Source organism: Rossellomorea aquimaris (assembly GCF_003315075.1).
In the GTDB taxonomy this organism is placed as follows: Bacteria; Bacillota; Bacilli; order Bacillales; family Bacillaceae_B; genus Rossellomorea; species Rossellomorea aquimaris_C.
Map to the genome: position 1 here is coordinate 1 of NZ_QNRJ01000012.1, position 98,626 is coordinate 98,626.

The 98,626-nt window shown below is 42.2% G+C and carries 79 protein-coding genes, 1 rRNA gene, 2 pseudogenes and 1 riboswitch; of the genes and pseudogenes, 53 read left to right on the forward strand and 29 right to left on the reverse strand.

The features are described from left to right. The 4 genes from rrf to DET59_RS14575 form a co-directional block, all read left to right on the forward strand. Window positions 1-95: ribosomal RNA gene (rrf, locus tag DET59_RS14560) — 5S ribosomal RNA — on the forward strand; the annotation flags it as partial. 181 nt (window positions 96-276) lie between these two features. Continuing rightward, a complete protein-coding gene (locus DET59_RS14565) occupies window positions 277-1,113 on the forward strand; it encodes a tyrosine-type recombinase/integrase (protein ID WP_181778176.1) in 837 nt (278 codons plus the stop codon). A 27-nt stretch (window positions 1,114-1,140) separates the two neighbouring features. Continuing rightward, window positions 1,141-1,341 carry a hypothetical protein gene (locus tag DET59_RS14570; RefSeq protein WP_113970376.1) on the forward strand — a complete coding sequence of 67 codons (201 nt, stop codon included), beginning with the start codon at window positions 1,141-1,143 and terminating at the stop codon, window positions 1,339-1,341. A 118-nt stretch (window positions 1,342-1,459) separates the two neighbouring features. Then, complete coding sequence (locus tag DET59_RS14575; protein ID WP_113970377.1) at window positions 1,460-1,903, forward strand: hypothetical protein; 444 nt, start codon at window positions 1,460-1,462, stop codon at window positions 1,901-1,903. 75 nt (window positions 1,904-1,978) lie between these two features. Here DET59_RS14575 and DET59_RS22115 read toward each other — a convergent pair whose 3' ends face one another. After that, window positions 1,979-2,104 (reverse strand): hypothetical protein, encoded by a 126-nt coding sequence (locus tag DET59_RS22115; RefSeq protein WP_258549687.1) that lies wholly within the window; start codon window positions 2,102-2,104, stop codon window positions 1,979-1,981. Between the two features lie 227 nt (window positions 2,105-2,331). Between DET59_RS22115 and DET59_RS14580 the strand changes: the two genes are divergently transcribed. The 6 genes from DET59_RS14580 (at window position 2,332) to DET59_RS14605 (ending at window position 11,041) form a co-directional block, all read left to right on the forward strand. After that, window positions 2,332-3,615, forward strand: coding sequence for a GDSL-type esterase/lipase family protein (locus DET59_RS14580; RefSeq protein ID WP_113970378.1), 1,284 nt, complete (start codon window positions 2,332-2,334; stop codon window positions 3,613-3,615). Then, on the forward strand, window positions 3,513-4,013 hold the full coding sequence (locus DET59_RS14585) for a cell wall-binding repeat-containing protein (protein WP_113970379.1): 501 nt from the start codon (window positions 3,513-3,515) through the stop codon (window positions 4,011-4,013). Before DET59_RS14580 ends, DET59_RS14585 begins: the two co-directional genes overlap by 103 nt. A gap of 334 nt (window positions 4,014-4,347) precedes the next feature. Next, window positions 4,348-7,428 carry a cell wall-binding repeat-containing protein gene (locus DET59_RS14590; protein WP_113970380.1) on the forward strand — a complete coding sequence of 1,027 codons (3,081 nt, stop codon included), beginning with the start codon at window positions 4,348-4,350 and terminating at the stop codon, window positions 7,426-7,428. Window positions 7,429-7,711: 283 nt separating this feature from the next. Next, window positions 7,712-8,272, forward strand: a complete 561-nt coding sequence (locus tag DET59_RS14595; protein WP_113970381.1) for a competence protein ComK — start codon at window positions 7,712-7,714, stop codon at window positions 8,270-8,272. Window positions 8,273-8,374: 102 nt separating this feature from the next. Next, window positions 8,375-9,154: a MupG family TIM beta-alpha barrel fold protein gene (locus DET59_RS14600; RefSeq protein WP_142675592.1), complete on the forward strand. Its 780-nt coding sequence runs from the start codon at window positions 8,375-8,377 to the stop codon at window positions 9,152-9,154. A 120-nt stretch (window positions 9,155-9,274) separates the two neighbouring features. Continuing rightward, window positions 9,275-11,041: a laminin G domain-containing metallophosphoesterase family protein gene (locus DET59_RS14605; protein WP_113970383.1), complete on the forward strand. Its 1,767-nt coding sequence runs from the start codon at window positions 9,275-9,277 to the stop codon at window positions 11,039-11,041. A gap of 70 nt (window positions 11,042-11,111) precedes the next feature. Here the strand turns inward: DET59_RS14605 and DET59_RS22120 are convergent, their stop codons facing one another. From DET59_RS22120 to DET59_RS22130, 3 genes and pseudogenes are all read right to left on the reverse strand, one after another. Further along, entirely contained in the window at window positions 11,112-12,095 is a 984-nt protein-coding gene (locus DET59_RS22120; RefSeq protein WP_258549693.1) for a M4 family metallopeptidase, read from the reverse strand. A 21-nt stretch (window positions 12,096-12,116) separates the two neighbouring features. Beyond that, window positions 12,117-12,233, reverse strand: a pseudogene (locus DET59_RS22125) (PepSY domain-containing protein); the annotation flags it as partial. A 36-nt stretch (window positions 12,234-12,269) separates the two neighbouring features. Further along, complete coding sequence (locus tag DET59_RS22130; RefSeq protein ID WP_258549688.1) at window positions 12,270-12,764, reverse strand: hypothetical protein; 495 nt, start codon at window positions 12,762-12,764, stop codon at window positions 12,270-12,272. An 883-nt stretch (window positions 12,765-13,647) separates the two neighbouring features. Between DET59_RS22130 and DET59_RS14615 the strand changes: the two genes are divergently transcribed. The 5 genes from DET59_RS14615 to DET59_RS14635 all read left to right on the forward strand — a co-directional run bounded on the left by DET59_RS14615 (window position 13,648) and on the right by DET59_RS14635 (window position 18,545). Then, window positions 13,648-15,114 carry a cell wall-binding repeat-containing protein gene (locus tag DET59_RS14615; RefSeq protein ID WP_113970384.1) on the forward strand — a complete coding sequence of 489 codons (1,467 nt, stop codon included), beginning with the start codon at window positions 13,648-13,650 and terminating at the stop codon, window positions 15,112-15,114. A gap of 180 nt (window positions 15,115-15,294) precedes the next feature. Continuing rightward, on the forward strand, window positions 15,295-16,416 hold the full coding sequence (locus DET59_RS14620; protein WP_113970385.1) for a sensor histidine kinase: 1,122 nt from the start codon (window positions 15,295-15,297) through the stop codon (window positions 16,414-16,416). Between the two features lie 123 nt (window positions 16,417-16,539). Beyond that, entirely contained in the window at window positions 16,540-16,974 is a 435-nt protein-coding gene (locus DET59_RS14625; protein WP_220154065.1) for a type IV pilus modification PilV family protein, read from the forward strand. 13 nt (window positions 16,975-16,987) lie between these two features. After that, a complete protein-coding gene (locus DET59_RS14630; RefSeq protein ID WP_181778178.1) occupies window positions 16,988-17,422 on the forward strand; it encodes a type II secretion system protein in 435 nt (144 codons plus the stop codon). Beyond that, the gene (locus DET59_RS14635; RefSeq protein WP_113970388.1) at window positions 17,415-18,545 is read left to right on the forward strand and encodes a hypothetical protein; all 1,131 of its coding nucleotides are present in this window, start codon (window positions 17,415-17,417) and stop codon (window positions 18,543-18,545) included. Before DET59_RS14630 ends, DET59_RS14635 begins: the two co-directional genes overlap by 8 nt. 375 nt (window positions 18,546-18,920) lie before the next feature. Here DET59_RS14635 and DET59_RS14640 read toward each other — a convergent pair whose 3' ends face one another. The 4 genes from DET59_RS14640 to DET59_RS14655 all read right to left on the reverse strand — a co-directional run bounded on the left by DET59_RS14640 (window position 18,921) and on the right by DET59_RS14655 (window position 22,168). Next, on the reverse strand, window positions 18,921-19,511 hold the full coding sequence (locus DET59_RS14640) for an SCO family protein (protein WP_258549689.1): 591 nt from the start codon (window positions 19,509-19,511) through the stop codon (window positions 18,921-18,923). A gap of 65 nt (window positions 19,512-19,576) precedes the next feature. Beyond that, window positions 19,577-20,572: an aliphatic sulfonate ABC transporter substrate-binding protein gene (locus DET59_RS14645; protein ID WP_113970389.1), complete on the reverse strand. Its 996-nt coding sequence runs from the start codon at window positions 20,570-20,572 to the stop codon at window positions 19,577-19,579. A gap of 68 nt (window positions 20,573-20,640) precedes the next feature. Then, window positions 20,641-21,396, reverse strand: a complete 756-nt coding sequence (locus DET59_RS14650) for an ABC transporter permease (RefSeq protein WP_113970390.1) — start codon at window positions 21,394-21,396, stop codon at window positions 20,641-20,643. Next, window positions 21,380-22,168: an ABC transporter ATP-binding protein gene (locus tag DET59_RS14655; protein WP_113970391.1), complete on the reverse strand. Its 789-nt coding sequence runs from the start codon at window positions 22,166-22,168 to the stop codon at window positions 21,380-21,382. The genes DET59_RS14650 and DET59_RS14655 overlap by 17 nt, the downstream gene beginning before the upstream one ends. Before the next feature lie 308 nt (window positions 22,169-22,476). On the opposite strand from DET59_RS14655, the gene DET59_RS14660 reads away from it, so the two are divergent. From DET59_RS14660 to DET59_RS14690, 7 genes are all read left to right on the forward strand, one after another. Then, complete coding sequence (locus tag DET59_RS14660) at window positions 22,477-22,815, forward strand: hypothetical protein (protein WP_113970392.1); 339 nt, start codon at window positions 22,477-22,479, stop codon at window positions 22,813-22,815. Window positions 22,816-23,137: 322 nt separating this feature from the next. Next, the gene (locus tag DET59_RS14665; protein WP_113970393.1) at window positions 23,138-24,517 is read left to right on the forward strand and encodes a Glu/Leu/Phe/Val family dehydrogenase; all 1,380 of its coding nucleotides are present in this window, start codon (window positions 23,138-23,140) and stop codon (window positions 24,515-24,517) included. Between the two features lie 127 nt (window positions 24,518-24,644). Continuing rightward, on the forward strand, window positions 24,645-24,863 hold the full coding sequence (locus DET59_RS14670) for a DUF1659 domain-containing protein (protein WP_113970394.1): 219 nt from the start codon (window positions 24,645-24,647) through the stop codon (window positions 24,861-24,863). Between the two features lie 40 nt (window positions 24,864-24,903). Further along, on the forward strand, window positions 24,904-25,122 hold the full coding sequence (locus DET59_RS14675) for a DUF2922 domain-containing protein (RefSeq protein ID WP_113970395.1): 219 nt from the start codon (window positions 24,904-24,906) through the stop codon (window positions 25,120-25,122). Window positions 25,123-25,303: 181 nt separating this feature from the next. Continuing rightward, window positions 25,304-25,409, forward strand: a riboswitch (SAM riboswitch). Window positions 25,410-25,479: 70 nt separating this feature from the next. Next, window positions 25,480-26,493: a methionine ABC transporter ATP-binding protein gene (locus DET59_RS14680; RefSeq protein ID WP_113970447.1), complete on the forward strand. Its 1,014-nt coding sequence runs from the start codon at window positions 25,480-25,482 to the stop codon at window positions 26,491-26,493. Beyond that, a complete protein-coding gene (locus DET59_RS14685) occupies window positions 26,483-27,148 on the forward strand; it encodes a methionine ABC transporter permease (protein WP_113970396.1) in 666 nt (221 codons plus the stop codon). Before DET59_RS14680 ends, DET59_RS14685 begins: the two co-directional genes overlap by 11 nt. Before the next feature lie 21 nt (window positions 27,149-27,169). Further along, window positions 27,170-27,991 (forward strand): MetQ/NlpA family ABC transporter substrate-binding protein, encoded by an 822-nt coding sequence (locus DET59_RS14690; RefSeq protein WP_258549690.1) that lies wholly within the window; start codon window positions 27,170-27,172, stop codon window positions 27,989-27,991. Between the two features lie 127 nt (window positions 27,992-28,118). Here DET59_RS14690 and DET59_RS22250 read toward each other — a convergent pair whose 3' ends face one another. Then, window positions 28,119-29,291, reverse strand: a complete 1,173-nt coding sequence (locus DET59_RS22250; protein ID WP_309472480.1) for a YecA family protein — start codon at window positions 29,289-29,291, stop codon at window positions 28,119-28,121. A gap of 432 nt (window positions 29,292-29,723) precedes the next feature. Between DET59_RS22250 and DET59_RS14700 the strand changes: the two genes are divergently transcribed. Together DET59_RS14700 and DET59_RS14705 are read left to right on the forward strand one after the other, a co-directional pair. Beyond that, window positions 29,724-33,695 carry a cell wall-binding repeat-containing protein gene (locus tag DET59_RS14700; protein ID WP_258549691.1) on the forward strand — a complete coding sequence of 1,324 codons (3,972 nt, stop codon included), beginning with the start codon at window positions 29,724-29,726 and terminating at the stop codon, window positions 33,693-33,695. A gap of 174 nt (window positions 33,696-33,869) precedes the next feature. Further along, window positions 33,870-36,323 (forward strand): cell wall-binding repeat-containing protein, encoded by a 2,454-nt coding sequence (locus tag DET59_RS14705; protein ID WP_258549692.1) that lies wholly within the window; start codon window positions 33,870-33,872, stop codon window positions 36,321-36,323. Window positions 36,324-36,546: 223 nt separating this feature from the next. Here the strand turns inward: DET59_RS14705 and DET59_RS14710 are convergent, their stop codons facing one another. Next, window positions 36,547-37,281 carry a PIG-L family deacetylase gene (locus DET59_RS14710; protein WP_113970398.1) on the reverse strand — a complete coding sequence of 245 codons (735 nt, stop codon included), beginning with the start codon at window positions 37,279-37,281 and terminating at the stop codon, window positions 36,547-36,549. 121 nt (window positions 37,282-37,402) lie between these two features. Here DET59_RS14710 and DET59_RS14715 point away from each other — a divergent pair, with 121 nt between their 5' ends. After that, on the forward strand, window positions 37,403-38,548 hold the full coding sequence (locus DET59_RS14715) for a heparan-alpha-glucosaminide N-acetyltransferase domain-containing protein (RefSeq protein ID WP_113970399.1): 1,146 nt from the start codon (window positions 37,403-37,405) through the stop codon (window positions 38,546-38,548). 43 nt (window positions 38,549-38,591) lie between these two features. Here DET59_RS14715 and DET59_RS14720 read toward each other — a convergent pair whose 3' ends face one another. Together DET59_RS14720 and DET59_RS14725 are read right to left on the reverse strand one after the other, a co-directional pair. Continuing rightward, window positions 38,592-39,149, reverse strand: a complete 558-nt coding sequence (locus tag DET59_RS14720; protein WP_113970400.1) for a hypothetical protein — start codon at window positions 39,147-39,149, stop codon at window positions 38,592-38,594. A 124-nt stretch (window positions 39,150-39,273) separates the two neighbouring features. Further along, window positions 39,274-40,653, reverse strand: coding sequence for a cell wall-binding repeat-containing protein (locus tag DET59_RS14725; RefSeq protein ID WP_113970401.1), 1,380 nt, complete (start codon window positions 40,651-40,653; stop codon window positions 39,274-39,276). Window positions 40,654-40,975: 322 nt separating this feature from the next. Between DET59_RS14725 and DET59_RS14730 the strand changes: the two genes are divergently transcribed. The 6 genes from DET59_RS14730 to DET59_RS14760 all read left to right on the forward strand — a co-directional run bounded on the left by DET59_RS14730 (window position 40,976) and on the right by DET59_RS14760 (window position 54,202). After that, on the forward strand, window positions 40,976-41,923 hold the full coding sequence (locus DET59_RS14730; protein ID WP_113970402.1) for an NAD-dependent epimerase/dehydratase family protein: 948 nt from the start codon (window positions 40,976-40,978) through the stop codon (window positions 41,921-41,923). A gap of 173 nt (window positions 41,924-42,096) precedes the next feature. Next, entirely contained in the window at window positions 42,097-43,410 is a 1,314-nt protein-coding gene (locus tag DET59_RS14735) for a cell wall-binding repeat-containing protein (RefSeq protein WP_113970403.1), read from the forward strand. Between the two features lie 430 nt (window positions 43,411-43,840). Further along, the gene (locus tag DET59_RS14740) at window positions 43,841-48,064 is read left to right on the forward strand and encodes a cell wall-binding repeat-containing protein (RefSeq protein ID WP_113970404.1); all 4,224 of its coding nucleotides are present in this window, start codon (window positions 43,841-43,843) and stop codon (window positions 48,062-48,064) included. 354 nt (window positions 48,065-48,418) lie between these two features. Next, window positions 48,419-50,473, forward strand: a complete 2,055-nt coding sequence (locus DET59_RS14745) for a S8 family serine peptidase (RefSeq protein WP_181778179.1) — start codon at window positions 48,419-48,421, stop codon at window positions 50,471-50,473. Between the two features lie 323 nt (window positions 50,474-50,796). Beyond that, window positions 50,797-52,632: a cell wall-binding repeat-containing protein gene (locus DET59_RS14750; protein ID WP_113970406.1), complete on the forward strand. Its 1,836-nt coding sequence runs from the start codon at window positions 50,797-50,799 to the stop codon at window positions 52,630-52,632. Between the two features lie 451 nt (window positions 52,633-53,083). Next, on the forward strand, window positions 53,084-54,202 hold the full coding sequence (locus tag DET59_RS14760; RefSeq protein WP_113970408.1) for an LCP family protein: 1,119 nt from the start codon (window positions 53,084-53,086) through the stop codon (window positions 54,200-54,202). A 395-nt stretch (window positions 54,203-54,597) separates the two neighbouring features. Here the strand turns inward: DET59_RS14760 and DET59_RS14765 are convergent, their stop codons facing one another. Continuing rightward, a complete protein-coding gene (locus tag DET59_RS14765; protein WP_113970409.1) occupies window positions 54,598-56,031 on the reverse strand; it encodes a lipopolysaccharide biosynthesis protein in 1,434 nt (477 codons plus the stop codon). 228 nt (window positions 56,032-56,259) lie between these two features. On the opposite strand from DET59_RS14765, the gene DET59_RS14770 reads away from it, so the two are divergent. The 4 genes from DET59_RS14770 (at window position 56,260) to DET59_RS14785 (ending at window position 62,740) form a co-directional block, all read left to right on the forward strand. After that, complete coding sequence (locus tag DET59_RS14770; RefSeq protein ID WP_113970410.1) at window positions 56,260-57,357, forward strand: glycosyltransferase; 1,098 nt, start codon at window positions 56,260-56,262, stop codon at window positions 57,355-57,357. Between the two features lie 193 nt (window positions 57,358-57,550). Further along, the gene (locus DET59_RS14775) at window positions 57,551-59,611 is read left to right on the forward strand and encodes a cell wall-binding repeat-containing protein (protein ID WP_181778180.1); all 2,061 of its coding nucleotides are present in this window, start codon (window positions 57,551-57,553) and stop codon (window positions 59,609-59,611) included. 12 nt (window positions 59,612-59,623) lie between these two features. Further along, a complete protein-coding gene (locus DET59_RS14780) occupies window positions 59,624-60,418 on the forward strand; it encodes a hypothetical protein (RefSeq protein ID WP_113970412.1) in 795 nt (264 codons plus the stop codon). A 63-nt stretch (window positions 60,419-60,481) separates the two neighbouring features. After that, window positions 60,482-62,740, forward strand: a complete 2,259-nt coding sequence (locus tag DET59_RS14785; RefSeq protein ID WP_113970413.1) for a SpoIID/LytB domain-containing protein — start codon at window positions 60,482-60,484, stop codon at window positions 62,738-62,740. A 146-nt stretch (window positions 62,741-62,886) separates the two neighbouring features. Here DET59_RS14785 and DET59_RS21715 read toward each other — a convergent pair whose 3' ends face one another. Next, entirely contained in the window at window positions 62,887-63,036 is a 150-nt protein-coding gene (locus DET59_RS21715; protein WP_181778181.1) for a hypothetical protein, read from the reverse strand. A gap of 354 nt (window positions 63,037-63,390) precedes the next feature. Here DET59_RS21715 and DET59_RS14790 point away from each other — a divergent pair, with 354 nt between their 5' ends. The 3 genes from DET59_RS14790 (at window position 63,391) to DET59_RS14800 (ending at window position 66,164) form a co-directional block, all read left to right on the forward strand. Then, window positions 63,391-63,744 carry a hypothetical protein gene (locus DET59_RS14790; RefSeq protein ID WP_113970414.1) on the forward strand — a complete coding sequence of 118 codons (354 nt, stop codon included), beginning with the start codon at window positions 63,391-63,393 and terminating at the stop codon, window positions 63,742-63,744. A 72-nt stretch (window positions 63,745-63,816) separates the two neighbouring features. Then, on the forward strand, window positions 63,817-65,190 hold the full coding sequence (locus DET59_RS14795; protein ID WP_113970415.1) for an O-antigen ligase family protein: 1,374 nt from the start codon (window positions 63,817-63,819) through the stop codon (window positions 65,188-65,190). A gap of 5 nt (window positions 65,191-65,195) precedes the next feature. Beyond that, entirely contained in the window at window positions 65,196-66,164 is a 969-nt protein-coding gene (locus DET59_RS14800) for a hypothetical protein (protein WP_113970416.1), read from the forward strand. A 131-nt stretch (window positions 66,165-66,295) separates the two neighbouring features. Here the strand turns inward: DET59_RS14800 and DET59_RS14805 are convergent, their stop codons facing one another. Then, window positions 66,296-67,096, reverse strand: a complete 801-nt coding sequence (locus tag DET59_RS14805) for a glycosyltransferase family A protein (RefSeq protein WP_113970417.1) — start codon at window positions 67,094-67,096, stop codon at window positions 66,296-66,298. Window positions 67,097-67,418: 322 nt separating this feature from the next. Between DET59_RS14805 and galU the strand changes: the two genes are divergently transcribed. From galU to DET59_RS14840, 7 genes are all read left to right on the forward strand, one after another. After that, window positions 67,419-68,291 carry a UTP--glucose-1-phosphate uridylyltransferase GalU gene (gene galU / locus DET59_RS14810; RefSeq protein WP_113970418.1) on the forward strand — a complete coding sequence of 291 codons (873 nt, stop codon included), beginning with the start codon at window positions 67,419-67,421 and terminating at the stop codon, window positions 68,289-68,291. Window positions 68,292-68,307: 16 nt separating this feature from the next. Continuing rightward, entirely contained in the window at window positions 68,308-69,612 is a 1,305-nt protein-coding gene (locus DET59_RS14815; protein ID WP_220154066.1) for a UDP-glucose dehydrogenase family protein, read from the forward strand. 62 nt (window positions 69,613-69,674) lie between these two features. Beyond that, window positions 69,675-69,986: a hypothetical protein gene (locus DET59_RS14820; RefSeq protein ID WP_113970420.1), complete on the forward strand. Its 312-nt coding sequence runs from the start codon at window positions 69,675-69,677 to the stop codon at window positions 69,984-69,986. A gap of 361 nt (window positions 69,987-70,347) precedes the next feature. After that, window positions 70,348-71,256 carry an NAD-dependent epimerase/dehydratase family protein gene (locus tag DET59_RS14825; protein ID WP_113970421.1) on the forward strand — a complete coding sequence of 303 codons (909 nt, stop codon included), beginning with the start codon at window positions 70,348-70,350 and terminating at the stop codon, window positions 71,254-71,256. A gap of 767 nt (window positions 71,257-72,023) precedes the next feature. Next, window positions 72,024-72,455 (forward strand): group II intron maturase-specific domain-containing protein, encoded by a 432-nt coding sequence (locus DET59_RS14830; RefSeq protein ID WP_397540951.1) that lies wholly within the window; start codon window positions 72,024-72,026, stop codon window positions 72,453-72,455. Between the two features lie 178 nt (window positions 72,456-72,633). Then, window positions 72,634-73,383 (forward strand): glycosyltransferase family 2 protein, encoded by a 750-nt coding sequence (locus DET59_RS14835; protein WP_113970422.1) that lies wholly within the window; start codon window positions 72,634-72,636, stop codon window positions 73,381-73,383. A 123-nt stretch (window positions 73,384-73,506) separates the two neighbouring features. Beyond that, on the forward strand, window positions 73,507-74,178 hold the full coding sequence (locus DET59_RS14840; protein ID WP_113970423.1) for a sugar transferase: 672 nt from the start codon (window positions 73,507-73,509) through the stop codon (window positions 74,176-74,178). Window positions 74,179-74,892: 714 nt separating this feature from the next. Here DET59_RS14840 and DET59_RS14845 read toward each other — a convergent pair. After that, complete coding sequence (locus DET59_RS14845) at window positions 74,893-75,525, reverse strand: YigZ family protein (RefSeq protein ID WP_113970424.1); 633 nt, start codon at window positions 75,523-75,525, stop codon at window positions 74,893-74,895. A gap of 540 nt (window positions 75,526-76,065) precedes the next feature. Between DET59_RS14845 and DET59_RS14850 the strand changes: the two genes are divergently transcribed. Then, window positions 76,066-77,208 (forward strand): sensor histidine kinase, encoded by a 1,143-nt coding sequence (locus tag DET59_RS14850; protein ID WP_113970425.1) that lies wholly within the window; start codon window positions 76,066-76,068, stop codon window positions 77,206-77,208. Between the two features lie 30 nt (window positions 77,209-77,238). Further along, window positions 77,239-77,916, forward strand: a complete 678-nt coding sequence (locus DET59_RS14855) for a response regulator (protein WP_113970426.1) — start codon at window positions 77,239-77,241, stop codon at window positions 77,914-77,916. Window positions 77,917-78,090: 174 nt separating this feature from the next. Here DET59_RS14855 and treR read toward each other — a convergent pair whose 3' ends face one another. Then, on the reverse strand, window positions 78,091-78,813 hold the full coding sequence (gene treR, locus DET59_RS14860) for a trehalose operon repressor (protein WP_113970427.1): 723 nt from the start codon (window positions 78,811-78,813) through the stop codon (window positions 78,091-78,093). Between the two features lie 118 nt (window positions 78,814-78,931). Between treR and DET59_RS14865 the strand changes: the two genes are divergently transcribed. Further along, entirely contained in the window at window positions 78,932-79,537 is a 606-nt protein-coding gene (locus DET59_RS14865; RefSeq protein ID WP_113970428.1) for a nuclear transport factor 2 family protein, read from the forward strand. Between the two features lie 37 nt (window positions 79,538-79,574). On the opposite strand, the gene DET59_RS14870 is transcribed toward DET59_RS14865, so the two are convergent. The 6 genes from DET59_RS14870 to DET59_RS14895 all read right to left on the reverse strand — a co-directional run bounded on the left by DET59_RS14870 (window position 79,575) and on the right by DET59_RS14895 (window position 86,007). Beyond that, window positions 79,575-79,742, reverse strand: coding sequence for an aspartyl-phosphate phosphatase Spo0E family protein (locus DET59_RS14870; protein WP_113970429.1), 168 nt, complete (start codon window positions 79,740-79,742; stop codon window positions 79,575-79,577). Between the two features lie 264 nt (window positions 79,743-80,006). After that, window positions 80,007-81,692, reverse strand: a complete 1,686-nt coding sequence (gene treC / locus DET59_RS14875) for an alpha,alpha-phosphotrehalase (protein ID WP_113970430.1) — start codon at window positions 81,690-81,692, stop codon at window positions 80,007-80,009. A 345-nt stretch (window positions 81,693-82,037) separates the two neighbouring features. Beyond that, a complete protein-coding gene (treP, locus tag DET59_RS14880) occupies window positions 82,038-83,453 on the reverse strand; it encodes a PTS system trehalose-specific EIIBC component (protein WP_113970431.1) in 1,416 nt (471 codons plus the stop codon). Window positions 83,454-83,823: 370 nt separating this feature from the next. Continuing rightward, the gene (locus DET59_RS14885; RefSeq protein ID WP_113970432.1) at window positions 83,824-84,078 is read right to left on the reverse strand and encodes a hypothetical protein; all 255 of its coding nucleotides are present in this window, start codon (window positions 84,076-84,078) and stop codon (window positions 83,824-83,826) included. 68 nt (window positions 84,079-84,146) lie between these two features. Continuing rightward, window positions 84,147-84,398, reverse strand: a complete 252-nt coding sequence (locus DET59_RS14890) for a hypothetical protein (RefSeq protein WP_113970433.1) — start codon at window positions 84,396-84,398, stop codon at window positions 84,147-84,149. 562 nt (window positions 84,399-84,960) lie between these two features. After that, complete coding sequence (locus DET59_RS14895) at window positions 84,961-86,007, reverse strand: acyltransferase (protein ID WP_113970434.1); 1,047 nt, start codon at window positions 86,005-86,007, stop codon at window positions 84,961-84,963. Window positions 86,008-86,373: 366 nt separating this feature from the next. Here DET59_RS14895 and DET59_RS14900 point away from each other — a divergent pair, with 366 nt between their 5' ends. Continuing rightward, window positions 86,374-87,303, forward strand: coding sequence for a C40 family peptidase (locus DET59_RS14900; protein ID WP_113970435.1), 930 nt, complete (start codon window positions 86,374-86,376; stop codon window positions 87,301-87,303). Between the two features lie 152 nt (window positions 87,304-87,455). Here the strand turns inward: DET59_RS14900 and DET59_RS22140 are convergent. Then, window positions 87,456-88,214: pseudogene (locus DET59_RS22140) on the reverse strand (MFS transporter). Between the two features lie 122 nt (window positions 88,215-88,336). On the opposite strand from DET59_RS22140, the gene DET59_RS21720 reads away from it, so the two are divergent. Both DET59_RS21720 and DET59_RS14915 read left to right on the forward strand, forming a co-directional pair. Further along, window positions 88,337-88,498, forward strand: a complete 162-nt coding sequence (locus DET59_RS21720; RefSeq protein WP_181778182.1) for a hypothetical protein — start codon at window positions 88,337-88,339, stop codon at window positions 88,496-88,498. Window positions 88,499-88,799: 301 nt separating this feature from the next. Continuing rightward, window positions 88,800-89,333, forward strand: coding sequence for a DUF6241 domain-containing protein (locus tag DET59_RS14915; RefSeq protein WP_113970438.1), 534 nt, complete (start codon window positions 88,800-88,802; stop codon window positions 89,331-89,333). 48 nt (window positions 89,334-89,381) lie between these two features. On the opposite strand, the gene trhO is transcribed toward DET59_RS14915, so the two are convergent. Further along, on the reverse strand, window positions 89,382-90,347 hold the full coding sequence (gene trhO, locus DET59_RS14920; RefSeq protein ID WP_113970439.1) for an oxygen-dependent tRNA uridine(34) hydroxylase TrhO: 966 nt from the start codon (window positions 90,345-90,347) through the stop codon (window positions 89,382-89,384). A gap of 318 nt (window positions 90,348-90,665) precedes the next feature. On the opposite strand from trhO, the gene DET59_RS14925 reads away from it, so the two are divergent. Continuing rightward, the gene (locus tag DET59_RS14925; RefSeq protein ID WP_113970440.1) at window positions 90,666-92,669 is read left to right on the forward strand and encodes a penicillin-binding transpeptidase domain-containing protein; all 2,004 of its coding nucleotides are present in this window, start codon (window positions 90,666-90,668) and stop codon (window positions 92,667-92,669) included. Window positions 92,670-92,894: 225 nt separating this feature from the next. Continuing rightward, window positions 92,895-93,974: an SDR family oxidoreductase gene (locus DET59_RS14930; protein WP_397540952.1), complete on the forward strand. Its 1,080-nt coding sequence runs from the start codon at window positions 92,895-92,897 to the stop codon at window positions 93,972-93,974. 49 nt (window positions 93,975-94,023) lie between these two features. Here the strand turns inward: DET59_RS14930 and DET59_RS14935 are convergent, their stop codons facing one another. The 4 genes from DET59_RS14935 to DET59_RS14950 are packed head-to-tail and all read right to left on the reverse strand — an operon-like array spanning window position 94,024 to window position 98,523. Then, window positions 94,024-94,815 carry an SDR family oxidoreductase gene (locus DET59_RS14935; RefSeq protein WP_113970442.1) on the reverse strand — a complete coding sequence of 264 codons (792 nt, stop codon included), beginning with the start codon at window positions 94,813-94,815 and terminating at the stop codon, window positions 94,024-94,026. A 15-nt stretch (window positions 94,816-94,830) separates the two neighbouring features. Continuing rightward, entirely contained in the window at window positions 94,831-96,993 is a 2,163-nt protein-coding gene (locus DET59_RS14940) for a TRAP transporter permease (protein ID WP_113970443.1), read from the reverse strand. A gap of 15 nt (window positions 96,994-97,008) precedes the next feature. Further along, window positions 97,009-97,482: a DUF1850 domain-containing protein gene (locus DET59_RS14945; protein ID WP_113970444.1), complete on the reverse strand. Its 474-nt coding sequence runs from the start codon at window positions 97,480-97,482 to the stop codon at window positions 97,009-97,011. Window positions 97,483-97,524: 42 nt separating this feature from the next. Then, on the reverse strand, window positions 97,525-98,523 hold the full coding sequence (locus tag DET59_RS14950; RefSeq protein WP_113970445.1) for a TAXI family TRAP transporter solute-binding subunit: 999 nt from the start codon (window positions 98,521-98,523) through the stop codon (window positions 97,525-97,527). Window positions 98,524-98,626 lie beyond the last annotated feature (103 nt).

Genomic DNA, 98,626 nt, shown 5'->3' on the forward strand with positions numbered 1-98,626 from the left:
TCACACCCGTTCCCATGCCGAACACGGAAGTTAAGCTCTTCAGCGCCGATGGTAGTTGGGGGATCTCCCCCTGTGAGAGTAGGACGTCGCCAGGCAAATGTGAAGAAAGAGTAGCTCTTAGGGGCTGCTCTTTTTTGTCGTTTGGTTTAAAGCTAACTTAAAAAAACGAATCATCCCTTCCTCATTACACCCTGCTACATTCGGAGAAGTTGACTTCTTCATCTATAAGTTCTACGATAATAGTAAACATAGGTTTGATTCGAAAGGGTGGTACTCTTGCAAGGATCTAGCACTACCATTGATCAATTTTTAACATGGCTTGAACATGAAGGAAAATCATCAAATACCATCTCGACTTACCATCAGGAGCTTAAGAAATATGAGAAGTGGCTTCAACAGAATCACAGAGAGTTAATGGATATTACTCATCGTGATGTTCAGGAGTACATTCTATTTTTAGAAGAAAAGGGTAAGAGTCCGATCACAACGGATAAAATCTTGGGAGTGATACGGACATTTGCTAAATATTTAAAGAGACCTGACATTACGTTTGATATAAAGATCAAACAAGGAAGCAAGAAGGATGAGGTCGAAACGCTCTCTAAAGAAGAGTGTGAAGCACTTTTATCAGAAGTAAGGGAAAGTGAAAATGAAAGAAATATAGCGATTGTGTATATGCTGCTTCATACGGGGATACGGGTATCGGAGCTTTGTGCCCTGAATATAGCGGATATAGATCTTGAAACGAAACAAGTAAGCGTTTCGGATACTCATGGGGATCAACGAATTATTCCTCTGTCGGAAGAAGTGGTGCATTCTCTTTCTATCTACATGGATGCTATTCAACCACAGGAAGCGTTGTTCGTTTCCAAAACGAATGAGCAATTAACGGAGAGATCGGTTCAGTATATGCTTAAGAAGTTCCATATAAATGCGCAAAAGCTGCGCCATACATTTTGTCAGCATCTTATCGATCAGGGTGTCAGTCTTGAAATAGTATCTAAATTGGCGGGTCATAGGGATATTAATGTAACGAAGAGGTATGCGAAATCACGCGTGCCTGAAACGGAATTCGAAAATGCGATTCGACGAACTTTTTCGAAGGATTGTTGAAGGTTATTTTATTGTGAGGTGGGTAACGTGAGGGATGAATTAGCACATAAAAGGTGGAAGTCCTTACCGGAACATATCCGTAAGAAATTTGAAGGAAATGTATTTTGTCGGTCATGCGGTGTGACGACGATTGTTGATTACAATGTGGATTCTGATAATCATAATCTTGTTCTGGAAGGTACCTGCAAGACGTGTGGGCGTAAAGTAGCAAGAGTCATTGAGTCATAATGAAACAGAACTTCCTTATCAGGATTATGGTAAAGGAGTTCTGTTTATATTATGTGATTTTCTTCACGAACAATTATGGTAAAATAAACAATATCAAAACAATTCTAGGTGATGTTCTATGAAGGATATCTACAATAAAGCATTAGCTGCTATTATCTCACCTCTGTTTTTTGCTCTGTTTATGGGGTGGGCACTGTATACTCCAATGGAAGAAAGAGAATATGAATGTTGTTATATGAATTATAGTGATGGATTTGTCATGACGATCATGCCTTCCATTCCCATTTACCTTGTGTTTGGACTTTTAGGTGCCTATCTGATTGATAAAGTAACGGATGCTCTAAAAATCAAACGAAACGTGTATTTGTTTCAACTATTGATGTATACGCTGATAGCCATTCTTCCTGGCATATTTCTTTCCATTGCGTCAGAGGGGATTGGAATGACATTGCTTTTTTCAATCTATAGTGTTCCTGCTACGCTCATCTACTACCATGTCTTCCTCTTCCTACATTACTTCGAAAAATTTAGAAACAACCGAAGAAAACTACATGAAGTATAAATGAGTCAGGAGTTTCCGAAATTCGGAGATTCCTTTTTTATTGATATGTGAATTTGTTTCAACGAAGAAAGATACCTACGAATTTAACTTTGACTCATGGTAATTCAGTTTTTGAATAAGATTCATTTTCATTTTTTCATCCAGGCAATCCTGAATAAGTGTGTAATAGTAAGTAGCAAAAAACCTATGAATGATTTTCATAAAGTACCTCCATTACTATTTAATGAAACTCTGACTTTATCTAGTAAATCATCTAACAAAAGGGGTACTTATATTTTCTACTATAAAAAAGTTGAAATATATAGGGATTGTTATTTATTTTTATTACAATATTCGCATAGGAATGTATAGGTATTATAGTGTGGATCTCCCATTCTGATGGGATGACATCTGCATTTTTTGTCGATGGAAAATAGGAGGAATATCCTGTGTCTGCGACAAATAGATTTAATTGGATTGCCAAAATAGAGAGGAGAACCACCTTGAAAAAAACCCTGAAACATTCTTTGAAAGTGTTAACCGGAGCAATGACAATGGCATTAGTGATGGCACCAACGATGGCTCTTGCTGAAATGAAAGAAGAGCATACGTATGTAGATTATCTGGCTTTAGGAGATTCATTAGCGGCAGGGGTGCTGTATGACAACTCCCTGGGTAAGGGATACCCCGATTTTCTTGCAGATGAATTCAAGGAAGATGGTTTTCATGTAGATTTTAACAAGAGCTTTGCCGTACCGGGTTATACGTCTAAACAAGTCTTAGCGGACATACAGGATCCTGCAAAGGGATTACAAAAAGAAATAACGGGCGCTGATACCATTACACTGGACGCAGGCGCAAATGACTTACTGCAATTGATTGAACAGAAGGATGGTGGGATATCAATTGATCCTGTGAAAGTACAGGCAGCGCTTCAAGAAGTGGGTGTGAATATCGCCACCTCTTTAGGAATCATCCGTCAATTAAACCCCGACGTACCAGTGTATGTGATGGGTTACTACAATGCATTCCCTTACCTGCCACAAGAAACCCAGGCGCAGTTAAAGCCTACTTTAGATGGACTGAACCAAGCGATTCAAGCAGCGAGCGTGCAGGGTGGAGCCGTATTTGTTCCGGTAGAAGAAGAGATGGCTGACAACTTCCAGGTGAAGCTGCCGAACCCGCAAAATGTCCACCCGAGTGAAGCTGGATATGAAGCCATGGCCGACGAGTTTTGGAAGGTCATGGAGCCCGTCAGCGATACAGTCGGAAAATCAACGGCCCGTTTATTCGGACAGGATCGTTACGAAACCGCGGCTGAAATCTCAGAAGAAAGCTGGGAGTCTGCTGAAACCGTCATCATTGCAAGAGGAAACGAGTATCCGGATGCATTAGTTGGTACACCTCTTGCCTATCAGTTGGAAGCACCGATTTTGTTGACGAATGGAGCCGAGTTATCCAAGGAGACTGTAGAAGAAATTGACCGTCTAGGAGCGGAGAATGCGGTGATTCTTGGTGGGAAAGGAGCCGTTTCGGAGAAGTTAGAGGCGGAGCTTAACGATCTCGGATTAAGTGTGGTCGAATCGGTGGAGATGACCGTTTCGAAACGGCCGCTTTCGTCTCGAACGAATTGGGTCATTCAGAAACGGCAGTGGTTGCCTATGGATATGACTTCCCTGATGCCCTGGCCGTTGCTCCATATGCTGCCCAGCATGGATATCCAATCCTGTTAACGAAAACAGATTCCATTCCGGAAGCGACAGGCTTTGCCCTTCAAGATGTAGAGAACACCTATGTGATCGGGGGAGCAGGGGTCATCAGTGAAAATCTACCATTTAAAAACGTAGAGCGCTTGGCCGGTGACACGCGTTACGATACAGCTGCCGCCATCTATAACGAGTTCCAAGGTCCAACTAGCCATGCCGTAGTCGCGACAGGCCAGGACTTTGCAGATGCACTTACGGGGTCTGTCTTTGCTGCCATTCACGAGGTTCCGTTATTGCTGGTGAAAAAGGATGACTTACCACTGCAAACAAAAGGATTAGTCATGGAGAACGGATTGAAGCACTTTATGGTATTGGGTGGAGAAGGTGCGGTAGAGAGCAGTGTTGTAGAAAAGTTAGTGGAGTAAAGATGAACAAAAAGAGCAAAAGGGTCCTGGATTATTTTTTAAATGGTCCGGGACTTTCTTTTTGTATTAAACGATCGTTTAGCATCATGAAGTATTGCTGTGAAAGGGATGGATTTGATTAACCAAACGTTTGTTTAAATAGAGTCAGACATTTAAAAGCAATCTGAAGGAGAGCAGTCACATTTTTTTATACAGGAAAATGTATTCAAAAATAGCTCTTTAAAGGTTGGAAACAATAACAATATTTTTCCTTAAAATATAAAATATTTCCAATTCTATCTTTCTGTGGTTTAATAGATTCTGTAGTTAAATTTTACATTGGTGGGGGTTCTACATGAAAAAGAAGATTCGTAGTTTAGTAGCTTTGGTTTTCGTTTTTTCGTTGATTTTCAGCCAGTTTTCCATGGTGGAAACGGGGGCGGAAGAGTCTGGTGTACCGCATGAGGAAGGAACGTTGACGATTGGGACCCCCGTCGATGGGGAATTCGATGTCTCTGAAAACGTTCATTGGTACAAGGTTGATCCTTCTGAAAGTGAAATTGAAGATTATACCCATTTACGGATGAAGCTTCAATCAGAATTGGAATTAAATGTGACGGTTTATTCCAGTCTGGAAAATGCGATTGATAATCGAGCCTTTGATCGATATATGGGTTATTCTTTTCAGAATGAACCAGCAATCATTGACTTCCCGATTTCCTGGGTCGGTCCTTATTATATAAAGATTGAGTCCTATGGAATGGAAGAAGAGTATGTAGAGTTCGAAGAAGAGTTCGAAGATATGGTGATTCCGTACACGGTCAGCTATGATGGCATTACGTTGCCTCCATCTGACGAAGCCATTGCTGAGGAGTGTCCAGCGGAATTAAGCACAAAAGAAAGAGAAAATGGAAAAAGTATTTTAAGAGATTTACGTACCGTTCGTGAAACGGTCTTAGCGAAAACGGAAAAAGGTCAAGAGTTGTCGGCTCTTTATTACAAAGCGGCTCCTTTTATCAGTTCGAAAATGGTCTTCAGTAAAACACTGCGTGATAGTGTCTACCATGATCTTGTTCAATTAAAGGACTTGTTTGCCGATGTTGCAGCTAATGGCAGTGCAAGTTCATACAAAATCACGAAAGAAGATCAAAAAGCGATCAATAATCTGTACAAAAATGCACTTGAATCGACTCCTGAGTTCATCCAGGAGAAAATCGAGAACACAGGTAAGAGCGTCGGGATTTCAAACCTGACGAACTCAACGGTTTCTACTATTCTGGCAAAAGCGGGACTATCTCCTATTAAGGCAGCCGGTGACGAAAACCGTTTAATCGTGAAATTGAAAGATAAAAAAGATGCAGCAAGTATTCAGGGGAAAGCGGAGACGCTTGGGGTTGAATCGATCTCCCCGTTAAAAGCGAAAGATTCTTTTTTCTCCAATATGTATGTGATAGAAGTTGATGGAGACTCTTTCGATAAAGTCTCTACAGCATCATTAAATGCTACTTCAAAAGAGATTGCGAAGCTGCCTGAAGTCGAGTTTGTTGAACCTGTCCAACAATATAAAGCTCTGTCTTCCGATGCTCAATATCCTTACCAGTGGTCCCTTAAGAATAATGGAGACAACGGCGGTACCCCTGATGCCGATATTCAGTACGAACAGCTTCAGGAGATCTTGAAAGAAAAAGATCTGGAAGATACGGTCATTGCTGTAGTGGATACGGGTGTAGACCACACGCTGGCAGATCTCGGCAATCATGTCCTAAAGAATGACGGTTATAATTTTGTAGGAGGAAATTCGGACGCGATGGATGACCACGGTCATGGAACCCATGTATCCGGTATCATTGCAGCGGAAGCGAATAATCACTATTCGATGGCAGGAATCAATCCGCACACGAAGATTCTTCCTGTTAAAGTGCTTGATGCTTCTGGAAGTGGTGATACAGAACAAATCGCGTACGGAATCAAATATGCAGTCGATCAAGGAGCTCAAGTCATTAATTTAAGTCTTGGCGGCTCTTATAGCCGTGTCATTGAGTACGCTCTGAAATATGCCTATGACCATGGAGTGACCGTGGTAGCCGCAACAGGAAATGATGGAATGGAAGAAATCTCTTACCCTGGTTCATCAAAATATGTGGTTTCTGTTGGAGCGACAAATAATATGGACCTTGTATCTGACTACTCAAACTTTGGAAATGGAATTGACCTGGTTGCACCGGGAACCGATATTCCAAGTTTGGTTCCAGATGGAAACGTGACCTATATGAGCGGAACGTCTATGGCTACGCCTCATGTGGCGGCGGTAGCTGGTTTACTGCTTTCCCATGATGCCGGGTTAACGCCTGCTCAAGTGGAAAGAGTGTTAACCAGAACAGCTGTCGATATTACGTTTGACGAAGAAGACAACCCGGGTAACGGATATTATTATGATGATGAGTATCCTTACCCTGCAGAATTGGTGCTTCCTGGATATGATACTGTATCCGGCTGGGGTAGATTGGATGCCTTAGGTGCCGTTACAGGGATCGATCAAGCGAATATTGGAACGGAACGAATTTTTGGAACCGATCGATATGAAACAGCAGTAAAAATTTCAAGTAAAGGCTGGGAGCAATCTGATGTAGCGGTTATTGCCACAGGGCGTAATTACCCGGACGCATTAAGCGCCACACCGCTTGCTTATCACCACAATGCCCCATTACTCTTGACTAATACGACAACCCTTCCTAAGTCGGTGGAGGACGAACTGAAACGCCTGAAAGTGAAAAAGGTGATTCTGGTTGGCGGTAAATCGGTTATTACAGCCAATGTCGAGAAAGAAGTGAAAGATCTAGGAATCAAGACGATTTCTCGCATCAGCGGAGCCGATCGTTATGAAACATCTGTGAAAATCGCTGAACAATTAGGTTTCACTGATCGTGCAGTCGTGGCAACCGGGCAAAGCTTCGCAGACGCCCTTTCCATTGCTCCGATAGCGGCTTCCCTGGAAATGCCGATTCTATTGACAAAGAAAAGCGGAACACCGGATTCTGTTCGCAGCTATATGGAAGAGAGCATGTTCGAGCAGTTCTATGTAATCGGTGGCGAATCGGCCATTCCGGAAACGGTGGCTGAGGAGTTCATGAACTATGAGCGATTAAGTGGAAGTGACCGTTACGAAACGAATAGCAGCATCATCAACTATTTCGCTAGTGAATTGAATATGTCCACACCATTCATCGCAACAGGCAAGAACTATCCTGATGCCCTGGCTGGTTCTGCACTGGCAGCTGTAGAAGGAAATCCCGTGGTGTTGACTCATCCGAAAGAGGCACAGTTTACAACCATGGATACCCTTGCTACGTTTGCTCCGGTTACCGATATGTATTATATTCTTGGTGGAGAAGGAGCCATTTCTGATTCGGTGGTTGAATCACTTATGGCGCAATAATAAATTAGGAAGCCTCCATTCGATGCATTTGTGTATCGAATGGAGTTTTTTGCTTCATTGTAATATCTGAAACATCACTACCTAATCATACATTTCTCAGCACTTCTTTCGACACTATCTCCCAGGAAATAATCCATTTCCTCAAATTATGAGATTTTTCTCAAAAAATATACAAATATAAATGGAAATAATTTAACATTAGTATATAATAGTAATAAAGTCTCATATATAAGAAGATTCTGATAAAGGGGCTTTATTAAAAAGGAAAAGGAAGGTGTTTTGATTGAAAGGTTTAGAAGTGCTGGTTACTCGAAGGACGGTGGCGGTTTGTCCTGCTTATGATGGGATTCATCAGTCAATCATTTATGACTACTCGGGGAGAAAGACGTTCAGCAAAAAATCAGTCATGGAGATTTTAGATTACTCCTGTATGGCTTACCGGTCTACATATGACGGCAGGATCAAAGCCGTTCGCCATGCTACCAAGTATTTACGAAAGACACCTCTTATGATTTGCCCGCAGGAATTCATCTATGCGATACCTACAATGGCTTCAACACACTATGATTGTATCTGGTTATTCTGCCAGCATATCGGATCGACTGTCACTTCAGAAGGAAAAACATACATCCAGTTTACAAATGGCGAGCAGTTGGAAATCAACTGTTCGGAAACAGTGATCACCAAACAACGGGAACGGGCGGCTGCCACCATGAATCACTTCGCAAGCTTCCCATCCCGCAGAGCTTTGAGAAGGACCGAAAACGAACTATACCTTCCAGGATTTCATCCCGGTCTGCTTGATTCCACAGACATAACAAATGATTCACAGATCGATTTTTGAGGGACGGACCTCTGGAAAATTAAGAAATGAAAAAACAGGAGTAGGTTGATTATACCAACTCCTATTTGCCGTTTTCTTTTACCATTGCCCCTTCTTTGAAAAGTGCTAACTCTGCGGCTGGATGATGGGGTTACAACGGAAGAAATGATGGAGTTATCCCGACATTTTCAGATTGCAATCAATGCGAGTACAGTTGGATCAAGGGAGCTTCAGGAATGGATTGACGCGGGACTGGAAACAGGAAGAATGATTGCCTGGCATAACTTCTATCCAAAGCCTGAAACCGGATTGGATCAGGATTACTTTATGAAGCAGCAAAGACTGTTTGAAGCTTTAGATATTCCGGTTTATGGATTTATACCGGGTGACAATGAGAAAAGAGGACCGTTATACAGGGGTCTCCCGACTTTGGAGGATCACCGTGATCAAAACCCTTATACGAGTGCCATACAATTGAGGAATTGGGGAGTCCAAGGTGTATTCATAGGCGATCCCGGATGTTCACAGGAACTCCTTCGTAAGCTAGTGGATTATGATCAAGAAAATGTAATGGAGCTTGTGTATGAGGGAAGCGGTGAAATGGAACGAGAATATCAGCTCAGACCCGATCCGGGAAGAGATGTGTATCGATTACTCGAAACAAGGACGCATGGCGATGTCCCACCTGCAAATACCGTAGAAAGACCACGTGGCACCATCACCCGAGACAATGATTTGTATGGACGCTATAAAGGGGAAATGCAGGTCGTCCGAAATGACCTGGAGAAAAACCCTGCCGTGAACGTAGTAGGGAGAGTTCGTGAGGAAGACCTTGATCTATTGGAGCTACTGGAGCCTGGTCAAAAGATCCGGTTGATAAGAGGGACGGACCTCCGTATGTAAATGGCATAAAAATCTTCTAATGAGTTGTTCATTAGGAGATTTTTTTTGTTTCAGAAGGATACATCTTCTATTCGACACAGTCCATACTAATTAGAAAACGCTTGTAAAGGAGGGACGACATTGAAATTAGACAAAAAGCACATGCTGTTCATTACGGGACTGGCGGGTTTGATGGTTCTACTTTGGGTGTTGTTCCCTCCTGTCATTTCAGGGCGGGACATGGAGGGGAGAGGTCCTTCTTCAACCATCGCCGCCCATTGGATCTTCTCGAAGGATTATATTCAATCCGGAACCATCACCGGAAAGGATCTGGTGATGAAAGACGTAAGTGGGAACAGCAATCATCTCCGGTTAATCAACCTTGAAGACGCTAATCAAAAACTTCCTTTCATCCGCTGGTCGGAAGAAGATTACGAACAAAAGGATGAGGTGGAGACCTTACAATTTCATCACAAAAAAAGTGATGCTGGAGGTCAATACTTTCAAACGGGCAAGGATGCCCCTTTGAATCATAATCGTTTTAAAAATGGATATACCATCGAGGCCGTATTCAAACTGCCAAAACAGTTCTCCCCGAGAGACCACGGTGACATGAGCATTATGTCAAGGGGTGGAGAGCGCTCCAACTTATCTTTATCCGACTATAAACAAGTCCATTGGACCAGTCATCCCTTGAATCTAAAACTCACCGAAACAGAATGGTCCCTTGCCCTTGATAGTGAGGAAGACTGGTATCATGTAGCGGTCGTCAATGATGGGAAACATTCTAGCATCTATATAAATGGAGTGGCGGACTTCAGGCACTCCACTGCTGAAATGATTGGGATTGATTTTGTAAAAGGAAAGGGATGGAATATCGGGGCATCAGAAAAAGCAGACGATTTGTTTGCAGGGAATTTACAGGAAGTCCGCATCGCCAATCGATCTCTCCCGAAAGAAGACTGGCTTATCCAACATAAGCCCGGTGACCATGTCAAAAGTGGGTCCAATCTCTATCAATCATTACGAACGAAAAAGAAAAATTATTCCTTTCTTTTCGTTCCGGATCCACAAAAAACGGTGCGATATAAGCCAGAGATTTTCAAAGAGCAAATGAGATGGATTTCAAAGAGATATGAAAGGTTAAACATCGCTATGACCGCTTTCTTAGGAGACATGGTCGATCAAAGCGACTCGTTGGAGGAATGGGTACACTCTTCTACAAGCGTCGGGATCCTCGACAAAAGAAAGGCACCGTATGTGACGATTGCCGGGAATCATGACTACGGTAAAGGAGATCCGTATCTTAAATATTATGGATCAGGGCGTTTTACGGACAAATCGTATTATAAAGATTCTTCCCCTTCTGGATATAGTTCGTATTCCATCATTAAAGCGGGAAGCTATCCTTACTTATTCCTATCCCTCGATATGGAACATATGAAGGAGGACATTCCCTGGGCAAAGAAGGTTCTAAAAGCCCATCCCAAAACACCGACCATCCTTCTTTCCCATCAAATCCTCAATATAGATGGAGCGGCACCCATCGAAACGGATAGAGGGACACTGGCCTGGGATGAACTGGTCAACCCATTTAACCAGGTGTTTATGACGGTCAATGGCCATCATCAAGGCTCCACTCACAGAGTGAAACAAAATGCTGCAGGTAATCCCGTGTTACAAATGCTTGTCGACTACCAGTCAAGCTATCACGGGGGCAATGGCTGGATGCGGTTTGCAGAATTCGATGAAGCCGATGAAGTGATTAAGTTTAAGACCTATTCCCCATGGGTGGATAAGCTACCGAGACCGCAGAAAACGTATTTCGATGTGGCGTATTTAACGGGGGTGCGTGATCAATTTCAGATACCGTTTGATTTTGAGGAGCGGTTTGATTTTGCACGGTGATCAATGGGGGAGGCGGAAATATATAAAAGAAGCATGAAGAGTGGATCTTCATGCTTCACAAACCTAAGAATTATTCCATAATCCCAACAGAATCAAACCCTCCAGCAGCTGCTTCTGCCTCTCCACTGCCTTCTCCATACAAGTCGACAGCAGATTGAATGATCGCTTGACGGGCATCACTGAATTCAGACGTAGGAGTCAAATAAACCGTCAATGCACGGTAATAAATTTTCCCGAGCTTTTCACGTCCGATATCCTGAGCCGTCAGGTAGGCGGCATGATTAATGATGGAGGAGTTAATATGAACACCCCCGTTGTCGAGGGAACGGGGAAGATCATAAAATTCATCCATATGCGATGGGTATTTGCCTTCACCATTTCCGTACTCTACATATTTTGCTCCTACAGGGTACTTGCTCGGGTCACTCAAGCTGCGAAGCGATTCTCGCCCGTCTGCTTTGGCAGCTGGTGCCATGATGTCTTCACCGAGCTCCCAGTTCTCGTCATCGATCAATGCGCCGAAAATGTCTGCGAAAGCTTCATTCAGCGCACCTGGTTGAAAGCGGTACACAAGATTGGCGGAGTTGGAAATGACTCCGTGGGTCATTTCATGAGCCGCCACGTCAAGCCCGGCAGATAATGGAATCATGAATTCTCCATCCCCGTCCCCATACGTCATTTGGCGTCCATTCCAGAAGGCGTTGTTATAATTTGTTCCGTAATGAACATAAGAAACTATCGCCATTCCTTCATCATCCAGGGAATTTCGTCCATGCTCATTAAGGTAATAATCGTATACCTTTTCTGAGTTATAATGGGCGTCCACGGCAGGACGATCATACTCTGATTTAAATGAAGCATCCTTATTGGAGAATATCTCTCTTGAAGGATAATCGTATGTTAAAATCCCCTCCAAATCCTCATGACTATAATCCGCCATCTGAAACTCGGTGCCTGAACGCGGTTCCTTTACTTGTGAAATATGTAAAAGACGATGTTCCCCTAATACACCGGTCCCTGTTCCTGTTTGAGTTTTGATCTTTTCCGAGTGCATAATTCCATTATATTGATCCACCACTTTTCCACTTTTCGCATCCACGAACACAAACCAGTTTCCAGGCTCTTCTCCTAAGAAGTTCACATTCACTTTATAGGCTACATGATTTTTCCCTTCAAACGGGTAGATCACGAGTTCCGAAGTTGGAGTGTATTCTGTTTTTTCTGGAGCTTAAACAGAGGCTTTCGCTGCTTCTACTGCTTTTTCACTGGTAACTAGTGTAGACGTATTCAGTTCGCTCGTTTCCACTTGTTCATTGTAAGAACCATTCACAGCTGTGATTTCATTGTTTTGGTTATAGTGAACAATGATCTCAGATCCTTCAACCGGCAGTCCATTCTTTGTTTGATGAAAGCGGATGTGAGTCATCCCCAGCTCATCTTTTTTTGATTCCTTCACTTTTAAACTGGCTTTGGGATTTTTCATTACTATTTTATTTTTATGTTGATCTAAATAATTAAGAGCATCATTAGAATTAACTGCAAGACGTTTGACTGCCTGCTTTTCTTTTACAAAAAGAGGGACATTGGCCTTCACATTCCATTCTTTAGAAGCTGCATTTATTGCGTGTTCATGAGGTTGGACGGCAAGGGCATCATTGGACGGAAGAGCGGCAGAAAAGAGAGTAGTAGAAAGGATAATTGGTGCGATTAGTATTTTCTTCAAATTATTTCCTCATTTAGTAGCTTATGTACAAGTATAGAGAGGGAGGAAAATAATTACATGATTCATATTTATTATCTTAATAGTCTGAAAATATGGGTGTTTATTGGTAGGAGTAGAAGTATGCTATGGGGAAATTTGAGTAATGAATACCTCTTTGTTATTCATTTCGGAATTCAAGTAATGAGTAGGAACTAGTTATTGTCGAAAGAAAAAGAATAATGGGGAGATTATATAAATATAAATAGGTTATAAATAGAAGTTTTATGGGTACTTAGAATTATGTGAAGGATAATCCCTACAATAATAAAATAATTAATGCCCCGGTTTTATTAAACCTGTAATAGAGACAGACTCAACTGAAAAAGTTGTCGATAAGTATTCTTTCTTAATAGATAGATTATTCTGAAATCTATTCTATAATAGAGGTACAGGAAATATCTGTTAAACAAATTTACTTTGTTAGGAGGAATAACGATGTCTGGATATTATATGAAAGAAATATGGACCCCGTTAAAATTAGTTGGGGTAAAAATTTTTAAAACTGAAGAAAATCGGATATTTATGAAGTTTCTCAAGAAACCAAGAAAGCGCATTTTCTAAAAATATAAAGTGGTATTTCAAGTAGAACATCAGCAACGTGATGTAAGTTACTCTTTCAGTTAGCCGCTATTTGCGTATTTCCATCTGTACTTTATGCAGTCAGCCTTTCATTCCCAATTACTTTTCATACACTATCCTCACAATTTATTCTCCATAAACCATTTAAGAAGATGATAGAACCAAATTTTTAAGTCTAGAATTCACCTTTCAAAAATAATATAGGTTTGTAAGCTGACATATTGTTTGGCGTTACATATCATTTCAACTCGAAGGGGCTGGGATCATGAAGAAAATCAGTACCGGTTTATTTGTCATTCTATTGATCTTCTGTTTTAGTGTTTCACCGTCGCTTGCCGCAGGTCCGTTTGATCACCCAACCATTAAGGAAGAACTTCACTCCCTCTCAAAGAAACAATCTTCAACGACACTTGATAACTCAACATTCACAAGACTGAAAGAAAGGATGAAAGGATTAAAGAAGTCCGATGAAATGAGGTTGATGGGTGAGGTGTATGAACAGGAACCCAATGATTATCCTTACCAGGCTGACTATATCCGCCTCGACGACATCGTACTAGGCACCTTTTGGTGGGCTGAAGACTTGGATTTTTACAGCTTGGATATCGATGAAACGCAAGATACGTATATTTACGGAACCACATTGACGACTCTCAATGACCTGGGATATTTACTTTTCACCCCGGAAGGAGAGCCTGTTTATCCTGATGAATGGCTGGAAGATGGAAGAGATAAGCTACAGATTTATTATTCATTACCTCCAGGCTCGTATTATCTCGCAGCCACTGATCTCAATATGTTCGGCGGGGAAGGAGTATATGGGTTAACCGCATTCACTGGAGAAGAAACCGTAGATAATGTGTATCGTATTTATGGAAAGGACCGGCATGAAACCGCGATTGAAATTTCAAAGGCAGGATGGCCTGACGGGGCCGAGACAGTTGTATTGGCAAGGGACACCACATTCCCTGACGCTTTGGCAGGTGCCCCGTTCGCTTACCAACAAGATGCGCCGATCCTATTGAACCCAAAGGATAGCTTGAATGGTAAGGTGAAAGACCGAATAAAAGAACTAGGGGCGAAGAAGGTTGTCATTTTAGGAGGAGAGGGTGCGATATCGGCTAAAGTGGCAAAGGAATTGAAGAATAACGGATTGGAGGTTCGCAGGATCGGAGGAAAAACACGCTATGAAACGGCAGCGAAACTTGCAAAAGAATTAGGGTATTATGATAAGGCAATCATTGCATACGGCGGCAACTTCCCGGATGCCTTATCCATCGCACCTTATGCTGCCTCCAACGGAATACCGATTCTGTTAAGTCCTGCCAATGAATTAGCGAATGAAACGAAGGAAGCTCTGAAGTCCGTCACGGACACGATCATTGTCGGAGGAAAATCAGCCATTTCAGATGGAGTCCAAAAGCAACTGGCTAAAACGAATCCTGTACGGATTTCAGGTAAAGACCGTTATGAAACATCGGTCAACATCGCCACACAGCTTGAAATGCCGGGAGATATCATTACGGTTGCGACAGGTCAAAACTTTGCCGATGCACTGACAGGATCTGTACTTGCCGCTAAATATTACGAACCTATCATCCTGGTAGAAAAAAATAAAGTGCCTGATCCTGTACGAAAGTATATCTCAGATAATGGAACATGGTACTACACTGTACTTGGGGGGGAAGGAGCCGTTTCTCAAAAAGTTGTAGAGGAGCTCAGTGGTTTGTAAGTTATATAACATGACAGAAAGACTAATGATCACTCTTAGGGTGGCCATTAGTCTTTTTTATCCATTCAAGGAATCTTTCAATGTAAAAATACCAAATGACTCTCATCCTGTCCCTCTTTTTCTGTTATGATGATATCAACGAATATTTGACAATAACCGGAATGAAGGGACTGCCATTTGATGACTAGTGCTTCTGCCATGTTAATAGAATTTCTTGAAAATCATTCAGACGAATTTTTACATAATTGGCGAAAGAGTATCGTCATTTCAGATAATGATTTATATAAAGAAGAAGTGTTGAATAATGGAGTGAAAATGTTTCAGTTAGTAAAGCGTGCGATCGAAACGCCTCTCAGTGAAGAGGAGATCACTTATCTCGCCTATAAGACCGCCCTGGAACGGGTAAACGCCAACGTGAATATAAGTGAGTTTGTCTATAACGTAAATGTCGGGAAAAGTATCATTATCAAGTGGGTGAGCAATTCAGGAATTGAACTCCGGGATTTGCAGCCTATCATTGAAGAAATCAATGCGCTTTTCGACCGTTTCTCTTACTTAGCCGTTAGAAAATACACGGAAATTAGAGAGCAGCAGCTTCAGGAAAAGGAATTGTACATCGATCAAACCCATAAAGAACGGCTGACGATCCTTGGCCAGATGAGTTCAAGCTTCGTCCATGAATTCAGGAATCCCCTCACGTCGATCATCGGGTTTACCAAGCTCTTGCAGAACGGTTATCCTGAATTACCTTACCTCGATATTATGCAGCATGAGCTGGAGCAATTGAATTACCGGATCTCTCAATTCCTCCATGTGTCGAGAAAGGATTTGATTGAGAGTACAAGGGAAGAGATCATTCTTACAGATCATCTGGAAGACACCATTGAATTTCTATATCCGAGCCTTCTGGATGGTGATGTATCCATTGACTTTCAGTGCGATGCCGCCATAAAGGTGCTGGGGAACCGGGATGAGCTGAGACAGGTCTTTCTTAACCTCATCATGAACTCGATCGACGCGCTTCAAGAAGTGGCTGGGCACCGTCAAATCACCATTTCATGCGAAGAAGAAGCAGGCAAAACAAAGCTGGAAATCTCCAATAATGGCCCGCGGATTAAAGAAGAAACCATCGAAGCCATCTTCGAACCTTTTTACACGACGAAAGACCTCGGAACGGGAATCGGTCTTTATATTTGTAAAAAGTTGATTGAAAAGCATGAGGGGGAAATCCGCTGTCAATCGAACGATGAATGGACGACGTTTACGATCGGTATACCTGTTGAATCTAATATGGTTATTTAATAGATTTCTGACCTATCGGTGCCGGGCTACGCCAGGCACCGATTTTTTTTGTTTAGATTTAGTGATTAGTAGAATGTAAATGATATAATCGATATAGGTAAATATGATCAGTTAGAGAGGAGGTTGGATAAGATCATGACGCAAAATGAAAAAGGGATTACGTTACTGGAAGTGCTTTTGTCGATGGTGATCTTATCGATCGTACTCTTGACGATTGTGAATTTTTTTCCCCAGATGGGCAGGATGAATACGTATAATGGCGAGAAGATGAAGGCTGTGAACGTGGCCAGGGGAGAACTTGCTGCGTGGAAGGAAAGTGACAGCCTTGACACACCGCCATCACATTACATAAAAAATGAGGGAACAGACCCACATCACTATCATTATTTCACTTCCACCATAGATGGATTTAAGGTAAAGGTAACGATCGATAAACAATCTGATTTGGATACAACAGGATCTCCATCTCCAACAAAAGCTCATCAATTGCTCATCCAAGTGCTGGAAGATCAAAAAATAGTAAGTGAAACCTACGGATACATAATGGTACATGACTAAGGAGGCTTCTACATTGATACATAACGAACGTGGATTAACACTTGTTGAAGTCCTTGCTACTTTAACCATCTTGTCCATTATAGGTGCAGTTGTATGGAATGTTTTCTTTCAAGGGATCCATTATACGAAAAAGGCCGTTTCGCAAAATAGCATTCAACAGGAAGCGAATATTATAACGATGAGGTTGACGAGGATTCATCAGACTTCGGAATCCTATGAATTGGAAAACCCGGATTGTACCATCAAAGTGAAATACAGTGAACAAGAAGAGGAGTTTCATCATAACGATCTGTGTTTTTCACTTGAAAATGCCCCGGAAGAACCCATCCTACCAAGCAAGGTCGATTATCCTTTACTCATCACGATTACAGATAAGCATCATCCCAAAAATAAGTTCGTCATAGATACAACCTTATATAGACTGAAGGGAAGTAACCATAATGAATGATCTAAATAACGAAAAAGGATATGCATTGGTAACCGTCCTATTAATGATGGTCGTTTTTATAGTGATCTCATTATCCTTCATGGGTCAGTCCTTTAGTAGTGTGAAACAAAATAAGGAAGTGGAGAAGGACTATCAATCGGTTGCTTTGGCGGAGATGGGCGTGGAGTATTTTGAGGGTAAGGTCAGGAATGTCTTGAAAAAAACAGAGATAGATGGGACAACAAATAGTGAAAATTTAAAAATGAAAGTTGAAGAGTCCCTGGCAAATGAAAAGGTAGAAATTGAAGGTTATGAAATGAGTTCCTATTTTCAAATCACTAAGAATGATGGTTTAACGAGCTTTACTGACCTTAATGAACAAAAGAATGAACTATTCATACATTTTAATAGCTTAGGAAGTTCGGAAAGTAAAGAATCTAGCTTACATACGACCATGATGATACCAATTAGAATAGGATCGACTTCATCGAAAGAACTACCAGAGTTTAATCAAATACAGAAACCGGAAAATATTCGAGCTGAATGTAAAAACCCGCCGATTATATATAAAAGTTGTGCGGAGATATTAGTTCTCGGATCCGGGTCTTATCCTCAAAACCATAATAACTTAGATGGCAAACTTATTTATACAACCGGAGCACTCATCCTGGATGGTAATGCCAATAACATGGATAATACAAAAATTCATACAGACGGTTCCATGTCACTCGGGAAGAATATGAATAATGCTACAAACGTGACCCTTGAAGTAAAAGGTGCGATGAGCATTGGCGGTCAGTTAAGATTGGACAGTTCTAAGGTATACGTCGGAGGCAGCATGAGTCTTGACGGGCATATGGATATAGAAGACAAATCCTATACTTATATTGGGGGGGACGCTTCTATTTCCAAACATTTATCCATTGGTACAAACTCAAAAATGTGTGTAGCTGGTAACCTGAAAGCCGGTCAGCTAGATATAGATGGGAAGTTATATGTGAAAGGGTCAGTAGAAGGAAAAATCAAAACTGGACAGCCAACCTATGTCAATCACACTGAATTTGTGAAAAACTGCGGCGTAAGCGGCTCCTCTCAAACGTTATCCATTATGTGGGATGAAATTTCTACTGAAGTCGATTATTGATTGTAAATGCACGCCTTTCACTTTTTGTGGAAGGTTTTTTTATGTCCACTCCTTCCCGTGTTAAAGCTGACTAGAATTATTCAGTGTTGTCGTAAATAAAGATTTATCGACAAAGATGCTTAATTATTTGAAAAACGGATCAATTGTTTCCAATTCCGTATCAATTATTTGAAATCAAGATTGAAAAATCCAAATCAGGATTAATCTACCGTGAAAGTGGATTAATGATTAAAGATGAGTGAAGTAATCTTTCTATTTCATACAGATTTCTCCGAAAATAGTGCTGAAAAATATAAGAAACCAGCTTTAAGTGTTAAGAATAAACTTCAGACATAAATCCACATAAAAAAACCTCCTCGATTCCACTCGAAAAGGTCACTTCAGCTTCTCAATATCCTCAATGATCTCCTCATATGGAGGATTCGACACCCCTTCATACTGCTTTAACAAAACCCCATTTTCACTCACTAAATAAAAAGAAGTGCCATGCACGAATTGATTAGATCCTTCCACTTGAGCAGCAGGAGTTTTAAAGGAAACATTGGCAAAAGATTCGATCTCGTCACGGGAATATCCCGTCAAGAAGCTCCAATTCTTATCATCAACTTCATAGCGCCCGCTATATTCCTTTAACACTTCAGGAGAGTCATGTTCGGGATCCACACTAATCGAAACCAGCTGAACTTCCCCATCCAATCCCGCCTCCGCTATCTTCTTTTGAAGCTTCGACATATTCGCCGTCATCGGAAGACAAACGGTATCGCAATTTGTAAAGATGAAATCGGCAATCACGATCTTTCCCTTATTGAGCTCACCTAAAGACGTAGTCTCCCCATTCTGATCCACAGCGGCCAAATCACCGACCTCTACTTTCATAGGAAAAGACTCCTCAACATTTTCACCCTGGCAGCCAGCCAACAAGAAAAGAGATAAGGCAACCGTAGCAATCATACATTTAAATCCCACTCAACTTCCTCCTTCTGAAACAGAGGTCCGTCCCTCACACCAGAAGAGGGACGGACCTTGTCAGGTTAGTCTATGAACTGTTTATCAATTAAATCGGTGAATTTTGGTTTTTCTTTCAGGAACTTCAGCTCGTAGGATGAGTCAGCGAAGGCTTGAACGGCATCGGAGTCCACTTTGTAAGTGAAGCCGATTCGTTCCCAGGCCTGGTCGACGACTTCCTTGCTTAGTTCTTGCCCGGTTACGTCTTTCACGTCTTTAATCGTAATTTCTTTTGCTTCTTCCGGATTTTCAGCGATGAAAGAAGTCGCTTCTTTATGTGCGTCCACGATTTTTTGAATGGTGTCCGGATTTTCTTTTACGGATTTTCCAGAGGCTACAAGTACTGATGCTGGTAATGTTTCACCGAATGAAATCTCATCATGATCGATGATGATGTTGGCACCTGTTTCCTGTTGAATCACGGCTGCCCAAGGTTCCGGCGCTACGGCAATATCGACTTTCCCTGATTTCAGCATATTGGCATATTGTGCAGGGTTTCCGGTTACATGTTTCATGGACCCACCGATACGTTGAGATTCAATGCCATGTTCCTTCAAGAATGTTTCGACCTGAACATCATGTGTGCAACCGACGGCAGGGGTGATGAAGGATTTGCCTGCAAAATCGTCTACGGTCTTTACGCCGCTTTCCTTACTTGCAAGAACCACGGTTCCACCAGTGGATCCCCCACCGATGATCTTCACGTCAGCCCCGGTCATGTAGTTGTTCATGGCAGGACCAGGCCCGACAAGACCGGCATCAATTTCACCTGTTTTCAAAGCGGTCATAAACGATGAACCATCGGGGAAGGTTTTGTATTCAATCTTTGTATCGTCACCCAGCTGCTTTTCATAAAATCCTTTGTCCTTCGCAACCATTGCGGGAACGTGGTTAATATTCGGGAAGTAACCGATGACGACCTTTTCGCTTACGTCACCGCCTGAACTTTTCTCCGTACCGCAGCCTGCCAAAACACCTAGGAATGTAAAGAAAATCGTCATGAGTAGAAATGCTTTTTTCATTTTGTAACCTCCTGTTTTTTATTAAAGAGGCAGGTGATAAGTACCTGCCGTAATTTCTAGGGCAATGCTTATGACTCCAATCCCCAACGTTTAATTACTGATTTCTCAATGCGCTGGAAGATAAGTTGATCAACGATGGCGCCGATGACACCAATAATGATCATGACGGCGATGACCAGGCTCATGTCACCAAAATCGGATGCGTATCGGAGGGTGTAGCCGAGTCCTGGACCGGTGCTTAATAGTTCCCCTGCCATCAGCGCTCTCCAGGCGAAGGCCCATGCAAGGCGTGCACCCGTGACCACATAAGGAATCGATGCCGGGAAGATGACTCGAATGAATAAGTCCAAACCTCTCGATCCCATCGTTTGTGCTGCTTTTAAAAAGAGGGGAGAGACGTTTTTTATGCCCATTCGAATGTTGAGGGCCATGACGAATGTTCCACCAAGGATGACGACGAAAATGACCGCTTTTTCATTGAGTCCGAACCACATGATGGCCAGTGGAAGCCAGACAATACTCGGTACACTTTGGAAAGCCAGCAGTAAAGATCCCAGTGTATCGTCAGCCGTTTTTGATTTTGCCAGAAGAACGCCTATGCTGGTTCCAATAAGCAACGAAATCCCTAACCCGATGAATAAACGTTTGAAGCTCGCGATAAGGTCAATAATCAAGGTTTGATCTGCGATTCCTGTAAAAAGGGCCTGGAAAACGGAAGTGGGAGAGGGGAGGACCACTTCTGTCCATAGTCCGAATCGTGATCCCGATTCCCAAAGGCCGATAATGAGGGCAAAGAAGATGATGCGTTTAAGAGCTGTGTTCATAGGCCAATTCCTCACTTATCACTTTGTCGATTTCCTTCTTTAAATAGCTCATGATATATTCTTCAATCTTTACCATTTCCTCTTTATGAGCATCCCGGGGACGGGGAAGATCCACTTTGATATCTGTCAATATCGTACCGGGTCGGGTACCCATGACGATGATCCGGTCTGAAAGCTTAATAGATTCAGAGATGCTGTGAGTGACGAACAGGACGGTTTTCTTCGTTTCCATCCAGATCGTTTCAAGCTGGTGGTGAAGGCGGGAGCGCGTTTGTTCATCCAGTGCCCCGAATGGTTCATCCATGAGAAGGATTTCCGGGTTCATGGAGAGAGCACGTGCAATCGCAACCCGCTGCTGCATCCCTCCCGACAGCTCATGGGGGTAATGATCCTGATAGTTTCCCAGCTGGACCATATGTAAGTATTTTGCGGCTTGGTGTCTTGCCTCTTTCTTAGACATCTCTTTTTTTAGAGGGAACGTCACATTGTCACGTACATTCAGCCATGGAAAAAGTGCCGCTTGCTGGAAAACCATCCCCCGGTCTTTTCCTGGTTTCTTGATCGGATTGCCCTCTACAAGAATCTCTCCCGAAGTCGAGCCGGTCAGTCCTGCCACGATGGAGAGGAGAGTGGACTTTCCGCATCCTGAAGGTCCCAGGATCGAAACAAACTCCCCCTTATCAATCTCAAGGTTAATATCTTTAAGAACATCGGTTGGATTTCCTGACTTATCGAGGTATTGCTTATGGAGATGGTTGATCTGTATAAACATGTCATCATCCTTATCTTATAATTCATATTAGTTTAGTCGGAATATAAATAATGTAATTATAGTATATTGGGGATGGTTGTCAAGGTTTCCTTTATTTGTTTTAATAAATGGATGGTACTATCTACAAAAAACGTACTTCATGCTTAGAAATTTTTTTCTACAAGCAATTGCTCGTATGCCTTTTAGTAAAAATGCCAAACATAAAACTAGATAGTGGGAATGATTTGGTAACTGTATTCACTAAGTAATAGTACCCATCAGAACGGATCAGGTGGTATAATAAATCCATATTAAGGGAGGTGAATGAATTGGAAGAGGTTTTAAGTCAAATCCTAAGTCGATTAGATTCCATGGATGAGGGGCAAAAGCAAATTATGAGAGACCTTGTTGAGGTGAAACAAGAGCAAGCTGAAATGAGACAAGAACAAGGAACAATGCGAGAGGGGCTCAATTCAGTAAAGCAGAATCTAACGATTGTTATGAACGAGCAGACCGAAATGCGCAAGGAAGTAGCCTTTTATTATGGCAGTTTAATGAAAAAACTTGATGAAACAAGAATGGAATTGAGTAGTGAAATTAAGCATGTGTCCACGATTCAGAAACAACATCAAAACGTATTGGGAATCATAAATGATAATCAAAACTAACTTCGTTTTTTCCTTTCAGCATCTTTCTCCATTGTAAAGCTGCCAGCCTTCATTAGTAATATATTCAATATCATTGCTTGCTTTTTAATATCCAGAAGTAGAATCTTTGAAATAATTAAAGGAACGTTTTTTTGTCATTAGGAAAAGCGGTCATTAAATCGCATCTGTGGAAGACCACATTTTTTAGGGAGGGTGTGGTTTTTTCTGCTTGGCGGGAGATGTCGATATGAGAGTTTAAGAATAGTCGTTTTTAACCAGGGGTGACAGGGTAACACTATAGTATATACCATTATTTTCTTCAAACTAATAGGAGGGACCCGATTTGATCAGCCAAACGAGAGATATTGTTCAGAAGTCATTGGATGCTTTACTAGAGGATGAGTCTTTTTTACCCGAAGTGAAAGGTGAGACAAGAAAGAAAGCGTTTACGTCACTGACTTCCATTCTGTCGACACCGAACCACGTACATAAATCGTATTTGAGGATTCCGTTGGAGGATGAGAAGGTGGTCAGGATCCCTGCATTCCGTGTTCAGCATAATAATGCCCTCGGACCATATAAGGGCGGGATCCGTTTTCATGAGACGGTGAATGAGGAAGAGGTCGTGAATCTGGCTTCCTTGATGACGTTGAAGAATGCCCTTCATGATGTTCCATTCGGTGGAGGAAAAGGCGGGATCATCCTGAATCCCCGTGAGTATACGGAGAAGGAGCTTCATCTGATTGCGAGGAAGTATGTCCAATATTTCAGCGATGTCCTGGGACCCGATAAAGATATCCCTGCTCCTGATATGGGATCGGGGGAACGCGAAATGGACTGGATGATGGCGGAGTACAAGAGCATCCGGCCGGGAATGCCTTATAGAGGGAGCTTTACGGGAAAAAGCGTTGTGAACGGCGGATCGTTGGGCCGGAGAGAGGCGACGGGAAAAGGTGTCTTCTTTACATTCCGCTATCTCGTTCATGATTTTTTGAGGGAACAGAAGAGTCTATTAACGAAGACGGATAATGTCTTTGCGAAAACGGCTCTCGATTTTGAGGACCGTCCCTTGACGATTTCAGTGCAGGGATTCGGGAATGTAGGTTCCGTTGCGGCCCTTGAAGCCCATCAATCCACTCATTTACAGAATAAAGTGGTGGCGGTGAGTGACCGGAATGTGACGTTGTTCAACTCGGATGGCCTTGATATTCCGACATTGGTTGAGTTCACGATGAAGAATAAAGGAGATCTTCCCACGAAGGATGATCAGTTGAAGGAAATCGGCGTGAAGGCTGAGATCCGTGGTCGTGAAGAGGTTCTGTACCTGGATGTGGACGTCCTGATGTTAGCGGCATTAGAGGATCAGGTGCACAAGGATAATGTTGAAAAGGTGAAAGCAAGAATCATCGTGGAAGGGGCCAATGCGCCAGTTACAACAGAAGCGGATAAATATTTAAGTGATCAAGGTGTCATTATCATCCCGGATATCCTGGCCAATGCCGGCGGGGTCATCGTCTCCTACTTCGAATGGCTGCAAGGACGGGAAACCCAGTTCTACACAGAGGAAGAAGTATTCAACCTCCTCTACGACAAAATGAAAACAACCATGGACACCGTCCTGCCCCTATTCTTCGGCGACCCATTCCCATTACGCCAAAACTGCTACATCCATTCCGTCATGAAACTATCCACGGTCCTCTACAGACAGGGAAAACTTTATTAAGAACAAGGGACGGACCTCCATTCCTAGGAGCTGGTGCTAGGAGTGGAGGTCCGTCCCTCTTTTTTTCAAACGGGGTGTCCGTCCCTCGCCCTTTCCCCTATATAAAGGGTGAAAGGAGGTGAGGCACATGGCAACAGCGGATTTGAAATCTACGAGAATACGACTGGCTTACAATGATGGTCTGGATGAGAAAGGGAATCCTAAGATTGTGTACAAATCGTACAGCTACATCAATGCACTGGCAACGGCGGATGAGATGAACAGCGCGGCTTTATCCGTGGCAAGTCTTTCATCAAAGGGATTAAACAACATCGAGAAGGTCGAAACCTTTGACATTAACGAGTAAACGATGATCGATAGTTTAACAGAAAGGAGGTAGATGCAACATGGCAAAAGTATTGGAACTGGAATTCCTGACGGAAACGGGGAAGTCAGGGAAACTATCCATCAATGACCCGATCGAGCCGATTGATACTGTGGCGGTGAAAGCAGTGATGGATAACCTGATCGCGACCAATGTGTTTGGAAGTTCGAACGGAATGTTTGTGAGTGTGGAAGGAGCTCGAGTGGTCGAGCGTAATGTGACGGATTATGATGTGATGTAATCGAATGAAAGTGTTCTCCTTAATTTGGGGACACTTTCTTCATGTTCACAAAAATTCTCCACCCTATTCCATCAACAAAGACAACGATTACATAAAAACTTTGGAAAATCCCCTATTGACTTACCGACCAATCCCCAGTATTATCCTCTATAAGATAAAAATTTAGAAAATTACATACTTTCAATTATCCAGAGTGACCGAGGGATCAGGCCCTATGACGTCCGGCAACCTCCAGTATTGGAACGGTGCCAATTCCTGCAGAATGATTTCATTCTGAGAGATAAGTCGAGATAAACAGGCGATGCTTCTTTCAGTTGAAAGAGGCATTTTTTATTGGACGAAAAAGGGGTGTGCACATTGATCGAGATTAGGAATTTGGTGAAAACGTACAGTACTAAGAAGCAAACGGTGGTCGGTGTCGATAACGTTTCCGTAAAAATCGAAAAGGGTGAGATCTTTGGAATCGTCGGATACAGTGGAGCGGGAAAGAGTTCACTCATTCGCTGCCTGAATCTATTAGAAACCCCTACATCGGGAGAAATTATCATTGATGGACAGGATTTCACGAAGCTCACGTCCAAACAACTAAGACTTGCCCGTCAAAAAACGAGTATGATCTTTCAACATTTTCACCTGATTAAATCGAAAACGGTTTTTGACAATCTGGCTTTTGCCTTGAAAGCGGCCAGTGTACCGAAAGCGAAAATCAAGACCAGGGTCGTCGAGCTCCTTGAGATGGTCGGTCTTTCAGATAAAACCGATGCCTATCCGGCCCAGCTCAGCGGAGGACAAAAGCAGAGAGTCGGGATTGCCAGGGCTTTGGCGAATAACCCATCGGTTTTACTTTGCGACGAAGCGACATCGGCACTCGACCCGAATACGACGAAATCGATTTTGAAGCTATTGAAAAAGATCAACAAAGAACTGGGTTTGACGATCGTCCTCATCACCCACGAGATGGAAGTGGTGAAAGAAATCTGCGACCGGATGGCCGTGATGCAGGATGGGAAAATCGTGGAGGAAGGTCCGGTTTACGACCTGTTTGCCGAACCGAAGCAGCCTTTAACGAAACAATTCATTGAAACGATCCTTCAATTTGAACTCCCGCCACACCTCGTGGAATCAAGAAAAGGAAAGCTGATCAAAATCCAATTCAAAGGATCGATCGCAGAGGAGAGCGTCGTTTCAGAAGTGTTCCAGAAATACAAAGTGCAAGGCAATATCCTTCACGGCAAGATTGAATATATTCAGGAAGTGCCACTCGGGATTTTCATCATGGAACTGATCGGCTCCCATGACGAGGTCGAAGCCGCGATCAGGTATATCACGTTGAAGACGCAGAGCCTGGAGGTGCTTGAGAATGCTGCCTGATTCATTGACTGCGATTTTACCAGAATTGAATAAAGCCTTTTTTGAAACGGTGTATATGGTGGGGATTTCACTGGGAGTTGCGATTTTGGTGGGATTGCCGCTTGGGATTCTTCTTTTCGTAACAGACAAAGGCTTGTTTTTACAAAATAGTTTGATCAAAAAGGTCGTTGGATTTGTCGTCAATATGGTGCGCTCGGTTCCGTTCATCATTCTATTAGTCGCACTCTTACCATTAACCAAACTATTGACCGGTACCACGATTGGACCGACGGCAGCCTCCGTATCCCTCTCTGTTGCGGGAGTTCCGTTTTTTGCGAGAATGGTAGAAACATCGCTCCGGGAGATTGACAAAGGAGTGATCGAAGCATCGGTATCCGTTGGGGCGAGTCCCTGGATGATCATCAAGGACGTGCTGTTACCGGAAGCACGGCCGGCGGTGATTCAGGCGATTACGATTACAACGATCAGTTTAGTTGCCTATTCAGCCATGGCCGGCATCGTCGGTGGAGGCGGAGTCGGTGACCTGGCGATCCGCTTCGGGTACTACCGATATGACAACACGGTGATGATCACGACCGTCGTCATTTTAATTTGTTTGGTTCAACTCATCCAATATACGGGTGATGTGTTTGCACGATTAGTCGATAAACGATAACTACTCAAGGGGGAACAACAAGTGAAAAAGTGGATTTTATTCGTAGCATTAGCGGTAACAATGAGCATTCTTGCAGCTTGCGGAGGAGACGAAGCAAGTTCAAGTGCGGAAGATAAAAAAGAAGTGACCATCGGGGCAACATCCGGACCATACAGTGATATGGTGACAAAAGCGATTAAGCCCGGTCTTGAAGAAAAAGGATACACGGTTGAAGTGAAAGAGTTCAGTGATTACATTCAGCCGAATAACGCACTGGCCCAGGGAGATCTGGATGCGAACCTTTTTCAGCATAAAATCTACATGGAAACTTTCGCAAAGCAACACAACATGGATTTATCCGAAGTGATTGTCGTACCAACGGCGCCAATGGGAATCTACTCACAGAAGTTCGATTCGATTGAAGACATCAAAGAAGGCAGTGCCATTGCGATTCCAAACGATCCAACGAATGCAGCACGTGCGTTTCAGATTCTGGAAGATGCAAAACTGATCACGTTAAAACCAGATACAGATCCATTGACGGTGTCAGAAAAAGATATTGCTGAAAACGTGAAAAACCTGCAGTTCAAACCGATTGAAGCGGCTCAGCTTCCAAGGGCCGTTGACAGCGTTGATCTATCGGCGGTTCCAGGGAACTACGCACTGGCTGCCGATATGGACTTACTTGATGCACTTCAGCTGGAAGAGATGCCTGATCAGTATCGAAACCGCGTGGTTGTAAATACGAAAGACGTTGATTCACAACTGGCGAAAGACATCAAAGCAGTCGTCGAAGCAGACGAATTCGAAAAAATCATCGACGAAGAATTTAAAGGCTTCGGTAAGCCGGAGTGGATGGAGTAGAGGGATAGAGGGACTGGAGTAGAGGGACGGACGGGAATAGAGGGACGGACCTCTAATCAGGAAATTTAGTATAAGAATGTGAAAGGGACGGGCTTCCGCTGAATGCGGAGGTCCGTCCCTCATTTTTTTATAGGCAGCACTTCTTATATTTTTTGCCGCTGCCGCATGGGCAAGGGTCGTTGCGTCCTATTTTTTCGTCGCTTATGACGGGTTGCGGAATTAGCGCGGGTGGCTCATTCAACATTTCAAGCTCCATTACCTCCAGCAAGTGTCTCCATTCAGGAAGTTTGGGGTGTTGGACCCCATTCATGACGCAATTGACATATAGTGATTCTTCTAAACAAAGCAGCCGATCTTCATACCCTGTTTCAACTAAATCTTCAATCCTGGGGATGGCGTCTGTTGAAAGATGTCGACATAGATTATCTGCAATAATCGTTTTGGCGGTGGGATCATCCGCTTGATCAAACAGTCTGAGTAATGCCTTTTCAGCTTCTTTGGTTTTGATCCTGCCCAGTACGTCCAGAGTATAGAAGAAAGTGTTCCCGTAGAGTGCTATGTTTTCAACTTCCCGTACTACAAGGTCCGTCCCTATTTTGACCAGGGAATTTGCCGTTTCCTCAAATAAAAAGTCTCCTTCTTCTTCATTTTTGAAGAGATTCACTAATTGAGGGACTACACTTTCTTCCTGGATTTCACCAGCCATGTAGACATTATAAATTCCTTCAAACCCGAAAAACTTTTCATCATCTATTTTGTTCTGAAGTCCATTTTGTACTTCCCAGCTCTCAATGCCCCCCTTTTTAACAAGCTCTTTGATGATTCTTTTCCCATGATCGTAAAGGGCTTGATTAAACTCATGTTCATCCAAGTAGACCATAACATCAGCCAACGCCATGTATAGCTCTTCTATAGTTAAAGAAGGAAGCTTCTCTACTTCTTGTAACTGTTCCTCACCAACATATTGTTTTACTTCTTTTCTATATGTAGTTAATAATTCCGTGCTGGCATTTGTAATTAATTGAATGTAGAACAGTCGGTTGTTATCTTTTTTACCCATGACATCTAGTCGATTTACTACTTCTTTCAGGCCTTCTTCATTAAGGGGTAAGTATATTAAATTAGGAAGAATAGGGGATGAATATTCCGTTACCGGTCCACGGTCAACGGCTTTCAATCCGGTTAAAAACGTATCCCCTTCAGGTAGATAAGTGTCCTCCAGCATTTCAATGGCATATCTCTGCACAAACGGATCCTCGCTCAAAAAATACGGCTCGACCCTTTCAACAAAACGATTCATCCAACCATCCTTTATCATAATATTTTCTTTAAGTGTAAAGGGTGGGGGTGGAAAAGGGAAGAGGGACGGACCTCTAAGCCGTAGATATAAAAGAAGAACACGAAAGGGACGGACTTCCATAGAATTGAGGAGGTCCGTCCCTCTTTTTTTTCACTTTTCCTCTTCTGGACCTGGAGTATGGATGTGCCTGTAAATAGAGGAATCACCACCATCGCATAAAAAAACAATTATAAGCCCGGTTCAAGAGCAGTTAATCCGCTCCAGAACCGGGCTTTGTTAATTTTAAAGTTCAAATATACTTAAAATTATGTAAGCGCTAACAAAATTTCGGTTAATTTACCCTATTTTTACACTATTATGACAAATCCTGTTGTATACTGGTAGATGGTGGCGAATCTACCACTTTACTAAACTACGAACAGGGGGAAGAAAATGAACGGGAAAACAATGAAGCGTCAATTATTAAGTGTGACAGTTGCCTCCAGTATGGCCTTAAGCTTGTTTGCACCTCACTTATCTCAGCAGGTATCCGCTGCAGACGAGGCATTTCAGGACTTAATCATTTCTGAATATATTGAAGGGTCCAGTTACAATAAGGCAATTGAACTATATAACGGTACTGGTGAAGCAATTGATTTATCGAATTACTCCTTGGAATTACATACAAATGGTGTAGCAGAAGCGGAAAAGACATTCCCTTTAACTGGCACTCTTAATGCAGGGGAAACCTTAGTGCTTGCTCATAAACAGGCTGATTCAGCCATCCTTGATAAAGCAGATATCCAAGACAGCGTTATCATAAATTTCAACGGGAATGATCCAATCACATTAAAGAAAAGCGGCACTGTGATTGATTCACTCGGACAGGTTGGTTCAGAAGCTAACTTTGCAAAAGACGTCTCGATCGTCCGTAATGATTCTGTGATGACAGGGGATGCAGATGTAACCGATGCATTTGATCCATACGTAGAATGGACTGATCAAGGCAAAGATGTATTCAGTGATCTCGGAACACATCTATCAGATGAACCGGCTCCAGAACCAACCCCTATAGAACTATCCACCATCGCTGAAGCTCGCACAACTCCTAAAGGCACGGTTGTTAAAGTACAAGGTATTGCGACAGCAGCCTTTGAAGCAGGCGGACAAACAAACCTGTTCATCCAGGATGGAACAGCTGGTGTCATCATCAGGGCGAGCGGACTTACTGCCGAGCCGGGTGACGAAGTAATCGCAGAAGGTAAACTGGGCGATTATTATGGCATGCAGCAAATTGAAGCGACTGCTTCTAATGTTGAAGTTACAGAAGAAAACAAGGGAGTTCCTTCACCAGCCTCTCTAACCTCTACAGACCTCTCAGCTGAAAATGGTGAAGATCACGAAGGAATGTTCGTTGAATTTACGGATGTGACAGTGGAATCCAAAGACAGCAACGGTAATTTCACTGCAACAGACAGCTCTGGTGAGTTCGTCATCAAACCAAATGATAGTACGATGCTTGAAGTTGGCAAAACGTACGAAATCCTTCGAGGTGTGGTTGATTATAACTTCGACGAGTATAAATTGGTCCCACGTAATACGTCAGATGTAATAGAAACAGCCTTCTCTGTAACCGCTGACCCTGCTTCAGGATCAGTTGTGGAAGGAACGAAGGTTACACTTCAAACGGCAACTGAAGGTGGAGCCATTCATTACACATTGGATGGAACCGATCCGACCGCTTCCAGTTCAGAATATACCACACCGATCGAGCTTACTACGGATGTAACGATTAAAGCAGTTGTTGTAAAAGAAGGCAACACAAGCGATGTTTCCACTTTTACTTACAAAATCCTTAAATCAGCTGATGGTTTAAGCATTCATGATATTCAAGGAGATTCCCATACCTCGCCTTACGAAAATATGAACGTCTCCAATGTTCAAGGAATTGTGACAGCGAAGGCCGGTTCCAATGCATTTTATATGCAGGAAGAGATACCCGACGATAGTCTGGCGACTTCTGAAGGAATTTATGTTTATGCAAAGGGCAATTCTGTCAAAGTCGGAGACAAAGTAAATGTGGGTGGACAGGTAAAAGAGTGGAGGGAAGATGGCTACGATGATGCGAAAGATCTTCTTACAACTCAAATCACGGCATCAGCCGTTACTGTAGAATCTTCAGATAATACAGTACCTGCAGCCATCATGATGGGGGTAGACCGTGTACCGCCTACTGAGATCATTGAAGATGATGAAATGACCTCATTCGATCCCGAAACAGATGGCCTGGACTTTTATGAAAGTCTTGAAGGGATGCTGATTGAAATCCCTGATGCCACGATTACAGGTCCGGTAAAATATGATGAACTCCCTGTAGTGGTGAATACAAGCGAAGATCAACTTCGCACAAGAGCAGGGGGAGTATTGATTTCTCCTGAAGATTATAACCCTGAGCGCATGCTGGTCGACGTGGACGGCATGAATATCAATGTGAAAACAGGTGATATGCTGGATGGTTCCGTGACTGGAAACGTAAGCTATGATTATAGCAACTTTAAGATCCGTCCAACGGGGACTTTCCCTACAGTCGTTGATGGGGGAACAGCGCAGGAAGTAACGTCGATCACTCCTGTGAAAGAAGACCTGACGATTGCTACTTATAATATTGAAAACTTCTATGCCGGAATTGAAGAAAGTAAAGTTGAGAAGATTGCTGACTCGATTGTTTCGAATATGAAAACGCCGGATATCATCGGTCTGGTCGAGGTTCAGGATAATAATGGACCAACCGATGATGGTACGACAGATGCAAGTGCATCATACGAAACTATCATCAAAGCCATTGAAGAAGCAGGTGGACCGACTTATGAATTCACCGATATCGCACCTGTCGATAAAACAGATGGCGGGCAGCCTGGTGGAAATATCCGTGTAGGTTTCATCTACAATCCTGAACGTGTCCAATTGACTGATAAAGAAGCCGGGGATGCGGTGACTTCCGTGGGTGTAAATGAAAATGGACTTACTCATAACCCGGGACGCATCGATCCGACAAATGAAGCATTTGATGATTCCCGTAAAGCCCTTGCAGCTGAATTCATGTTTAACGGTGAAAAAGTCATCGTCGTAGCAAACCACTTTAACTCCAAAGGTGGGGACGGAGCTTTATTCGGTGCAGATCATCCGGTTGTGCTTGGTAGTGAGGTACAGCGACTTAAACAAGCCGAGGTACTAAATGACTTTGTAAATAATGTGAACGAAAAGGTCGAAGATGCAAACGTCGTGGTTCTTGGGGACCTGAACGACTTCGAGTTCTCTGCTCCAATCAATACTCTCGAAGGGGACGTCTTAACCAATATGATGGAAAAGCTCCCTGCAGAGGAACGATACACGTATATTTATCAAGGAAACTCTCAAGTTCTTGATCATATTTTAGTAACAAATAATCTAGCAGAGCGAACGATGATTGATAGTATCAACATCAACTCTGATTTTAGTGAAGAAGATGGACGTGCGAGTGATCACGATCCTGTCCTGGCTAAGGTTCAGTTTGAAAATAAAGTAGAACGTATTTCTGGTGATGACCGTTACTACACGGCCATTGAAATATCGAAAAAAGGCTGGGAGTCCGCAGACACAGTGGTTATTGCCAGAGGCGATAAATTCCCTGATGCCCTTTCAGGAGCGCCACTTGCATACAAACATGATGCACCGATCTTATTGACGCAGCAGGGCAGTTTGAACGCTGAAGTGCAAGAAGAAATCAAGCGTTTAGGTGCGAAGAAAGCGATCATCCTCGGTGGTGAAGGTGCCGTTTCCAAGTATGTTCAATATCAGCTTAAAGGATTAGGTTTGAAAACGGACCGTATTTCAGGTGACGACCGATTTGAAACAGCTGCAAATATCGCTGCTAAATTGGATGGTAATCCTGAAAAGGCGATTGTAACAAATGCATACCAATTCGCCGATGCCCTTTCTGTTGCATCTTATGCAGCACAGAATGGATATCCGATTGTACTATCTGCTCAAGACAAATTGTCAGAAGCCTCTAATAAAGTATTAAAAGAGATTGATGAAAAAATCGTCGTTGGTGGCGAAAATGCGATCAGCACAGAAATTTTTGAAAGCTTTGAAGAAGCGACTCGCTATAGTGGCTTGAACCGTTACGAAACATCTGCTGAAATTGCGAAACACTTAACTCCTCAAACTAATAAGGCAATTGTGGCAACAGGGACTAACTTTGCCGATGCTCTTGCCGGTTCTGTCCTTGCAGCCAAAGAAGGTGCTGAAATTCTTCTGGTGAAGAAAGAGGAAGTACCAGAAGCTATTATGGAAGTAATTGAAATGGATCACATTTCCAACTTTCATGTTATTGGTGGGGAAAATGCAGTTAGTGAAGAAGTTGTAAAGCAATTAAAGAAATAGATTGTAGAAAAAAAGGCAGGGGGGATTCCTCCCCTGTCCTGATATGTAAAAAGAACCAGATTTGTTTTAATAATTAGTAAAATTATCACATTTTGTTATAAAACTACTATATAATGGGTTTTGTGGATGAAGTTCCGACAAAAACCTACATATGAAAAGGAAGGGATCAACCAAATGAATTTTAAAAAACCTCTATACGGTGTGTTATCAACTGCAGCTCTGGCCGCTGCGATTTTCGCAGTATCCCCTGCTACTTCAGCTTCAGCAGAAGGGGAAGAATTCGATTTAACGATCATGCATACAAACGATACGCATGCCCATGTGGAAGGCTATCCCCGTTTAGTAACAGCAGTAAACGAGCTGCGCACTGAAAAAGCGAACTCTTTACTGGTGAACGCTGGTGATGTATTCTCGGGAACCCTTTATTTCCGTCAATATCTTGGACAAGCAGACCTTCACTTTATGAATGAGCTTGGCTTCGATGCAATGACTCTTGGTAACCATGAATTCGATAAAGACTCCAAGACTCTTGCAGACTTCATTAAAAAAATGAATTTCCCGATGGTTTCATCAAATGTGACCGTTACAGGTGACAAGGATTTAGAACCCCTTTTCAAAAACGAAATCGGCCAGCCTGGTGACGGCGGGAACGTCTACCCGGCAATGATCAAAGAAGTAGATGGAGAGAAAGTGGGAATCTACGGATTAACGACTCCAGATACAGAATTCATCGCAAACCCTGGAGAAAATGTCGTCTTTGAAGATGCAGTTGAAAAATCAAAGGCTACGATCAAGATGCTTAAGGATAAAGGCGTCAACAAAATCATCGTCCTTTCTCACCTTGGATATTCAAATGACTTAGAATTGGCTGAGGAAGTGGATGGACTTGATATCATCGTTGGCGGTCATTCCCATACAGTGCTTGAAGAGCCTGTGGTCATTGAGAAGGAAGAGCCGACACTGATTGTTCAAGCTGGTGAATACTTGAACCTGCTTGGATTATTGGATGTAACATTTGATGATGAAGGTGTAGTAACGAGCCATAACGGAGAAGTCCTGGACCTTAAAAGCTATGAAGAGGATGCTGATGCACGCGCGAAGGTCGAAGAGTTCAAAGCGCCTCTTGAAGATATAAAAGAAGAAGTTGTTGGGAACACAAAGGTAGCTCTTGATGGAGAACGTGCCGATGTACGTCGAAAAGAAACAAACCTAGGAAACTTGATTGCTGACGGTATGGTTGCGAAAGCGAATGAATTCGTGGAAACGCATATCGGTCTTCAAAATGGTGGAGGGATCCGTGCTTCAATCGATGCCGGTGAAATCACACTAGGGGAAGTATTAACGACCATGCCATTTGGAAACAACCTGGTCACTCTTGATCTGACGGGACAAGAAATTATGGATGCCCTTGAGCACAGCGTATCCAGAGTTGAAGGGGAGGACGCACCAGGTGAATTCCTTCAAGTGTCAGGGATAAACTTCAAGTATGATGTAAGCAAACCTGCCGGGGAGCGAGTATGGTCCGTAGAAGTGAAGACAGGCAACGGATTTGAAGAGATTGACCCGGAAATGATGTACTCTGTTGCAACAAACGCCTTTACTGCCAATGGTGGAGACGGATACACGATGTTCAAGGAAGCGAAAGAAGAAGGCCGCCTGACAGAATTATTCGTAGTGGATTTTGAAGTGTTCACTTCTTACCTTGAAAAGAACAACCCTATTTCACCATCTGTTGAAGATCGAATCGTTCAAGAAGAAGCGCCGGAAGTAACACGCCTGACTGGTGATACTCGCTACGAAACAGCCGTTGAAATTTCGAAAGAAGGTTGGGAAACTTCGGATACGGTCATCCTTGCCCGCGGAGATTCATTCCCTGACGCACTTGCTGGAGCACCTCTTGCATACAAACATGATGCACCGATCCTGTTAACGGAAAAAGGTACATTAAACGGAGCGGCAAAAGCAGAAATCAAGCGTCTTGGTGCTAAGAATGTCATTATTCTTGGTGGAAAAGGTGCTGTAAGTAACTATGTGAAGTATCAGCTTGAAGGAATGGGTCTTGATGTAGACCGTATCGGCGGAGATGATCGCTGGGAAACGGCCGTGAATATCGCTGCGAGTCTGGGAGGATCACCGGAGAAAGCAGTAGTAGCAAACGGCAAGAACTTCCCTGACGCTCTTGCTATCGCTTCATATGCAGCGAGCAATGGATACCCGATTCTATTGACGGATTCTGATAAGCTTCCAGCTGAAACAAAGAAAGCTTTAAAAGGAATCGATAGTACGATTGTAGTCGGTGGAGAAGCTGTAGTAGGCAAGGACGTCATGAATTCACTTCCTGACGCAACTCGCTACTTCGGTCTGAATCGTTACGGTACGGCAGCAGAAATCGCGACGAATCTTAATCCATCAACTAAAGTGTACTTAGCGACTGGTAAGAACTTTGCCGATGCATTAGCAGGTTCTGTCCTTGCGGCAAAAGAAAATGCTTCTATGCTTTTAGTACAACCTAATGATCTTCCGGGTGTCACTTCTGATGCCATTGAAGAGATGAAAGCGAAGGATTTCCATATTCTTGGCGGGGAAAATGCTGTAAGTGATGTTGTAGTTGAGAAGTTAATGAAATAACTCTAAATAATAAGAAGCCATCGAATGATTTCGATGGCTTTTCTTTGTCAAAATGATTTTAAAACGGCTCCGGATGGTGGTAATTAGATGTCTGTAGGGCCATCATATAATTTATTTTTTTCTACTTAAACATTGGGTGACAGGGACGTAATAGCTGTTTATCCAGGGATTGGAATTGCTAAGAAAATCATGCTCGGTAGTTTACAATCAGGGTTCTTGTTTTCTACCTATGCCAACGACTCTCCCCATACCTCCCAGCCTTCACAAAATAAGACTCCACCGAAGTATACCCAATACGATAAAACCCTTTACCAGGCTCCCAAATCCGATAAGCATCCAAACTATTACGATACTCTTCAGTAAGATCATCAGGCACGGGATAAGTGTCGTCGTAATCCAAATTCTCAAACTCTTGAACGGGAAGATAATAAAGAGCTGATTGAATGGTCCCACCCTCAACCATTTTTTTCAAGGCTGCTCCTGACGCGGCATGGTCCCGGTGAGGGTCGTGATAAGATAACGCATGGTGTCTTGCTTCAGGATAGCGTTCGTTCATTTCCTTCATGATCGTCATGACTTCATCTTCATTTATCTCACCATCGGGAAGGTCATATACGTAAACATTATCCGGCTTGACTCCCAATTCTTCAACGGATTTTTTAAATTCCTTTACCCGTGAGTCACCGAACTCTTGTTTAGAAATAGTGGGAAGGTTTTTTTCTTTTAGATTCTCATTGATTTTTTTGATCGATTGGCTGGCTTCACCATGTGAAAGAAGCACCACTGCTACTTCATTTCCCTTGTCGATTTGACGCAGGATGGAAGGCCCTAAGCTGAGGGTTTCATCGTCTGCGTGTGGAGCGTAAAAGACAGAGGTTTCAGGTTCTTTTTCAAAAAGAGTGCAACCGCCAAGGAAAGCGGATATTAATAGAATAAAGGAAAAATAGATAGCTCGCATGCTGACCTCCAGGGTGAGAAAAATAGTTAAATCTTTACTAATTGATTCTATCAAAGTTTTTTGTGCTGGTGTATACTTTCATAGTAGGAAAGTATAGAACGTGAAGTGAAAGGAACGGAGTATGGAACAAGTTCAGCCAACAGAGAAACAAGTACAAGTGAAAAAGAAAAAAAGAGTCTATTCCCTCGATATGCTAAGAGGGATTATTGTGGCATTATCCGTGTTTTTGAGTACGATTCCTTATGGGCAGGTGGATTATCCCTATTTCCGTCATGCACAGTGGTATGGGGTCACTTTGATTGATATCATTTTACCGACGTTCATCACCATTTTTGGTGTGAGTATGGCGATTGCGTATCAGCGCGGGGTGAAATGGGAGAAGATTTTAAAGCGGACCGTTCGCTTGATTGTGTACGGCATCATATTTACAATCATTGTGGAATGGACGTTGGATTTCCAGACTATACGCCTGACCGGTGTATTACAGATGTTTGCCCTTTTGGGAATTGTTACGGTGGCGATCACCAAGTTTGTACAATCTCCCTTGAAGTTGATGGCGATTGCGTTGTTGGTGTCGTCGGTGTATGGGGGGCTCATCCTCTATACTGGTCAATCCTGTGAAGGCGGATTGCCTCAGCCGGAATGTAATCCTTCACATATAATTGACAGCACGGTGTTTGGGGAAAGTCATTTATACCATCACGGCGAGCGGGGGTATGACCCTGAAGGACTGGTCACCAGTTTGTCCGCCTTATCAAATGTTCTTTTTGGATATGCATTTGGAAGACTGATATTGACCCGTAAAGAGACGGGGGCATGGCGGGAGCTATTGGGGATAGGCGCTCTCTTGATTGCTCTATCACTCGCGTGGGATCAGTTCCTTCCATACAATAAACGATTGTGGACGCCTGCGTTTGCTCTATTGGCAGCTGGATTCGCAGCTAGTATGCTATCGATTCTTTATCTGATATTCGATAAGCGGAAAACAGACGCTAAAGAGACGGCGCTGAAGCCGGTTGTTTGGTTCCTGGAAGCCTATGGACGTAATAGCTTTCTGATCTATTTCGGTAAATTCATGCTTGGTTCCGTGCTGATCCATCTTTCGGTCACGCATGATGGCATTGAGAAATCCTTGTCCAGAGTGATAAATGAATGGGTTGCAACCTTTACCCCTCATCCGCAACTGGCTTATGGATTACTTAACCTGATCTTTTGGACAATCGTTGCCTTTGTCTGCCATAAGAAGAAATGGTATTTGAAAGTATAGAAGAAAGAAGGTCCGTCCCTCAACATAAGGGACGGACCTTCTACTATTTCTGATTCAAAGTTTTTTCAAATAAAAGGCTTGCATAGGTTCTTGCGTATTTCAAAATGGTTTCTCCAACTTCTTCAGCTGGAAAATCAAATAAAGGTTGGAACAGCTCTTTATTACTCTCTGTACCGAATGCGTCGACGAAACGGTACGTTAATCGAAGTTCGGTGAAGGTCGTCGTAAAGTAAACTTCCAACTGAGTGACGGTATCATTATCGGATTCTTCACTTTCGATCCGCTCATGATAAAGGGGGATCAGTCCCTCCATGTCACTTTGAATGCGTACATGTGCGCGGTTCATAAGCTGTGAAACACCATCCAGATTGGGGTATTTTGCATTTAACAAAAGTGGCTGCAGGATTCCATGAAGAGCTTTTGTCGATTCAACATGAAATACAAGGGCCTTCAGCAAATTTTTTGTGTATTCATCCTCTGTTGCTGAGTTTTTCATCGTTTGGAGTAATTGATTATTTACCTCTTCGCGAAGCTCGTCCTTATCAAGGTGTATGACTAGTTTTTTATAGATGGTTGCAACGGATTGTGTGAGAGACTCCATGGGTAGTATGCCTTCTTTCTTATGTATGGTTTGAAATATGCTACTATTCTACCATTAATATACAGAAAATTCTATATATTATTTAATATAAAAAAACGCGCTCTTCAAAAGAGCGCGTTCGGTATTATTCGTTTCCTTCTAAAACCGACCAAAGATCATCCTCTACCTTTTGGTTAAGGGCTTTTGGTCCACCTAACATCGTTGCACCCATGGTAGAACCTTTCAATAAATCCTTCATGTCAGGATGTAGTTCATGTGGAGTCGTCAGTAATAATGGCTCACCCCAATAAGCGGCAAGAGCTGAACCTGTCAGGGCATCGGCGAACTGAGTTCCTGTCGCGACAAATACGAAATCCATCGGAACATCAAATTCTTTAATGACCTTGGCGTTTGTCAGATAACGGTCACCGCCTGCGATACGGGTAGGCTTATTCAGCTTATTCATTGTGGAATTACTGATGACACCCGTTCCTCCGACCACATAGTTCTTAGGATACAATTTAGCCTGAGTCAGAGTAGAAGCGGAAGTGCTGTCTTTAGCAGACAATAGAATCGGATATCCGTTTTGTGCTGCGATGGACGCAACCGATAGGGCATCTGGATAATTCTTACCACTTACGACTACGGCTGCATCATTGATTGGTAACTTTTTGGAAATGGCCACGGCTGTTTCATAGCGGTCACTACCACTGATACGCATCGTTTTAACATCGAGGGCCTTTAGTTTATCTTCTACAGCTTTTGAAATGACTCCCGTTCCCCCGAGAATAGTCACTCGCTTAACTCCCAGCTCAAAGATTGCTTCTTCAACTGCTGGGTGAAGTGAACCCTTTTTTGTAAGAAGAATAGGAGCATTTTTATGATAAGCAAGAGGTGCGCCAGCTAACGCATCAGGGAAATTCTCCCCGGTTGCCAGGATGATATCTTCCGCTCCGCCGAATTCCCACCCTCGCATAGCGATTTGCAATGCTGTGTCGTATCGATCATCACCATAAATTCTGTCTACATAAGGTTCAAATGTGAACTGGCTGGTGTAAACAGCATATTCTTCATTGGAACCGATATTATTGGTATCTTTTACTGCCATATAATAAGTGCCTGGCGCGATGGAATAGTCTGCGTAGAAACCTTCCATTTCATCACTGCTCGTATCCAAGGGCTGAATCACCTTTTTATTTTCATCATACAAAGTAACATCTAACTGGATACGTGGACTCTCTGAAAATGATCCCCCATATAGAAAAAAGGAATCATCGGAATCAACTTGAATTTTGTACATATCAATATCATCTTTTGGCAGAGTACCCTTTAAAGCGTCTTCAACGATAATGTTGTTGGCTTGGGCAAACGTGTTATTTGGTTCTTCCTCAACGAAGAAACCTTCACGATCGTACCCTAAAAGTTCCATCTTTTGCTGAGAAGGACTTTCAGCTAATACAGATGTACTAAATAAACTAGATGCTAGTATTGCTGAACCAACTGAAGCAATAAACCACTTTTTCATCTTTCTTTCCCCCGATTGTTATGTTGTTTCTATTTTTAGAGAAAACTGTTCTTGAGCTGATGTCTTTGGCACTCCCATACCAATAATTCATAACATCTAGAATAGTATAATAGCGTTTTGGACGTTTGACTAGATAGTTTGAAATAAATATTTTTCGTCTTTTTTTGACATGAGTGGAAGGGGTTTTAGAAAGAGTCAATAGGGTAAAAATTAAGGGTGTTTTACATTTTAATGACCGAATAGAAACGGATTGTGATTTTTGCTATACTTATATGAGTGAAAAAAAAGCATAACTCTCCATACTGAAAGGGGAACAACATAAATGAGCAAGATCCTTGTCACAGGCGGGGCCGGATTCATCGGCTCTCATATTGTAGAAGAATTGTTAAAAAATAATGAACAAGTGGTAGTGATAGATAATTTCTCCATGGGTTCAATGGATAACCTTCCAAAGGACGATAAGTTAACAGTTGTAGAAGGAGATATCTCTTCAAAAGAGACAATTGAAAAGCTATTTCAGCAACATCAATTCAAGAAAATCTTTCATTTAGGTGCGATTGCCAGTGTAGCGGCTTCAGTAGAAGATCCCCTTCATACACATCAAACCAATTTGGAAGCGACCCTGTACTTATTGGAAGAAACACGCAAACAAGGCGGATTGGAGCGATTTGTTTTTGCTTCTTCTGCAGCGGTTTATGGAGATGAGCCGACTCTTCCAAAGAAAGAGACGTCAACGATCAGACCGCTGACGCCATATGCCATCGATAAATTTGCATCGGAGCAATATGTACTGGCTTTTAGTCGATTGTATGATATTCCAACAACGGCGGTTCGTTTCTTCAATGTCTTTGGAAACAGACAAAATCCATCGTCACCATACTCTGGTGTGGTATCGATCTTAACGGATAAATTCAAGCAGCTAGTAAACAATGAAGAAACCAACTTCACTCTATATGGAGATGGAGAACAGACGAGAGATTTCATCTATGTGAAAGATGTTGTTCAGGCCAACCTTCTCGTTTCAGAATCAAGAGAGGCAATCGGTAAGGTATTCAACGTTGGCACAGGGGAATCGACAAGCTTAAACGAATTGATTGGCATGTATGAAGAGATCACGAATACAAAGCTTCCAATCAAACAATTGGAAGAACGTTCAGGAGATATTAAAGAATCCTACTCTGATATATCCGAGCTGAAATCTTTAGGATTCGAACCAAAGTTCTCGATGGGAGAAGGACTTTTGGAGTATTGGAATAAAGAAAACGATTAACGAAAAATGCCTGTTTCTGTTATGGAAACAGGCATTTTTTGTGTCGTTTGCAGGAGGGTATATTACAGAAAAGGGGTAAATATGACGAATTTTGTTACAAAACTGTAAAATTATTTTGAAAATTTTAATGATAAGATAGTTTTTGTAGATTTATAGAGAAGGGGAATTGAGAAATGTCAAATTATCGCAAACCTGTATCTATTACTTTCGTCACGGTAGTAAGCTTCATGTTCCTATTATTTTTCCAGAACCCTGCATCAGCTGCAGGTACACAGATAGATCGAGTAAGTGGTGTTGACCGGTATGAAACGGCAGTTAAAGTTTCCAGAGAAGGGTGGAGCAGCGCAAACACCGTTGTCATTGCAGTGGGAAATAACTTTCCTGATGCGCTGGCAGGTGCACCGTTAGCGGACAAATATAATGCGCCTATCCTATTAGTAACAAAAGATAGCGTCCCTTATAGTGTGAAAGAAGAGTTAAAGCGATTAAAGCCAAGTAAAGCATACATATTAGGTGGAAGTTCCGTTATTTCATCTTCAGTCGAAACTCAGCTTGAGAGTTTAGGTATTACCAGTACAAGAGTGGCAGGGGAAAACAGATACGAAACAGCGGCGAAAATTGCTGCGTTGGTAGGAGGATCACAAGCCATCGTTACATATGGCAGGGATTTTCCGGACAGTTTGGCCATTGCACCTGTTGCTGCCAGTAAATCAATGCCGATTCTTTTAACAGAAAAAAACCATGTCCCTGAAGAGACAAAAAAAGCGTTAAGTAAATATAGTTCTTCTATTCTTGTAGGAGGTACAGGTGTGGTAAGTGACGGGGTTAAGAATCAATTGCCAAGAGCCACCCGTATTTCCGGGAAAGATCGATATGATACGGCAACAAAAGTCGCAGAGAAATATTACTCAGCTTCAAATAGTACAGTCATTGCAACGGGAGAAAGCTATGCAGATGCATTAACCGGGTCCGTTCTGGCAGCCAAAAAAGGCTCACCTGTAATGTTGATTCAATCAAACAGTGTCCCATCTTCTGTGAAATCGACAGTTGATAAATTAGGCATTAATCAGTTTACGATTATTGGTGGTACGTCCGTGATTTCCGAGAAAGCCCAAAGTCTATTTGGATTTGATACAGATGGTTTAATCAAGACGGCGAAACAGTATATAGGAACACCTTATAAATGGGGTGGAACCACTCCAAGCGGTTTTGATTGCAGTGGATATTTAAACTATGTATATGATAAATATGATATTGATCTGCCTAGAACGACATCTGACATCTGGAATTTTGGAAGCCGCTCAAGCTCTCCGGCAGTCGGTGATATCGTCATGTTCGAAACATACAAACCAGGCCCTTCCCATGGTGGGATCTACATTGGTAACAATGAATTCATCCATGCAGGGGATCGTGGAGTAGAAATCACGAGTATAAATAACGTATATTGGAAGCCTCGTTATTTAGGCGCAGTGAAGGTTGTAAATTAATAGAATGATAGAAAAACTGTTTGTCAAATGGCAAGCAGTTTTTTTCTATTTACCCGATTCAATAGTCCTTAAACATTTTCTTTTTTAATATTTTTTTCTAATAGATAGTTGAATTTTTCCCTATGTTTAGTGAAGGGTGAAATATTTACCATGGTGTTGATTCTCGCTGCAGGTGCTCGACTCCTGCCCCGCGGAAAGTGAGCGCCTGTAGCGGAAATCAACCACCACTCTCAAAACAATTTAACAAATCCGAAAACACAATAGTAAAAATATATTATTTTTTCTGAAAATAACGTCTCCTTTTGTTGACTAAAGAACTAACTGAGATTAAAATGGAAAATAGAGTTCGAATTTTTCCATAATTATATTATTTTGGAAGATACGGAGTATTTCGGACCATTACTATTAATCTATCAAGGGGGAAAAGGGATTGACGTTTAAGAAAAAGGTATTTTCAGTCATGGCAAGTGCTGCTTTGGTAACTTCTTCATTCGCTGGAGTAACAGCTTTCAATCCTGATAAAGCAGAAGCTGCTTTACAGGAAACGAAAAAGTTCAAGGTTTCGAATTTCTCAGAGGTTGTGGCACTGTCTATGAGTGATCAAGCTGTTCAAGAGCTTGTCATCGTAGGTAACGGTAAAGTAGATGCGACTAGTCAATTAGAGAAGCTTGGAGTTAAGGTGAAACAGAATTATAAGAACTATGTTTACCTAGCGGATGTACCTACACGTAAAGTGATGGAAGTTCTTGACCTTAAGAGTGTCCGTACAGTGGGTAAAAATGCTGAAATCGAATTAGGTGAGGTCAAGGATCCTGAATTAGCAGTGAAGGATCAAAATAAAGTCGATGAAGATGCGGTTGTAAAACCTAATCAGGCAGAAACTCATGCTCCAACCGGAGTGGATGATTTCCACGATAAGTTTGATGGTAGTGGCACGCGTATCGGAATCATTGACTCAGGTCCCGATCCAGGCCATGAATCTTTTACAGAAGGTTTAGAAGAAGGAACACGTAAATATGGTGATTCGAAGATCGTTGCTGTAAGAGATTACACAATCTCGAATCGTTTTGCTTCATATCCTATTGAAGACCATTATAAAAAATACTTAGGTGATGGTGCGAACTATCTTTCTGAAGGAGACGTACTATTCGATAAAGGACATGCTGAGGGTGACTCCATTACAGTAGGGGAAACTACATATAGTACAGCAGGGCTTGACGCTTCCGATGACAAATTTTTCTTAGGGAAAACGGCATTTGAAACAAATCCTTATCCGAAAACAAATCCTAACTGGACGAACCAGGATTTGAATGCGGATGGAGTGAATGGAAATTCCGATAATTTCGCTGTTCTCTTGGCAGGGGACAAAGTCTACATCGATACAGATATGGACAATGACTTCACTGACGAAACAGCCTATGCAAATAACGAAACAGGTACATTCGATGTGAATGTAGAAGATGAAAAGCTAGGAGCGAACTTCCGTGTCAATGATATGGAATTGAACTGGTTCGGTGCGGGTCTGAAGAAGATCAATTTATTCACTGACTTCAACGGACACGGATCTCACGTTTCAGGTATCTCAGCGGCAAACGGCCCGGCAAAAGCAAATGCGTTCGGAGCAGTTGCAGGTGAAGGGGTTGCCCCTGGAGCGGAACTTGTTGGATTACGTGTGTTCAAGGCAGCTGGCGGTGCATACACGTTCAGTATTCAAAAAGCAATGGTCGATGCTGCTCTACCAGAATCCGAAGGCGGCTTTGGCGTAGATGTTGCAAACTTAAGTCTGGGTTCTTCCCCGGATTTAAATGATGGTTTGGGATCTTATGGAGAGTTGATGACGGTCCTGAGTGAAGATACTGACATCGTATTCGTTACCTCTGCAGGAAATTCCGGTCCTGGTGCAGACACCGTCGGATCACCTGGAGACGTAGCACCAATCATCTCTGTTGGTGCACATATCACGGCTGACATGTGGGCTAAGGAATACAATTCTTATCCATATGGAAAAAATGCAGACGGCACTCCAAAAGAAGGACAAGGCTTATGGTACTTCTCTTCTGTTGGACCAAATGAAGCGGGTAACCAAAAACCGGATATCGTCGGTCCTGGATCTGCTTTTGCCGCTCACCCGGTACAAAACGGACCTTATGTGGTGATGCAGGGTACAAGTATGTCTTCGCCATATGTTGCTGGAGCAGTAGCGTTACTTAAATCAGCAGCTAAGAAAGATCGTATTCCATTCAACTATGAAATCGCTCGTGAAGCATTAATTTCAACAGCTAATCATTTGGATGGGTACAACCGCGCTCAAGAGGGTGGAGGACTGATCGATGTTCCTGCAGCTTATGAGTATCTGCGCAAAAACTTCATTTCAGATATTAAAGATGTAGACGTAACGGTATACCACGGAGAAAAAATTTCCGGCGGTCCTGGTCTATATGTAAGAAATAAAGAAATTCCTGAAACAGTGGAAGTATTAGTAGAGAACAAGACAGATGAAGATAAGAGCCTGGATGTATCTCCAACAGGGGAATGGATCAAACCTTCTGTATCAAAAGTGGAGCTTAAAGCTGGAGAAAGTAAAACGATTACAGTAAAGTACGATGAGTCTAAATTGGAGACAGGCGTAAACGCTGAGACTCTTGTATTTGATGATGCATCAACTCCTTACGTTGAAGCGAGATCAGCACAAACGATCATTACTGGTCACGAGTTTAACCAGGATAACCGCTTCCGTTTCCGGGAAGAAGGAGAAGTTCAAGCTTCTAAAACGAAAGGTTACACATTCGAAGTTAAGCCTGGCGTAAGTGAAGTGCGCTTCTCACTAAATGCAATCAGTGAAAATGACGACTACAAAGGCCGCGTACGCGCGATCGTCTTTAATCCTGATGGAGTCGAAGTAAGTGAATACCAAGGATATGCCGGATACGGTGCTGGTGGATTAGGTGTTGAAGATCATGTATTCAAGTCTCCTAAACCGGGAGTTTGGGAAGTACAGGTATATGGAGCTTTTGGTCCTGAAGCAGGTAAGGAAGTAAATAAATATCAATTAGAGGCTGTTGTTCAGGATGTGGTTGCTGAACCAGGTGAAATTGATTTAGGTAATGTTGCACCTGAAACTGAAATGACTAAATCCGTTACATTCTCAAACTATCTATCCGAAGCAAGAGATGTAAAGGTTGTAGGAGCACCATTCAGTACACCTAAAGCTTCTTCTAAAAAGGTAGAGGTACCTGGTGGTAATCAATTTTACTTCCAAGAGGTCAAAGTGAAAAATAATGTTTCTTTTGAAGTTCAAACATCTAATCCTTCTCATCCGAGTGATGACGTGGATCTATATATCTTTGATTCTAAAGGAAATGAAGTAGCGTATTCTGCTGGTGCTACATCTGACGAGAAGGTTTCCCTGACTTCCCTGCCGGATGATACGTACACAATCGCGATTGAAGGATATGCAACAGCTGGTCCAACGACAACTCTTGATCTATCAATCAATGAGTTCGGCGTACTGTCTCCTGGTGAAAAAGGGGAAGGGAAAGTCGACGTAAAGGCTTCTCAAACTCTTAAAGTAGGCAAATCATTGACGACGGATGTAAACATCACCACTCCATCTGAGTCAATTGGCTCAATCGGAGCAGTATATTTACTTGATGCGAAAACGGACGAAGTATTATCCCTGCTTCCAATCAAAGTAGACGGGGACATCATCACTGAAGTTTCCGGTCAAGACCGTGTCGGAACAGCGATCGAAGTTTCCAAGAAGCTTCATAAAGATGGCTTTGCCGATGACCATAAGTACAAAACTGTTGTCCTTTCTACAGGATATAACTTCCCGGATTCATTATCTGCAGGTCCATTAGCATCTGCCATTGATGCTCCAATCTTACCTGTAGGCAGCAATGGGAAGCTTTCTAAAGAAGTATTAGATGAAATCGAACGTCTTGGTGCTGAAAATGTGTACATCCTTGGTGGAGAAGGAGTCGTTTCTGCCGACGTATTCACACAATTAAACAGTATCTCGATCAATTCTTCTGATATCGAACGTTTAGAAACAGATGGAATGCCAAACCGTTACGGTACAAACCTTGCCATCGTTTCGAAGCTTCAAGAGCTTGGATTCAAAGGAAACGGAGTATTCGTTGCTACTGGTAAGAACTTTGCAGATGCACTAAGTGCTGCGGCAATCGCCGGTGCCAATGATATGCCAATCGTTTTAACAGATGGTAAAGATTTATCTGCTGAAGCGAAAGCCATTCTTGAAGATGAGAAAGTCTATGTGCTTGGTGGTAAATCAGCTGTTCCTGAAAATGTAGTAGCTCAAGCTAAAAAAGTAGCTGTCGATGTTAAAGTACTTTCTGGTGTGAACCGTTACGGTACACTGGCAGCAATCCTTGGAGAGTTCGCGACTAGCACAGATAAGTTATATGTTGCCAGCGGTAAGAACTTCCCGGATGCATTATCTGCTGCTCCACTTGTAACAGATAACGCAGGATTACTATTACTGACAGACCCTAATGGATTACCGAAAGAAGTAGATGCGTTCTTAACGAAGTATCTGTACCAGAACAAAATCTCTTCTGTCACTGTACTGGGTGGTAAAGGTGCAGTTGGTGAAGGCGCAAGAGAAGACCTTCAAGAAAAAGTATCAAACTAATAGAATAAGGTTAATAGGGTCACCTGCTATTTATAGCGGGTGGCTTTTTTAATGCTTTTTTGGCAAGGCTCATTTCGTAAATATTGTGTCTTTGCATAACTTCTGTTTTAGATAGATGTGAAAACATAGACCGTTCCTTTCCGCTCCAGGCACAAGATTCCCCGGGGAGGAAGTCGAGCCTCCTGTAGCGGAAATCAACTAGTACTCTCTACTTTAAGATTGCAATAGATGAACATCAAGGTCTTTCAGACTATCATTCTGAAAATTTCTTGAATTCATGGACAGGCCTTCCACCATCTTATATACTTTTTACAGATGATGTAAATGACATTCAACTGAGAGAGGAGTGGCATGGTGAAAATAAGAGTAATCCCTTCAATTATCTTCTTATTAGGTTGTATCCTGCTTCCGAACGGACTTGTGCAAGCGGAGGATGAGAATAAGGTTCAACTATTGGTGGTTCACAAGGATCAAAAAGGTGAAGTGTCGACACAGTCTTCAGACAAGGATGAAGGAAAATTTGAGGTCCTGTCAGTACCTTCAAAAGACGTTCCTGGCACTCTAACCAAATTAAATAATAAAGAAAACATAGAATATGCAGAGGTCGATCAGCTCGTCTACACACAAGCTGCCGCGCCGAATGATACATATTTTAATAATCAATCCCAAGACTTTCAGGTAATGAACGTATTGGAAGCCTGGGAAAACTACGAACCCAGTGAAGAAGTCACTGTGGCGATTGTCGATTCAGGTATTGATTTGAAACATCCCGAGCTGCGCAGTAGATTAGTAGAAGGAAAGAACTTCATTAATGAAGAAGAGCCACCCGTCGATAGGTCAGGGCATGGCACTCATGTAGCGGGTCTAGTAGGAGCTGTGACCAATAACCAAATGGGTATTGCTTCTGCTGCTAAAAAAGTTAAACTCCTGCCTGTCAAAGTATTTGAAGGCAGGACCACCTATATGTCCACGGTCATTAAAGGCATTCGTTACGCAGCGGACAATGGAGCGGATGTCATCAATTTGAGTCTCGGAAGCTATAGCAATATGCAAGCGCTCGAGGATGCTATTGATTACGCTGTGGAAAAGGGTGCCCTGGTGGTAGGAGCGGCAGGTAACGATGATGAGCACGCCGTCCTTTACCCGGCAACCTACCCGAATGTTCTGGCAGTAGGCAGCGTGGATTCTACTACATTAACCAAATCCACGTTCTCAAACTATGGGGAGACTGTAGATGTATCAGCCCCGGGAACGAATATTTTCAGTACATGGATGGGTGGCTATGAGTCGTTGGATGGAACGAGTATGTCAACAGCCATTGTAAGTTCGGTATCATCCATGGTCAAACAGCAGTACCCTTTTCTGAAAGGAATGCAGGTGAAGGATGTTCTTGAAAGCTCAACCACCTCATTACCAGAAGTCGATAGGCTTGGAACAGGGTTGATCAATGCAGAAGAAGCGTTGAACTATGTCCAAACGAAAAATCGTCTCTACGGACTGACTTCTGTGGAAACAGCTGTAGAAATATCTAAAAATGGCTGGCCATCACTAGAGGAAAAAGAGTTGACGATCGGTGGCAAAAAGTTGAATGGATCATTTGTTATTTTAGCAAGCGGTGATTCATTCCCGGATAGTTTAGCTGCTTCTCCACTGGGCTCTCATTTGGATAGCCCGATTCTATTAGTAAAGAACAATCGATTGAGTGAGTCGGTCAAGGAAGAGCTGAAGAGATTGAATCCTTCTCATGTCTTAATGATAGGAGGGGGGAATGCAATCTCTCATGAAGTAGAAAATGAGATTAAGAATCTATCAATCGAGACCAATCGAATATTTGGCGTGAACCGTTATGAAACGGCCGTAGCGATCAATGACGCAATTCCCTACACAACCAACAAGGCTTTTGTCGTCTCAGGTCAAAACTATCCTGACGCTCTCTCAGTTGCTTCCTATAGTGGCAGTATGCAATATCCGGTACTCTTTGTTCAGAAAGAGAGTGTTCCGCAATCGGTTCGTACGTATATGAAAGAGAATGAAATTTCCAAGACGTATGTCATCGGTGGTCAAGGTGTTCTTTCTAATAAAGTAGTAGATAATCTGCCGGGACATTTCCGAATATATGGCGTGGATCGTTATGAAACCAATTTCAAGGTCCATCAGACGTTTATTTCGGAAGATTCAGATTCACTTTATTTTGCCACAGGAGGGAAATTCCCCGATGCCCTTAGCATAAGCCCGTTGGCTGCAAGAACAGACAGCCCTGTCGTTTTGGTTGATAGAAATAATAACCTGAACCTGAAGAAAACAATCCATTTGTTAACCAATCGCAACAACTATCACATTCTGGGCGGACCAGGTGCTTTATCCGTTAAAAAAGCATGGGAAATCGATCAGTATATGATGAATCAGTAAGATAGAGAGATTGCCTCTCTATCTTTTTTTGGCTGTTTATAAAAAGATGTGTGTTTCTAATAACAATTTACAATTGTAACCTTAAAAGTTGATTGTAGCGGAAGGTGCTCGACTCCTGCGGGAATAGCGGGACAGGTGACACCCCACATGCGAAGCGGATGAGGCTCACCGCCCGCCCCGCGGAAAGCGAGCATCCTGCAGCGGAAATCAAATATTGCAATCTTAGTTAAAAATGAAAAGAGTCATCATTTGATAAAGAAGGGTTATAGTTTACTAGATACTATGATAAGATGGAATAAAATAACATTACAAAGGGGAACGCAATGAATTCAAAAATGAAGAAACTTGTATCAGGGATAGCAGCTGTGGCACTGAGCGCGACACTTGCGAGTCCGATCACTTCGAAGGCAGCGGGGTATGAAAACCCGTCTAAATATGAAATCAATAAACTGTTGACGGAAGCCGCGATGAAATATGATGTCCCGGCCGAAGTTGTGAAGGCTGTAGCTGCTGAAGAAAGCGGTTGGAAGCAATTCACGGCATATGGAGAACCGAATATTTCGGATGATGGCGGGATCGGAATCATGCAGGTGACGAATACTGCCGGTTATGATGTCGAGCGTTTAAAGAATGATATCGGATTCAATATAGAAGCAGGAATCAAGATTTTAAACGAGAAATGGGAACTTGGTGAAAAAGGACTTTCAAGTTGGAATCGCTCTACAAGCATCCCCACCGTTGGAGATAATGAGCGTGACATCATCGAGAACTGGTATTTTGCCCTGTTAGCTTACAATGGACAGGTGCAAGGAAATAGTCCAATCAAAATGGCGACAGGTGAAAGAAACTTCGGAAGCTATCAAGAACGGGTATATGCAGAGCTTTCAAGTGGAAACCCGGGCATCTTCAAGAATGATAGAGTCGAGCTTTCTTTTGCCAAAGAGGATTTCACCTACACAGGCGAGCCAAACTATTATTTATTATTCGATAAGAAACAGTATGAGGTGGATGGACTTGCCCATACGACAAAACATTCATATCGACCGGGGGATTTAGTGATTTCTGCGGATGGATCCCGTTTTAGAGAACAACCAACTTCTGAGTCAAAGGAAGTGTCTGCGAAACTTCCAAGCGGTGAAACGGAAGTCCTTGAAATCCTAAATGGGTTTGAATACGATCAATCCAAGAATCCGAATCACTTCGTCTGGTACAACGTCGAACGTGAAAACAACAAACAAGAGGCATACGTTGCTTCAAGCGAACTCAACAAGATCGGTGAGCGACTATCTGGAACCGATCGGATCAAGACGGCCGTTGATATTTCCCAGGCGGGCTGGAATCAAGCTGATACGGTCGTTCTGGCACAGGGATATAACTTCCCGGATGCGTTAACGGGTGGCCCACTTGCTTATAAGAAGGATGCGCCGCTTTTATTAACGGATAAAAATAAACTGACTGAATCAACGAAAAATGAAATCCAGCGATTAAAAGCTTCTAACATCATCATTTTAGGTGGAGAAGGGGCAGTCAGCAAGGGTGTCATGGATGCTCTTAAAGGAATGGGATTGAAAGTTGACCGGATCGGTGGACTTGATCGCTATGAAACAGCCCAGCTTATTTCGGAGCAAGTGAATTCGAATCCTGATAAAGCCATCATTGCGTCAGGCAAGAACTTCCCGGATGCTCTTTCTGTGGCGCCATATGCTTCTGTAAAAGGATATCCGATCCTTTTAACAGCGAGAGATGCTGTTTCTGTCTATACGAGTAAAGCTCTTACCGGGGTGGATAGCACGATCGTTGTCGGTGGAGCAGGCGTCATCAGTGATGGTGTCATGAAAAAGGTGAAGGCCGAGAAGAGAGTAAGCGGAGTGGATCGTTATGAAACCTCTCTTGAAATTGCGAAGGAGCTTCCACTGGCTAACCCCGATGAGAAAGCTCTTCTCGCGAGCGGTAAAAACTATCCGGATGCGTTATCGGGATCAATACTCGCTGCAAAGCAAAAGGCACCTCTTCTTCTATCTAATCCGGAACAGCTGCCAAAAAGCGTCAACAACTTTATCGCAGCTAAAGAATATAAAGAGTTCTTCCTGCTCGGAGGACCAAGTGCCATGAATGTGGAAGACGAGCTTGGAGATTTATACAAAAAGCTGTATTATTAATATAGTAGGTTTTAATATTAAGAGGCTGGGACAAAAGTGTTTTAGTCTAAGTAAAACCCGAACAAATCTGTTTCCTAGTAGGCAGATCTGTTCGGGTTTATTATTTGTTTTCGGTACATTTGATTTTAGCTGTTTCCAGCGGTTGATTGGAGTGCAAGACGAAGACTCCTGCGGGAAAAGTAGCTTATGTGAGACCCCGCAGGCTTGCCTAGGAGGCTCACGGGCTACCCGCGGAAAGCGTAGTCTTGCACGGAAATCATTAGCGGTATTAAGAACCTACACTTCTATTGTTCGTCTTTATATCGTGGCATTTTAGTTTTGTCCCTGCCTCTTTCTTTTGGTAGGATTATTAAACAGAGATTACATTTATGTAAGATTCTATTTTTTTAATCTATTTCATGATAAAATTATTCTTCGTATTGATCTTCGACTTGAAAGGTGAAAAACATACATGAAGACTCGTAATGACTATAGACAGAGGATGAGAAGAAGAAAGAGATTTTTCCGCATATTTCTTGCACTTTCTTTCTTGGGGTTGAGCATTGGTACAGCGTATTTTCTCTACCAATATCAAACCGGAAAAATGAATGCCGGGAAGACACAGGCGGCATCCGAAGAAATTCCTGAATTTAATGGTAAAAAAGATGAGCATGGAAAAGTTAATATACTCCTTCTAGGATCAGATACAAGGGGCGAAGAAAAATCACGTACAGATACGATCATGATTGCCCAATACGATCCTGAAAAAGGCGAAGCCAGATTGGTTTCATTAATGAGAGATATGTATGTAGATGTTCCAGAATACGGAAAGTATAAATTGAATACTTCCTATTTCCTCGGTGGGCCAGAGCTCCTTCGTCAAACGTTAAAAGAGAACTTCGATATAGATGTACAATATTATGCGTTAATGGACTTTAAAGGATTCCAGAAGATTGTAGATGCACTGGCTCCAGATGGAATTGAAATGAATGTAGAAAAAGAAATGTCCACTAACATTAATGTGACACTGGAACCTGGTTTGCAAAAATTGAACGGTAAGGAATTATTAGGCTATGCCCGTTTTCGCCATGACGCAAAGGGAGACTTCGGCCGTGTCAAGCGCCAGCAGGAAGTCATCAATGCCTTGAAAGACGAAATGCTGTCATTAAACGGCGTATCCAAAATCCCTAAACTGATGGGTACGGTCTCACCATATATCGAAACGAATATCGGGTCGATGGACCGCATCAGTCTTGCAAAAGAATTCGTCCTAAATCCGGTTGAAAACATTGAAACTATGACATTACCAATCGACAATTCGTTTGAAAATGCTCGATATGAAGGTGCCGGTGCCGTCTTAGACGTAGACCTGGACGCGAATACCGAAGCGCTAAAAGACTTTCTGAATGGTGAAGAACCTAAGTCGTATGCAGAGTATGTCGAGGAAGAAGCGTTAAGTGACGATGCCGTGGTTGAGGAATCGACTGGTGTGGAGGATACCGGTAGTTATGAGGAATCTACAGAAACTGATGATTCTGGTATTTATGAGGAATCGACTGAAATCGATGATTCAAGCAGTTATGAGGAATAGAGAGTATAGATTGAACCCATGGAGTGAAGTGATGCTCCGTGGGTTTTTTTGTAGGTGTGGATATTAAACATATATAGGAGAGTAATGGGGGTATGTGTAAAGAAAATTCGACACGGAGGATCAATTAATCATATTTTGAATTAAAAAAGCCAAAACGGGATCAATTATCCCAATGCGGGATCGATTCCATCCCAATCAGGATTAATTATCCCGCGACGACCATTCCCCCTCCCATATTCAAGCCCCGGATCGGCCGAAAAGCCAATTAAACAGCACATCCCCAACTAAAAAAAGACAATCTTAAGCTGAAATCACTCCAGAAGTGAAGAAAAACGAGCAAAACGGTCACGAATCCTGCCTCAAATACCAAAACAAAAACAAAAAAATCTCCCCAATCACTGGGGAGATTTCTTCAATCGACGCATAACTAGCTGACGTATTCCATTAATATTCAGAGCCAATACTACAGCCCCATAAGCAACAATTCCAACTACAATTTGCACGATAAATCCGAAGATGCCATCAATGGCAAGTGCGGGCCAAACTAGAAGCGCCATTACACCAGTCGCGATAAAGATCTTTCCGACTTCTTTGAACGGGAAGGTGAGAGGGAAAATCTTCTTCCCGATTAAGGCACTCAACAGGACCGATACTACGTAGGAAATGATGGTCGCGTAAGCTGAGCCGAATATTCCGTACTCTGGTATGAACAGTAAGTTCAGGACTACATTTAGTACAGCTGCGGCCAACACAGGCCAGATCTGAAGCTTCGTATTTTTCCCGAGCTGGAAGGCCAGGTCGAAATAGTACATTTTAAAGCCTTGGATAAATATCGCAAAGGCAATCAGTGAAAAGATCGTCGCTGCTTTTCCTTGATAGGATTCGCCCAGGAAGATCCCGGTAAAGGAATTGCTCAACAGGATCATTCCCGTTGTCGCCGGAACCGATACAAGTAATAGCAGGGACGTGTTTTCATTCAATTGTTTCTGACATTCTTTGATCCCGCCTGTTTCAAGCGCTTTGACCACAAGTGGGTAAGCGGCCAGATTGATGATCATCATCAGTAGAAACAGGATTTGTTTGGCCAGATCGTATGAAACCGCATAGATCCCGACAGATGCCTTGTCCATTAACCAGCCAATCAAGTATCGGTCTGTATTCAGGATGATGGCTTCCATTGAAAGGGCAGCAATGAACGGAATGGAATACTTCACGACTTCTTTAATCATGTCACGATCGATCAACTTAATGTTAATCAAGTGCATATACTTCGGAATAAAGAATACGATCGATAAGAAGATTCCGATGATCAGTCCAAGGATAATTCCTTCTGCTCCAAATCCAAAGAATTTGATCAGTACCACAGCAATAATAAGGGACAGTACCACTTTTAATGCTGTCACTACGCCGAATAGTTTGGACGAAAGCTCAGAACGTAAGTATTCAGTGAACAAGTCGAACATGCTTTGCATCATGAGCAGCCCAATTCCTAAGAACCAAAGCATCGCCATGGAGTGCAGTGGAGTATAGGCAATGAAAGCTCCTGTAGCCAGGAACACCGTCAAGATCGTCATGGATATAAAAGTTGCTGTGATCGAACTTATGAACATGGCTTTCTGATTGCCTTCATATTTAGGATTGTAGCGAAGCAGCCCTAACCGTAACCAATGAAAGAATGTTGTATTAACAAAGGTCACCGCTGCGATGACAAGGGAGTATTCCCCGTACTCGCCGGGTGAAATGAGACGTGTATACAAGGCAATCGCGACAAAGTTGATGATCCCTGGCACACCTTTAGATAGAAAATAGATAAACGTATGTTTAAACATGGAATTACCTCTCTGTTGATCCGTTTTATTAACAAAATTTATATAGTTTTTACAAATAAATTCAATTTAATCGCTTTTTATATTATGATAAGAAGTATCAAATCAATTAGTATATTATATCACAATCGATATTGTTGAATATATTTCTTTTGTCAGGCTGTTTTAACAGGTGTGTTAACCGGCATTATAGCAAGTCAGTAGTAAAAAAGAGAGTGTGGTACCCGAGTTATGAAAGTTTTATTATTAGCACCAGCGAATAATGTACATACGAAGAAATGGCTTGATTACTATAATTCGATTGGTATCGAGGTCATGAATATTAGCTTAGAGAACCACAAAGACTCTTCTGAACACATCCCTTGGGAGAATGTAAGCAGAGTCTATTTAAATCTGAAATTGAATCACAAGATTTCTTATTTATTTACGGTTTCCAGGCTGAAGAAGATTATTCGGAACTATAAGCCTGATCTGATCCATTCCCATTATGCTTCGAGTTACGGATTAATAGGAGCGTTAACAGGATTCAGTCCTTACATTCTATCGGTTTGGGGATCAGACATCTATGATTTCCCTAAGCGGAATGTGATGAATCGGATCATCCTTCAGTATGCCTTGAGAAAAGCGAACTATATTTGTTCAACCAGTCCTGCATTAGAACAGGAAACAAAGAAATATATAGATGCAAACAAGCCATTGGCCATCACCCCATTTGGTGTGGATACCACACAATTCAAACCGAACCCGACGAATAAGATAGAAGGTCAATTCAGAATCGGAATTGCTAAAGGAATGGAGCCGAAGTATGGAATAGAATATCTGCTGAAAGGTTTCAAGCTTTTTCTTAACACACTGGGCTCGGAGCGCCAGTTTGTACGCTTGAGATTGGCCGGGGACGGACCTTATATCGCCAAATATAAGAAACTGACAGAAGACTTGGAAATAAGTGAGAATGTAGAGTTTTTAGGAAGAATCGCTCATGAGGATGTTCCTGATTTTATCTCGTCTCTTCATATATTTGTCATTTCTTCCTTGATTGAAAGCTTCGGGGTTTCAGCTGTAGAGGCCCAGGCTTGTGGTGTACCGGTTGTGGCAACCAATGTCGGCGGCCTTCCGGAAGTCGTGCTGGACGGGGAAACAGGCTATCTGATTCCGTCTAAGAATCCGGCAGCTTTGGCTGAGAAACTATTATATCTCTATAAGGATTCCTCAGAACGAGAGAAATTAGGGAAAAACGGCAGGGAGCACGTCATCAATCATTATGATTGGGAAGAGAATTCTAAGAGAATGATAGATCTTTATAATGAAATAGTAAAAGTAGAGAGTTAAACATCTCTATTTACATTTTTCCAAACCTATAAATATCAAAGACACTCAAAGATCCTAATAAAGGAGAAATGAGTGTCTTTTTTTATAATTATGTAAAAGTTTACGAAAACATGTCAAAAGTATGTCAACTATTGCCGATACTAATGGTAGAATAAAGGAAAATTTTAATATAATGGAGGAGAATGCAAAAATTATGAAGAAAAAGATTGCGATGCTTGTTGTTACAATGACTATGTTTCTTGTCATACCGATTCTGGCATCAGCTGAGAAGAATGTAGTCATTGACCCAGGTCACGGAGGTTGGGATTCAGGAACAGCAGGATTTTCTGGGAGTTCAACTGGTTTTTATGAAAAGCATGCCAATCTGGCAATCTCTAAAATGGTAAGGGATAAGCTGAATGCAGCAGGTTTCAACGTATATATGACTCACGATAATCTGGATACGTATTTGAGTCTTCAGGAGCGTACGGAAATAGCAAATTCATTCGCTAAAGGAAAGAATGATCAAACGGTATTTGTTTCTGTCCATCATAACGCGGCACCAACAAACCCGTACGTACGTGGTTTTGAGTCCTATCATTATAATAATAAATATGCCTGGGAAGCGGAATATCCGCCCGATCCGATTCAGGTGGCGTACGGCAGTGAATCCGAGAGATTAGCAGAAACGATTCATCCGAGTGTCCTGAATTCGACTGGCTTAAATGATAAGGGAATGAGGAATAATCAGGCCTTTTACGTAATTCGTAACACGCAAATGCCTTCGCTTTTACTGGAAATGGGGTACATGTCGAATCCTCAAGAAGAAGCACTCATTAAGACATGGTCTTTCCAGAATAGTGCAGCTGAAGGGATTAAAAATGGCATCGTTTCTTACTTCAAAGTGTATGAAGTATACAGTGCAGCGAACAAACGACTAAAAATTTATGAGACGCAAGAGGAAGCCATACAATATTCCAAGTCTCAATCTAATACATATGTATTTGATAAATACCAGCAGAAAAAAGTGTACGAGAACTTGAATGAATACAGTGTCTATCAAAAAGGTAAGGAGAAGCTTAAAACCTACCCGATTAAAGAAGACGCTATTCAATATGCAGAAAGTCTGGCGAATACTAGAGTAGTAGATGAACACACTGAAAAGATCCTTTGGTCTAATTATTTACCCAAAAAATACAGTGTTCAAACAGAAGCAGGCAAGAGTTTATGGTCTTATTACGATGTCAACAGTGCAATCGAATACGCTAAATGGAAGGCAACTCCATTGAAAGTGGTGGATATCGATTCTAAAGGAGTCATTTGGTCGAGTATCGATGGGGTTAAAATCAATCGTTTCATTAATGATACAAACCTGATTGGCCTCGATCGAATGGAAACGGCGATTAAGGTTTCCAAAGACCTTTATCCTAACGGTTTCTCAAGCTCCAAAGCGAAAAAAGCTGTTGTACTCGCAACCGCATACGACTTCGCAGACGCACTTTCAGTAGGGCCTCTGGCCGCTCAATTGGATAACGCTCCTATTCTATTAACCGCCAAGGACAAGCTTCCTTTACAAGTAGAGAAAGAGCTTGCGAGATTGAACGCGAAAGAAGTATACATGATTGGTGGTAAAGGAGCCGTTTCAAATGCGGTTCAAGATCGACTGGCGAAGCTTGGACTGACCGTTACAAGAGTCGGTGGAGCAGACCGCTATGCGACGAATCTTCTAATTAACAAAAAGCTGACGAATGTAAAAGGTGTATTCGTGGCATCAGGCAAGAATTACGCCGACGCCCTTGGAGCTGCACCGATTGCTTCAGCCAATCAATGGGCAATTGTGCTGACTGGTAAAGATAGCATCAATTCTACAGCTCTGTCGTATGTAAAAGGAAAGCAAGTGAAGGTCCTGGGTGGGGGAAGCGCCATTTCTTCAACGGTGGAACAATCGATTAAACGCTATTCAACCAATGTTGAAAGACTCTCCGGAGCAGATCGTTATAAAACACTTGCAAAAGTACTGACGAAATTTAAATCAATGATGGGTTCAGACAAATTCATCGTTTCAACGGGAACGAATTACCCCGATGCTTTAACCGCGTCTGCCCTATCTGTTAAAACAAAGGCGCCAATCGTATTGGTAGGCGGCACATTAGATGGTCATTTAGAGGATTTCATCCTTGAGTATCAGCCGGCCGGTGGCGTGAAAGAAGTAATCAAAGTTGGCGGGAAAGTCGATGACGCCATCATTGAAAAAATGAAAAATGTCTTGTATTAAGGAGGACAACCCGTGTTCAACAGTCGTAAAAATTTCTTTCTGGTATCTCTGCTCATCTTGTCTATGACTGTCTTTACAGCATGTAATGCTTCCTCTCCAAGTGAGAAAATAACGAAGGAAGAACCTGATACAACGAAAGTCGAAAGCGAAACGTCGAATGAAGATACCTCTCAAACTGAAGAGTCGGATAACTCTGCTGTTGAGGAAGAAGTGGAAGTAGAGGAAACTCAAGAGCCCTCCGAAGACTCCTCTTCAGAAGAAGACAATGAAACAGCTGAAAAAGAAGAAGTGAACCTGTTACTCCAACAGCTGAAACCTGATAAAAACGTGGTCAAAACCTTTGAAAATAAGGATTTCAGCTTGACGGAGACAGTAGTCGATCACAATGAAACGCATGTTCAGCGTGTATTCAAAGTAGGAGAGATGGTCACTCTTCAAATTCTTAAATGGGATCAGGATGCCATTCAAGTTGTGTATGAAGAAAGTAATCCGAAGAACGTGAAAGAAAGTATCTTGGACAACTTTTCACCTAATAAAGAAGCCCTGCCACTGGCCGATATCAAGCGTAAAGGAAAAGGCGACACAACTCGTTGGGAAATCATCAGTGAAGACGAAACGGTAGAAGTTCCTTACGACACGTACGAAAATGTCGTCGCAGTTCGTAGCACGGTGAAAAGCGGAAACGTAAATACAATCAATACGATGTACTATGCTCCAGGGATCGGCATGATCAAAGAAGTATATGAAGAAACCGGAGACAACGGATATAAAATTGAATCCGTCTTGAAAAAGGTAGAAGCCCTATAAATTCCAGAAGGTGTTCTGATTTGGGACGCCTTCCTCAAGCACATATAACAAGGAGGAAAAACATTGAAGAAGAAGTTACTATCTATGCTGGTTCTTTCCACAATGGTTACGGGGCTGATGGCAGCACCGCTTAATACAAAGGCAGAAGGCCAGCCCATTTCTGTAAAACTGCAGAATTATATTGGAAGTAAGAGCTCACTTCCTTTTACTACAAATGGCGACTATCAAGTGAAGGGAACAACGATTTTCATCCAGCCTGGTGCATCTTACACCATGAAGGTTGAATCAGGGAAACTATCTCTTTATAAAGGTTCCACACTCGTGAAAAAGTTCGACGGGAACGCTACGATCATCCCGACGATTAGAGAAGCGATGGATCGTTCCATGACAATCAAAGGGAATTACGAAAAGCAATACTTAGGAGAAGTTGAGTTTACTGTTGAATCCAGTAAATATGTGAGACCCGTGAATAATATCAATCTGGAAGACTACTTAAAAGGCGTGGTCCCTGCTGAAATGCCTGCTTCCTGGGGAGGTAATGGCGGACTGGATGCCTTGAAGGCTCAAGCTGTCGCAGCCAGAACCTTTGTATTGAAAAAAGGTAACTGGACGATTTACGATGGACAAAGTGATCAAGTGTATAAAGGGTATGATTGGAATCCTCATACGACGCAAGCGGTTAATGAAACACAGGGTGAAGTTCTGAAAAAAGGCGACAGCTATGCTGAAGCATTTTATTCTTCATCTAATGGGGGAAGAGTATTCTCGAATCAAAATGTTTGGGGGTCAGATTTAGTCCCTTACCTGGAGACGAAGCCCGACATCTATGATGCGAAAATTTCACCACATGGCGATTGGGAGGTCACTCTCTCTAAAGCCCAATTCGACACTAGCGAATTAGACCTCAAGAAACCGGAATCCTGGTGGGACGTGAAGGAAAAAGATCAAACGATCGTTTCGAACATGAAATCATGGTTGAAAAATAAAAATCATATTGATGATAAGAGTGAAATTAAAATAGTAGGGATTAACGATGTCTCATTTGATATCCCGGATTCCTCTTTCACTTCAAAAGATGTGTTAAAAGGAACAGTATCGTTCACTTATTTTGAGAAAAAAGATAGTGGATTCGTGAAAAATGAAGACCAAACAATCAAACTGCAAACGAAAACGATTAACGACCGTTCTTATAACATTCGTTTTATGCTGGGGACATCGATCATGAAGAGTCCTTATGTGAAGAGTCTTGCCGAGACGGATGAGCTATTCACGATCAATGGCGGCGGTTTCGGTCACGGAATCGGGATGAGCCAGTACGGTGCGTACCAAATGTCGAAAGAAGGCAACAACTTCAGAACGATCCTGGGCTACTACTATCCAACAACAAGCGTGAATAGGGAACTGGACTTAAATGACTATTCTCATGAGCTTGAAGGTGCAGACCGTTACGAAACAAGTGTCAGCGTCTCGGAGTATGGCTGGGAAAATAAATCGAAGGCTGTTGTCATCGGCCGCGGCGATTTATCGATCGATGCATTAACAGGAAGTGTACTGGCGAAGAAATTAGATTCACCATTATTATTAACAACTTCTAAATCACTTCCAGATACAGTCCTTGATGAAATTAAGCGACTTCAGCCTGAAAAAGTCTACTTACTGGGTGGAACAAATGCCATCAGCGGCAATGTAGAGAATCAGCTGAAAGGCTTATCTGATGTTACCCGCATCAGTGGGAAAGAGCGTTATGAGACAGCAGTGAAAGTGGCAGATGAAATTAACAATAATGATGAAGTCTTTGTTGTGACAAAAGACGAGAAATCTCCAGATGCCTTGTCGATTGCTTCATATGCGAGCATGATGCAAATTCCGATTCTTTATACGACAAAAGACTCCCTTCATGAGAGCGTTGAAGCTTACATGAAAGAAAATACGATAAATAAGGTAACGATCATTGGTGGTCAGTCTGCTGTTTCTTCAGGGGTAGAACGAGAATTAATGAATCTTGCTTCAGACGTGTCGAGGGTATACGGAGATGACCGTTACCAAACAAGTTTAACGATTGCAGAGAAATACAGCAGTCAGTTTGAAGAAAAGACATTATTCTTCGCACGGGGAGAGATTTTCATTGATGCACTGCCTGCGTCTTCATTAGCAGCAGCAATGAAATCTCCATTAATATTAACGCGCAAGGATGCCTTACCGGATCATGTAGGAACATGGCTGGATGAGCGTACTGTCCTGGCCGATACGTACTTCTTAGGTGGTAAAGGTGCCATCTCAGAATCTGTTCGTCAAGATATCCAACAGGCTTTAGCGAATTAATTCGAATCATGAAGCTGTCATTCTTCGGGATGGCAGTTTTTTTAATGGGATTTGAGTATAATGAGATTTTTTCACTTTTGGAAGGGTTTTGGCTTTAGATTGTCCTTTTCAGCTGGGAATTGAAGGCTGATTCGGAAATGATGAATCTATGACTTGAAATGGTCGTCGGGCGATAATTGATTCGGTTTTGGATGTAATTGATCAGGATTTACGATAATTAATCCGGATTTGGCTTTTTTAATCCTGAATCTGATTAATTGATCCTCGGTGTCGAATTTTTCTATAATTATTCCCACAATATGTCCATCCTCCTCAAACTCTCGTCTCCGCCCACAGGCAGATAACCAGTAGCCGAAAATGCGTAACTTCCCCTTATATAGATCAATCTTCCAATAATATGACTATAAATCACGTTTGTAACACATATTTAACATAACGGAATCGTAGAGAATCTGCGTCATTTTTTCAGTAATGACAAGGGGAGACAAAGTGTGAGAAAGGTAGGGAACAAAGCATTTTCAAATGATGGGTTTTCATGTATAATTTTTTATTGTTGTTTGATTATCAAGACTTAACAGGGGGCGTCCCATTTTACATAGGAACCAAGGAATTCGAAAGAGACGATGGTCCTCATAGGAAAGGAGTTTGTAATGAAAAGACAGTTTGCCGTTCTACTAATTTTGATCACCTTATTCTTAAGCAGCTGCGGTGATCAGCCATTGAAATTCAGAAACCTGTTGGAAGCGGATCAATATATTCGCAATAATATCGAAAATACGGATTGGGATGCTTTTAAATATATGCTGAGTCCTGACAACACAGTGACAGAAAAGGACTTTAACTATCTTAAAGAGAAACTGACATCTCAACGCAAAAGTTATTTCCATACCGAAGCTGTCAATAAGTTCTATCGTTTTAATAAAGAAAATGAATTGGTCTATATGACGGAGTGGGAGAAGAAGGACGGAATTCTTCTACTGAAAGATATAGACTACATTCAATAAGGCTCTTTTCGCTAGAAATAGCTTTGCGAACACAGGCCTTCAATAAACTAAAAAGACAATGAGGAGTTTAGTATGAATTTTTCCACACTCATGAACAAGTATGAGCCAAGGATGAAACAGATCATCTTGATATTAGTGGCCGGATATTTGTTCTTCGCACAGTTCTCTACTCAAGCTAAATACATCAAGCTTCTCCCCGTACCCGTTCCTGCGGTGTTGACACTGGGGGTTGGCTCATTATTATTCCTGTATTGCCTGCTTAATCGAGAACGTTTAACCGAAACTTCAGAATTCGATAAGTACTTGAAACGCTTTCTGTTTCTTTTCATTATCTCTCTTGCACTGGCGGTTCTATCAGCTTTTTATACAGCTACATTCTTGAATAGTGTAGAGTACATGAACTACTTGAAAAGTTCCATGATTACACGCCTTGCCTATTATTTCAGCTTTTTCATGTTTTTTTACTACGGCTATCGCCTGCTTGCGAATGAACCGAAGGACAGGGAAAGCATTATCAAGGTTTATCCGTTGTCCATCAGCTTATTGGTGGCCGTAGCCTTTTGGCAGCTGGCCTATTTCATGTTCAATATTCCTTTCCTGAATTTAGATACCCGTTCCTTCGTCCATAGTGTGGACGGAGCCGCCCTGTTCGACTTCCGGCTCACGTCTTTCACCAATGAACCAAGTTACATGGGGCCGTTTTTGGTCGACCTGCTCATTTTGGCATTCCTGTTTGTGAAACGTAAATGGGTATATGCAGTAGTCGTACTTATGCCAACTCTACTTATCCTGGCCTTTACGTTTTCCGTGAGTGCGTATTTCAATCTGGTGCTGGTCATCGGGTTCTTGATTGTCTACTTAATGTTCCATCCAAGATTCCCGAAGAAAATCCTGTGGATGATTCCGTTGGTGGGTGTTATTGGACTCCTGGGTCTTTATATAGTGAATCCGGATCTACTGGCTAAATTCTTCTCTCCGATTTGGGGAAGAAGAGACAATCTTTTTGATCCGACACAATCAAGCCGGATTTATATGTACGTCATGCCATTCCAGTGGTTGTTCGATCATTCCATCGTATCGGGACTATTTGGATACGGACCGGGGGCTTATGAGTTCCTGGCGGGGACCAAAATTGTGCCCCATACCCAGATGAGCCTTGCCATCTCGGCAAACAATATGTTTATTGATGTCCTATTCGAGCAAGGTGTCATCGGACTCCTTCTTTTATTAACAGGATTAATTTCCATCGCCGTATTCCTATTGAAGAACGGCATGAAAAACATGTACTACTTCATTGCATTAGTAGAGTACTTTCACCTGATGGTCACATCCTTATACAGAGCGGATTATGTCACACCACGATTCTGGGCAGTTCTATTAGTTATCGCCGTGCTAGTGAAAATCGGTGAAATGAAACACAAAGATAAGCAAAATGTAACGGAGTGATACAGTTGAGTTCATACAAAATCTTTCTTTCATATCTGATCTTTGTGGTTCTTTTGTTCGGCATCATTGTTGGCGTGAAAACAAAAGAGGTGCAAAAAAGTGAATATAAATCGGTCGGAAACGAATATTCACTCCTGAATTTTGGCTTAGGAGAAAGGTATCAAGAAGTATTCAAGCTTCTTGAAGATCCTGAATCCAAGGATGAAGTACTGGATGATTCTAAACAGAAGCTTCGCGTTCATTTCACTGGCGGAGAAGCAGACTACCTGATCACATCCAATAAAAAGTTCAAGATTTCTGACACGATTAACGTAGGAGATGACCTGCAAAAGGTCATTGACAACAACTTAGAGCTGGACATGTTTGAATATAAAGCAGATGAAAATGCTGCACAATCGTACGTATATATGATCATAAAGAAACAAAGCATTGTATTCGAAGTAGAAGAGGGTAAGATTACCAAAATACTATTGGCTCAAGAAGAAATTCCTATTGTCGAGTTAATAAGTGCATTGAATGAAGAGCTGGCCACGGAAGAATTTCTGGAGTTAACAGACGAAGAGCTTCTCGAAAAGTCCGGTATGTTGAGCTTCCGAATCGATTACGAGAAGAACAACAGAAAAGTACTATCCGATGAATTCCTGCAATACCTTGACGCAGGCCTCTTACCAGAAACGCCATTACCAATCGGGTATTCAGAAAACAACCTGTTCAATAAATACGGTGACCCTGTATACATCTTTGAAGGGAAAGGCGAGGTTGAATTCTTCTACTACTATAAAGAGTTCAACTCCTTTGTGGGATTAAACGAAGAGAAGCGACTTGTGGAAATTAAGTTCCCAGTAAACATTCCGGCAGCGGAATTCGAAAAGATCCACGGCGATCTTGAAAATGAGCTTGATCTCGAACAAAACGAGCTGGAGTTAACGAAAGAAAATGACATGATTACGGAAGTCATTTTAAAAGAGAAGTGATTTTCTTGAGGTGCACCCGGTGGAGACGGGTGCACCTTTTTCATTTTACGTCATTCACCATTCACCACAAAAAAACGGCTGGGCACCCACAACCAGGCACCTGCCGCAACTCATAACAAAACGAACAAACACTATTTCTTCTCATACCTGAAAATCTCCCTGAACGCTTTACCATAATAGCTAAACGGTTCATCTAAATGACGATACTTTTTCAACGTGAAGAGAGTCAATAGAACCACCGCAGTAGGGGTATTGTACATTCTCTTAAACAAAGGACCTTTTCCGATAAACGATTTTTCATATAAACGGGTCTGCAACTCAGGAATCTCATGATTCACGACAACCTTTGGGAAATAGCTGATGGTCTTTTGGTTTCTGGCTAAATCGAATAAGAAGATATTTTCTTCACCAGATGGATAAATCGCACCCAAGCCGAATTTCTCGTCAAATTGAATCAGAGGACGCTCGATATTGGCCGTCTGGATAAAGATCTCGATAGAAGACTTCTTCAACAGCTTACCGGTTGTAACCTGTTTCTGCTCTTCTTCGTCATATTCTTTATAGTAAACACCTTTGATCGGATCATAGATCTGGAAGCAAGCTACATCAGTCTCGAGATTCTCGTTGAAGTAATCAACAACAAACTGGAAAGAGTCGTCATTATACCAGCAGTCATCATCCGAAAATGTCAAAATGCTCCCATTGGCATGTTCAATACCAACGTTTCGGGCAAGTGACAACCCTTTGCGATCAATTTCAATATGATTGTATATAAAGTTAACATCTTTTAAAACGGATGTAATATAATTGTGATTGTCTTGTGATACAATAATGACTTCGAAGTCTTTATATACTTGATTATTAAGACTTTCAAACAATCGTTTCAGTTCCTCTGGTTTCGTTCCAAGAGTTGGTACGATTACACTAATCATTTTCTTCATCCTCACATCTGAAATTACTCGCTATATTATAGCACAATAAACCTGTGAAATTAAGAAATCAACAACATATGGTATAATACACATGAATTTTAGTAGATTTTGGCTCATTCGAGTGAAACCAAAGTTTCACTCGCCTTTCAGCGGAAAGCTGAAAGGAAGACTCTTGATGAGAAAACGCAAGAGCAAAGAAATTTGCTAGGGCGTTTTCTCATCAAGAGGCGTAAATGATCCGAAATCTGCAGACACTATTTAAAAGACTTCTAATAAGTAGAATAAGAACAAATGATTTACACAAAACTAAGAGGTGAGTTCTTTGAGAGTAAAAAAAGCGATTATCCCGGCTGCGGGTTTAGGTACGAGATTCTTACCAGCAACAAAGGCACAGCCGAAAGAAATGTTACCAATTGTAGATAAACCTACAATTCAATATATTATCGAAGAAGCCGTTAATTCCGGGATAGAGGATATCCTGATCGTGACAGGCCGTGGAAAACGTGCCATCGAAGATCATTTTGACAAGTCTTTAGAGCTTGAAGAAATGCTTGCGATGAAAGAAAAATACGATGAGCTCGAGCAAATCAAACAAATCTCTCATCTGGCGGACATTCACTACATTCGTCAAAAAGAGCCCAAAGGACTCGGACATGCCATCTGGTGTGCAAGGAAATTCATCGGTAACGATCCTTTCGCAGTCCTACTTGGAGACGACATCGTGATCTCCGAGAAACCTTGTCTTAAACAATTAATCGATGAATTCGAAGAGAAACAATCGAGCATCATCGGGGTACAGGAAGTTCCTGACGAGGACGTATCCAAATACGGTGTCATCGACGTAGAAGACCCTACGAACGAAGGTCCCCTTTTCAAAGTCAAAGGACTCGTGGAAAAGCCGAAATTAGAAGATGCTCCTTCTAATATGGCCATCATGGGGCGATATGTTTTAACACCGGATGTACTTGATATTTTAGGAAACCTGGAGCCTGGTCAAGGAAATGAAATTCAATTGACAGACGCTCTTCAAGAATTAAATACTAAGCAAAATGTTTATGGATATTCTTTTGATGGTAAGAGATATGATATTGGAAACAAATACGGATTTGTTCAAGCAACAGTTGAGTTTGCTTTAATGAGAGATGACCTTAAAGGTCCATTAAAAGATTGGTTGAAAGACATCATTTCAGAATGAACAAGGAGAAATTAAGATGAACATTTGTGTAATTGGTACGGGTTATGTTGGACTTGTTTCAGGTGTGTGCTTCAGTGACGCCGGAAATAAAGTGACATGCCTGGATATAGACGCTCAAAAAGTAGAGAACCTGAAAAATGGGATCATCCCTATTTACGAGCCGGGCTTAACCGAATTAGTAGAAAAGAACATCAGCGAAGGCCGCTTATCCTTCACAACGGATTATGCTGAAGGGATGAAGGATGCAGATCTTGTCATCATTGCGGTTGGAACACCTCCAAAAGAGAATGGTGAAGCGAATCTGCAATACATCGAAGCGGCTGCCCGCTCGATTGCAGAGCACCTTCATGACTATAAAGTAATCGTGACGAAGAGTACGGTTCCAGTGGGAACAGGCGCCATGATCAAAGGTGTCATTAAAGATGTTGTCGGCCACGAAGAATTCGATGTCGCTTCAAACCCTGAATTCCTTCGTGAAGGATCGGCTATTTTCGATACGGTGAATATGGAAAGAGCGGTCATTGGTGTCGAATCTGAGAAAGCAGAAGCGATCCTGAAGGAATTACATGCTCCTTTTACCAAAAATATCGTCGTGACAAATATCGAAACATCTGAAATGATCAAATATGCGTCCAATGCGTTCCTTGCAACGAAAATCAGCTTTATCAATGAAGTGGCAAACGTGTGTGAACTTGTTGGAGCAGACGTGACAAAGGTAGCTGAGGGAATGGGGTATGACCCACGTATCGGCCCTCAGTTCCTGAACGCAGGAATCGGTTACGGAGGTTCTTGTTTCCCTAAAGACACAAGTGCCCTTGTGAAAATTGCCGATCAAGTAGGTTACGACTTCAAGATCGTCAAAGACGTTGAAGCGGTGAACGGTCTCCAGCGCTTTAAAGTCGTGGACAAGCTGGTAGAAGCTTTCGATGGCGACCTGACAGATAAGAAAATTGCTGTCCTTGGTCTTGCATTTAAGCCAAATACAGATGATATGAGGGACGCACCTTCTGTTGATGTCATTCCTAAGCTGCAAGAACTTGGAGCGGACGTCATCGCCTATGATCGCATTGCAGAGAAAAATGCCAAGGCACTTATTCCAAACCTTCGCACAGGTCAAGACCTTTATGAAGTGATCCAAAACTCGGATGCCATCCTGATTCTGACAGAGTGGGATGAAGTTAGAGAGCTTGATTTAGAAAAAGTAGATACATTAGTAACCAGCAAAGTAATCGTTGATGGACGTAATATCTTTGATCCTGCTCACATGGAAGAGAACGGATTCTACTATGCGTCAATTGGGAGAAAAACAATTAAAGTATAACAAACTGGGTGTATCCTTCTCCAGGGTCCACCTTCAATTGGAATACAAGAGGAATTGTTGATTTGATACTGGAAATTATCTTTCCCTTTGATTGCTTTCGGTACACCTCCGACTGGATGTTGATGAGCCGATTAAGTAATGTCAAAGCTGCGGTTAAAGTTATAGTGAAATACCTGAACAATTACAAAGTGATTTTCATAAAGAATACACTTCCTGTTGGAACTAATAGGAAGGTTAAAGAATGGGCCTCAGAAGGATTGCAACAACCAATCGATGTTGCGTCAAATCCAGAGTATTTAAGAGAAGGCAGTGCAATCGACGATACGGTAAATATGGATAGAGCAGTTATTGGGATAGAATCTTCAAAATCTTAGGAATTATTAAGAGAGTTAAACAAGGCTTTAGATACTGTGCTTTTTGAAACAGGTAGAATGATTAGATATGCTTCCAAGGCTTTTAAGAGTTTCATAAATGAAATTGGGAGCTGATATCTAGCATATGATTTAATGCTGCGAAAGCTAAAGCGTTAATCGAAGATTTAAATACAACTGATAAGATTGGACTGGTATTTGAAAATTCAGATCTTGTACTTTTTATTTAGATTAACCTGGATAAATAAGGAGATTCAATGAAGAAAGTATTGATTGAAGGAAGAAATATGTTTGATCCAATAGAAATGGAGAAATTGGGATATATTTATATTTCTATTGGAAGAGGAATTAGGGAGGAAGAACATTGAAAGTATTATTAACTGGAGGGGCCGGCTTCATTGGCTCTAATATTAGTAGAGCGTATATCGATGAGGGTTATGAAGTTGTCATAGTAGATGATTTATCTACAGGTAATGAAGAGCATATCTATCCTGAAGTGACCTTTTATAAAATGGATGTCACAGATACGAACTTTTTGGAAGTTGTTGCGAAAGAAAATCCTGATGTCATAAACCATCACGCAGCTCAAATTGATGTGCAAACATCCATTAAGAACCCTGTTCTAGATGCTAAGGTCAATATCCTGGGTACCATAAACGTACTGGAAGCTTGTAGATTGTATGACTGTAAGCTTGTATATGCTTCCTCTGCAGCAATATATGGAACGCCTGACTACTTAGGCATTGATGAGGACCATAAAGTGGACCCAATTTCAAGCTATGGTATTTCTAAACACACACCAGAGCATTACATTGCTCTTTACCACGAATTGTATAATGTCGATTATACTATTTTTAGATATGCAAATGCCTATGGTCAGCACCAAATCCCTAAAGGGGAGGGTGGAGTTATTTCCATAATGGTTGATTGCGCAGTAAAAGACGCACTATTTACAGTTTTTGGAGATGGAGAACAAACGAGAGACTATATTCACATCGATGATATAGTTAAGGCTAATCTTATTGCGACAAGAACTTCCACAAATGAGATCGTAAATATTAGCACGGGAATCCCAACTACGTTAAATGAATCTCTCGAAGTTTTTCAAAAGGAAAGCGGGTTGAAATTAACCATTGAATATAAAGAAGAAAGACCTGGGGACATTAAACATAGTTATCTAAAGAATGAGAAGGCGAAGGATTTATTAAACTGGACCCCGGAAGTAGGTTTAGCAGAAGGATTAAAAAAGACATATGACTTTTACTCTAAGTGATAGTTAGAAGGTGGCTGGATCAAAGATCTTGCCACTTTTTTAGTGTGCCCGGCATGTGCACGCGCTTTAGGGTTCAAGTCCCGAACGGTGAAGGTCGTTGTAGCTGTTAGCTGAAGGCAAGGGTGTCTGGGGTGACCTAGAATCTGAAGGAAGCTGGAAGCAAATTTCCGACCCGAGTAACACGGATCTCATAATAGGCTGCATTTCTCGAATGAGACTGCTAAACAAGTCGAAGTTCAACGACCAAAGGGGAATGTAGTAAATGAGGCCGGTACATGGAAGGAAAGTTTGTGCACTTACCCGGGGAGGTCTGACGGAAACGCCTAGTAAACTTGGCAACCTATTTAATGATAAATAGCTGAACCGTCAGAAGTCAGCAGAAGTCATAATACCACCTGATCTCGAGAAAGGTGAGAAGGACGGAATCTTTAAGGAAGAGCGATTCCTAGGGAGGCACTTTCTATCATGAAACAGACAACTCAAACAGAGGCTACTCAAAGGAGGAAATGGTGAAGTCCATGGGGGACTTTGAGAGTGTGGAGTAGAAAATGGAAGAAATAGAGACATTCGCTCGCGTAGGAGAGATATCTAATGATGAATCAAATACTATCACGGGACAACCTCATACAAGCAATCAAGCGTGTTGAACGAAATAAAGGGAGTCACGGAGTGGACGATATGCCCGTACAAAACCTCAACAATTAGAGGAGGGAACGTATAAACTTTCTCCAGTTTGTCGAGTCGAAATCCCGAAACCCGGCGGTGGGGTGAGAATACCAAAAGTTCGAGTCCATAATAAGAGTCTAAAGAAACTGAAAGAGAAAATTCGAGCATTGACCTCAAGGTCAAAGGGCTGGTCGATGACGCACCGCATAAAACGACTCAATCAATATCTGATGTGGTGGTGTGGAGACTTCGCCTTAGCGGACACAGAAAGTATCTGTCGGAAATTAGATGGATGGATAAGAAGAAGGTTAAGAATGTGCATGTGGAAGGATTGGAAACTGCCTAAAGCAAGGAAACGGAACCTCGTCAGACTCGGAGTTCCTAAAGGAAAAGCCCACGAATGGGCAAATTCCAGGAAGAGATTTTGGCGAGTAACAAAAAGTCTCATATTAGAAAGAACCCTAAATAATACTTTTTGGAATCGTCTAGGGCTCCTAAGCTTGTATCAAAGGTACTACTCGATTTTAACATAATAAGGAATCGTTTTATTTAATCTAAGCAGTTTCGTTAGGTATGTATAGTGGGTAAACAGAAACTATCCATTAGTGGTTGAATTGAAATAATAAACACCATTAATTTTAACTAAATTGTAATAGGCAAAGGTCGGATTTTGTAGTATATTGTATGTTGAGCTAGAAAGGAGTACACAACATGAATACACCTTTAGTTTCAATTATTACGCCTGTTTACAATGCTGAAAAATTTATTGAAGAGACCATTGATTCGGTTTTAAACCAGACCTACAGTAACTGGGAAATGATATTGATAAATGACCAATCACCTGATAATAGTAAGGATATTATTTTATCCATGGCGAAGCAAGACAGCAGGATTCGCTTAATAGACCTAGATGAGAATAGTGGAGCTGCTATTGCAAGAAATAAGGGGATAGATGCCTCAAATGGGCAGTTTATTGCATTTCTGGATAGCGATGACTTATGGCACCCACAAAAATTAGAAAAACAAATCGAATTTTTGTTACAAAACGATTATGCATTTAGCTTTACTTCATACGAATTAATGGAAGAAAACGGAACCAAAACCGGGAAGACTGTTAATGTTCCTTCAAAGATGGAATACGAAGATTTGTTAAGGAACACCATCATAGGCTGTCTCACTGTCATATTGGATAAGAATAAGATTGGTGAAATCAAAATGGTCGATATACGGACAAGACAAGACTTTGTTCTTTGGTTGAATATCCTCAAAAGAGGATTTACAGCGTATGGTCTAAATGAGCCATTAGCTTATTACAGAAAAGTGGAAGGATCCATCTCGAGTAATAAAGTGAAAGCGGCCAAAAGAAATTGGCAAGTATACCGGGAAATTGAAAAACTAAGCTTTTTTAAATCGGTTCGCGTATTTCTCGGATATGCATACAACGGTTGGAAAAAATCTTGACTACTAAAAACATTAAGAATTGCTAAAGCTAAGGATACAAAGAAAACTCTTGACAGAAGACTTAAATAAATACAGAATATAGTTTGTATTGCTAAATATTTACCATTTGAGGTGAAAGACACTATGGCGATTAATCGCGCTGAGTTAACGTACTATAAGAATTATGCCAAATATAAAGAGAATTATGCAGATAAAGAAATACAATTAGATGATAAAAAACTATATCTTTTCATGAAGAGATTTGTCGATATACTACTTTCCACAATAGGATTACTCATTGGGCTGCCAATTGTGTTCCTTACATCTATTGCCATCAGAATAGAGTCTAAAGGGAATCCATTTTTTACTCAAGAAAGAAGTGGTCTTAACGGCACTTCATTTAAAATATATAAGCTACGATCAATGAGAATAGATGCAGAAAAGAACGGTCCTCAATGGGCGCAGAAAAACGATAATCGAGTGACAAAAGTTGGTAAGTTTATCCGTAAGACAAGAATTGATGAATTACCTCAACTGATTAATGTATTTAAAGGCGATATGAGCATATTCGGACCAAGACCTGAGAGACCTATCTTTGTTGAACAATTTGCAAAAGAAATACCTGGCTTTGAAAAACGGCTATTAGTTAAACCTGGCTTAACGGGCTGGGCTCAGGTGAATGGTGGGTACGACATAACCCCTGAAGAAAAGTTGAAGTACGACTTATACTATATTGAAAATATGTCTCCTTCACTAGACATAAAAATTATATTCAAAACCCTAAGAGTATTGCTAACAGGGGATGGAGCAAGATAATCGTCTTTTCATAATCAACAGGAAACCCCACAGGGTAAGAAACTATCTTGTGGGTTTTTTTTATGTGTAAGAATAAAAAACGTGAAAGAAATCTATTCACGGGTACAAAATTTTTTAAATATTTAAGTGTTTACGAAGGCTGGAAGATAACTGACTTACACTCTCTTCGTCAGATCTTCACCTCTTATGGTAGGGTTATTGATATCAAAATGATTGAATTGTGTAATCGTGTGATTGGGCTGGTTAAGGACAGTGCTTCAGATACCTTCACAGGGGTTTCTACATCATCGACATCTATTTTCAACACGTTAAGCCAATGCTTCATCCCCAACCAGTGTCAAGTTCATCGACTCATCTTTAGGGTTGGTTGACGGTAGCTACTAACAGAGAATCAGTTCTTCCCTATGCCCCTTCACTAATATAGTCCTCTACCCCATGATCAGGATAGAAAAGGGATCTTCCTTTATTTTATTCGATTCTTCTCTAAGCACTGATTTTTCTCCTCGATCACATTCTGTTTCTGTATAAGAATCAAAGGCAGCACTAAATGTATTGTACATAAAGTACGCAAACACATTAGTAATTCACATATGGAGTGAGCCGTTATATGAGGAGAACATAATTGCAAAACAAAAGAAACTTAAGGTTAAAAAGAATATTTAAATTATTACCATAGTATATTTGGTAACGATTGATACAACAATGTATTCTTTGTTACAAAGGCGTTTCAAGGTATTCCACATCGCCTTCTATAATGTCAGCCTGTCCATTTGTCAGCTCCGTCATCCACTCGATGAACGTGGACTTTTTGGCTTCTTCGACATACACCTCGACCTCGACGGCTTCCAGATAATGAATGTCTTTCAGTTGATAATGGGAGGACCTCACTTCGTTTTCAACTTTTCCTAACCACGTATAATCAATCGTAGACTTCATGATACGCATCAAGCTTCTTTCCACAATACCGGTAGCATTCAATCCCTCTGAAGTTGCACGTCCATACGCACGGATCAGTCCGCCGGCGCCAAGCTTGATTCCACCGAAATAACGGGTGACGACGACAACGGTGTCTTTAAGATCCCTTTTCTTTAATACCTCCAGCATCGGCACTCCTGCAGTACCACTGGGTTCACCATCATCATTCGCTTTCTGAATCAGATTATTTTCACCGATCATATAGGCAGAACAGTTATGGTTGGCATCTCCGTGCTTTTTCTTAATCGTCGCGATGAACTCCTGTGCTTCTTCTTCTGTTACCATACGATTTACATAAGTGATGAACCTGGATCGTTCTATATTGATTTCATGTTCCCCGTAACCCTTGACCGTACTATAGTGATGTAGCAATACGCTTTCTCCTTTCCGTTTCCTTATGTATGAATAATGGCGAAATACGCGTTTAATCTTCGTTTGCATCCTATATCTACTATATATAAAAGTAGAACGGATTGCACATAAATAAAGATCAATATCCAATGACATACGGGGAAAACTGGTTCTACATGAAATAATGGTAATACAATGTAATCAAACTTTAATCTCCGACAATATGTGACATGGTATAATGGACGCTGATAGTAATACTTCAGTTGTTCCAAAGCTCTGAAAGGGAAGTCGAATGGTCTAGATAATTCCCATTCATTCTCTTCTATTCCCGGAGCGAATGATCCCTTGGTAGAGGTATTACATAGGAATATGCCTAGATGAATAAAGGAGTTTTGTGATTTTACATGGAATTGATAATAGGTAGATGAGTGGTAGGTCCATGGACATAATGAAATGGCTGAAACTCAAGCTGGAATAACCGATTATTGCTATGTAAGTATAGCTTTACATGAAGCTTTATTCTGGGTTGACTACTATTGTGGAACAAAAGAGGGGTGTACCGTGTCACTTAAAAAAATAGACACCAAGATGTTAGATAGCATCCTGAAAAAGATGGTCGATACGGTTGACGAAAGTAAGGATGAAATCTTCCAGATTGGCGAGCAATGTCGAACTGATTATGAAGATTTGATGAAAGAACTGCTGGAAGTGAAAGAAATGGTCTTGAAAGTGATTGATGAAGGAGATCACCTCCAACAGAAATCGAAGTTTGCCCGACTCAGACTTTCTGAAGTAAGCAAGCATTTTCAAACCTATTCAGAAGATCAGGTAAGAGAAGCGTATGAAAAAGCTCATGACCTGCAAATGAAGCTATCCATGAATAGACAGCAAGAGAAGCAATTGAGGGACCGTCGGGATGAACTGGAAAGACGGTTGCATGCACTCGGGGACACGATTGAGCGGGCAGAAAATCTTTGCTCACAAATATCCGTCGTTCTCAATTATTTAAATAGTGACTTAAGGCAAGTGAATGAGGCACTGGAGGATGCGAAGCAGCGTCAGGATTTCGGCCTTCAAATCATCGAGGCACAAGAGGACGAGCGGAAACGCTTATCTCGTGAGATTCATGATGGTCCTGCACAAATGATGGCCAACGTCTTAATTCGTTCCGATCTGATCGAGCGGGTTTTTCGTGAAAAAACCACAGACGATGCCATCCATGAAATCCGCGACCTGAAACGAATGGTCCGCTCAGCCCTATACGAGGTCAGGCGCATCATTTACGACCTCAGACCAATGGCGCTTGATGACCTGGGATTAATTCCGACCCTCAAAAAATACTTGAGTACAATCGAAGAGTATAACCAGGAGACCTCGATTCAATTTGTGAATATGGGGCTCGATATCAGACTTCCTTCAAAATTCGAAGTCGCTCTATTCCGATTAGTGCAAGAAAGTGTCCAAAACGCACTTAAGCATGCTGAAGCGTCACATATTCAAGTTAAAGTAGAAGTAAAGAAAGACCAAATAACAGTTGTTGTCAAAGACAACGGCAAAGGATTCGACAAAGACAAACAAAAAACAGGATCCTTTGGCATCATGGGGATGAAAGAACGTGTCGACCTTCTTGAAGGAGACATCACGATTGACTCAAAAGTAGGAACAGGAACGGTCATACTGATCCAAGTTCCACTTAATACGTAAATTTTTCCAAGGTTTAGGGAGGCGAAAGACATGGCAACAAATATTGTTATCATTGATGATCATCAGCTTTTCAGAGAGGGAGTAAAACGAATCCTCGAATTCGAACCTTCTTTCAACGTAGTAGCAGAAGGCGATGACGGTTCAGAAGCCATGAACCTAGTTGAAACACACGAACCAGATGTTGTCCTGATGGATATCAATATGCCTGAAACAAACGGCGTAGAAGCAACACGTGAACTGATGGACAGATACCCGGATACAAAGGTCATCATCCTATCCATCCACGATGACGAAAACTATGTTAACCATGCGCTGAAAACAGGGGCACTCGGTTATTTATTAAAAGAGATGGACTCAGCGGCACTGGTTGATGCAGTGAAAATCGTTGCAGATGGCGGTTCCTACGTTCATCCGAAGGTAACGCATAACCTGGTAGCAGAGTACAAGCGCCTGGCAAACGCCCAGAACTCAGGTGGATTCCAACAATCCGAAGTTCGCCGCCCGCTTCACCTATTAACGCGCCGCGAGTGTGAAGTACTGCAGATGCTTGCTGACGGTAAGAGTAACCGCGGTATTGGTGAAGGACTGTATATCAGTGAGAAAACTGTGAAAAATCATGTAAGTAATATATTACAAAAGATGAATGTGAACGACCGCACCCAGGCAGTTGTGACTGCGATTAAGAATGGTTGGGTGGAAGTACGATAACGTTTAGAGAGATATGCGTATTGTTCATTTGTCGTTGAGAGAGCGGTCCTTCTTTGAGAAGGGCCGTTTTTCTTTGTGGGCTGTTTTAATAGAAGTAATGGTCAAGAATGGTGTTGGGGACGAGTAAGGTTTTAAAAGGAAAAAGCCACTCCCCAACCAGGAAGTGGACTCACCCTAATGCTTTCTCCGCGCAAAATCGACAAACCGGAACATATCCAACCGATGTCTCGATTCCGTATATTCAAATAGCGTCGCATCCTTCAAGTGCACATAATTCTTCACGACCACCACATGATCATATCTATCTAAATCAAGATATTCCCGGTCCTCATCTGTACACTCTTCCACGACGATTTCTTTTTTGGCAAAATCGATCGGAAGCTCCAGCTCGCTCTCGAGATATTCATAAATCGAGTTCTCGCATATTTCTTTCGTCAACAAAGGGACTTGTTCTTTCAGAAAATAGGATTTGTCCAATATAATTCTTTCCCCGCTGATTTGACGGGAGCGGACGACTTTCCATACTTCAGCGTTTGCAGGAGTCTCGAGCTGTGAAGCAATCTGGTCATCAGCATGAACTAATCCAAAGTCATGAACGAATGTCTCAATTTGATCCCGCCCCATGGAGGTCTGAAGCTCCTTGAAGCTCACAAGCCCTGAAATCGGAAAGCTCATCCGAGAAACATCGAGTACGAGGGACCCTTTTCCACGTAGCTTCTGAATAAACCCTTTTTGGGCCAATAATGTAAGCGCTTTACGAATAGTCTCACGTGAAGTGGCATACATCACCGAGAGCTCGTTTTCCGATGGCAGGATCGAACCCGCTGTGTAAGTACCATTTTGTATTTTTTCAGAGAGATCCTCGAAGATTTGTTTGTATTTATTGCTTTTCGTCATAATATCACCTGCTATTATTTTACCATAATTAATAGGAAGAAATGAGATTGAACTTGAGTGTTGTGAATATTTTCAATAGAATGGAGATAGTGCGAATTTTAGAAAAGGGTGAAGAGCATTGTCGAAACAGCATTGGAAGAAAATCATGTTGGGAATTGGCATGAGCACATTACTATTGGGTGCTTGTGGTGCAGACGAAGAGAAGAAGGAAGAGAACACAAACAGTACGAAAGAGGTAAAGCCAAGTGAAGACCCGGCAACAGACGAAGCGGCATCTCTGAATCAGATGACGCAGATCGTTGAGGATGCAAGCGAGCTGAAAGAAGCAGAGGGTATCCCGGAAGAAGAGAAAACGGCGATCAACGCAGCCTTTGATCAATATATCAATGCATTTAACGAAGAAGACTTCGAATCATACATGAGTGTCATCTCGAAGACACCGGTGAATTTCGAATACAAGGACGAAGAGCGCTATGTGAAACAGATCTTTGATTCAGTAGATTCGAAACGTACGGTGGAAAACGTGAAGATCATCAATTACGCTGCCGGTAAAAAAGCAGACGTGTATGCAGAAATTGAAGCGACGACGAAGGACCCGAACAGTGAGAAAGAAGTGACCCGTTCCGGTAAACAGGTAACCGTCTTCCATAAGAAAGAAGATGGATGGAAGGTTGCGGCGATTTTCTTTTTGGCTAGTGAAGGAGAAGAGGGAGCAGCAGAATAAAAATGAAAGGCTGTGCTTTGGCGCAGCCTTTCATTTTTTATTTTTGATTCAATTGGTGGTATAGGTTAAATAGTTCATCCAGTTCCTGACTAAGTCTGACAGTGGCGGGATGGGAGAAACCGTGGTATTGTGCAAAATATTTTAGTTCCAGGCGTTTTGTTTCCATTTCTTGAATGATGTTTTGAACTTTTGGCGTGACGTTCATTGCAGGAACTCCTTTTTGCTTTATTATCCCACAGAAGGAATGATATGTTAACTTATTTATGTATATAGTTTACTATTATGTGCGCTGATCTGAGTCTTTCAACCTATATACTTGTATCGACGATCATGGTGTTTCTTGAAATTCAATTACGCCGAAAGTAGTATCGTGACTAAATACCATATACCCATAATATGGATTTTTAATCCTATTAGGAATTTTATATTTGAAAAAGGCATTGTCGGAGTGAACAATGCCTTTTCTTTGTTAATTTGTAAAACGCAACACCACAGACTCATAAGGACGTAACGTTATGTTCTTATATTCATTCGCCGTATCTTCGTAGTTAGACAACAATACCTCGCTCGACCAGCCTTCAACATCAACCTCATCAGGAAGAGTGAACTCCGTTTCATGAGCATAGAAGTTGTTAACCACAAGCAGTTTTTCTCCATCACCATTACGAACATAAGCGAAAATATCGCGGTGACCTTCCAAAATTAACTGATAGTCTCCATCCACAATGATGTCATATTCCTTGCGGAGACGGTTCAGCTTTTGATAGTGATAGAAGACAGAATTCTCGTCTTTCAGCGCTTGTTCAGCATTGATTTCCTGATAGTTCTTCGCGACCGGAATCCAAGGAGTGCCGCTCGTGAATCCGGCATTTTCTTCCCCATTCCACTGCACAGGCGTTCTTGAGTTATCACGGGACTTGTGACGCAGAATCTCTAAGATTTCTTCTTCAGATTTACCTTGCTCTTTTAAAATATTGAAGATGTTGATGGACTCAACGTCACGGTATTCATCGATGCTTGTAAATTTAGGATTCGTCATCCCGAACTCTTCTCCTTGATAAATATAAGGAGTACCTTGCATCATATGAATTGTCGTCGCGAGCATCTTCGCTGATTCGTTATGGTACTCACCGTCATTGCCGTAGCGGGACACGATGCGGGGCTGGTCATGGTTGCACCAGAACAGAGCGTTCCAGCCGCCGCCTTCATGCATTTCACGCTGCCAGGTAGAAAGGATGTCCTTCAGCTTAAGAAAATCAAAGTCAGCAATGGACCATTTCTCGCCATTAGGGTAATCCACTTTTAAATGGTGGAAGTTAAACGTCATGCTGAGCTCGTTCCGGTCAGGGCGTGAATACTTGATACAGTGATCAATCGTTGTAGAAGACATTTCTCCAACCGTCATGATGTCATATTGAGAGAAGACTTCCTTGTTCATTTCCTGCATATACTCATGGACCTTTGGCCCGTCAGTGTAAAACTTGCGTCCGTCTCCTGGTGCGACCGAACCGTCATCGTCCGGGAAGTCCTGGTCCTTGGAGATTAGGTTGATCACGTCCAGGCGGAAGCCGTCGACACCTTTTTTCAGCCAGAAGTGCATCATGTCATAAAGCTTCTGGCGGACCTCATCGTTCTCCCAGTTCAAGTCAGCCTGCGTCACATCAAAGAGGTGAAGGTAGTATTGACCCGTTTCTTCATCAAACTGCCAAGCGTTGCCGCCGAACTTGGACTGCCAATTTGTCGGCTCGGAACCATCAGGCTTGCCGTCCTTCCAAATATAGAAGTCACGGTACTCGTTATCCTTCGACTTACGGGACTCAATGAACCACTGATTCTCCGTGGATGTATGGTTGATTACAATATCCATGATGATCTTGATCCCACGCTGGTGAGCTTGTTCCAGTAGATCATCGAAATCTTCCATCGTCCCATACTCATCATGAATATTGAAGTAATCGCTAATATCGTAACCGTTGTCGCGTTGAGGACTCTTATAAATCGGAGTCAGCCACACCACATCAACCCCAAGCTCCTTCAAATAATCCAACTTCGCCGTAATTCCCTTAATATCCCCAACGCCATTCCCCGACGTATCATAAAAACTCTTCGGATAAATCTGATACACAACCGACTTCTTCCACCAAGGCTGCTTCATATCTAAAACACCATCCTAGTTAAATTTTGAGGGACGGACCTCAATCGATTTTGCTTATACACCATCATGCTCGTCAAACATGATTCTTCTGCGATTTTGCTATCATAAGGTCCGTCCCTGCATCTCGGAAGAGGGACGGACCTCCAACATATATTCGTCTGTTTTCTACCTATTGGGACAGGACACTCCGCACCACTGCAAGCTTTGTGAAGGTCCGTCCCTAAACAAAAGGGAGACAACCATCCATTACGCACAACCTGAACAGGTTTGTGGTTTGAATTGATTTGTCCCCCTTAGTTTAACTTGTATATACAAGTTGTTACAACTGTTTTCTCTATTTATTGATTATACGACTTCGTTTTTGCTGAATTTAGACCATACCATGGTTAGTACGAATGGCACGACGATACAGATGGCCATTCCAATAAAGAATGATAGCCAGTATTCAGGAATGATCGATAGAAATCCAGGTAATCCGCCTACACCGATGGAGAATGCTTTTGTTCCTGTCATCGCTAACAGTACACCACCGATTGCAGACCCGATTAAGGCACTAATGAATGGGTAGCGATAGCGCAAGTTAACCCCGAACATTGCCGGTTCCGTAATTCCTAAATAAGCAGAGATGGCTGACGTACCTGCCAGACCACGAAGCTTTTCGTTTTCTTTCTTCGCTACAAACATCATGGCAAGCGCTGCTGAGCCTTGTGCGATATTCGATAGTGCCAGGATTGGCCATAGGAATGTTCCACCTTGGCTTCCAACTAGCTGTAAGTCTACTGCAAGGAAGGTATGGTGCATACCTGTGATAACCATCACCGCATACAATCCACCATACAACAATCCACCTAACCAGGATGCAGAGTCGAATACCCAAACGACACCGTCAGTTAATAGGTTACCGATAAAGAACGTAACCGGTCCAATCAAGATAAATGAAGCAAATCCAGTAATTAAGAGTGCAACTGGTGCCACTACTAAGAGCTTGATGGAATCATGAACTCTCTTATCCAAGAACATTTCAATTTTCGCTAATAGATAGGAAGCAAATAGAATCGGTAGAACTTGTCCTTGATACCCAATTTTGTCGACTTCCAATCCGAATAAGTTCCACGTAGGAATCTTTTCTGCACTTGCATAAGACCAGGCGTTAAGTAAGTCCGGATGAACCAGCATAAGACCTAATACGATACCGAGTAATGGACTTCCACCAAAACGCTTGACCGCTGACCAACCAATCAACCCGGGCAGGAACACAAAGGGCGTGTTGGCAATCAAGTTAATAATCGAAGCAATATCTGCCCATTGCTTATGAACATCAATGACCGATTTCTCATCATAGAAAATCCCCGGCCCGGTCAAAATATTATTCAGACCCATCAACAAACCGGCTGTAACGATCGCCGGCAGAATCGGAATGAAGATATCCGCTAATACCTTGATCGCACGCTGCAATGGATTCAGGTTTTGAGTGGCGGCATCTTTCACATCCTGCTTGGAAGCCTGCTCAATCCCCGTTTCCTCTGCTAAAATTTGATACGCTTTATTTACAAGACCTTGCCCGATGACAACTTGGAATTGACCATTGGAAGAGAAAGAACCCTTCACCAGATCAATCGCTTCTAATCTTTCTTTATCCACTTTTTTCTCATCATTCAGTACCAACCGAAGACGAGTCACACAATGAGTGGCCGTACGGATATTATCCTTGCTGCCAATCGCTTCAATAATTTCCAGAACGTCTTCACGTTTCACGCTCATGAAATTCCCTCCTTTAGGTATGGTGCATGGCAACTCTCGAAAAATGTCGAAAGTTGTCTTGAACCCGCTTTCATTTCTATTAATGGAATTCCCCTAAATAGTATGTGGAAAACGCTTCTGTCTATGCTTTCGTAAAAAACTTCCGATAAAACGAAACGCTTTCATTTAGTAGGGGGCTTGTTGTATATACAAGATATACTTTTATTGTATTCATGTATATACATGTTGTCAATGGAAAAGTGTAGCGTTTTCATTTGGATGTAATCAAAACAATACCTGTAGGTGGAAAGTGCTAGTTGATTTACATCTTTCTATCTTAAACAAACAAGAAGACACCCCCAGCAACCAGGGAAGTGTCTTCTTGTTAAATTTATCCTTTACGATCTCTCTCATATTTGTTCCACATATAATAGTTATAATAAAGTTGTCCCAGATGACCAAGCAAGATGGCCGTCAGAAAGATCCACGTATAGGATAGATCCAAGCCCAAGAATCTTAATAGAAAATATAAAACAGGGAAAAGCAGGGTCATCCAAAGGGTTCGAATCATTTTCCTTCTATAACTGAGTCTGAAATATATCAGTTCAAAACCTTTGTCGACCTTCTTCGTATATCCATCCCACATATGGAACCTCCTCTCGAGTTGGAGAAAAGACATCGGACAATGCCCGGCAAATGTCTACTTCATGGCTCTTAATTGAAAGCCTTGAACAAACCAACTGCAACCACACCAACAACCCCTAATATCGTCCAAATGATAGCGGCGATGGTAAGCACCCAGCCCAAAACCTTCTTGCCTGTTAGGATCCAGTAAATCCCCAGAGTGATGAAACTGAAAATTAGTCCAAGGATGGCCCATAACCATTTATTTTTGTTATGCTTTTGAGCGTCTATAAACAAATAAATGGCTATAAGAATATTAAACAAATAAAAGAAAGCTTCCAAAGTATCCCTCCTAAATAGTTTACACTTATATGTAAATTTACCTGTTTTTACTAAATGTAAACCACTTTTGGACCATTCGTCAGTAATTCCAATAAAAAGAGGGTGGGACAAAACTAAAAAACCATGATATAAAGACGAACAATTAGAAGTGTAGGTTCTTAATACCGCTAATGATTTCCGTGCAAGACTACGCTTTCCGCGGGTAGCTCGTGAGCCTCCTCGGCAAGCCTGTGGGGAGAAAAGCGGAGGGGCTTTGTTCAGAGGCGGGTGGCATAAGGCGAACGGCCACGAAGGCGTTCTTTGCCTTCTTGGACGGTTTGACTTATGACATGTGCCTCTAAGCCCCGGAGCTGGACGGGTCTCACATAAGCTACTTTTCCCGCAGGAGTCTCCGTCTTGCACTCCAATCAACCGCTGGAAAGAGCTGAAATCAAATATACCGAAAATAAATAAAAAACCCGAACAAATTTGCCTACTAAAAAGCAGATTTGTTCGGGTTTTACTTAGACTAATACACTTTTGTCCCAGCCTCGCTTTCTTCCATTCTTCTATATGGTTGCCATCAACCGGCCATCTTCACCTTTTTATCTAGATCCTTCTTCTTTAAGAGTGCCTTATAATTGATCATTGAATAAATCACATAAGAAATCCCCAAGCAAATTCCGAATACCAGAACAGCATACAGCAGATATTGAACAATCAATAAGGATTCATTCCCGGTGCTCATCCATTCCATCACATGATTCCACAACCGCTGCCTGATCAATGGATGCTCGTGGATCAAGTAAACCCCTAAGACATATCCGGATATGAAGTTAATGGGCCTGGATACAAACGTAAGCTTCGAGAAGAATAGGAACAGCGCAAGTGACATCGCCACAATAACAGGGGAGTTATACGACAACAGCTTAAATGGTATTTCCCACGATTGTAGTAAGACCATGGCTGTAACGGCTCCCAACAAAATGTAAACGCTTAAATAATAGTGTTTACTTAAGGAAGACAGATACTGTCCATAGTGTCTTAAATAGCCTGCCACAAAATAAAGGAAAATGAAATGCACGATGCTATAGCCACCGTTCACCCCGAAGCTACCCAAGGGATGGAAGAACTGCCATACACAATTGATCATAAATAATAGGAAGAGAAATTTCCCATAATCTTTCTTTGATAGCTGATTGATCAAGATATTTAAATAAGGTGAAAGTATAAACAATACGATGTACACGGTGATAAACCAGTATGTAGACAGATACACCGGAAATACAGATCTGATGAAGCTGGTATAGGATCCATCCGTTAATTGTAAAACGGTCAATCCGGCAAAAATAAGAACCGAGAAAATGAATGTTTCCCGCACGACCCTGAACGCTTTGCTCATCTTAAATTGTGATTTACATAGAAAATACCCGCTAATTAGCACATACACATTGACCCCGACGATACAAAGCACCTTTATGAAATGGAAAAGATATTGATTCACTGTGCTTAATTCTGATATCGCAATATATTTTGAAAATCCGTAGGTACCGAAATGCAACAAGACAATCATGACCATCGACAGTACCCTGAGAGATTCAAAGTTTGACAGCCTAATTTTTTCCGCCAATCGAACCCGCCCCTTGTTTACATAAATATAAATTCTATTTATTTTAGTCTATATAAAGCAAATTGTCATTCGGAATTTTCTTGATAAAAAAAGCTTACAGGACTATTGAAACTTATTAATGGGAATACCTAGGCCAAGGGATAGGTAGGGTGTAGTCATATTCTACAAAAAGAGGGAGAGAAAAGACCCGGAAAAAAGCATATACTCTACCTGGTAATATAACCATAAATTACTAATCCCTATTATACTGGGGTTTCTTCCTTATTTTTCTTCATATAAGAATATTAGCCTATTAAAATATCAGTCTTCTTCCTCCATAATGGACAAGCAACAAAATTCGACATTATCGATAAAGGAGACATTTTTTTGAAGAAAACCATTATTGCCTTTACTACTGCTGCATTACTTTCGTCAGTTGCCGTCAATTCATCGGAAGCGGCTTCTTACCGCGTACAATCAGGGGATTCCCTTTCGGTGATTGCCTATAAATATGATACATCTGTTTCAAACCTGAAGAACTGGAATAACCTGAGTTCCGACATGATCTACGTAAACCAAGTCCTTGAAGTATCAGCGCCTAGCACTTCTGCCAAAACATACACCGTTCAATCAGGGGATTACCTGTCAAAAATCGGTGTCAAATTCGATGTGTATCTGGCTGAACTTAGAGCATGGAACAATTTGAAGAGTGATGTCATTTATCCTGGTCAAACATTAGTCGTTTCTGCAGGAGGTACAAGCACTACGCCGACAGCTCCAACGGGATCCAGTACTTACACGGTTCAATCCGGAGACACCTTATCCCACATCGCTATCCGTTATGATGTAAGCGTTTCTTCCATCAAGTCATGGAACGGATTAAGCTCTGATAACATCTATGTCGGTCAAAAGCTTTCCATTAAAGGAACGTCCGACGGCGGAACGCAAACTCCTGCTCCTACTTCAAACGTAGTCGATATTGCCAAAAAATACGTAGGTACTCCATATGCATGGGGCGGAACTTCACCATCCGGCTTCGACTGCAGCGGGTTCATCTACTATGTATTCAACCAAGCGGGACAATCGATTTCACGCACCAACACAGATGGCTACTACAGCAAATCATCCTTCGTCTCGAGCCCGAAAGCAGGCGACTTGGTATTCTTCGAGAATACGTACAAAGCCGGCATCAGCCATATGGGGATCTACCTTGGAAACGGAGAATTCATCCACGCTTCAGACAGCGGGGTAACGATTTCGAAGTTGAGCAACACGTACTGGAATCCGAAGTTTGTCGGATATAAGAGATTTAACTAAATTTTTGGAGCGTCCTGCCTAGGCGGGGCGTTTTTGATTGGTCATATTGCCATGCGCATAAAGAAAAACTCGACACGGATGCTTAATTAACCGTTCACATAAAAAAACCGCCCAGGATCTACATCCTGAACGACATCGCACCAAACTCTACTTTAAGAAAGCACACCATGCGCCACTCGATCATACTTCCAATACATCCAACCTCCAAGCACCAAACAAGGAGCCACCACAACAGCCATACCTAGAAACGCAGAACCTGGAGAGATATCATATAAGGATCCACCGATAAACGTCAGGGTCGCAGTACTCAATCCCATCTCCAACGAAGTATACACTCCTTGTCCAGCAGGGATGCCTTTACTCTCCAACTCTTCATAAATCAACCGCATAAATGCATAATGCGTCAATCCGTAGGTTAGAGAGTGAAAAATTTGGGTAAAGATGAACACAGGGGTGCTGGGGAATAGGAACAACAAAGTCCAACGCGTCACAGCAGCCCCTGCTGCTATCATAAACATGAACGAAATGCTTTTCCCTTTTAACAGTCGATCTGAAAACGTAAAGAACAGGATTTCAGATAGCACGGCAATATTTAAAATCACACCCATTTAAACCTTCAAATAAAGGACACCATAATTATAGTAAGAAGCATGAGCTCCCTGAATCAGCACGACCATCGTCCAGACAAACTTACGGGATTTCAGCAGTCCCCGGTATGAAAGCTTCTCCTGAATACGGGTACCACTCATGAACTGAGGTAACTTTGCCAACGAAGACAGCAATATCACAACAATTCCACCGAATAACAGATAAATCACTGCACCCTCGGTAAATAGAGACGTCAGAAATCCAACCAAAAGCAGTGCAACCGTATATCCAATCAATCCCCACGAACGGCTCCGGCCATACATTTTCCTTCATCATGACAGCCGCCATGCTCTCTACCATCGGAAGCTGCATTGGATACACAAGGCTGAATCACACCATACACACCAAAATCATCCCGAAAGAATCTTAGGCAGGAACAGCAACAATGAAGCTCCGGATATCAACACTAGCCAACGACGAGAAAGTCGCCCCAACGAAACCGTCTGACTCAACTTCGGATATAAGAAAAAGCTCGAAAACGACCGCGCAATCACTTGCAGGTGAAATGGAAAAGTCCTTACTTTCCACCAGCTATGCTGTCCAATAAGGTATGAAAATTCCCCAGGTGAAAAAAATCGCAAAGAACTGAACGGACAACCACGTATGATTCTTCAAATCTAACAAAACTCCCTTTATGTAGACTGGAAATCAATTTACAAACAACGAGTCATTATATAGAAGTTAGTTGGGGAATACAACTAACTTAGCGACTATCTCTTTTGTATCAATGAAAATTATGGTAGCATTACAATTCGTTTACAAATGCTTGCAGGACATTTAGCCTAAGATATAGAAGGAAGTACTACAGAAAAAACACAGATTCCATAGCATACAGGGGGAGTATCATCATGCTACAAAAAAAATCATTTGTCGTCATAGTGGCGAGCGTCCTGCTCTTAACAGCCATCGGAGTGTATATCGCTGTAGGCAGTTTAAATAATACCAGCACAACTGAAGATACAACCCAGAGTGACATTGTATCGACTGCCGGTGTAGAAACCACTGCACCGCAAACCAAAACAGGCAAAGAAAACCCATTCGGTGAAAAAGTAAAAACGCCGTTAAGCGAAGATATGATCCAGCAATACATACACGCTATGAGTCATCAAAAGGTTGAGGCAGATGAAAAATGGTCGTACTTTGAAATCACCGATGAGCGAATCGATTACTTGCTCTCACAATTAGAGATTAACAAATATAATCATGAACATACCTACAACGAAATCCTAGTGAGCTGGAAAGAAGGAGACTTCTCAGATGCAATCAGCGATCATAATGCTGTTTGGAAAATGAGAAACGGGAATATCGGGAGAGCAACAGGATTGTTGTCGACCAAGGAAGAGAAGAAGTATATGGAGAGTCAGAAGAGAGAGAGACGGTAAAAACCAAAAAGAGAACTGGAATTGAAATCCAGTTCTCTTTTAAATCTATTAGGTTGTTGCAGTCTCTTTCTTACTCTCAATCACTGCCAAACGCTCTGCCACTTCTTCCTCCGTCAAACCATGCTCTTCAATGTAGCGGTTTTCAGGGCTCTTACGGCATTCATCCGAGCAGCTTCTCATATATTTATGCTCATTTTCTTCCGAGCAAAGGATTTTTTTGTTACAAGGCGGGTGCGCACAGTTTACGTAGCGCTCACAAGGTTCACCTGTGTAGTAGTCTTTCCCGACAATGACATGCTCTGTCTGATTGACAGGAACACCGATACGCTCATCGAATACGTAAAGCTGACCGTCCCATAGCTGACCTTTCACTTCCGGGTCCTGGCCATAGGTGACGATTCCACCGTGCAATTGCGCAACATCCTCAAAGCCTTCTTTCACTAACCAGCCTGAGAATTTTTCACAACGGATACCACCTGTACAATATGTGATGATTTTCTTGCCTTCCAGTTTATCTTTATTATCGCGGACCCAGTTCGGAAGATCGCGGAAGTTTTCGATATCGGGCTTCACGGCTCCTCTGAAGTGTCCCAGTTCATATTCATAGTCGTTACGTGCATCAAGAAGGATCGTATCCTCCTGTTGGATTTGTTCAAAGAAATCCTTTGGCTCAAGGTATTTACCTGTGATTTCATTCGGATTCACATCATCTTCCAGACGAAGTGTCACTAACTCTGGACGGTGCTTCACTTTCAATTTCTTGAAGGCATGACCATCAGCTTCGTCAATTTTGAACACAGTGTCCGCGAAATGAGGATCCTGTCTCATCGCTTCCATATAAGCATCCGTCTGTTCAATCGTACCGGAACATGTTCCGTTGATTCCTTCAGATGAAATCAGAATACGTCCCATAAGGCCAAGCTCCTTGCACAATTCCTTATGCTGGGCCGTAACCTCCTCAGGATTCTCAATAGCTACATAGTTGTAATACAGTAGTACTCGATAATTTTTCATGTTTATTTCCACCTATCGATTTATATTTGCAAGATATAATCTTAGGATTCTGTTCCTTATTACTCTTACGATGTACTATTATAACAAATTTTTAAAGAAATGCATTATGTATGGTGGAGAAAAGATGGGGATTGTGAGGAAAAGATGGTGGATTTTGGATTTCTGATGGGTGGCGTGGTACGCTTGCCGCCCTTCCAAGTCATCATCATAACCACCGAGAGATACACGCATATAGATACATAAAATTTGAAAAAATTTGTTATTTTTGAAAGAATTAGAAGTGAAATGAAAAGTCTAATTTAGGGGTTGTCGGTACATATGTATAGAAAAGTCTTGTTGCTTTGTCTCTTTGTTGCTTTCAGTCTATTGATCGCCGGATGTCAAGAAAAGCCTAAACCAACGGATCAGTTACAAGATTATGTAGATTTGTGGAATAAAGAAAAGTTCGAAAATATGTTCGACGGATATCTAAACACTTCCACTAAAGATTCGTTTAATAAAGAAGATTTTGTCACGAGATACAAGGACATCTATGAAGATTTAGAAGTGAAAGATGTAAAGGTTTCTTTCAAGAAACCGGAAAAAGAAGTGGACTGGGACAAAGAAACCAAAGCGGAATTCCCTTTGACTATTTCATTCAACACTTTGGCTGGTGAGGTTTCGTACGAAAAAGAAATCACTTTAACCAAAGAAAAACAAGGTGAAGAGGAAAATTGGTTTGTAGAATGGGAGCCGTCTTTTATCCTGCCGGAAATGGAAAAGGGAGATAAAGTAGGCGTGGAGAGTATATCTGCTAAGCGTGGCGACATACTTGACCGGAATCAACAGGCCCTTGCGATGAATGGAGAAGCATTTGAACTCGGGATCGTGCCGAAAGAGTTTAACGAGAGTGATTTAAGTAAATTGTCTTCTTTGCTTGATATGTCACCAGAATCCATCCAGGGTAAGCTGGATCAAAGCTGGGTGAAGCCGGAATTCTTTGTTCCCATTAAAAAGATCGCCCTTACTGAGCGACCCCTAGCTCTGGAAGTTATAGAATTAGGCGGTCTGTACTCTAAGCGGGTGCCAGCAAGGGAATACCCATACGGGGAAGCTGCCGCCCACCTGACCGGTTATATAGGAAAGCTTACTGCAGAAAAGTTGGAGAAACTAAAAGGTGAAGGCTATACAGCTCAGTCATTAATGGGGCTCAGCGGTGCAGAAGAAGTATATGAAGATCAATTAAGAGGAAAAGATGGTCAGCGGATTTATTTGAAAAAAGAAGAATCTGAGGAAGTAGTGACCGTTGCAGAACAACCGGTTGAAGATGGTAAAAACATTACCTTGACCATCGACGCCGAAATGCAAAAGAAGCTTTATGAACAGATGAAGAGTGAAGCGGGGACAGCGGCAGCCCTCAATCCTCAAACGGGTGAAGCATTGGCACTGGTCAGTACACCAGCCTATGATCCGAATGATTTTGTATTGGGCATGTCTTCTGAAAAATACAAAAAGTTGGCGGACGACCCGAAAAAGCCATTACGTAATCGTTTTCCGATTACGTATTCACCTGGATCAACCATGAAGGGCATCACCGCTTCGGTTGGTTTGAAATCCGGAAAGCTTGATCCCAATAAGGTCTATGATATTACGGGGAAGAAGTGGCAAAAGGATGATTCCTGGGGAAATTACAAGGTCGTCCGTGTCTTTGATAATGAGAGTAAGGTGGACCTGGAAAGTGCGTTGAAATTCTCAGATAACATCTATTTTGCCCGAGTGGGATTAGAGATGGGAGCAGATACCTTTATTGCAGGATTAAAGGACTTTGGTTTCGGGGAAGAAATTCCCTCTTCTTATCCAATTTATAAATCCCAAATTTCCAACGACGGAACCATCTCAAAAGAAGTCCAACTGGCCGATTCAGCATTTGGTCAAGGAGAAGTTCTGATGAGCATCGTTCACCTGGCAAGTGCTTACGGTGGCATCATCAACGATGGGAATATGATGAAGCCAAGACTTCTAAAGGATGAAGAGCATGAGATTTGGAAAGAAAACTTGCTGACGAAAGAACAAGCTGACATGTTGAAAACAGATTTGCGAAAAGTAGTCACTGAAGGAATTGCAACGAAAGCCAGTGTGAAAGGGAAAGCCATCGCAGGAAAAACCGGGACGGCAGAGATCAAGGCTGAACAGGGGACTACCGGAACGGAAAATGGATTATTTGTTTCCTATGATCAGAATGACCCAACGATGGTGCTTGCCGTGCTTCTTGAAGACGTAGAAGAAGCGGGAGGCAGCACGCATACAGTAGAAGTTACGAAGAGGTTTTATGATAGCTGGTAAAGTTGAAAGAATATGAACCAAAAACGGTGCGCAGACATTTGCTCACCGTTTTTTTTTCTATATAAAGTCCGAAACAAGAGAGGGACGGACCTCCAGATTAGGATAAGAGGTCCGTCCCTCTGCTTCATTTTGACATCATGTTCCAACTCTCTCATTAACGGCGATTCCGCTTTCAATGTGTGCTATGATAGACAAAATGGCCCTAGAGGTTGAAATTCAATAGGAGTGATCAATTTGAATTTGTTTTTAACGGGATCGACAGGTTTCCTTGGTGGGAGGCTCATCAAGAACCTTTTACAACATAAAGAGAACGAAGTCTATATTTTAGTGAGAAATGTAGAGAAGGCTGAAAGATTAAGAGATTCCTTTCAAGGGGATGAGCAAAAGAGGATTCATATTTTTCAAGGGGATATTACCATCTCAAATGCCGGCTTGAGCAGGGATGATCTTGAATGGTTAACAGGGAAGATCGATGCGGTTTATCATCTCGCTGCTCTTGTTAAGTTTGATTTGGGATTGCGTGATGAGTTGTTTGCTGCTAATTACGATGGGACCAAGCATATCCTTGAATTGGCTTCGTTCCTGCAAGTGAAGAAGTTTTATTATGTGAGTACGGCTTACACGGTCGGAAAGCTCACAGAAGGGGTGGAGGAGCTTTATCCGGCAAATGGGGAATTCCACAACCCATACGAGGAAAGCAAAGTGAAATCGGAGCATCTTGTGTTTTCTTATCGAGACAAAATGGATGTGTCCATTTTCCGCCCGGCTATTATTGTAGGGGATTCCAAAACGGGGGAAGCGGACTCCCAATTCACATTGTACGGGTTTATGCGTGCTCTCGGGGTGTTCAAGCGTAAGACTGCAAGGCGCCGGGGAGAAGAGCGTACCTACAGACTGGTTGCGGCGAAGAACGGTACTTCCAATCTTGTACCTGTCGATTACGTAGCGGATATTTTAAGCTTGGCTCCTGAAAAAGCACAAGCCGACAAAATCTATCATATTACCAATCCCAATCCACCTGAAAACATCGAGCTTTTGAAGATGTTAAAAGACGCCCTACAATTCGAAAACCTGTCTGTGGTTGAAAATAGTGGTGAGTATGTATTAGATGATGATGAGGTTAGGCTTAATAGTTTGATTGATGTGTTCAAGGTGTATCTGGCAGGTGCGTTGACCTTTGATGATCGCAATACTCGGGAATTGATCAAAGGTACGGAGGTTTCTCATTTAGATATGTCTGATGAGACGGTTGAGATGATTATTCGGACAGGTTGCGAGCCCAACGGAGGAAGGCTCACTGTATAAATAGAATGAAGAAAGCCCCAAAGGTGAGAGCCTTTGGGGCTTTGCTTTTTTATAGTGCGGTAACCAACCCGCCATCAACGACGAGGGATTGACCGGTTAAATACGTGTTGGCGTCTGAAACTAAGAAGGTAATGGCCCGGGCAAATTCTTCAGGCTCGCCGTACCTTCCCAGTGGAATCGCTTTTTCACTTTGCTTCTTAAATTCCTCATGGGGAACATTTTGTTTATCTGCATTTAATTGATCCAACTGAGCCACTCGTTCTGTTGCGATTCTACCAGGACCGACCGTGTTGATAAGAATATGATCCTTGGCCAGTTCCCTTGATAAGCTCTTCGATAAGCCGACAATACCTGTTCTGAAGGTGTTGGATAGAATCAGACCATCGATTGACTGCTTCGTGGAGGAAGATGCGATATTGACGATCCTTCCGCCCTTATTCTTTTTCATATGGGGAATAACCTCTCTGATGGTCCGGATATAGCTGAGCAGATTGAGTTCAAAGGCATACTGCCAGTCAGCATCATCGAATTGCTGAAATCCCCCTGCAGGTGGACCGCCTGTGTTGTTGACGAGAATGTCAATGCCTCCAAGCTGTTTGACTGCTGTTTCCACGAGTGCTTGAATGTCTTCTGCTTTCGTCATGTCACATGGTGCAAAATAAACATGCTGATTCCCGGACAGTTCGATGATTTCGTTTGCCGTGGATTGAAGTTCTTCTTCATTTCGGCTGGAAATAAGTACGTGTGCGCCTTCTTTTGCAAGCTCGAGTGCCGTTGCTTTTCCTAATCCTTTACTGGATGCAGTGACAATCACTGCTTTATTCTTTAAACCAAAATCCATGAAAATCCACCTCATTTAATTGGGAATATTAATCTCCTTATTCATCGGTTTACCCTTTCCTTGGTAATTCCAAAACAGAACAAATACGAAGACGGTGAAGCCGATCATGTCTGTCACCCAGCCGGGATAAATCAGGAGAAAAGCGGCTATTGCACTTATCAAGCGCATACTGACAGGGAGTTTCTTCTTGAAATAACCCTCGATGGAAACGGACAACAGGAACACTCCGATAACAGATGTAACCGTCAGGACAAGAATACTCGTAACAGATGCGTCCACCATCAGCATTTCATGGGAAAACACAAACATAAACGGCACGATAAATCCTGCAATGGCAAGTCTCATCGCCTGGAATCCGGTCTTAGTCGGGTCACCGCCACTGATGCCTGCTCCGGCAAAGGCTGCCAGGGCGACTGGCGGCGTGATATTTGCAAAAATCCCAAAGTAAAACACAAACATGTGAGCAACAAACACCGCCGTTTCCGTCGACCCGGCCAGTTCACGGAACAATGGTAGCTGTAAAAGGATCGGTGCTGCCATGGTACTCGTAATGATATAGGTTGGGATACTTGGTAAGCCCATTCCCAGCACGATGGAAGTGATCATGGTCAGCAGTAAAGTAATAACGAGCTGAAGGAGCGGACTGTCGATCATTTCACCAATACCGACAATACTGTTTGCGAGCTCAAGTGCAACTCCAGTCAGTGAGGCAACTCCTACGACAATTCCAACAGCACCACAGGCGACCGCAACCGGAATCGTCGTTTTCGCTCCTTCTTCCAATGCTTGTACGCAATCCTTTAAGCCAATTTCTTCGGCTTCCAGATTTTTTGTTTTTCTAACGAGATTGATCACTAATGGAATTACCACAATCAACAGGAGTTCCCACCATCCGCTTTTGAGGGGAGGCATGCCTTCTCCGGAAAGGAGGCCATTCACCTGTGGTTGGAAAATGAAAAATACTCCGAGTAGGGTTGATAGCGTTAGAACCTGCTTCGAACCGGAAATGATAATCGTAGCCAAAATCGACCAGAACGCAGCGTAGAACGGTGTTTTTCCTGAGAATAATAAGTACAGGAGAATCACCATAGGGATGATCAAATGTCCCCGTTCAGCCAAAACTGCTTTCACGGATGGAAGTTCTGATTTCGGTACCCCATGCAATCCGCGTTTGGAAGCTCTAAAGTGCACCTGAAGCAGGATACCGATGTAGAAGAGCAGGGCAGGGATGATACCTGCCATGATCACTTTGGTATAAGGAATATTTAGATTCTCTGCCATAATGAAGGCGGCTGCCCCCATGATGGGAGGAAGGATCTGACCGCCGACACTTGCCGCTGATTCGACCGCCCCTGCAAATTCTTTCTTGTAGCCGATCTTTTTCATCAATGGAATCGTGAAAGCCCCGGTTGTCACGACATTGGCAACAGCCGAACCATTGATGGAACCGAGAAATCCACTGGCGATAACGGCAACTTTAGCAGGACCGCCTTTTGTATGTCCTGCGACTGCCAGTGCCAGGTCATTAAATAATTTCCCCATGCCGGAGCGGCTGAGGAATGCTCCAAATAAGATAAAGAGAATGATGTAGCTTGCTGACACGCCGATCGCTGTACCAAGAATCCCCTCCGTAATATATACAAGCTGGGAAATCATTTTCTTTGTCACAGTCAATGTGATTTGAGAATTCAATTCCGGATAGATGGCCAGCTTTACATAAAGACCATAAATTAAAAATCCAACGGCAAGAAGAGTCAGGCCCCAGCCGGTCACACGCCTTGTCAGTTCGAGAAGAAGGACAATGACGAGTATTCCGACGATGAAATCGGTATCGTTGATTTGTCCCCCCATTTTAATGATGCGCTCCGCACTGAATAACATATAAATGCCAACGACTAAGGACAAGCCGCTTAAGATATAGTCATAAAATGGAACAGGCAGGCCTTTCTTTTTACTGATAAAAGGGTAAAGGATAAATCCGATGGCCATCAATCCATATAAATGGATGCTTCGCTGCTTTACATCGACTAACGCCCCTGCATAAGACGTGTATAAATGGAAGAGAGCAATCCCGGCTGCCAATACTAAAATAAATAGACCAATCACTTTGGGAAACCCGCTTCTCGTATTTCCCTCCCGATCTAACTCTTCCACAGATGTGTTCTTTTGTTTTCTCATCATGAGTCACCTCGCTTAATCATTAACAATCATATAAATCAGTTTATACATAGGGACCGACCTGACGGATAATTGGTAGGACCGCTGAGAATCGAGTACTAGAGTTCGTTCGTTTAATGAAATACGATGATTCGTATTCTTACCTGTCTGGAAGCGCAATGAGTCTCCGATCGGTTGATGGATATGTGTCATGTACACCCAGCCGTCTTTGATATATGTGTCCTCGCCTGCGTTATCCGGGACACCGGCACCAAACGTTTTGAAACGGGTGGAGGTCAAGGTGATGGTGCTACCTTTAATGTGAAAAAATTCTTCCCAATCTTCTTTTTCAACAGAATGTGTCCAGCGGATGGAAACTTTCTTTTGATTGAAAACAGGCTGTACGACTATATTTTTATTTTGATCGGATAAGACGATCGTGTTGACCGGTACAATGGCGAGAAGGATGAGAAGGAGCAGGGAAGAGGCACCCAGGATTCTTTTTCTCATAGATAGAATGAAAAGGGCACCAGGATTGATGCCCTTTCTCTATTATTCCAGTAATCCTTTTTCTTCATAAAACTTCTTCGCTCCGGGGTGCAGGGGTGCAATGAGGCCCTTCGCCATTTCATCCCGGTTGACTTCTTTAAGAGGTGCAACTGCAACTGCGTCTGTTCCTAAGTAGTCGTAATAACGTTTTGTTAAGTCGTATACTGTGTCTTCACTTACGTCCTTCGATACAATCAGCATATTCTGGATCCCGACGGTTTCAACCTTTGCATCCAGGTTATATTTTGCTTCGTCTCCTGACTCAATCGTAAATGTTTTATAGAACGGATATTTCTCCATTAGCTTATCAGCAAGATCTCCTTTGATTTCAACAAATGATACATCATTTTGCTGCATAAGGTCAGTAATATTACTGTTCGGGACACCTGAAGTGAAGAATGCAGCGTCAAGTGTGCCATTTTTCATTTCCTGAACAGAATCCGCGTACCCTGTGTGGGTGACTTTTTCAAGGTCATCATATGATAAACCGGCTGCTTCCAATACTTTCTTCGCGCTTTGTTCCACGCCGGAACCAACCTGACCGACACCTACTTTCTTACCCTTTAAATCTTCAATGCTCTTAATTCCGCTATCAGACATAGCGACTACCTGTACAACGTTTTGGTACATGCCTGCAAGAGCCTGGACCTCTACTTTATTGCCTTCGAACTGACCTTTTCCTTCTGCCGCATCATAGGCAACATCGCTCATGACAATCGCCATTTGATTTAATCCGTCCGTAATGTTCTGGATATTGGCAACAGAAGCTCCTGTCGATTCTACTGTTACATTCCCGATTGAATCACTTTCCTCGAAAATTGGTTTTAATGATCCGCCAATCGCATAATAAGCACCGGACGTTCCACCTGTCCCAAATACGATTGATTGGCTGGAAGAATCATCGCCACTGCTTGAATCGCCGCCGCTTGCGCCATCACTGCCACATGCCGCTAGTAGTAATGAAATGATGGCCACCATCGAAATCCATTTTAATTTTTTCATCTTTTCGTCCTCCTCGTATATTATGTTTAGGCTCTATTTCAGAGCTCGGGTAATCTTCCATATAAATGAAACTTCTCTTTATTACTTGGACGTCTCAAGATAT

Excerpts from the sequence above, each read along its gene's own strand:
- DET59_RS14575 (WP_113970377.1), top strand. The coding sequence starts at position 1,460 with ATGAAGGATATCTACAATAAAGCATTAGCTGCTATTATCTCACCTCTG.
- DET59_RS22115 (WP_258549687.1), bottom strand. The coding sequence starts at position 2,104 with ATGAAAATCATTCATAGGTTTTTTGCTACTTACTATTACACACTTATT.
- DET59_RS14590 (WP_113970380.1), top strand. The coding sequence starts at position 4,348 with ATGAAAAAGAAGATTCGTAGTTTAGTAGCTTTGGTTTTCGTTTTTTCG.
- DET59_RS22120 (WP_258549693.1), bottom strand. The coding sequence starts at position 12,095 with ATGCACTCGGAAAAGATCAAAACTCAAACAGGAACAGGGACCGGTGTA.
- DET59_RS14615 (WP_113970384.1), top strand. The coding sequence starts at position 13,648 with ATGAAGAAAATCAGTACCGGTTTATTTGTCATTCTATTGATCTTCTGT.
- DET59_RS14620 (WP_113970385.1), top strand. The coding sequence starts at position 15,295 with ATGACTAGTGCTTCTGCCATGTTAATAGAATTTCTTGAAAATCATTCA.
- DET59_RS14635 (WP_113970388.1), top strand. The coding sequence starts at position 17,415 with ATGAATGATCTAAATAACGAAAAAGGATATGCATTGGTAACCGTCCTA.
- DET59_RS14645 (WP_113970389.1), bottom strand. The coding sequence starts at position 20,572 with ATGAAAAAAGCATTTCTACTCATGACGATTTTCTTTACATTCCTAGGT.
- DET59_RS14650 (WP_113970390.1), bottom strand. The coding sequence starts at position 21,396 with ATGAACACAGCTCTTAAACGCATCATCTTCTTTGCCCTCATTATCGGC.
- DET59_RS14655 (WP_113970391.1), bottom strand. The coding sequence starts at position 22,168 with ATGTTTATACAGATCAACCATCTCCATAAGCAATACCTCGATAAGTCA.
- DET59_RS14670 (WP_113970394.1), top strand. The coding sequence starts at position 24,645 with ATGGCAACAGCGGATTTGAAATCTACGAGAATACGACTGGCTTACAAT.
- DET59_RS14675 (WP_113970395.1), top strand. The coding sequence starts at position 24,904 with ATGGCAAAAGTATTGGAACTGGAATTCCTGACGGAAACGGGGAAGTCA.
- DET59_RS14685 (WP_113970396.1), top strand. The coding sequence starts at position 26,483 with ATGCTGCCTGATTCATTGACTGCGATTTTACCAGAATTGAATAAAGCC.
- DET59_RS22250 (WP_309472480.1), bottom strand. The coding sequence starts at position 29,291 with ATGAATCGTTTTGTTGAAAGGGTCGAGCCGTATTTTTTGAGCGAGGAT.
- DET59_RS14700 (WP_258549691.1), top strand. The coding sequence starts at position 29,724 with ATGAACGGGAAAACAATGAAGCGTCAATTATTAAGTGTGACAGTTGCC.
- DET59_RS14705 (WP_258549692.1), top strand. The coding sequence starts at position 33,870 with ATGAATTTTAAAAAACCTCTATACGGTGTGTTATCAACTGCAGCTCTG.
- DET59_RS14710 (WP_113970398.1), bottom strand. The coding sequence starts at position 37,281 with ATGCGAGCTATCTATTTTTCCTTTATTCTATTAATATCCGCTTTCCTT.
- DET59_RS14715 (WP_113970399.1), top strand. The coding sequence starts at position 37,403 with ATGGAACAAGTTCAGCCAACAGAGAAACAAGTACAAGTGAAAAAGAAA.
- DET59_RS14720 (WP_113970400.1), bottom strand. The coding sequence starts at position 39,149 with ATGGAGTCTCTCACACAATCCGTTGCAACCATCTATAAAAAACTAGTC.
- DET59_RS14725 (WP_113970401.1), bottom strand. The coding sequence starts at position 40,653 with ATGAAAAAGTGGTTTATTGCTTCAGTTGGTTCAGCAATACTAGCATCT.
- DET59_RS14730 (WP_113970402.1), top strand. The coding sequence starts at position 40,976 with ATGAGCAAGATCCTTGTCACAGGCGGGGCCGGATTCATCGGCTCTCAT.
- DET59_RS14735 (WP_113970403.1), top strand. The coding sequence starts at position 42,097 with ATGTCAAATTATCGCAAACCTGTATCTATTACTTTCGTCACGGTAGTA.
- DET59_RS14750 (WP_113970406.1), top strand. The coding sequence starts at position 50,797 with ATGAATTCAAAAATGAAGAAACTTGTATCAGGGATAGCAGCTGTGGCA.
- DET59_RS14760 (WP_113970408.1), top strand. The coding sequence starts at position 53,084 with ATGAAGACTCGTAATGACTATAGACAGAGGATGAGAAGAAGAAAGAGA.
- DET59_RS14765 (WP_113970409.1), bottom strand. The coding sequence starts at position 56,031 with ATGTTTAAACATACGTTTATCTATTTTCTATCTAAAGGTGTGCCAGGG.
- DET59_RS14770 (WP_113970410.1), top strand. The coding sequence starts at position 56,260 with ATGAAAGTTTTATTATTAGCACCAGCGAATAATGTACATACGAAGAAA.
- DET59_RS14775 (WP_181778180.1), top strand. The coding sequence starts at position 57,551 with ATGAAGAAAAAGATTGCGATGCTTGTTGTTACAATGACTATGTTTCTT.
- DET59_RS14790 (WP_113970414.1), top strand. The coding sequence starts at position 63,391 with ATGAAAAGACAGTTTGCCGTTCTACTAATTTTGATCACCTTATTCTTA.
- DET59_RS14795 (WP_113970415.1), top strand. The coding sequence starts at position 63,817 with ATGAATTTTTCCACACTCATGAACAAGTATGAGCCAAGGATGAAACAG.
- DET59_RS14805 (WP_113970417.1), bottom strand. The coding sequence starts at position 67,096 with ATGATTAGTGTAATCGTACCAACTCTTGGAACGAAACCAGAGGAACTG.
- DET59_RS14815 (WP_220154066.1), top strand. The coding sequence starts at position 68,308 with ATGAACATTTGTGTAATTGGTACGGGTTATGTTGGACTTGTTTCAGGT.
- DET59_RS14835 (WP_113970422.1), top strand. The coding sequence starts at position 72,634 with ATGAATACACCTTTAGTTTCAATTATTACGCCTGTTTACAATGCTGAA.
- DET59_RS14840 (WP_113970423.1), top strand. The coding sequence starts at position 73,507 with ATGGCGATTAATCGCGCTGAGTTAACGTACTATAAGAATTATGCCAAA.
- DET59_RS14855 (WP_113970426.1), top strand. The coding sequence starts at position 77,239 with ATGGCAACAAATATTGTTATCATTGATGATCATCAGCTTTTCAGAGAG.
- treR (WP_113970427.1), bottom strand. The coding sequence starts at position 78,813 with ATGACGAAAAGCAATAAATACAAACAAATCTTCGAGGATCTCTCTGAA.
- DET59_RS14870 (WP_113970429.1), bottom strand. The coding sequence starts at position 79,742 with ATGAACGTCACGCCAAAAGTTCAAAACATCATTCAAGAAATGGAAACA.
- treC (WP_113970430.1), bottom strand. The coding sequence starts at position 81,692 with ATGAAGCAGCCTTGGTGGAAGAAGTCGGTTGTGTATCAGATTTATCCG.
- treP (WP_113970431.1), bottom strand. The coding sequence starts at position 83,453 with ATGAGCGTGAAACGTGAAGACGTTCTGGAAATTATTGAAGCGATTGGC.
- DET59_RS14885 (WP_113970432.1), bottom strand. The coding sequence starts at position 84,078 with ATGTGGGATGGATATACGAAGAAGGTCGACAAAGGTTTTGAACTGATA.
- DET59_RS21720 (WP_181778182.1), top strand. The coding sequence starts at position 88,337 with ATGAAGCTCCGGATATCAACACTAGCCAACGACGAGAAAGTCGCCCCA.
- DET59_RS14915 (WP_113970438.1), top strand. The coding sequence starts at position 88,800 with ATGCTACAAAAAAAATCATTTGTCGTCATAGTGGCGAGCGTCCTGCTC.
- trhO (WP_113970439.1), bottom strand. The coding sequence starts at position 90,347 with ATGAAAAATTATCGAGTACTACTGTATTACAACTATGTAGCTATTGAG.
- DET59_RS14925 (WP_113970440.1), top strand. The coding sequence starts at position 90,666 with ATGTATAGAAAAGTCTTGTTGCTTTGTCTCTTTGTTGCTTTCAGTCTA.
- DET59_RS14935 (WP_113970442.1), bottom strand. The coding sequence starts at position 94,815 with ATGGATTTTGGTTTAAAGAATAAAGCAGTGATTGTCACTGCATCCAGT.
- DET59_RS14940 (WP_113970443.1), bottom strand. The coding sequence starts at position 96,993 with ATGAGAAAACAAAAGAACACATCTGTGGAAGAGTTAGATCGGGAGGGA.
- DET59_RS14945 (WP_113970444.1), bottom strand. The coding sequence starts at position 97,482 with ATGAGAAAAAGAATCCTGGGTGCCTCTTCCCTGCTCCTTCTCATCCTT.
- DET59_RS14950 (WP_113970445.1), bottom strand. The coding sequence starts at position 98,523 with ATGAAAAAATTAAAATGGATTTCGATGGTGGCCATCATTTCATTACTA.